Below are 109,895 nucleotides of genomic sequence, written 5' to 3' on the forward strand. Positions count from 1 at the left end.
ATGGCGTACGACGGGGGTCGGATGTCCACCTGGCCGCACATGCCATTTCTGAGGAGTCTCCCCGGAGGGACCCCACCCCCACCCACCGGACAGGGCGCGCCTGCACCCGGCGGGGGAGCCGCACCACAAGCCCGTCCGGCGATTGAGGACGGAACCCCGCCACCCCATGGGGGCGCCCGCCGGTTAGATTGGGCGGGTGCCCACACGTCGCGCCGCCCTCTGCGCCCTCCCCGTCCTCGCCCTCTTCGGCGCAGCCGCCTTCGCGCCGCTGCCGTTCACGCTGGCGCAGCCGGGGACGACGGCGAACGTGCTCGGCGACGACCACGGCATCCCCGTGATCAGCATCGAGGGCACCCCCACCCGGCCCACCAAGGGCCAGCTGCGGATGACGACGATCGTGGCGACCGGGCCGACCGCCGACGTAGGCGTCGGTGATGTGATCGACAGCTGGTTCCGTACGGACCGGGCGGTCATGCCGCGCGACTCCGTGTACCCCTCCGGCGGGTCCGAGAAGGAGATCGAGAAGCACAACCTCGACGACATGGCGAAGTCGCAGGACTCCGCGGTCGACGCCGCACTGAACTACCTCGGCGAGAAGCCCGGCTCGGTCGACGTGACGCTGCACCTCGCCGATGTGGGCGGCCCCAGCGCCGGCCTGTTCTTCGCGCTGGGCATCGTCGACAAGCTGGACGGCGACGGCTCGGGCGGCGATCTCACCGGCGGCCGCACCATCGCCGGCACGGGCACCATCGAGGCGGACGGGGAGGTCGGCGCGGTCGGCGGTGTCTCGCTCAAGACCCAGGCGGCCCGCCGGGACGGGGCGACCGTCTTCCTCGTACCGAAGGCGGAGTGCAAGGAGGCGAAGTCCGAGCTTCCGAAGGGCCTCCGGCTGATCCCGGTCACGACGCTGAAGGGCGCGGTGGACTCGTTGCGGGCGCTGGACCACGGCGGGAAGATCCCGAGCTGCTGACCCGCTACGCCGTCCGAGGCGCGCGTGCCGGCATTGCGGCCTGGCGCGGTATCACGCGCAGGCCCAGTTCGACCATGGTCCAGCCCAGCCGGGTCCGCAGGTCCTTCCGCGGGGCGGTGCAGTGCTGCGCCAGGAGGAACTCGTAGGCCTGGGCGCGCAGTTCGGCGGAGCGGATGCGGTGGAGCTGAAGGTGCGTCTCGGGATGCATGGCTGGTGTTCCCTTCAGTCGGTGGGGCGCGGGAAGACGTGCAGATGCGTGCGGACGACGGCTGAGCCCTCGGTGTCCTCGGGGACGCGGCCGCGGTAGCTGTTGACCAGGTCGTGGATCTTGTCGGACAGCTCCCTGGAGAGCTCCGGGGTGAGCCGTACCTTGAAGTCGCTGAGGTCCGAGGCCGCGTACCACTCCTGGGGCCATTCGTGCATCGTGCCGAGCCAGGTGCTCAGCTCCTGGCCGTGCACCGTCGCGACCTCGTGGAGGACGAGACCCATGGCGCCGCGCACCTCGGGGTCGGGGTCGTTCATGAACTCGGGGCCGAAGGCGGCGCCGGCGTGCACGGCCCGCCACCAGCGCTCGCGACCCTTGCCGCGCGTCGGGTCGTCCTCGACGAACCCGTACGTGGCGAGCTGGCGCAGGTGGTAGCTGGTGGCGCCGCTGGACTCGCCGAGCCGGTCGGCGAGGCCGGAGGCGGTGGCCGGCCCGAACTCCCGCAGGGCGTTGAGCAGCCTGATGCGCAAGGGGTGGGCGAGTCCGCGCAGGGTGCGGGCGTCGACGCTGAGGACCTTGGGGTCCTCAGCGGTTCCGGCCCGGTCGTCGGGCTCCATCGTTGGCATGCCCCAACGATAGAGTTACAAAGGGAGCTTTGCAACAGACCTTTGCAAAGTTTCTTTGTAACTCCGGGGGTCCCGGAACCTCTGGGTTCAGACGGTGTCCTGTGCCGCCTGTTCGACCAGCGGGATGATGCGCAGGCGGACCGGGTTCTCCATGACGATGGCCGTGGAGGCCCGGACGATGCCGTCGAAGCCGACGACGCGGTCGATCACCCGCTGAAGGTCCGCGTTGGAACGGGCCACGAGCCGGCAGAGCATGTCGCCGTGCCCGGTGGTGGTGTGCAGCTCCAGGACCTCCGGTACGCCGCCCAGGTGGGCCCGGACATCGGCGCCCTGGCCCTGCTTGATCTCCAGCGTCGCGAAGGCGGTCACCGGATAGCCGAGGGCCGCCGGGTCCACGTCCGGACCGAAGCCGCGGATGACGCCGTGCGACTGAAGGCGGTCCAGGCGCGCCTGCACCGTCCCGCGCGCCACGCCCAGCCGGCGCGACGCCTCCAGGACGCCGATCCGGGGCTCGCGTGCCAGCAGCACGATGAGCCGCCCGTCCAGGTGATCGATTGCCACGGCCGGCCTCCGAGGGGCACTGTGATGGTCATCATGTACAGATAGCCCGCCCATCATCGCGAGGTGCTGGGCATATTGCCCAGCGATTTCGGGAACTGTTGCGCACCTTGCGAAGCGGCGGGAACCTTCGGACATGACTGAGACGATGCACAGCACCCCCGACACCGCCCGGCAGGCCGATCCCTTCCCGGTCAAGGGCATGGACGCCGTCGTCTTCGCCGTCGGCAACGCCAAGCAGGCCGCGCACTACTACTCGACGGCCTTCGGCATGAAGCTGGTCGCCTACTCCGGACCGGAGAACGGCAGCCGCGAGACCGCGAGTTACGTCCTGACCAACGGCTCCGCGCGCTTCGTGTTCACCTCCGTCATCAAGGCGTCCACGGACCACGGCCGTTTCCTCGCCGAGCACGTGGCCGAGCACGGCGACGGTGTCGTCGACCTCGCCATCGAGGTTCCCGACGCCCGTGCCGCGTACGCCTACGCCGTCGAGCACGGCGCTCTCGGCCTCGCCGAGCCGCACGAGGTCAAGGACGAGCACGGCACAGTCGTCCTGGCCGCCATCGCCACGTACGGCAAGACCCGGCACACCCTCGTCGAGCGCGGCGGCTACGACGGCCCCTACCTCCCCGGCTTCGCCGCCGCCGACCCGATCGTCGAGCCGCCGGCCAAGCGCACCTTCCAGGCCGTCGACCACTGCGTCGGCAACGTCGAGCTCGGCCGGATGAACGAGTGGGTCGGCTTCTACAACAAGGTCATGGGCTTCACCAACATGAAGGAGTTCGTGGGCGACGACATCGCCACCGAGTACTCCGCGCTCATGTCCAAGGTCGTCGCCGACGGCACGCTCAAGGTCAAGTTCCCGATCAACGAGCCGGCCGTCGCCAAGAAGAAGTCCCAGATCGACGAGTACCTGGAGTTCTACGGCGGCGCCGGCGTCCAGCACATCGCGCTCGCCACGAACGACATCGTCGCCTCCGTGAAGGCGATGCGCGCGGCCGGCGTCCAGTTCCTCGACACCCCGGACTCGTACTACGACACCCTGGGCGAGTGGGCGGGTGAGACCCGGGTGCCCGTGGAGACCCTGCGCGAGCTGAAGATCCTCGTGGACCGCGACGAGGACGGTTACCTGCTGCAGATCTTCACCAAGCCGGTCCAGGACCGGCCGACCGTCTTCTTCGAGATGATCGAGCGCCACGGCTCGATGGGCTTCGGCAAGGGCAACTTCAAGGCCCTCTTCGAGGCGATCGAGCGCGAGCAGGAGAAGCGCGGCAACCTCTGATCCACCGGGGCGCAACAGGACGGGCGGGCCGGATGCTTCCGGCCCGCCCGTCGCGCTCACCCGCGGCTGTCCTACTTCTTCACACGGTCCAGGCAGAGAACGAACTTCTCGGCGTCCCACTCCTGGGCGAGTGCGGCCTCGCCGACCGTGCAGGCGTTGGTGTCGAAGGTGTCCTCGACGACCTTGACGACCTTGTAGTTGGCGTCGGCGTCCCCGCAGCCCTTGGTCTCGACCTCGGGGTTGTTCTCCGCGCCGGTGACCTGGACGCAGTCGCCGACCTCGGCGCGTACCGGTGAGTCGCCGAAGGCGTAACCGATGCCGAGCTTCACCACCACCGCGACGACGATCATGACGACGACGCCGAGGATCTTCTTCAGCGCGTTCTTCTTCGGGGGAGCGGCGGGCGGCGCAGGCACGGCCCCCTGCACGGGCTGCCCCTGCGGGAACTGCGGGAACTGCGGGGAGGCGGGCGGCGTCGGAGCGCTCATCGGCGGTTTTTCCTCGAGTTTGCATGTGGATCGAACGCGCGCACGATACACGAAAATGTAAGGGCCGGATAAGGGCGGGGACAGCTGCTCACGCAGCGAGGAGGGGCGGGCCGGAGATCCGGCCCGCCCCTCCTCCTGTCGTGCGGGTACGGGCTTCAGCGGCCCGCCGGTGGCTGCGGGGCCGACGGCTTGGCCGGGGTGCGCGCGGCGGCGGCCTTCGGTGCGGCCGCCTTCGCCTGCCGGCCCGGCGGACCGGCCGCCGGGGCCGGGTCCGCGGCCTCACCGGGAGCCGGGGCGGGCTCCCCGGCCGGGGCGTCGGGCGCGCCCTGACCGGCCTCCGGTCCGGCCGCCGCCGGCGGTGCGGCGGGCCGCATGTCCTGGGGGCCGCCCGCCGGGGGCTGCCCCAGCGCGTCCAGCGCCTCCTGGGCCCGCGGCGCGTCCAGCGGGGAGAACTGCGGGTTGGTGCGCAGCGCCTCCTCCAGATGGCGGCGGGCCGGACCGAAGTCCTTCAGCGCCCGCTGGACCATGCCGAGGTGGTACGCGTACGAGGCGTTCTGTCCACCGGAGTCGACGGCCCGCTCCGCGTACTCGAGCGCCGCGTCCGGATCGCCCGAGCGGTGCAGCGCCCAGCCCAGCGCGTCGGCCACCGCCGCGCTGTGGTGGCCGCGGTCCCACTCCGCCCGCAGCAGCCCCACCGCCGCGGCCGCGTCGCCGTGAGCGGCCTCGAAGCGGCCCAGGAGCAGGGACGCGTCCACGCCCCGCGCCTTGTCGCGGGCCAGGGCCTCCCGCAGCTTCGTGTACTGGTCCGCGGAGTCGCCGTCCAGGCCGAGCGACTCGTACAGCTCACCCAGCTCCAGCAGATAGGCCGGGTCCGGGGACCTCTTCAGCGCCGCCTGGTAGTCGCGCTGCGCCTCGTCGGTGCGGCCGAGGGCCGCCAGCGCACGGGCCCGGCCGGCGAGGGACGGGTGATGGGCGGGATCGGCGCGCAGCGCGGCCCCGTACTGGGCCACCGCCTCCTCCGGCTCGCCCCGCTCCCAGGCCAGCTCGCCCAGCCGGGACAGGCAGGCGGCCTTCTCCGCCGGCGTCTTCGCCCGGTTCGCGGCGTCCTGCGCGGTGGCCAGCGCGTCCTCGCGCCAGCCGCGGTCCCGGTACATCTGCGCGGTCAGCCCCAGCGACGGAACACCGGAGCGCAGCGCCGCGTACTTCTCCACCGCCTTCGTCGCGGACTTGTAGTCGCCCAGGCCGTTGTACGCGTCGATCAGCTCCGGATACACGGCCCACTGCCCGGGCTGCCGGGCCCGTACCGTCTCGCCCCACTTCTTCGCCGTCACGTAGTCGCGCCGGGCGTTGGCGAGCGAGGCGAGGCCGACCCAGGCCGCCTCGTTCCCGCGCTCACCGGGCCGCACGTCCAGGGACCGCTTCAGGGCCTGTTCGGCCCTGGTGTAGTACGCCGCGTCGGAGGCCCGCTGCCCCTGCTCCACGTACGCCGACCCGAGCACCGCCCACGACCGCGCGTCCGAGGGATGCGTGCCCACCCACTTCTGCCGGTCCCCGATGAGCGCCGTCAGATCGGCGAGCGAGGCGGGGGAGCCCGCGGCCGTCGCGCTCATCGCGCGCGAGACGGGGCCCGGCAGGGGGGCCGCCGCGTCCTGGTCGTCATCGGGCACCGCGACCACCGCACCCGTCACCAGGACCGCACCCGCCACCACACCGAACGCGGCCCTCCGCAGGGAGGTGCGCAACGTGGCGGGCGGCGGCTCGGCCAGCGAAACGGGATCGGGGGGCAGGCCCGGCGGGGGCTCGCAGGGCAGGGGCCAGGCGGCGTCGGGGGAGTGGTCCGGCCCGGAGGCCGTCGGTGGCTGCTGTGGCGTGACGTCCATGCCGATCACTCTGCGTCAGTCATACGAACACACCGCGCCTTGCGAACGCTGCCGCCCACGGGTTCACACCAATGGGCCCGGGTGTCAGTCTTGGATCATGGACGATCTTCTCGCACTCCTGCGCGCGGGCCTGCCGGCCGAGGCCCTGATCACCGATCCGGACATCACCGCCTCCTACGCCAACGACATGGCGAGCTTCTGCGACGCGGGCACCCCCGCCGTCGTCACGCTGCCCCGCACCGTCGAGCAGGTCCAGCACATCATGCGCACCGCCACCGCCCTGCGCGTCCCGGTCGTCCCCCAGGGCGCCCGCACGGGGCTGTCCGGCGCGGCCAACGCCTCGGACGGCTGCATCGTGCTCTCCCTGGTGAAGATGGACCGGATCCTGGAGATCAGCCCCGTCGACCGCATCGCCGTGGTGGAACCGGGCGTCATCAACGCCGTCCTGTCCCGGGCGGTCAACGAGCACGGGCTGTGCTACCCGCCGGACCCCTCCAGCTGGGAGACGTGCACCATCGGCGGCAACATCGGCACCGCGTCCGGCGGCCTGTGCTGCGTGAAGTACGGGGTCACCGCCGAATACGTCCTGGGCCTGGACGTCGTCCTCGCCGACGGACGCCTGCTCTCCACCGGCCGCCGCACCGCCAAGGGCGTCGCCGGATACGACCTCACCCGCCTCTTCGTCGGCTCCGAAGGCAGCCTCGGCATCGTCGTCAAGGCCGTGCTCGCGCTCAAACCGCAGCCCCCGCGCCAGCTCGTCCTCGCCGCCGAGTTCCCCAGCGCCGCGAGCGCCTGCGACGCCGTCTGCCGCATCATGGAGCGCGGCCACACTCCGTCACTCCTCGAACTGATGGACCGTACGACCGTCCGTGCCGTCAACGCGATGGCGAACATGGGCCTCCCCGACTCCACCGAGGCCCTCCTGCTCGCCGCCTTCGACACCCCCGACCCCTCGGCCGACCTCGCCGCCGTCGGCGCACTCTGCACCGCCGCCGGAGCCACCGAAGTCGTCCCCGCCGAGGACGCAGCCGAGTCCGACCTGCTCCTCCAGGCCCGGCGGATGTCGCTCACCGCGATGGAGACCCTCAAGTCGGCGACCATGGTCGACGACGTGTGCGTACCCCGCTCCCAGCTCGGCGCCATGCTCGAAGGCACGGCGGCCGTCGCCGAGAAGTACGACCTCACCATCGGCGTCTGCGCCCACGCCGGTGACGGCAACACCCACCCCGTCGTCTGCTTCGACCACACGGACGCGGACGAGTCCCGGCGCGCCCGCGAGTCCTTCGACGAGATCATGGCGCTCGGCCTCCGGCTCGGCGGCACGATCACCGGCGAACACGGCGTGGGCGTCCTCAAGAAGGAGTGGCTCGCCCGAGAACTCGGCGAAGTGGGCGTGGAACTCCACCGGGGCATCAAGCAGGCCTTCGATCCGCTGGGTCTCCTCAACCCGGGCAAGGTCTTCTGACGCCCCGGCCCGCGCTCTCAACCCTCCCCGTCCTGCGACTCGTCCGACGGCCACGGGTCGCTCATCCACAGGTCGTCGGCCGGCAGCGGCGTGAGCAGCTCGGCCAGCGCCTCGTCGATGCCGAGCCGCTCGGACTCCGTACCCGGCGCGACGATCCGCAGCGTCCGCTCCACCCACGCGGCCACCGCCGCGGACGGCACCTCCAGCAGGGCATTGCCGTCGGGCGAGGTCAGCGCCACACAGATCACACTGCGCCCCTCGATCTTGGTGGGCCAGATCCGCACGTCCCCGTGGCCGCACGGCCGGAACACCCCCTCGACCAGCAGATCGCGGGCGAACGTCCAGTGCACGGGCGCGTCGGAGCCGATGTGGAAGGCGATGTGCACGGCGTACGGGTCCTCGGCCCGATACGACAGCCGTGCGGGCACGGGGATGCTGCGCTCCGGCGACAGGACGAGCTTGAGCTCCAGCTCTCGTTCCACGACGGTGTCCATGAGGTGCGTCCTTTCGATACCTGTGGGCCGGTCCCACGACCGCCCGCACAGGGAGAGAGCGCCCTCCCCGCCATCCATTACGCGACTTCGGGAAAAATATTTCGGCGTGACCGGAAAGGGGTCCAAACACCAGGACCCGCCCGGTGACAGGCGGGTGTCTGATAGATGTGGACCCTTGTATGAGGACCGGCCGTTCCCCCTTGCCGGCCGGTCCAACGCCTCGAAGAGATACGGGACCACGGTGATGAGCGCCCCAACCCCGGCACCCGGTGACGACCGACCCCGCGAGGGGTACTACCCCGACCCGTCCATTCCCGGATATGTCCGGTACTGGAACGGCGCCTCGTGGGTGCCCGGCACCAGCCGGCCCGCCCCGCAGCAGGGCGAGGCCCCGCCCGCCGCACCCGCGGGGGAGGAGGCCGCACCGCACGCCCCCGCTCCCGCCGCGGTCGACGAGACCGGCCCGATGTTCTTCGACGAGGAGCCGTACGAGGCGAACCGCCCCGAACCCGCCACCGCCTGGCAGGCCGACGCCTCCCGGCAGACCGGCTTCGGCGGCGAGCGCGACCGGCGGGTCTCCTGGGGCGGCACGCCCGAGGGCGGGCAGCCCGAACCGCAGGACGGGCCCGCCGCGACCGACCCCCGGACGCCCCCGGCCGGTTCCCCCGACGCCGCCCCGGCCGACCGCGCCCCCGCCGACCCGCGCAGCCCCGCCCCGGCCGACCCGACCCGTGGCGCGCTGCCGGGCATGAGGGACGGCAGCGGCCAGGCCCCCGAGCACACCGTCGCCATCCGCACAGGCCGCTCCGACCGCCCCGGACCTTCGGGCGACACGCCGCCCCCGCCCTCCGACGGCACCGTCACCATCCGCGCCATCGGCCCCGGCCGCGAGGCGCCCCGCCCGAGCGACGCCCAGCAGCCGCCCGCCGACGGCACGATGACGATCCGTGCGCTCACCCCCGGCACCACACCGGCCGCGCAGCAGCCGTCCGCGCCCGCCGCACAGGGACCCGCCGCCGCCCAGCCGCCCGCCCCGCAGGGAACCGCCCCCGCCGAGCTCAACAGCCCGCTCACCCCCGGCCCCGGTGGCGGCTCCACCTCCTGGGCGCAGCAGGTCCATCAGCTGGCCCGGCCCGAACAGGCCGCCCGGCCGCAGCCGCAGGCGCCCGCGCAGCAGCAACGGCCCGCGTTCCCGCAGCAGGCCCAGCAGCTCCAGCAGGCCCCGCAGTCCCAGCAGCCCGACCAGCCCGTCGTACCCTGGAAGCCCCCCGTCGACGACCACTTCCAGCAGCTCGCGGCGGCCCGGACATCGGCCCGCCCGGCGGCTCTCGGCAAGCGGCTGGCCGCCCGGCTCATCGACACGGTGGTGCTCGGCGCCCTCGTCGGCGCCGTCGCGGTGCCGCTCGCGGCCAGGGCGACGGACCACATCAACGAGAAGATCGACGCGGCCAAACTGTCGGGCGAGACGGTCAAGGTCTGGCTGCTGGACTCCACCACGGCCTCTCTGGGCGGCGCGGTTCTCGCTGCCTTCCTGGTGCTGGGGGTCCTCCTGGAGGCGCTGCCGACCGCGAAGTGGGGCCGTACGCTCGGCAAGAAACTCTGCGGACTCGACGTACGGGACATCGAGTCCCACGACACCCCCGGCTTCGGCGCCGCCCTGCGCCGCTGGCTGGTCTACGGGGTGCTGGGACTCGTGGTGATCGGCGTGGTCAACGTCCTCTGGTGCCTGGTCGACCGGCCGTGGCGCCAGTGCTGGCACGACAAGGCGGCCCGCACCTTCGTCGCGGGCTGACGGACCGCCGCCCGCCCCGCGAGCGACCCGCACGAGGGCCGCTCCCGGCCCCGCGGCGCCCCGCGAGCGACCCGCACGGCTGACGGCCCTTCGGGTGAGGGCCGTCGGACGGATCCCGTTCCCCCGAACGCACCTGAGCCGTTGCGGGCGCCCCGGCGGCGCGGTGCACTGCCCCCATGAGCAACGATCAGCCGACGTCCGGTCAGCCCCCCGAGGACGACCCGTTCTCCAAGAAGCCGCCCGGGTCCCAGCCCCCGCCGTCTTCGGGCTCGCCCTACGGCAGCGCGCCGCCCCCGCCGCCCAACGATCCCGGTCCGTACGGCGGCGGTCCGTACGGCGGAGCCGATCCGCTGGCCGGCATGCCGCCGCTCGCCGAACCCGGCAAGCGGATCCTGGCGAGGCTGATCGACTTCCTGATCATCTCGATCCCGCTGTACCTGATCTCGCTGCCCTGGGGCGGCGCGGTCATGTCGGACAGCAACGACGACGACGACGTCGGTGACGTCTTCGCCCAGACCTACAGCGGGCATCAGCTGCTCTGGTCGTTGCTCGCCCTGGTGCTCTACGTCGCCTACGACACGTACTTCACGCACAAGGACGGCCGCACCCTCGGCAAGCGGCTGCTGAAACTGCGCGTCGCGATGCTCAACGACGGCAGGGTGCCGGACACCGGCAGCGCGTTCCTGCGGGCCGTGGTGCTGTGGCTGCCCGCGCTGCTGTGCTGCCCGTGCCTGTGGTGGCTCATCAACATCGTGCTGATGTTCACCGACAAGCCCTACAAGCAGGGACTCCAGGACAAGGCGGCCAAGACGGTGGTGGTGGTCACCAACTGACGTACGGCCGGGAGGGCATCGGCACCCTCCCGGCGGTGACGTTCAGCGCCTCAGCGAGTGCTCGCCCACCCGCTGCGATGCGGCGCGGGCGGCCGGGATCCTGCTCTGTACGGGGTCGAGGGCGCGGCCCTCGGTTTCGGCGGCGGGGACGGTGGCACGGTGTGCGGACACCGCGGCCCCCGTCCTCGCCGCTTGTGCTGTCTTGCGGCGCGCGGGCAGCGGTACGGTGACGGCCACCAGCAGACCGAGCGCGAGCGCGGCCGTGCCGATGACGGCGATGCCGATGCCCGATTCGGTACGGGACAGCAGCAGCATGGCGAGGGTCGAGAAGACGACGGTCACCGAACCGTAGGAGAGCTGTGCAGCAGTGGGTCGCGGCATGGCGGTATCCGTCCTCGGGACGTCGGATGGGCAGTCTCTCAACACGGTCTCGCTGTCAAGTGACTCTACGACGGTGAATGCCCGAGCGGAACGGGTAGTAAGCGTAACCTAACCCACAGTACCGGTGCACAGGGGGCGCACGGAGTCATACCCGCGCGCCGGTAGGGGCGTTCGGCGCGCCGGTCGGGCACGGAGCGGTCGTCCGGATAGCGGAAACGCGCTCCTGCATAGTGCACTTGGCCTGTTCAAGTCAAGGTCTGTCTTTTCTTCCGTAACTCCGATCGAATGTCGTCACTTGTGACGCGTATCCGCGCGCGGCCCTTTCACACCTCCAAGGCCGTAGCCGCGGACGCCGGGGAGGACTGCATCACGTGATCATTAAAAGACGGGCGCTTCGCACCGGGGCGATTGTCGTGGCCATGGCTGCGACTGCCGCCACCGCATCCGCCTTCGCCACAGCTCAGGCAGATGACCAGGCGTCAAGCGCCTCCGCCTCCGCCATAGACCGCCGGGACCCGGGGTCGGCCAAGGGCAACAATCACGACCTGGAAGGCCCGTTCAGCAAGCAGCAGGACGCACAGCGTCAGGCCGCCCTCGAACAGGTCCTGTCGGGCGAGAAGAAGGCGACGACGCGCAACGGCTCGCAGGTCGTCAAGCTCGACGACGACAAGTACGTCGAGGTACAGCGCCAGAAGACCGACAAGATCTTCACCGTCCTCGTGGAGTTCGGTGACCAGGTCGACAACACGACCATGTTCGACCCGGACGGCGACGGCCCCAAGCCCGCCGTCCCGAAGTACGGCGGCACCGCGGGACCGGCGCACAACCAGATAGCCAAGCCGGACCCGGCGAAGGACAACAGCACCGCCTGGCAGGCCGATTACAACCAGGCCCACTTCCAGGACCTGTACTTCGGCACGGGCGCCGGCAAGAACTCGCTCAAGACGTACTACGAGAAGACGTCCTCCGGACGCTACTCGGTCGAGGGCGAGGTCTCCGACTGGGTCAAGGTCCCGTACAACGAGGCCCGCTACGGCTCGAACTACTGCGGCTCGTCCAACTGCGCCAACTCCTGGGACATGATCAAGGACGGCGTGAACGCCTGGGCCGCCGACCAGAAGGCCAAGGGCCGTACGCCCGAGCAGATCAAGGCGGACCTGTCCCAGTACGACCTGTGGGACCGTTACGACTTCGACAGTGACGGCAACTTCAACGAGCCCGACGGCTACATCGATCACTTCCAGATCGTGCACGCCGGCGAGGACGAGTCCGCGGGCGGCGGTGCCCAGGGCACCAACGCCATCTGGGCGCACCGCTGGTACGCCTACGGCACCAACGCCGGCGCGACCGGCCCGGCCGACAACAAGGCCGGCGGCACCCAGATCGGTGACACCGGCATCTGGGTCGGCGACTACACCGCGCAGCCCGAGAACGGCGGCCTGGGCGTCTTCGCCCACGAGTACGGCCACGACCTCGGCCTGCCGGACCTGTACGACACGACCAACACCGCCGAGAACTCGGTCGGCTTCTGGTCGCTGATGTCGGCCGGTTCCTGGCTCGGCACCGGAAAGAACAGCATCGGTGACCTGCCCGGCGACATGACCGCCTGGGACAAGTTCCAGCTGGGCTGGCTGGACTACGACGTGGCCAAGGCCGCGACGAAGTCCACCCACAAGCTGGGCGTGTCCGAGTACAACACCAAGAACAAGCAGGCACTCGTCGTCGAGCTGCCCGACAAGGCCGTCACCACCGCCGTCACGACGCCCGCCGAGGGCGCCAAGCAGTGGTGGAGCGACATGGGCGACAACCTCAGCAACACCCTGTCGCGCCCGGTCGACCTGACCGGCAAGTCCAAGGCCTCCCTCGACCTCGCCGGCTGGTGGGACATCGAGGCGGACTACGACTACCTCTACACCGAGGTGTCGGACAACGGCGGCACCAGCTGGACCGCGATCGACGGCACCGCCGACGGCAAGCCGATCCTGCGCGACGCCAGCGACAAGCCGGCCCTGACCGACGTCTCCGGCAAGTACATGAAGCTCTCGTACTCGCTGGACGCCTACGCCGGCAAGAAGATCGACATCCGCTTCCGCTACGCCACCGACGGCGGCGCGGGCGGCATCGGCTTCGCGGCGGACACCATCGCGGTCAACGCCGACGGTGCCGCGCTCTTCACGGACAACGCCGAGGGCGACGACAACGGCTGGACCGCCAAGGGCTTCTCCCGCGTGGGCTCGTCCTTCACCAAGGACTACAAGCAGCGCTACATCGCGGAGAACCGCCAGTACGTCTCGTACGACCAGACCCTCAAGGTCGGCCCGTACAACTTCGGGTTCTCCGGCACCCGTCCGGACTGGGTCGAGCACTACCCGTACCAGAACGGCCTGCTCATCTGGCTGTGGGACGAGTCGCAGAAGGACAACAACGTCTCGGCCCACCCGGGCCAGGGCCTGATCCTTCCGATCGACGCGCACGCCAAGCCGCTGAAGTGGTCGGACGGCACGGTCATCCGCAACAAGATCCAGCCGTTCGACGCTCCGTTCAGCTGGTACCCCACCGACGGCTTCACGCTGCACAACGGTGACGTGGCCACGAAGATCAAGCCGCAGCTCGGCGTTCCGGTCTTCGACGACCACCGGGGTACCTACTGGTACGCGGAGAACAAGACCGGAAGTGTGAAGGTTACTGACACCAACACCCGGATCTCGATCATCAACGAGCCGCTCAGCGGCTCCACGGTGACCGTCCAGGTGGCTCCCTCGCACAAGTAGTGCAGTAAAACCGCAGGTCACAGCATGATCGGCCGTCGCCCTCTAGCGGGCGGCGGCCGATCGTGTTTAGGTGCCTCTTGTTCGTTTCTTATTGACACTACGTCTCACGGGGGAGCGCGGAGCATGGCAGGCGGAGGATTCAGCACCTTGCCGAACGGCAGAGTGGTCGTCGCGATCACGCTGCCGAGTCCGGCGGAGGGCGTGGGGCCGGACACTCCGGTACGCGTCCTCGTGCACGCGGCCAACCGGGCCCGCGCACTGACCCGGCTCCGCAATCTCGGCCTGCGCGCCGTCTACCTCCGCGGCAACGCGGAGCCGCCCAGCCCGGACGAGATCACCGCCGTCCTGCACCACCCCGACGGCCTGCTGTGGCGCGCGAGACCCGAGCGGGCCCTGGAGCTCTGGCACCCGATCCAGGCCCTGCTGAGACCCGCCCTGCCGGCCCGGCAGGGCTGAGCGTCCTCCCTCAGCTGACCACCGGCTTGCCGGACAGCACCACGCCCGCGTCCCGCAGCTCGGCCAGCGCCCGCTCCGTCGTCGCCTCGGCGACGCCCGCGGTCAGATCCAGCAGTACGTGCGTGGCGAAGCCCTCACGGACGGCATCGAGCGCGGTGGCCCGGACGCAGTGGTCGGTCGCGATACCGACCACGTCGACCTCGGTGACCCCGCGCTCCCGCAGCCACTCGGCCAGCCCCGTCCCGTTCTCGTCCTGACCCTCGAAGCCGCTGTACGCGGCCGCGTAGGCGCCCTTGTCGAAGACGGTGTCGATCGCCCCGGAGGCGACCGCGGGGGCGAAATTGGGATGGAAGCCCACGCCTTCCGTACCGGCGACGCAGTGCACCGGCCAGGAGTGCTCGAAGTCCGGGTCCGGGGAGAAGTGGTCACCCGGGTCGACGTGGTGGTCACGGGTGGCCACCACGTGCCGGTAACCGGGCTGAGCCTCCCCGATCAGATCGGTGATGGCGGCGGCGACATCGGTGCCCCCGCCCACCGCGAGGCTCCCGCCCTCACAGAAGTCGTTCTGGACGTCCACAACGATCAAGGCGCGGTGCATCACGGGTGTCCTTCGGTGGGGGAGAGGGCGGCGGCTTCGGGATTACGCGTTACGGAGGTGGCCCCGAGCCTAGAGACTCGGGGCGGACAATCAAGCCCGCAGGGCATATCAAGCCCGTCATGGGGGTCCCCCCATGCCCTTGAGGCTATGGGGGAGATTGAGGACAAAGCGACTCCCGGGCGCCCCGGGGCACCCGCACCGAACCGCACCCCGCTCACACGTACTCCGTAGGCAGCACCGGCTCCCCCCGGGACAACTGCATCGCCGACATCGGCAGCCCCGCCCGCGCGGCGATATGCCGGTCCCGAGCCGCGTCCAGCGGCTCGCGCGCGACCACCTCGCCGCCCCGGACCAGCTCGACCTGCAGCTCCCGGCCGGCCAGCTCCGCCGGGACCGGTCCGGTGCCGACGACCTCCGCGTCGGCCACCCCGTCCTCGTCCAGTCGGCGCGCCGCCCACTTGCGACCGCCCCGCGAGGACTTCGCGCCCAGCGACTTCTTCGCCACCGGACGCAGCTCGTCCGCCAGGTCGCCCGAGTCGGCGCGGGCGACCAGCTTGTAGACCATCGAGCAGGTGGGGTGCCCGCTGCCGGTGACGAGCTGCGTGCCCACCCCGTACGCGTCCACCGGCGCGGCGGCCAGTGAGGCGATGGCGTACTCGTCCAGGTCCGACGTGACCACGATCTTCGTCTCCGTGGCGCCCAGCTCGTCCAGCTGCTGGCGCACCCGGTGCGCGACGAGCAGCAGGTCGCCGGAATCGATCCGTACCGCCCCCAGCTCCGTCCCCGCCACCTCGACCGCCGTACGGACCGCCGCGGTGACGTCGTACGTGTCGACCAGCAGCGTCGTGTCCCGCCCCAGCGAGTCGACCTGGGCCTGGAACGCGTCGCGCTCCGTGTCGTGCAACAGGGTGAACGCGTGGGCGCTCGTGCCGACGGTCGGGATGTTGTAGCGGAAGCCCGCCGCGAGGTCCGACGTCGTGTCGAAGCCGCCGACATACGCGGCACGGGCCGAGGCCACCGCCGACAGCTCGTGCGTGCGCCGGGCGCCCATCTCGATCAGCCGGCGCCCGCCCGCCGCCGCCGACATCCGCGAGGCCGCCGCGGCGATCGCCGAGTCGTGGTTGAGGATCGACAGGATCACCGTCTCCAGCAGCACGCACTCGGCGAAGGAGCCCTCGACCCGCAGGATCGGCGAGCCGGGGAAGTACACCTCACCCTCCGGGTAGCCCCAGATGTCGCCGCTGAACCGGTAATCGGCCAGATAGGCGAGCGTGGCCGCGTCCACGACGTTCTGGTCGCGCAGGAAGGTGAGCATCTCGTCGTCGAAGTGGAAGTTCTCCACCGCGTCCAGCACCCGCCCGATGCCCGCGACGACGCCGTAGCGCCGCCCTTCGGGCAGCCGGCGGGTGAACGCCTCGAAGACCGAGCGCCGGCCGGCGGTGCCGGCCTTCAGTGCGGCCTGCACCATCGTGAGCTCGTACTGGTCGGTGAAGAGTGCGGTCGACGGCACACCAACCCGTCGCCCAAGGTCCGCTGAGTTCATGCCGGGGATGCTACCCCTATTTCGTCAAAGTGACGAGATGGGGGTCCGGGGCCACTCCGGCGACCGGCCCGGGGCTCGCCGCGCCACCGGCCCCGTTTGTGCGATGCCCCCTCCCGAGTGGCAGCATGGGGTACGTGAGCGTCGCCCCCGCAGAGATCGAACGTCCCGAATCGGCCGAGGAGAACCTCGTCGTCCCCGAGCCCGACGTCCCCTGGGTGACGCTGGTCCACAACGACCCGGTCAACCTCATGAGCTACGTGACCTATGTCTTCCAGGCCTACTTCGGCTACCCCAAGGACAAGGCCCACAAGCTGATGCTGGACGTCCACCAGAAGGGCCGCGCCGTCGTGTCCAGCGGCACCCGCGAAGAGATGGAACGCGACGTGCAGGCCATGCACGGCTACGGACTGTGGGCCACCCTCACCCAGGACCGCAACTAGCACCTCCCCGCCCACCGCCCCGCCCGACCACCATCGGAGAGAACCCATGGCCGGCCATTTCGAGGCCACCCCCGGCGGCGGCGCGGCCGTCGCGCTCGACGAGGTGGAGATCGCGATCCTGCGCTCCCTCGCCGTCCAGCTGCTCGAACTCATCGGCCCCGGCGACCAGGCCGCCGACGGCGATGACCCGCTCGCCGCCCTCTTCGCCGAGGGCCCCAGCGAACCGCCCTCCGACCCCGCCCTGGCGCGGCTCTTCCCCGAGGCATACGGCGACGAGGACACCGAACTGCGCGCCGCGTCCGCCGAGTTCCGCCGCTTCACCGAGAACGACCTGCGCACCCGCAAGCGCGACGACGCCCTCGTCGTCGTCCGCACCCTCGACGCGCTCACGCCCGCCGGGGACGGCGCCGCCGTACTCACGCTCACCGCCGACGAATGCCGCAACTGGCTGGGCTCCCTCAACGACCTCCGGCTCACCATCGGCACCCGCCTGGAGGTCTCCGACGACGACGGGGGCGAGGACGGCTCCCTCTACCGGCTTCCGGACAGCGACCCGCGCAAGCCCATGGTCATGGCCTATCTCTGGCTGGGCGCGCTCCAGGAAACCCTCATCGAAACGCTCATGCCGTAACGCTGTGTATGCGCCGACCCGCCCGGTGTTCGCTCAACGAACGCTCAAATCCGAATAACGATCGCGTCACCTGATCGGCCTTTTTTGCCACGACCGGCCCCCGTTGTCCGCTTTTTCCTGTGGTATGCGCCACATAATGTCCGGTGGATCACCGATGTGCCCGTGATAAATCTTCACGACCACCCGGGGACGCCACCCCTGTTCCCGGGTAGGCGCTACAAGCCGGCAACCACCGGCGGCACTCCATCCATATCCGGGGGGATCAGGACCTGATCCGCGGCCGTAAGGCGCGGATCGGCGTGGAGAAAGGCGCAGCACATGACATCGGCGCAGGTCGACGACAAGGGACAGGGCGGCCCGCACGCCACAGGCGCGGATACCGCGACTTCCGCCGAGGGCTACCAGCGAGCCCTCGGCGCCCGCCAGATCCAGATGATCGCGATCGGCGGAGCCATCGGCACCGGCCTCTTCCTCGGCGCGGGCAAAGCCATCTCCAAGGCCGGACCGAGCCTCATCCTGGCCTACGCCATCGCGGGCCTGGTGATCTTCTTCATCATGCGGGCACTCGGCGAACTCCTCATGTACCGCCCGGTCTCGGGCTCATTCTCGGAGTACGCCCGCGAATTCGTCGGCCCCTTCGCAGGATTCGTCACCGGCTGGACCTACTGGCTGTTCTGGGTCGTCACCGGAATCACCGAAGTCACCGCCGCGGCCCAGTACATGACGTTCTGGTTCGACATTCCGCAATGGGTGTCCGCATTGATCTTCACGATCATCCTGTACGGCGTGAACCTGATCTCCGTAAAGCTGTTCGGGGAACTCGAATTCTGGTTCTCGATGGTCAAGGTCACCGCCATCGTCGGCATGATCCTCATCTGCGCCGGAATTCTCACCCTCGGCTTCTCCGACGCCGGAGACACCGCGTCCGTCACCCACCTCTGGTCCGACGGCGGCTTCTTCCCGCACGGCATCAAGGGCACCCTGATGACGCTGCAGATCGTGATGTTCGCCTTCCTCGCCGTCGAACTCGTCGGCGTCACCGCGGGTGAGTCCAAGGACCCCAAGACCGTCCTGCCCAAGGCCATCAACACCGTGCCCTGGCGCATCGCCGTCTTCTACGTCGGCGCCCTCATCATGATCCTCTCCGTCGTCCCCTGGACCGAGTTCTCCCCCGGCGTCTCCCCGTTCGTCGAAGCCTTCGAGAAGATGGGCCTCGGCCTCGGCGCCGGCATCGTCAACTTCGTCGTCCTGACCGCAGCGCTCTCCTCCTGCAACTCCGGCATGTACTCCACCGGCCGCATGCTGCGCGACCTCGCGCTCAACGGACAGGGACCGAAGTTCTTCACCAAGCTCACCAAGAGCGGCACCCCGCTCGTCGGCACCACGTTCTCCGCCGCCCTCATGCTCGTCGGCGTCTGGATCAACTACCAGTGGCCCGGTGACGCCTTCACCTACGTCGTCTCCTTCGCCACCATCTCCGGCATGTGGGCCTGGATCATGATCCTGGTCTGCCAGATCCGCTACCGCCGCCAGGCCGACCGCGGCGACCTCCCGCAGTCCACCTTCCGCGCCCCCGGAGCCCCGTACACCAGCGTCTTCGCCCTCGCCTTCATCGGCGTGGTCATCGTCATGATGGGCATCGACAAGGACGCCCGGATCTCGCTCTACTGCGCCCCCCTGTGGGCCCTGATCCTCGGCGTCTCGTACCTGGTCCTCAAGGCCCGCAACCCCGAGAACAAGGCCTTCGCCGGCCGCTGAGCCACAGCCCTCCCAGGGGTCGAGTCCACGATGCGGGCCCCCGCGTACCACCCCTCGGTACGCGGGGGCCCGTCGTCCTATCCTGGGCGCCATGCTGACCCTCACCCAGGCGCTGTACGACCAGATCGTCGCGCACTCCCGCGCCGACCACCCCGACGAGGCGTGCGGCGTGGTCGCCGGGCCCGCCGGAACCGGCCGCCCCGAACGCTTCATCCCCATGCTCAACGCCGCCCGCTCGCCCACCTTCTACGAATTCGACTCCGGCGACCTCCTCAAGCTCTACCGCGACATGGACGACCGCGACGAGGAACCCGTGATCGTCTACCACTCGCACACCGCGACCGAGGCCTACCCCTCCCGCACCGACGTCACGTACGCCAACGAGCCCGGCGCCCACTACGTCCTCGTATCGACCGCCGACACCGACGAGGCGGGACCCTTCCAGTTCCGCTCGTACCGCATCGTGGACGGCGAGATCACCGAGGAGGACGTCCAGGTCGTCGACGCCTACGTCACGCCCTGACCTCGGCACCGAGGCCCGCACGCGCCACGACGGACAGGGCCCTCACCCGGCCCTGTCCACGCCTCGAACACCAACCATCCACCAGATGAGATCACATTCCGGATCCCCGACCGGGAATCGATACGATGAGCCCATGGTTCCCCAAGACGTGAGCGACAAGACGCCGGGCATGCTGCTCGTTGCGCGCCTGCACGTCGACCTGTGCCGACTCGCCAGCGCGATCTGTACGAACCACCGGACCGCCGGCCGCGAGGCCTGAGCCCGGCCGAGGCCCGGCGCCGCCCCACCGGCCGCCACCCTCCACGCACCACCCCCTGCGCGGGGGCCAGAGCCGCGCGCCCCACGCCCACCGCCACCACTCCGCTTCGACAGGAGCCCACGCCATGGCCATCGAGGTCCGCATCCCGACCATCCTCCGCACCTACACCGACGGCGCCAAGGCCGTCGAAGGCAACGGGGACACCCTCGCCGACCTCTTCACGGACCTGGAAAGCCGCCACACCGGCATCCGCGAGCGCATCGTCGACGGCGACCAGCTCCGCCGCTTCGTCAACGTCTACCTCAACGACGAAGACGTCCGCTTCCTCGACGGCATCTCCACCAAGCTCAGCGACGGCGACAACATCACCATCCTCCCGGCCGTCGCCGGCGGCATGAACTGATGCGCTATGACAGCCCGCTCGCCGCAGTGGGCAACACCCCGCTCGTCCGCCTGCCGCGGCTGTCACCGTCGGACGACGTCCGCATCTGGGCCAAACTCGAGGACCGCAACCCCACCGGCTCGATCAAGGACCGCCCCGCGCTCCACATGGTCGAACAGGCCGAGAAGGACGGCCGGCTCACCCCCGGCTGCACGATCCTCGAACCCACCAGCGGCAACACCGGCATCTCCCTGGCCATGGCGGCCAAACTCAAGGGCTACCGCATCGTCTGCGTGATGCCCGAGAACACCTCCCAGGAGCGGCGCGACCTCCTCGCCATGTGGGGCGCCGAGATCATCTCCTCCCCGGCGGCGGGCGGCTCCAACACCGCCGTCCGCGTCGCCAAGGAACTCGCGGCCGAGCACCCCGACTGGGTCATGCTCTACCAGTACGGCAACCCCGACAACGCGGGCGCCCACTACGCCACCACCGGCCCCGAGATCCTCGCCGACCTCCCCTCCATCACCCACTTCGTCGCCGGCCTCGGCACCACGGGCACCCTCATGGGGGTCGGCCGCTACCTGCGCGAACACGTCGAAGGCATCAAGATCGTCGCCGCCGAGCCGCGCTACGACGACCTCGTCTACGGCCTGCGCAACCTCGACGAAGGCTTCGTCCCCGAGCTCTACGACGCCTCCGTCCTCACCACCCGCTTCTCCGTCGGCTCCGCCGACGCCGTCACCCGCACCCGCGAGCTCCTCCAGCAGGAGGGCATCTTCGCCGGCGTCTCCACCGGCGCCGCACTGCACGCCGCGATCGGCGTCGGCAACAAGGCCGTCAAGGCCGGCGAGAGCGCCGACATCGTCTTCGTCGTCGCCGACGGCGGCTGGAAGTACCTGTCGACGGGCGTCTACACCGCGCCGACGACCGAGGCGGCGATCGAAACGCTCCAGGGCCAGCTCTGGGCGTAGCGCCTGCCCCTTTCCCCGACGCCGGGGGTCCCGAACCACACAGGTCCGGGACCCCCGGCGTCCGCCGTTTCCGGGGGCTCAGGAATCAGCCCCCGGGGGTCCCCCGGACGAAGTCTGGGGGAGTTCGAGGAGCGGGGTCCGGGGCCAAGCCCCCGCGCGGCGGAGCCGCATGATGTCGCTGCCGGGAAGGGGCGGGGAGGGGACAAGCCCGCCGCAGGCGCACCCCCACGAGCCGCGCCCCCACAAGCGCACCGCCACACGCGCCCCCTTCCATCGAACCGGTGACAGCACAGGTGAGTTCCCCCACAACGACACACTCCGAAGGAGCGACCAGCTCTTTCGCGCCTTACGCTCAACAAACCGCTCAACAGACCGCACGAACCCTCCCCGTTCCCACGTCTCGGAGGTTCACGCTCCATGAAGCTCACCGTCGTCGGCTGCTCCGGCTCGTTCCCGTCCGCGGGATCGGCATGCTCGAGCTACCTCGTAGAGGCCGACGGCTTCAGGCTGCTCCTCGACATGGGCAACGGCGCCCTCGGCGAGCTGCAGCGCCACGTCGGTCTCTACGACCTCGACGCCATCTTCCTCAGCCACCTCCATGCCGATCACTGCATCGACATGTGCGCGTACTTCGTCGTCCGGTACTACCCGCACGACGGCGGACGCCAGGCCCGCATCCCGGTCTACGGCCCCGACGGCACGGAGCAGCGACTCACCACCGCGCACGCCGACACCCCGTCCGACCACGCGATGAGCGAGGTCTTCGACTTCCACACCCTGAAGCCCGGCTCCTTCGAGATCGGCCCCTTCTCGGTCCGTACGGAGAAGCTCTGCCACCCCGTCGACACGTTCGGCATCCGCATCGAGCACGGCGGCAGCTCGCTCACGTACTCCGGCGACACCGGCACCTGCGAGGCCCTGGACGAGCTGGCGGAGGGCGCCGACCTCTTCCTCTGCGAGGCGTCGTTCGTCCACGGCAAGGAGGACATCCCGGACCTCCACCTCAACGGCCGCGAGGCAGGCGAACTCGCCGCCCGCGCACAGGTGGGCCGCCTGGTCCTCACCCACATCCCGCCGTGGACCGACGCCGCCCGCAACCTCTCCGACGCGAGGGACGTCTTCGACGGCCCGACGGAGCTCGCGGTGCCGGGCGCCGTGTACGAGATCTGAGCCACGAGGCACGACGAAGCCCTCACCTTCCGCCGGGAAGGTGAGGGCTTCGAGCTGTCGTGGGACGGACCGGGCTTACGCCTTGGTCAGGTCCTCGATCTCCTCCTCGGGCTCGCGGCCCGGGGTGGTGAGGTTGAACTTGGTGATCGCGAAGCGGAACAGCACGTAGTAGATGGCTCCGAAGACGAGACCGATCGGGATGATCAGCCACGGCTTGGTCGCGAGGTTCCAGTTCAGCGCGTAGTCGATGAAGCCCGCCGAGAAGGTGAACCCGGCGTGCACGCCCAGCGCCCAGGTGACGGCCATCGACAGGGCGGTCAGCACCGCGTGGATCGCGTAGAGGACCGGCGCGATGAACATGAACGAGAACTCGATCGGCTCGGTCACACCGGTGACGAACGAGGTCAGCGCGAGGGAGATCATCATGCCCATCACGGCCTTGCGGCGCTCGGGGCGAGCCGCGTGGGCGATGGCGATGGCGGCGGCCGGGAGGCCGAACATCATGATCGGGAAGAAGCCCGACATGAACTGACCCGAGGTCGGGTCACCGGCGAAGAAGCGGTTCAGGTCGCCGTGCACGACGGCGCCCGTGGCGTCGGTGAAGTCACCCAGCTGGAACCACGAGACCGTGTTGACGAACTGGTGCATGCCGACCGGGATCAGCGCGCGGTTGATCAGGCCGAAGAGGCCGGCGCCGACGGAACCGAGGCCGGTCATCCACTCGCCGAAGTTGGATATGCCCTCACCGATGGGCTCCCAGACCAGGCCGAAGAAGACACCGAAGAGCACACCGACGAAGGCCATGATGATCGGGACGAGCCGGCGGCCGTTGAAGAAGCCGAGCCAGTCGACCAGCTTGGTGCGGTGGAACTTCTGCCACAGGATCGCTGTGACGAGACCCATCAGGATGCCGCCGAGCACACCGGGGTTGTTGTACGTCGCCGCCGTGTCCGCGCCCTTCTGGATCACCGCTTCGGTGACCGGGAAGGCCTTGAGCACGTTGCTGTAGACCAGGAAGCCCACGAGCGCGGCGAGCGCGGTGGAGCCGTCCGACTTCTTGGCGAACCCGATGGCGACACCGATGCAGAACAGCATCGGGAGGTTGTCGAAGACCGCGCCGCCGGCAGTGGCGAACACGGAAGCGACCTTGTGCCAGCCGAGACCGTCGTCACCGAAGACGTCGGGCTGGCCGAGACGGAGCAGAATGCCCGCGGCCGGCAGCACGGCGATCGGCAGCTGGAGGCTGCGTCCCACCTTCTGCAGGCCCTGGAACAGGCCGGAGCCCCGCTTCTTCGCGGGGGCCGCCGTGGCGGTGGCCGTACTCATCAACTTCCTCCAGTAGGCAAGGCGCCGCCAGGGACAGGGTGTTTTTTGGGTGGGCGACGACTCGAGAAACGCGCCGCTGCGCGGCGCGTGGTCTGGACCACTGAGTGGTGTAGACCAGTTGTAGCACGGTGAGGGTTAGATAAGGAACCTTCAATTCCCGACTACTTCACAGCAGCCACCACCCACGCACAGTGACATGCCGAAGGCCCCCGGACCGGAAGTCCGAGGGCCTTCGCCGACCAGGGTATAACCCCAGGTCGGGTGCTTACTTCGTCAGGTTCTTCTCGATCTCCTCCTCCACCTCGTCGGGCTCACGGCCCGGCGTCTGGAGGTTGAACCTGGTGATCGCGAACCGGAAGATGACGTAATACACGACGGCGAACGCCAGCCCGATCGGAATGATCAGCCACGGCTTCGTCGCCAGGCTCCAGTTGATGACGTAGTCGATCAGACCCGCCGAGAAGCTGAAGCCGTCCTTCGCCCCGAGCGCCCATGTCACCGCCATCGACACACCGGTGAGCACCGCGTGGATCGCGTACAACAGCGGCGCGACGAAGAGGAACGAGTACTCGATCGGCTCCGTGATTCCCGTCACGAACGACGTCAGGCCGACCGAGATCATCATGCCGCCCACCGCCTTCCGGCGATGCGGCTTCGCGCAGTGGTAGATCGCCAGGGCCGCCGCCGGTAGCGCGAACATCATGATCGGGAAGAACCCCGTCGTGAACTGGCCCGCCGTCGGGTCGCCCGCCAGGAACCGGTTGATGTCACCGTGCACGACCGTGCCGTCCGGCTTCGTGAAGTCACCGAACTGGAACCAGACGAACGTGTTCAGGAACTGATGCAGCCCGAAGACGAGCAGAGCCCGGTTGGCGATACCGAAGATGCCGGAGCCCAGCCAGTTCAGATCCACCAGCCACTCCGAGAAGCTGGTCAGCGCGTCACCGACCGGCTGCCACAGCCACGCACAGAGTGCCGCGAAGAGCAGACCCACGAACGCCATGATGATCGGCACCAGCCGGCGGCCGTTGAAGAACCCCAGCCAGTCCACCAGCTTCACCCGGTGATACCGCTGCCAGAACCACGCCGACATCAGACCCATCACGATCCCGCCGAACACCCCCGGGTTCTGGTACTCCGCCGCCGTCACCTGTGCGTCACCCGTGACACACGTACCGAACCAGGTACCGCCCGAGGTGAACGTCGACCCGCCGGGACAGTCCACCGGGAACGCGTGCAGCACCGCGTAATAGACGAGGAACCCGGTCACCGCCGCCAACGCCGTCGACCCGTCCGACTTCTTCGCCATGCCGATCGCGACACCCACGCAGAACAGCAACGGCAGCCCGAGACCCGAGTCCAGCAGCGCACCGCCTGCTGCCGCGAACACCTTCGCGACGTTGTCCCAGCCAAGGCCCTCGTCACCGAACACATCCGGCTGGCCGAGCCGGTTCAAGATCCCCGCCGCCGGCAGAACGGCGATCGGCAGCTGCAGACTGCGCCCCATCTTCTGCAGACCCTGGAAGAGGCCGTTCCACCACTTCTTCTGTGGGATCGCTGCGCTGCTTGAGCTCATCGGCGTCCTCCCGGAACAGGTCACATTTGGCGGGTGCTGCACACTGGTGTAGACCAGTTGCTGTACGGTGCGGAGCCCGCCCGCAAGACAGGGCGCCGGTGATCGTCATCTTTGGTGATGATCGGGCCACTCGCTCGCGAAGTTGGGCCAACCGTGCGTTACCGTGGCGAAACGGACCCAGGGTGGGCCGTCGCACGTACGTGAAGAACCAGGGAGAAGGCCATGGCCAGCAAGGCTGAGAAGATCGTCGCCGGGCTCGGCGGAATCGAGAACATCGAAGAGGTCGAAGGCTGCATCACCCGCCTCCGCACCGAGGTCATCGACCCGAGCAAGGTCGACGAAGCCGCGCTCAAGGCCGCCGGGGCCCACGGCGTCGTCAAGATGGGCACCGCGATCCAGGTCGTCATCGGCACCGACGCCGACCCCATCGCCGCCGACATCGAAGACATGATGTGAGCCCCCGCTGAACCCCCGGGCCCCGGCCCCAAACCCCGCAGGCCCCGCCCACCAGGACGGGGCCTGCGGCACACCCACCCACCCCCCGCACACCGCAACAGCCCCCACCCCGCACCCGATAAAGTCGACGCCATGTCACGTATCGACGGCCGCACCCCCGACCAGCTCCGCCCCGTCACCATCGAACGCGGATGGAGCAAGCACGCCGAAGGATCCGTACTCATCTCCTTCGGCGACACCAAAGTCTTCTGCACCGCCTCCGTCACCGAAGGCGTCCCCCGCTGGCGCAAAGGCAGCGGCGAAGGCTGGGTCACCGCCGAATACTCCATGCTCCCCCGCTCCACCAACACCCGCGGCGACCGCGAATCCGTACGCGGCAAAATCGGCGGACGCACCCACGAGATCAGCCGCCTCGTCGGCCGATCCCTCCGCGCCGTCATCGACTACAAAGCCCTCGGCGAAAACACCATCGTCCTCGACTGCGACGTCCTCCAGGCCGACGGCGGCACCCGCACCGCCGCCATCACCGGCGCCTACGTCGCCCTCGCCGACGCCATCACCTGGGCCCAGCACAAGAAGATCATCAAGCACGGCCGCAAACCGCTCACCGACACCGTCTCCGCCATCAGCGTCGGCATCGTCGACGGCACCCCCCTCCTCGACCTCTGCTACGAGGAAGACGTCCGCGCCGAAACCGACATGAACGTCGTCTGCACCGGCGACGGCCGCTTCGTCGAAATCCAGGGCACCGCCGAAGCCGAGCCGTTCGACCGCAAGGAACTGAACCTCCTCCTCGACCTCGCCACCGCCGGCTGCGTCGACCTCACCACCCTCCAGAACCAGGCACTCACCCGCACCCTCGGTGAGTAGACCCGGGTAAAGAAGCAACCAAGAACCCCCCACACAGCGTCGATACGCATACGGGCGCACGGATCAAACCGTGCGCCCGTCCGCACATCCGCACCCGGGGAGGGACCCACCCATGGCCACGCGCCACCGACACCACCGCCGCACCGCACTGGCCATCACCGCCACGCTGCTCACCATCACCGCCGCAGCCGGCTGCGGCGCCCTCGACAAGACCCTGGACTGCGTCCGCACCGCCGACGCCATCGCCACCAGCGTCGACAACCTCCGGCAGGCCGTCGCCAACGCCTCCAGCGACCCCACCCAGGCCTCCGAATCCCTCGACCAGATCGAGAAGGAACTCGGCAACCTCGGCGACAAGACCGACAACGCCGACCTCAGCAAGGCCGTCGACGACCTCCAGGCAGGCGTCGGCAGTGTCCGCGACTCCATCAATAAGGGCGACGCCACCCCCGACGTCACGCCCGTCACCGACGCGGCAACAGAGATCGGCAAGGTCTGCACCCCGTAACCGCACCGGCCCGGCGCGGCGATAATCGACCCATGACCCGCCTCATCCTCGCCACCCGCAACGCCGGGAAGATCACCGAACTCCACGCGATCCTCGCCGACGCCGGACTCACCCACGAACTCGTCGGCGCGGACGCGTACCCGGAGATCCCCGACGTCAAGGAAACCGGCGTCACCTTCGCCGAGAACGCCCTCCTCAAGGCCCACGCCCTCGCGCAAGCCACCGGCCACCCCGCCATCGCCGACGACTCCGGCCTCTGCGTCGACGTACTCGGCGGCGCCCCCGGCATCTTCTCGGCCCGCTGGTCCGGCACCCACGGCAACGACCGCGCCAACCTCGACCTGCTCCTCGCCCAGCTCTCCGACATCGACACCCCGCACCGCGCGGCCCACTTCGCCTGCGCCGCCGCCCTCGCCCTCCCCGACGGCACAGAACGCGTGGTCGAGGGCCGCCTGCTCGGCACCCTGCGCCACGTCCCCGCCGGCACGGGCGGCTTCGGCTACGACCCGATCCTCCAGCCGGAGGGCGAGACCCGCACGTGCGCTGAGCTGACGGCAGCGGAGAAGAACGCGATCAGCCACCGGGGCAAGGCGTTCCGGGCGCTGGTTCCGGTGGTTCGGGAGTTGGTGGGGTGAACCCGTAGGCAGAAACGGCCTGTGCACCGGTTCCTCGGTGTACAGGCCGTTCGCGTTGTGCGGCGGAAGGGATTCGAACCCTCAAGCCGTTTCACGGGCCACAGAACCTAAATCTGCTGTGTCACCTCTGCACCACCGCCGCTAGCCGCCTGCCATGCTACCGGGCGGGCCACCGGGGTGGTAGGCGCCTCACTCGCGCGCGGCTCGGCGTGCCCCTTCGGCACCAGGTGGCCCGCCCCGCTTCGGCGGGAACCGAAGCGGGGCGGGCCATTCCCCGTACGGGACGGGTCAGAACTTCGGGTCCGGGGTCTGGGCCGCGACCAGTTCTGCCGCCTCCTCGCTCGTTTCCACCGACGGCGGGGAGCCCGCCAGCGGCCTGTTGGCCGTTTCCTTCATGCAGGCCACCGCGATCACGCCCACCAGTGCCGCCGCCATCGCGTAGTACGCCGGCATCAGGTTGGTGCCCGACCAGCTGATCAAGGCCGTGATGACCAGCGGGGTCGTACCGCCGAAGATCGACGCCGACAGGTTGTAACCCACCGACAGGGACCCGTAGCGGACGTTCGTCGGGAACAGGGCCGGGAGTGCCGCGGACATCGTGCCGAGCATGCAGACCAGGGAGAGGCCCAGCATCAGCATGCCGATCGTGATCGCGGGGATGCTGCCCTGGCGGATCAGGAGGAAGGCGGGGAGGGACAGGAACAGGAAGCCGAGCATGCCCGTCATCAGCAGTGGCTTGCGGCCGAAGTGGTCGGAGAGTTTGCCGACCTGGCTGATGATCAGCATGAGGAAGACCATGACGGCGAGCAGGATCAGCAGGCCATGGGTTTCGCTGTAGCCGAGTTCGTCGGAGAGGTACGTCGGCATGTACGACAGCAGCATGTAGTCGGTGATGTTGTACGCGCCGACGAGGCAGATGCAGAGGATGAGCGTCGGCCAGTAGTTGCGGAAGATCTTGGCGAGGTCGCCCTTGGCGGTGGTCTCGACGCCGTCCGCGGCCTCGCTGGCGTGGGCGGTGCCGCCTTCGAGCTTCTGGAAGGCGGGGGTCTCGTCGAGGCGGAGTCGCAGGTAGAGGCCGACGAGGCCGAGGGGGCCGGCGACGAGGAAGGGGATGCGCCAGCCCCAGGCTTCCATCTGGGTGTCGGTGAGGAGTGCGTAGAGCGCGGTGACGAGGCCGGCGGCGCCGACGTATCCGGCGAGGGTGCCGAATTCGAGGAAGCTGCCGAAGAAGCCGCGTCGTTTGTCGGGGGCGTATTCGGCGATGAAGGTGGAGGCTCCGCCGTATTCGCCGCCGGTGGAGAAGCCCTGGAGCATCCGGAAGAGGATGAGGAGGACGGGGGCGCCGACGCCGATGGTGTCGTGGGAGGGGATGAGGCCGATGGCGAAGGTGCCGACCGCCATCATGATCATGGTGAGGGCGAGGACCTTCTTGCGGCCGATCTTGTCGCCCATGGGGCCGAAGAACATGCCGCCGAGGGGCCGGACGAGGAAGGCGACGGCGAAGGTGGCGAAGGAGGAGAGGAGCTGGGTGGTGTCGTTTCCGGAGGGGAAGAAGACGTGGCCGAGGGTGGCTGCGAGGTAGGAGTAGATGCCGAAGTCGAACCACTCCATGGCGTTGCCGAGTGAGGCCGCCTTGACCGCCCTCTTGACCGCTTGGTCGTCCGTGACCGTGATGTCGGTCCTGCGCAGCTTGGGGTTCTGGCGCTTTCGGATGACGCGGAAGAGGGCGGGGTGGCGTTTGACCGCTGCTGGGTCGGCCGCCTGGTGGGGGTCGGAGGCCGCCATGGCCGGGTCCTTTCCTCGGTGGGTGTTCCAGGAAAGGCTTCTGCGCGGACATGGCGGTTGCAAACCGATTCGGTGCTGGATTGGGATGTCCATCACATGTTTCGGTCGTTCGGCCCAATCCGTGGGGGGTTATGTGCTGTTTGCCTGCCGGTTGGGTCAGATGTTCAGGTCTTTGATGATTTTCGCGACGTGGCCGGTGGCGCGCACGTTGTAGAAGGCGTGCTCGACCTTGCCGTTCTCGTCGACGACGATCGTGGAGCGGATGACGCCCATCACCGTTTTGCCGTAGTTCTTCTTCTCGCCGAAGGCGCCGTAGGCCTCCAGGGTCTTCTTGTCGGGGTCGCCGACGAGGGTGACCTTGAGGTTCTCCTTTTCGCGGAACTGGGCGAGCTTCTCGGGCTTGTCGGGGGAGACGCCGATGACGTCGTAGCCGGCGGTGGCCAGGAGGTCGAGGTTGTCGGTGAAGTCGCAGGCCTGCTTGGTGCAGCCGGGGGTAAGCGCACGCGGGTAGAAGTAGACGATGACCTTGCGGCCCTTGTGGTCGGCGAGCGAGACGTCGTTGCCGTCGGCGTCCGGGAGGGTGAAGGCGGGGGCGGTGTCGCCGGGCTGGAGTCGCTCGCTCATGGTTCTCCTCGTTGGTACGTGGGGTGTACGGGTCCGAGAGTAATAGGGGTGCCGCCGGGTGCGTGGGCGGTCGAGCTGACAGACTGTCGATGAAGGTTTACCGGACGAGGATCACGGAGGCGGCGCAGTGTCGGATGCCAGGAGCCCTGCGCAGATCGAGGCGGACATCATCAGCAGGCGTGAGCAGCTGGCGGTGGTGCTCGATGAGATCGGGGTGCGGGTGCACCCGAAGACGATCATGGGTGATGCGAAGGCGAAGGTGGCCGGGACGGTGGACCGGACGGCCGGGCGTGCGTTCGTCGCGGTGAACCGGACGGTGTCGGATGTGAAGGCGCAGTTCGTGTCGGAGGATGGTGCTCCGCGTCTGGAGCGGGTGGTTCCGGCGGCGTTGCTGGTGGTGGGTGTGGTGGGTTTGGTGGTCGTGTCGAAGCGGCGCCGGAAGCGTTGACACCCGGGGGCGCGGGTCGGTGCCGGGGCCGGGTAGGTTGCGGGGCGTGAGCGAGAACAGCGACGACAAGCTGCCCATCCGGATGCTGCACGACCGTGTGCTGGTCCGGTCCGATTCGCCCGAGGGTGAGCGGCGTTCGGGTGGCGGGATTCTGATTCCGGCGACGGCTGCGGTCGGGCGCCGGCTGGGCTGGGCCGTGGTGGTCGCGGTGGGTCAGAACGTGCGGACGGTGGAGCCGGGGGACCGGGTGCTGTACGACCCCGAGGACCGTGCCGAGGTGGAGGTGCGGGGCGTGGCGTATGTGCTGATGCGGGAGCGGGATCTGCATGCGGTGGCCGCGGACCGGTTCGAGGGTTCGGTGGATTCGACGGGCCTGTATCTGTAGTCCTGATGGAGTCCTGAGTCCTGAGTCCTGATGTAGTCCTGATGGTGGCGTGAGGGGCCTGGTGACCGTTGTCACCAGGCCCTTTGCCTGTTCTTTGCTACGGTGGAGTGATCCCGACGAGACGCGCCGTACCGGGTTTCCGTAAAGACGACGCACCCGTGTTGTTCGTGTGTTCTGTCGTCGGAGGTGCCGTCGTGGCGTGGGTTCTGTTGGTGGTCGCGGGTCTGCTGGAAGTGGCCTGGTCGATCGGGATGAAGTACACCGAGGGGTTCACCCGGCTGTGGCCGAGTGTGTTCACAGGGCTGGGGATCGTGGCGAGCATGCTGTTGCTTTCGCATGCGGCGCGGACGTTGCCGATCGGTACGGCGTACGGGGTGTGGGTCGGTATCGGTGCGGCGGGTGCGGCGGTGCTGGGCATGGTGGTGCTGCATGAGCCGGTGACGGCGGCCCGGATCTTCTTCGTGTGTCTGTTGCTGGTGGCGGTGGTGGGGCTGAAGGCGACGTCGGGTCACTGACGCCGCCGGGTCACCGACGCGTGGGGGTGGCGGGGGCGACGGGGATGGCGGGGGCGCGCGTGCCGCGGGGGCCTTCGAAGAACTCTTCGCCTCCGCCGTTGTCGCGGCCCCCGCTGTCACCGCCGCCGTCGTCCTCGCCGCCGGTGCCGCCTCCGTTGCCTCCGCCCCCGTTGTCCTCGCCGCCGTCCGTGGTTCCGCCGTCGCTGTCCGTGCCGCCGGTGTTGTCGGTGGTGCCGGGGGCGGTCTGCGGGGTGGACGGGGTGGTGGGCGGGTTGGAGGTGGTGGGGCGGGTGCTGGAGGGGCTTCGGGTGGGCCGGCCGGTGGTGCCGGGGGCGGTGCTCTCGTCGCTGGGCAGTGCGGTCTCGTCGCTGCCGGGCTCCAGTTCGAGGTCGAACTCTTCGACGGGGGTGCCCTGCAGGGCGGCTCCGGTGTACTGGGCCCAGGTCAGGGCGGGTGCGCCGCCGCCGTTGATGCGGGGGAGGCCGAGTGCTCCGTAGAGCGGTGTCTGGGCGCCGGTGGCGGGGTTCTGGCCCATGACGGCGATGACGGTGGCGAGGCCGGGGGTGTAGCCGGCGAACCAGGCGGCCTTGTCCTCCTCGGCGGTGCCGGTCTTTCCGGCGGCGGGGCGGCCGGCGCCCTGGGCGGCGGTGCCGGTGCCTCCGTCGACGACGCTCCGGAGGATCGAGGTGGTGGTGTCGGCGGCTTCGCGGGTGACGGTCTGTTCGGTGGTGCGGTCGGGGAGGTCGACGCTCTCGCCGTCCTTGGAGACGTGGTCGACGAGGACGTGGGCGCCGTGTTCGCCGTGGTTGGCGAGGGTGGCGTAGGCCTCGGTCATGTCGAGGACGCTGGCGGTGGAGGGGCCGAGCGCGATGGACGGGGAGGCGGTGAGGTCGGGGGTGTCCTTGGGGATGCCGAGGTCGACGGCGGTGGTGCGGACCTTTTCGGGGCCGACGTCCTCGGCCATCTGGGCGTAGACGGCGTTGACGGATTTGTCGGTGGCTTCGCGGACGGTGATCTGGCCGTAGCTGCGGTCGTCCTCGTTGGCGGGGTCGTATCCGGTGGGTCCGTCGGGTCCTTGGACCATGCGTTTGTTGGTGCCGTCGTAGAGGGTGTCGGGGGTGATGCGGCGGCCGTCCCGGGTGGTGGAGCGGTTGGCGACGGCTGAGGTGAAGACGAACGGCTTGAAGGTGGAGCCGACCTGGTAGTCGCGGCGGGTGGCGTTGTTGACGTATTGGCGTGTGTAGTCGATGCCGCCGTACAGGGCGAGGACGTGGCCGGTGGCGGGGTCGATGGAGGCGCCGCCGACGCGGACGTTGCGGTCGGCCTTGTTGTCTTTGCTGGTCTTGGACATGACGTTGTCGTCGACGGCTTTGACGAGGGCGTCCTGCTTCTTCTTCTCCAGCGTGGTGGTGATGCGGTAGCCGCGGGTGGCGAGGGTCTTCTCGTCGAGGATGTCGTTGCGGACGAGGTAGTCCTCGACGGCCTGGACGATGTAGCCGCGTTGTCCGGAGAGGCTGTTGGTGGGCTTGACGGCGCCGGGCACGGGGAAGGTGAGGGCGGCGCGCTCGGCGGGGGTGAGCCACTTCTCCTTGACCATGCCGTCGAGTACGTAGTTCCAGCGGGCGAGGGCCGCGGGCTTGTTCTCGGGGTTGGTGACGACGTCGTAGGCGCTGGGCGCGTTGAGGAGGGAGGCGAGGTAGGCGCCTTCGGCGGTGGTGAGGTCGCCGACGTCCTTGCTGTAGTAGGCCTGGGAGGCGGCCTGGATGCCGTAGGCGTTGCGGCCGAAGTAGCTGGTGTTGAGGTAGCCCTCGAAGATCTGGTCCTTGGATTCTTCGCGGTTGAGCTTGATCGCGATGAAGAATTCCTTGATCTTGCGGACGACGGTCTGTTCCTGGCCCAGGTAGTAGTTCTTGACGTACTGCTGGGTGATGGTGGAGCCGCCTTGTTTGCCCTTGCCGGTGAGGGTGTTCCAGCCGGCCCGGAACATCGCCTTGATGTCGACGGCGCGTTCGGAGTAGAAGTCGCGGTCCTCGGCGGCGAGGACGGTGTGCTGGACGGTGCGGGGGATCTGGGCGAGGCGGACGTTCTCCCGGTTCACTTCGCCGTCGCGGGCGATGACGCTGCCGTCCTTGTAGAGGTAGACGTTGGACTGGGCGGTGGCGCTGGCGTTGGCGGGCGGGATGTCGACGAGTTGGTAGCCGGCGATGAAGCCGCCGATCAGGACGAGTGCGATGAGGAGGATGCCGCCGAGGACCATGCGCCAGGTGGGGATGGCGCGGCGCCATCCGGTGCGTTTGGGGCGCTTGGGTTTCTTCGGCTTCTTCTGTTGTCCCGCGGCCTCTCCGCCGGCGGCCGGGGTGCCCTGTTCCGCGGGGGCGGCAGCGTCGGCAGACAGGTCTCTGGGGGTCCAGCCGGGGTCTGCCGGGTCCCCGTTCTGCTGCTGTGGCTCGTCGCTCATGTCGGTGCAGACTCCTCGGCCGCGGTCAGTTCTCCCATACTGCACTTTTCTGTGGAATAACTACCGGATCGACCTTCGCAAAGCGGTCGCGGCGGTTGCCCCGGCTGGGCTAGGCTCCTGCGCTTTGGTGTCCGCGCGCGGCGGGGCACCCCGATCGTTGGGGGTGGTGAGGGTGCGGCTGTACGCGATGGTGGCGGTGGGCGGGTTCCGGCGCTATGCCACGTACCGGATCGAGACGGCTGCCGGGGTCTTCACGAACACCGTCTTCGGTTTTGTGCTGGCGTACACGTATGCGGCGCTGTGGGACGAGCGTCCGCAGCTCGGCGGTTACGACATGTCGCAGGCGCTCACGTACGTGTGGCTGGGGCAGGCGCTGTTGATGACGTGCGTGCTGATGGGCGGCGGTTTCGAGGACGAGCTGATCGAGCGGATCCGTACGGGCGATATCGCGGTCGATCTGTACCGGCCGGTGGACCTTCAGATGTGGTGGCTGGCGGGGGACTTGGGCCGGGCGGCGTTTCATCTGCTGGGGCGTGGCATCGTGCCGATGATCCTCGGCTCGCTGGCCTTCGATCTGGCGATGCCCGCGTCGCCGGGGCCGTGGGTGGCCTTCCTGGTGGCGGTGACGCTGGGGGTCGTGGTGAGTTTCGCGATCCGCTATCTGGTGGCGCTGTCGGCGTTCTGGCTGATGGACGGGGCGGGGGCGGCGCAGATGGCGTTCCTGGCGGGGACGTTCTTCTCGGGGATGCTGCTGCCGCTGAATCTGTTCCCGGGGCTGCTGGGCGAGGTGGCGCGGGCGCTGCCGTGGTCGGCGCTGCTCCAGGTGCCCGCCGATGTGTTCCTCGGCAAGGAAACCGGCTGGGGTCTGGTGCGGGTGTACGCGTTCCAGGCGGGCTGGGCGCTGGTGCTGCTGCTGGCGGGGCGGCTGCTGCAGTCGGTGGCGACGCGGAGGGTGGTGGTCCAGGGTGGCTGAGGCGGTGGACGAGGTGGTGGCCCGGGGGCCGGAGGTGGTGTTCGTTCCCCGGTCGCGGGCGGTGGAGGGGGTCCGGGCGTACGGGCTGATCGTGGGGATGTGGCTGCGGTCGACGATGGCGTACCGGGCGTCGTTCGTGATGACGACGTTCGGTAACTTCGCGGTGACGGCGTTCGACTTCGTCGCGATCCTGCTGATGTTCTCCCATGTCGACGCGTTGGGCGGTTACACGCTGCCGGAGATCGCCCTGCTGTACGGGGCCTCGGGTACGGCGTTCGGCCTGGCGGATCTGCTGATGGGGTCGATGGACCGGCTGGGCCGCCGGGTGCGGGACGGGACGCTGGACACGTTGCTGGTGCGGCCGGTTCCGGTGCTGGCGCAGGTGGCGGCGGACCGGTTCGCGTTGCGCAGGCTGGGGCGGGTGAGCCAGGGGCTGCTGGTGCTCGGCTGTGCGCTGGTGACGCTGGACGTCGACTGGACGGTGGCGAAGGTGGTGCTGGTGCCGCTGATGGTGGTGAGCGGGGCGGGGATCTTCGCGGCGGTGTTCGTGGCCGGGGCGGCGTTCCAGTTCGTCGCGCAGGACGCCTCGCAGGTGCAGAACTCGTTCACGTACGGAGGGGCGACGCTGCTCCAGTACCCGCCGACGATCTTCGCGACGGATCTGGTGCGCGGGGTGACGTTCGTCGTCCCGTTGGCCTTTGTGAACTGGCTGCCGTCCTTGTATGTGCTGGGGCGGGACTATCCGCTGGGCCTGCCGGACTGGGTGGCGTTCCTGCCGCCGCTGGTGGCGGGTGGGTGCGGGGCGCTCGCGGGATGGGCGTGGCGGGCGGGGCTGCGGGCGTACCGGAGTACGGGAAGTTGACGAGGGGCGAGCGGGAGGAGGCGGCCGGCATGGGTACCGACTTCATCGAGCTGGACGGTGTGGAGAAGGTCTTCGACGTCCGTCGCAGGACGGGTTTCCTGCGCAGCGAACGGCGTGCGGTGCGGGCTGTCGACGGGATCAGCTTCCGGGTGGCGCGCGGGGAGATGGTCGGCTACATCGGTCCGAACGGGGCGGGGAAGTCGACGACGATCAAGATGCTGACGGGGATCCTCACCCCGAGCGCCGGTTCGCTGCGGGTGGCGGGCATCGATCCGTCGCGGGAGCGTACGAGGCTGGCGCACCGGATCGGTGTGGTCTTCGGTCAGCGCACGACGCTGTGGTGGGACCTGCCGTTGCGGGACTCGTACCGTCTGATGCACCGGATGTACCGGATTCCCGATGACCGTTTCCGGGTCAATATGGACCGCTGCATCGAACTTCTCGATCTGGGCGAGTTGTTGGATGTGCCGGTGAGGCAGTTGTCGTTGGGGCAGCGGATGCGGGGTGATATCGCTGCCGCTCTGCTGCATGACCCGGAGGTGCTGTACCTGGACGAGCCGACGATCGGGCTCGATGTGGTGTCGAAGGCCAAGGTGCGGGGTTTTCTGCGTGACTTGAACGCGGAGCGCGGTACGACGGTGCTGCTCACCACTCACGATCTGACCGATATCGAGCAGTTGTGCAAGCGGGTGATGGTGATTGATCACGGCCGTCTGATGTACGACGGTGCGCTCGCGGGCCTGCACGAGGTGGGGGAGAGCGAGCGGACGCTCGTGGTGGATCTGGAGCGTGAACTCCCGCCGATCCGGCTGGAGTCGGAGCCTTCGGTGCGTACGGTGAAGGTGGAGGGGGTACGGCAGTGGCTGGCCTTTCCGGCGTCCGCCTCGGCGGCTCCGCTGGTGGCGCGGATCGCGGCGGAGTATCCGTTGATGGATCTCTCGGTGCGGGAGCCCGACATCGAGGCCGTGATCGCGAAGATGTACGCGTCGGCTTCCGGCAGGTAGTGGGGTGGCGCCGGACGGGCGCGGCGCAGGCCACCGGCCGCGCTGCCCCGCCCGGTGTGCTGTCAGCCGAGGGCGCCGAGGAGTTCGTTGCACGCCTGCTCGCAGGAGCGGCAGGCCTCGGCGCACAGGCGGCAGTGCTCGTGCATGTCCGCGTGCCGTCCGCATTCGTCGGCGCACGCCTTGCAGACCATGGCGCACGCGTTCAGGATCGCGGCGCTGATGTTGGCGTCGTAGCCGGTGTGACGCGACAGGACCGCGGCGGTGGCGGTGCAGATGTCGGCGCAGTCCATGTCGGTGCGGATGCACTTGGCCAGATCGCCCACCATGCCCTCGGACAGGCAGGCGTCCGCGCACGCCGTACACGCCTGTGCGCAGGCGATGCACTCCTCGACGCACTTGACGAGCTTGGCCTGGTCGATGGCGCCGAGGTCGGCCGGGTAGGTGGCGAGCATGCCCTTCACGGTGCTGGTCATCACCATGCCTCCGTTCTCCCGGGGGCCGGCGGGTCCGGGCGGCCGCCATCGAAGTCCCCGGTACTTCCAGCTAACGCCTTCACGCGCGCATGCGCCCGGCAGCACCGTGAGGTGCGGCCGGGCGCGGTGTCGGGCTGCCGGGTCAGTGGTAGGCGTGGGCGACGGCGTGGCCCTTGCCGCGGCCGATCAGCCACTTGTTGACCGGTGTCGTGATCAGGAAGGCGATGACGAAGCCGCCCAGGAGTGTGGTCCAGAACAGGGCGTCGGCGAGGTGGGCGTCCATCGCCCCGGGGACCAGGGCGATGATGCCGTTGTCCACGAGTTCCATCACCACGATCGAGACGGTGTCCGCGGCCAGGGCGACCTTGAGGGCGGTCTTGAAGCCCAGCCCCGCGTTGCGGATCCCGAACAGCGTGAACGAGTAGCCGAAGACGAACGCGAGCGCGATCGCGAGGATCATCGTCTGGACGTTGCCCCACATCAGGGCGGTGCCGATGATCATGCCGAGGATCTCGCCGACCGCGCATCCGGTCAGGCAGTGCAGCGTCGCCTTCGCGGCGGCTCCCCAGGTCGCCCCGCCCGTCCCGTGCCCGGCATGGCCGGCGTGCGCCTGGTGCGCGGCGTGGTCGTGCGCGGCGGCTGTGTGGTGTGCGCTGTGATCCATGGCCGTCATCCCCAATCCCGTCCAGTGTGGCCCGTTCCCGTGGACCCGTACCAGAAAACGTATACCCCCCAGGGGTATCTGTCCAGGGGGGTGGAGCTCACCTTTCGCCGTCCGGACCGCCGGATGCCGTCGGAAGCCGTCCCATCCGGCGGTTTCGCTGGCGGGGGGCCGCAAGCTCAATAGGCTGCACCTATGACAAGCGAACTTCCGGAGATGCGCGCCTCCGACGCCGAACGTGAACGGATCGCCGAGGTTCTGCGGGAGGCAGTGGCCGAGGGCCGGCTGCAGATGGAGGAGTTCGAGCAGCGGCTGGACGTCGCCTACAAGGCCCGCACCCACGGCGAGCTCGAACCGCTCGTCCGCGATCTGCCCGCCTCCGGTGGTGCGCCGGTGGCGCCGGTGGCCGGGGATCGGCCCCGGACGGGGTCGATGGCCCGCTGGTCGGACCGCGTCGGCAGGCCCGCCACCTCGCGGGGCGCCTTCGCGTTCTGGGGCGGGTTCGCGCGCCGGGGCCACTGGACGGTCGGCCGGGTGTTCACCGCGTTCGCGATGTGGGGCGGCGGCGAGATCGATCTGCGCGAGGCGAGCTTCGAGGACGGCGAGGTGGTCGTCCGCTGCTTCGCGATCATGGGCGGCATCCAGGTGACGGTCCCGCCGGAGCTGAACGTCGAGGTACGCGGCATCGGCATCATGGGCGGCTTCGGGGAGCGCGCGAAGGACGACGGGGTCCCGGCACCGGACGCTCCCCGGGTGCGGATCACCGGCCTCGCGCTGATGGGCGGCGTCGGGGTGGAGCACAAGCGGAGCAAGGCGGAGAAGCAGCGCCTGCGGAACGCGGAGCGCCCGCGCCTGGAGAAGGGCGACGGCGACCGATAGGGGAGCCGCGCCTAGCCTTTCGTTTGGATCAGGCCGGACCCCGCGAGCCCGGCATGATCCAAACGAAAGACCCTAGAGCGCGTCCGACAAGGGCCGGGTGTGCAGCAGGCTGTTCAGATCGATGAGCGATCCGAGGCGCTGGTAGCCGGCGTCGTTCAGGTGGAGGTGGTCGCCGGAGTCGTAGGCGGGCAGCAGCCGGTCCGGCCTTGACGGGTCGCGTACCGCGCCCTCGAAGTCGAGGACCTCGTCGAAGACCCCGCCGGCCCGGATCGTCTCGTTGACCTGCACGCGTACGGCGTTCTGGGCGGGGGTCCAGGTGCGGTAGCCCTCGGACGGCATCAAGGTCGCGCCGGCGACCCGCAGTCCGCGGGCGTGCGCGCGCTGCGTCAGGGTGCGCAGGGCGTCCGTGATCCGCGCGGGGTCCGTCTCCCGGGGGAGGTTCTGGATGTCGTTGATGCCGAGGGCGATGACGACGGTCTTCGCCCCGGTGACGTTCAGGACGTCGCGTTCGAAGCGGTCGAGGGCGCGTGGGCCGGTGCCGTCGCGCAGGACGCGGTTGCCGCCGATGCCCTGGTTGACCACCGCGTACCGGCCGTGCAGCCGGTCGGCGAGTACGTCGGGCCAGCGGCTGTTCGCGTCGGTGGTGGAGCCGCTGCCCGCGGTGAGTGAGTCGCCGAAGGCCACGAGGGTCCCCGCGGCGGTCCTGGCCCGTACGTCGACGGCGGTGAGGTAGCGCCAGTCCGTCGTGCGCCGGGTGCCCTGCGCGTCGTCGATGAAGGACGTCTGGTGGCTGTTGGGGTGGAAGGTGACCGGGCCCCGGGCGGTGGGGGTGCGCAGGGCGACGGTGAGATCGGCGTCGGGAGCGACCGGGACGGCGACGGGATCGCTGACGACCTGCCCGCCGACGGCGACGGTCACGGACGGTGCGCCGCGGAACGTGACCGGAAGGGCGTTCACGGTCACCTGGTCGATGAGCAGGGGATGCGTACCGAAGAGGTTGGAGAGGGTGACGCGGGCCGCGTCACCGCCGATGCTGGTGTGTACGACGTTACGGATGGTGCGCAGGGCCGGGTCGGTGCCCTGGTCGATCTGCCCCTGTACGGGGGCCGCGGCCCAGGTGGCGAGCCAGTGACCGGCGGAGTGGGCCGGTGCGGCGGGGGCCCGGCCGGCGCCCTGCGGGCCGGCGGCTGCCGTCTTCGCCCGGGACGGCCCGGAGAACAGCAGGGCCCCCGCGAACGCCACGACGGCGGCGAGCGCGGCGGTGCCCGCCACCAGGGCGATGAGCAGGGCGGACTCGTGGCGCCTGGGCATGGGCGGCGTGTCTCCTCGTTTGTTCGGGGTCGGATTCATGATGCGGCAGGGCGCGGGGAACTCGACGTGCGGCCCGGGAGTAGGTCAGGTAGGCACAATGCGTACGGGGCGCCGGGGGCGACGGGTACGCGGACGGGTGGAGCGCATGGAACGGATCGAAGGCGGCACGGCGAAGGACGCGACGGCCGGCGCGGCGGGCACCGGGACGGCGGGTACCGGCACGGGTGCGGACGGCTCGGGGCCGGGGCCGGGGCGACGGGCGGGCGCGCGTCCGGCGGCGTCCCTCGCCTCGTTCGCGTACACGGCCGCCGACGAGGAGAAGCGTCGTGGCGTACGGCGTATGAAGACCACGGCCACCGGCCTCCTTCTGTTTGTCGCGCTGGTGTATGTCCTCGCCACCTGGGCGAAGAACGAGGGGGTGGGCGGCTGGCCGGGCTTCGTCGCAGCGGCTGCCGAGGCGGGCATGGTGGGTGCGCTGGCCGACTGGTTCGCTGTCACTGCTCTCTTCAAGCGTCCGCTCGGTCTGCCGATTCCGCACACCGCCATCATTCCCACGAAGAAGGACCAGCTGGGGGCCTCCCTCGGTTCCTTCGTCGGCGAGAACTTTCTGTCGGGCGGCGTCGTCCGCGACCGGATCCACTCCCTGGCCATCGGCGGCAGGCTCGGCGCCTGGCTCGCGGAGCCCGCCCACGCGGACCGGGTGACGGCCGAGCTGTCGACCGCGCTGCGGGGCGCGCTCACCGTTCTGCGGGACTCGGACGTGCAGGCGGTCGTCGGCGAGGCGATCACCCGCCGGGCGAACACGGCGGAGGTCGGCCCCGGTCTCGGCAAGATGCTGGAGAAGGTCGTCGCGGACGGCGGTCACCGCAAGGTGGTGGACCTGATCTGCGTGCGGGCGCACGACTGGCTGGTGGAGCACGGCGACTCGGTGATGGACGCGGTGCAGGGCGGGGCGCCGGGCTGGACCCCGCGCTTCGTCGACAAGCGGGTGGGCGAGCGGGTCTACAAGGAGCTGCTGCGGTTCCTCACCGAGATGCGCGACATGCCGGGGCACCCGGCACGCGGCTCGATCGACACCTTCCTGACGGACTTCGCGGCCGATCTCCAGACCGATGCGGAGACCCGGGCCCGGGTGGAGCGGCTGAAGTCGGAGATCCTGGGACGCGGCGAGGTCCAGGACGTCATCGCCTCCGCATGGTCGTCCGTCCGGCAGATGATGATCACGGCGGCGGAGGACGAGCGGAGCGAACTGCGGCTGCGGGCCCGCGCCTCGCTGATGTCGCTGGGCGCCAGACTGGCGACGGACGAGCGGCTCCAGGCGAAGCTGGAGGGCTGGCTGGAGGACGCGGCGGTGTATGTGGTCACGACGTACCGGGCGGAGATCACGTCACTGATCAGCGACACGGTGGCCGGCTGGGACGCGGACCAGACGTCGAAGAAGATCGAGGCGCACATCGGCCGCGATCTGCAGTTCATCCGGATCAACGGCACGGTGGTGGGCGCGCTCGCGGGCCTGGTGATCTATTCGGTGTCCTGGGCGTTCGGAGCGTAGACACTCCGGGAGCCGGGAGCCGGGAGCCGGGAGCCGGGAGCGGGACCGGGTGCGTATCCGTCCTGTCGAGTTCGGATACGCACCCGGGTTACGCGGGGGAGTGCCCATGAATACGGGCACGGGTCCGCCCGCGTTCACCGCGTACGGAAGAAGTTTCCGCCGGCCCGGTTCAGGCGGCGCGGCGCGTGACGGCCCACGACGCGGCGGCCACCGTGCCCGCCACGGTGAACACCGCGGGCCAGGCGCCGACCTTCTTCGCCAGCGGGTGCGAACCCGCGAAGGCGGCCACATAGGCGGTCGTCAGGGCGACGGCGGCCCGCGGCCCGGCCTGCCGGTTCCACTCGTACGCGGCGACGCCTCCCGCGGCGGCGAGCGCGACGCCGCCCAGCGGCCGCTTCCTGGTCCACCGTGCCACGGCGTAACCGCCGACCAGTCCGCCCGCCGCCACCGCCGCTGCCGGAACCTTCGCCATCGCAGCCACCTCAGCCTTCTCGTAGATCGTCGTGGCCGTACCCGCGGCGCGCGCACCGCCCGTACCGGCTTACGGCTCCGAGGCTAACGCGGTCATCGGCGGGCGCGGCGCGCGGTATGGTCTGGGCCAACCGACGAGGGGGGCCTCACATGGCTGTTCGCATCCGCATGTCCACCGCCGTACCGGCCGTGGCGGCCGCCCTGATGGCCCTGGCCGGCTGCACCGAGGCCAGCACCTCGCAGGGCCCCGGCGACGATGTCCCGTACGTGGCGCCCTCGGTGAACGCGTCGGCGGTGGACAAGGGGATCGAGCAGGCCGAGGCGGACGCGGAGGCGACGACCGAGGCGCAGGCGGACCGGGAGGCTGCCCTGAACGCCGGACCCGGAGAGGTGCGCGACGCCTTCGCCGGTCTCCAGGCCACGCTCGACGACAACTGCACCCCGGGTGCGGGGGACTGCGCCTACTTCCTGGGCCGGGTGAACGAGGAACTGGACGGCCTGGGCAAGGCGATGAAGGCGGACAACGCCCGCCCGGACCACTTCAAGGAGCCCTTGGGCCGGCTGAACACCCTGCGCACGAAGCTGGCCGGCGACAACTCGACGGCCAACCTGGAGAAGCACTTCGACGACCTGATCGGCACGCGCGACCGCATCAACACGTGGATGCAGGGCCACCCGGAGGACTACCGCTGACCGACCGGCTCCCGGGCCGGCTCCGCTGACGGCCCGACTCCCGGCCGACCCTGTTGTGCAGCGCGCACACCCGCGCCAGGATCAACGTGCCGTGCGGCCGGCCCTGAACGGCCGGCGCACCGAACTCGACCTGGAGGCCGGACCGTTCATGAGTGACTTCAGCATCCACCGCGGGCAGGCGCACCACACCTGGGACCGGGCGATCGCCCCCGTCGCCACGCTCGCCCCCGGCGACGAGGCGGTCCTGGAGTTCCAGGACGCGAGCGGTGGGCAGTTGGGGAGGGCGTCGACCGCCGCCGACCTCACCGCGCTCGATTTCGGCACGCTCAACCCGGTCACCGGGCCGCTGCGCGTGGCCGGTGCCGAGCCGGGTGACGCGCTGGTCGTCGACATCCTCGACGTACAGGTGGGGGAGTGGGGCTGGACCGCCTGTCTGCCCGGATTCGGGCTGCTCGCCGACGACTTCCCCGATCCGCACCTGCGGATCTCCGCCATCGGCGACGGCCACGCGGAGCTCCTGCCCGGTCTGCGGATACCCGTCGTGCCGATGATCGGGACGATCGGCGTCGCCCCGCCCGAGCCCGGACCGCACTCGGTCATCCCGCCCCGCCGCTGGGGCGGCAACATGGACATCCGCCACATCGGGCCCGGTGCCCGGCTGATCCTGCCCGTGGGCGTGGCAGGCGCCCTGCTGTCGGCGGGCGACGCGCACGCCGCGATGGGCGACGGCGAGGTCTGCGGTACGGGGATCGAGACCGGGGCCACCGTGCGGCTGCGGGTGGACGTCCGCAAGGGCGCGGCGCCCCGCACCCCGGTGATCGAGACCCACCCGGTGAGCGCCCGGGACGGGGCGGCGCTGGCGACGACGGGCATCGGCCCGGACCTGATGGAGGCGGCCAAGGACGCCGTCCGGGCGCTGATCGACGAGATCACCGCCCGCACGGGCCTCGCATCGCAGGACGCGTACCTGCTGGCGAGCGTGGCAGCGGACCTGAAGATCTCCGAGGTGGTTGACGCCCCGAACTGGGTGGTCACGGCCCATGTGGAACGGGACCTGCTGGGCGGTTGACGGACGCGGGCGGGACGGTGGCCGGGGTACTCCCCACGGCCGTTCGCCCCGCCCCCGTGCGTGTCAGCCCATCGCGTTGCGCCAGACGGTCAGGTCGATCGTCATGTAGTCACTGGCCGAGTCCTCCGGGGAGTGGCCCTGGTACGTCAGGAGCCCCAGGTGCCCCGTAGCCGTGGTGATGCAGATCTGCCGGCCCTTGGAGAGCTTGTCCACATAGATGTTGGTGGTGAACCGGGTCTCCGAGCGACAGGTCTCCAGTGACCCCGGCTGTCCCGGGTCGAGCAGGACGAGACGCCCGCCTTCTTCCTCGGCGTCGATGTAGCCGCCGGTGTCGTAGGACAGTTCGTACCCGTTGTCCTCACCGTCCTGCGGGCGGACCTCCTCGTCGCCGAGCGTCAGGTGGTACCCGGCGGTGAGGTTGATGCCCGGGAACTCGCGGGGCTCCGGGTCCGCCACGGCGGAAGGCTTCGGATCGGCCTCCGCGGTGTCGTCCCCCTCCTGCACACTCGGCGACGCACTCCCCTGCTTCTGCGTCGGCGTGCTCTTGCCCTTCGGCGACTCGCTGCCCTGCGACGACTTCCCGTCGTCCTTCAGCAGGAAGTACGCCGTCCCGCCGCCCGCGACGCCGACGACGAGCGCGACCGCGATCGCGATGGCGGCGACCCGGCCGCCGCGGCGCTTGGCGGGCTGCGGCGCCGCCGGTCCCTGGGGCGGGAGATGTCCGGGGTACGTCTGGGCCTGCGCCGGGTACCCCGTGGGGAACTGCGTCGGGGCCTGCGCCTGCGAGGGCGGGCCCGGCTGGTAGGGCTGCGCGGGCTGGGCGGGGCCCGGCTGGTACGGCTGCGCCGGCTGGGTGGGAGCGGCGTGCCCGGGGACCGGGTACGGGCTCTGCGCGGCCTGCGGTGCCTGGCCGGGCGGCGGCGTGACCGGCGGACCGTACCCCGGGGGCGGGGTACTCGGCGCCGCCGGAGTCGTGGGAGAGTAGGCGACCGCCGGGGCGGCCGCCGGAGGCGGCGGGGTCTGCGCGGGAGCCGGAGCCGCCGCCCGTACGGTGATGTCGGCGGCCACCGGGCTCGGCAGCCAGTCCTCGGGGCGCCGCAGCACCGTCTCCGCGTTCGCGGTCTGGCACAGCGCGATGACCTCGGCGACCGAGGGCCTGGCCTCCGCGTCCTTGGCCAGGCAGCGGCTGACGAGCTCCATCAGCCGTTCCGGTACGCCGGTGAGGTCCGGGTCCTCGTGGACGATCCGGTAGAGCACCCCGTGCGAGGTCCCCTCACCGAAGGCCGGTGACCCGGTGGACGCGAACGCCGCGACCTGACCGAGCGCGAAGATGTCGGTGGCCGGGGTGACCCGGCGCCCCGCGGCCTGCTCCGGCGCCATGAACGACGGCGTGCCGATGGTGACGCCGCTGCCCGTGAGCGAGGTCGCGTCGGCCGCGTACGCGATACCGAAGTCGATGACGCGCGGACCGTCGGCTGCCAGCAGCACGTTCGACGGCTTGAGGTCGCGGTGCACGATGCCCGCACCGTGAATGACGTGCAGCGCCTCCGCCATCCCGGCGATCAGCAGCAGGACGGCCTCCACCGGCAGCGCCCCGTGCGCGACGACGGCGTCGGCGAGCGAGGGTCCCGGCACGTACGCGGTGGCGAGCCACGGCTGCGCACCCTGGGTGTCGGCGTCGATGACGGGCGCGGTGAACAGCCCCTGCACACGCTGCGCGGACTGCACCTCCTGCGCGAACCGCCGCCGGAATTCCGGGTCTTCGCCGAACTCGGGCCGGATCACCTTGATGGCGACGGGCCGGCCGCCGGGCGTGTACGACAGGTACACCTTGCCCATGCCGCCGGCGCCGAGCTTCGCGGCGAGACGGTACCCGGCGATGGTGACCGGGTCGTCGCCCGCGAGGGGCTGGAAGACCTGGGAGGCGCTGCCCCGGTTTGGCTGCTGACCGCTCATGAACTCATAACTCCCCCGAAGAGCACTGCTGTCGACAGGGCACCCTATCCAAAACCCGACGGGTGCAGAACGCGCGTGACAAGGGGCCTGTCCGTTCGCCGCGGTGGCCGGGCCCGCACCCGGAAGACGCGATTCCCGTTGCATGGCCGGAACGACTGTTTGATCATGGCCGTCGTGCCAGGCGTGTACCGCCGCAGGCCGCCGCACCCGTGGCGGCCGGTCATCGGATGAAAGGCCTTTCGTGCGCAAGCTCGTGTATTACATCGCCTCCACCCTCGACGGCTTCATCGCCGGACCGGACGGCGCCGACCCCACCGGACCGGGCGGATTCTGGCCGATCCCGGAGGACTACGTCGGGCACCTGATCGCCGAGTACCCGGAGACCCTTCCGGGGGCGGCCCGCGCCGCGCTCTCGATCACGGCGGAGGGCACGCACTTCGACACGGTCCTCGAAGGCAGGAGGTCCTACGAGGTCGGCCTCAAGGCCGGTGTCACGGACGCCTATCCGCACCTGCGGCACCTCGTCTTCTCCCGCACGCTGGGCGAGAGCCCCGACCCCGCCGTGGAGATCGTCGCCACCGATCCGGTCGCGCGGGTGCGGGAGCTGAAGCAGGAGGACGGCAAGGACATCTGGCTCGGCGGCGGCGGCGAGCTGGCCGCCTCCCTCTGCACCGAGATCGACACGCTCATCGTCAAGTTGAGCCCGATGACGATCGGTGCGGGCATCCCGCTCTTCTCGCACAAGGCGGCCTTCGACCCCACCGCCTGGACGCTGACTGACCACAAGGTCCTGGACAGCGGGGCGGCGTTCCTCACGTACGAGCGCGCGGCCGACGCGTGACCGGCCGGCGGAGTCGATGACCTCCGCCGGCCGGCCCCTCGCATCGCTACGGCGTCACGCGGCGGCGCAGGCGGCGCCGCTGAGGGTGAAGGCGGCCGGGGCCGCGTTCGTACCGCTCTGAGCGCCGGTGAAGCCGACGGTGACCGAGCCCTTCGCGGCGATCGTGGAGGTGTACGACGCGGGGGCGACGCTCACCGAGCGACCGGTCTGTGTGGGGGTTCCGCCCCACATGTTGGTGATGGTCTGGCCGTTGGCGAAGGCGAAGCCCAGCTTCCAGCCGTCGATGGCGGTGGTGCCGGTGTTGCGGATGGTGATCTCGCCCTGGAAGCCGCCGGGCCACTGGCCGACGATCCGGTAGCCGACGGAGCAGCTCCCGCCCGGGGCGCTGCCCTTGGCCGTGGTGATGCTCACCGTCGCCGAGCGTGCCGAGCGGTTCCCGGCGGCGTCGTGGGCGTACACGGCGAACGTGTACGCCGTGTCGGCGGTGAGGCCGGTGACGGAGACGCCGGGGGTGGCGGAGGAGGCGGCGGGCGTCTCCGTGCCGGCGCTGACGCGGACGACGTCGTAGCCCGTGACGGCAACGTTGTCGGACGACGCGGTCCAGGTCAGAGCCGCGGACGTGTCCGTCACCGCGGAGGCGGCCGGGGTGCCGGGCGCGGTCGGGGCCTGGGTGTCCTCCGATGTGCCGCCGCCGTAGACGGTGGCCTCGTGGGAGGTCTGGGCGATGCCGTTGGCGCCGTGGAAGATGCGCTCACCCCAGGGGCTGAGCTTGGTGGGGTCGAAGCCGATCGTCAGGTCGAGGATCGGGTCGGTGTTGCCGCTCCAGGACCAGGCGATGTAGCCGAGTTTCAGCTGCTCGGCGGTGGCCATCATGGTGTCCTCGTCCGGGTCGCCGTACTGGTCGGCCGGTCCTCCGAACTCCCCGATGAGCAGCGGCAGTCCGGCGTCCACGAAGGCGTGGAGGTAGTCGGTGACCTTCTGGGCGGTGTTGTAGACGCTGTACATGTGGATCGAGAAGATCAGGTTGCCGGTGGTGTCGGCGTCGTACACGGCCTGGGCGTTGTCCCGCATGACGCCCTGCCAGTCCTGACCCCAGTTGGGGGCGTCCACCATGATCGTGTGTGCGAACCCGGCGGCCCTCAGCTTCTGGATCGCGGCGGTCGTGGGCGCGGTCCAGCCGGCCGGGTTCGTGTTGCCCCAGGGCTCGTTGCCGATGTTGATGATGACGTAGTCCTCCTGGCCGGCGAGGACGTCCTTCAGGCTGATCCAGTAGTCGGCGGCGTGATCGAGCGTGCCGGCGGCGGAGTCCTCCCCGTATCCGGTGGTGTCGTGCACCTCGAGTACGCAGATGAGCCGGTTGGCCTTGCACGAGGCGATGACGGCGGCGACGTCGGCGGGGCTGTTCTTGCTCCAGCGGAAGCCGTCGGAGAGCACGACGCGGACGGTGTTGGCGCCCGTCGCCTTGATGTCGGCCAGCGACTGGGTCTGGCCGGGGTACCAGGTGTGGGCGTGGTTGACCCCGCGCATGACGAAGTCGTTGCCGTTGCCCTCGACGAGCCGGCCGTCGCTGATGTGCAGCCCGGTTCCGGCGGCGGTGGCGGCCTGCGCCGGGGCGAGGCCGCCGAGGGCGAGGAGCCCGAGGAGGGTGACGAGGGCGGTCAGGAGGACGGTGACGGGACTCCTGCGCGCTGGGTTCTTCGCCGTGCTTCTTGCTGTTCTCACTGCGGCTCCAGGGGGTGGCGGGGATCAAGAGCTGAGCATCGACAGACGTTCCATAGCTTGTGGGAGCGCTCCCACACTTGCGCGCTCCCATGAAAGCCATCCAGTCAGGAGCACGTCAAGACATCGGACGGATTCGGGTACAGCGACGGGTAAGTGAGTAGGCGTCAGGTACTGCCGCAGTCGGTGGACACCGGTGTGGGGCGGGGAAGCGGGTCCTGGGGTGGGTGACCCGGGGCCTCCTCTGCCGGGAGCTGACACCCGAGGACTTCGCGCTCAGGAGTCGACCGACAAGCGCTCACCGCCGCCGGGTGCGGGCCCTGCGGCGGTGAGCGCCTTCTCGCGGTTGCGCCCGCCTTCTTGCGGCTGCGCGGCGCCGTTCTCGCGGGTGGTCCGCGTCTTACAGACTGCGCGCGGTGATGTCGCCGTAGGAGGTGGTCGCGTGGATGTTCAGGGCGGCCTCGCCGTCGGCGTTCTTGAGCGTGTTGTGGATCCGGCCGTAGGCGGTGCCGGCGTCCAGCGAGGCGGAGGCGCCACGGGCGGCGCCGACCGAGATCGCGCCCTGCTCGGTGCGCAGCGTGACCGTGCCGCGCACGGCCTCGGTGATCCGGAGGTCGCCCTTCAGCGTGCTGATCTCGGCGGAGCCGCCCAGGCGGCCGACCGATACGTCGCCGGACTGCAGGGTGAGGTGCGCGCTGTCGGCCTCGTCGACCTTGACCGATCCCCGCGCGCTCTCGAAGGTGACGTCACCGAGCCGCCCGACGCCCCGGAGTTCGGCGTCGGCCGCCTTCGCCTCGACCGCGGAGCCGACGGGCAGTTGGACGGTCACCTCGACGGAACCGGAGCCGCCGAGGATCTGGTTCTTCGCCTCGGGGCCCGTGATCCGCAGCACGCCGTCGGCGAACACGACCTGGGTCTGCTCCGCCGCCTTCACGTCGCGGTTCTTGGAGGCGTTCGCGGGGCGGATGTCGACGGTGGTGTCGGCCCGGTCGGCGCCGATGAGCTGGATGCGGCCGGCGGCGATGTCGAGGACGGCGGTGACCTGGGCGGGGGTGTCGAACTTCTGCATGGCTTCTTTTCCTTCACTCGTTGTTTCCGATGAGAGAAAGCTACGTAGCGTTTCCGGATTCAGCAACGGTGTTCCCGCGCCAACCCGCCGTAAATGCAGGTCAGTAGTCCAATTTCATTGCAATGCCAGTGGGTTCTAATGCAACGGCGCCCCCGCAGTGCGTTGCAATGAGTCAACAATGAACGCTAAGCTCGGCGCGCCACGCACGCACACCACGCACACGCACACGCACCCACGAAAGGGACCGCGATGCCCGGAGGCAGACTCACCCAGCAGGAACGCCGGCAGATCGAGCTGGGACTGGCCGACGGGCTCGCCTACGCGGAGATCGCCCGACGCCTCGACCGCCCGACCTCGACGGTCACGCGCGAGGTGATGCGTAACGGCGGCCACGCGTACCGTGCCGACCTCGCCCACCGCGCCACCGAACACCGCGCCCACCGCCGCAAGCGCCCCGCGCCCGCGGATGCCCGTACGCCGCCCCCGCAGGCCCATGGACGCGATGCCGACGCCGTGCGCGCGTACGAGGACGTGTTCGCCACCGTCTTCATGCAGTCGGGACTGCCGAAGATGACCGCCCGTGTGCTGGCCGCCCTCTACATGACCGACAGAGGGACCCTCACCGCGGCCGAACTCGCCGAGCGCCTGGGGATCAGCACGGCGTCCGTCTCCAAGGCGATCGCTTTCCTCGAAAGCCAGGGCCTCGTCCGCCGGGAACGCGACGAAGGGCGCCGCGAGCGCTACGTCGTCGACGACGACGTCCTCTACCAGTCGACGATGGCCAGCGCCCGCGCCACCGCTCACCTCGGCGAGGTCGCCCGCCAGGGCGTGGGCGTCCTCGGCCAGGGCACACCGGCCGCGGCCCGCCTGGAGAACATCGCGCGCTTCATAGACTTCGTCTCCGAGAGCATCGCCCGAGCCGCAGACCAGGCCCGCGAGATCCTCCACGCGAAACCGGAATCGCCCGCGCCCTGACGGGAGGAGGTGCCTCAGATGCGGACCTCGGGCGGGAAGGCGTCCCGGCGGAGTTCCGCGGGCAGATGCCCGGTGTCGTTGTAGAGCAGTACGGAGGCGGGCCGGCCCGGCTCGTACCGGATGACGGTCAGCGCGGCGTTCGCGTGGTTGAGCCCGATCCAGCGCCACTCCGGCGCGTCGAGGGCGGCTCGCAGGAGCCAGCCGACGAGGAAGTTGTGCGTCACGAGCAGTTCGTGCCGGGGCTCGTCACCGTCCACCGGCCCCGTGAACCGGACGAGAGCCGCCCGGGCCAGCCCCGGCCCCTGTTCGCGCTCCTCGACCGGAAACTCGGCCAGCCTCGCGAGCGTGGCGTCGGCCGACTCGGGCGGCAGCTCGTGTCGTGGCGGCAGGTACGGGAGGTAGTCACCGGCCTCTTCGGACACGTGCAGGGGTACGTCACCGAGCTGCTCGCGGATCAGCTGAGCGGTCTGCTCCGCCCGGGGCAGCGGACCGTGGTGGACGGCCGTGAGCGGGGCGCGCCGCAGACGCTCGCCCAGGAGTACGGCCTGCCGTCGGCCGGTGCCGGTCAGCTCGCTCTCGTCCGGTGACGCCTCTCCGTGGCGAGTCAGGTAGAGGTAGCGGGTGGCTGTTCCAGTCATGGAGGCGGGTCCTCTGTCGGGCGCGGTGATCTTGCCGGTGTCCGGACGGCCGGACGGAGGGAACCACGCGGCGCATGTCCGCGTGGTTCCCTCCGTACCTGGTCACGACGAAGGGGGAGTGGGAGTGGCAGCGACCGACGCGTGCGTCATTTTCGACATCGGCGGCGTACTGGAGCTCACCCCGCCGACGGGGTGGGTACGGACGTGGGAAGAGCGACTGGGGCTCCCGCCGGGCACGGTGCACGAGCGGATGGGTGACGTATGGCAGGCCGGAAGCCTCGGGAGCATCGCCGAACGCGAGGTGTACGAGCAACTGGCAGCCCGCCTGCGCCTCGACCGGCCCCAGGTCGAAGCCTTCGTGGCCGACCTCTGGACGGAGTACCTCGGCACGCCCAATGAGGAGCTCATCGCCTACGCGCGAGGGCTCCGGGGAAAGTGCCGGCTGGGCATCCTGAGCAACAGCTTCGTCGGGGCCCGGGAGAGGGAGACGGCGCTGTACGGGTTCGACGAACTGGTCGAGGAGATCGTCTACTCGCACGAGATCGGCATCGAGAAGCCGGACCCGCGCGCGTTCGAGGCCGCCTGCGTCGCCCTGGGGGTGGAACCGGAGCGCTGCCTCTTCATCGACGACTTCGCGGTCAACGTGGGGGCAGCCGAGGCGGCGGGCATGCAGGGCCACCTGTTCGAGGACAATGCCCGGACGATCGCGCGCATTGCGTCCCACGTAGACGGGGCGCGAGGGGTCGCGGCGGAGCTCTGAGTACCGCTGCTCCGCGGCCCGTCCGGTGGCGGCGCGATCCGCACCGGCCGCGAGGCAGGGGGGCAGCGCCCTGCCGCCTCCGCGCCGAGGCCGATACCGCAGGCTGGGATCAACTTTCCCGGACGCGGCCCGAATCCTTTCGGCCGACCCGCGCCTCCTATACACGTGCCGGTGAACGCCGGGACGGGACACAGGAGGACATCGTGATCGTAGGTATCGCCATCGCCGCCGGAGCCGTACTGCTCTGCATATGCAGTTACGTCGTCCTGCGCAGGCGAAAGCAAGCCCGTGGCTGACTCGTCCTGGCCGGGTGAACAGCTGATCGGCGCCGCCCGGGGCGGCGACGTCGATGCGATCACCGCGCTGGTGTCGGGCTCGCACCCGAACGTGCGGCGCTTCGCCCGCTCGCTCTGCGCCACTCCGGAGGATGCCGAGGACGCCGCCCAGGAAGCCCTGATCATCCTCTATCGCAAGATCGGGATGCTCCGGGCATCCGGCGCACTGGCCTCGTGGATGTTCCGGATCGTCCGCAACGAGTGCCTGCGGCGCGCGCGGACGCTCCGGCCACCCGCGCCCCTGCCGGAGGTCGCCGTGCGCTCGGCCGAGGACGAGGTGCTGCAACGCATCGAGGCGAGCGAGGTGGCGGCAGCCATCGCCGCGCTGCCGGTCGAGCAGCGCAGCGTACTGATCATGCGCGACATCCAGGGCCACAGCGGACGCATGGTCGCCGACGCGCTCGGCCTCAGTACCGCCGCGATGAAATCCCGCCTGCACCGCGCGCGTACGGCGGTGCAGCAGTCCCTGCGCGCGCTCCCCGAACCCGAGTGTGGAGACACCGATGACGACAACACGAACCGACGGCCCTGACTTCGCGAGTGCGTCCCTTCCCCGGCACCTGCTGCGGGGTGTGGCCGGCTTCGGCGGACTGATCGGCTCGGTCGCGCTCATCCCGGTCACCGGACCGGTCAGCCTGCTGTTGCTGCCGGCCGGCCTCGTGGCACTGCGCGGCTGTCCGATGTGCTGGGCCGTCGGCCTGATGCAGACGATCTCGCGGGGCCGCCTGCAGCGGACCTGCGAGGACGGCCAGTGCAAACTGACTGTCGCGGACCGGCCGGCCGCACGGGTCTCGCCGTAGCGGCAGAGCGGGGCGCCTGTCCGGGCGGTCAGCCCGACGCCCGCTATGCGCTCAGGCGGGCGGCGATCTCCGCCGCCTTGTCGACGGCCAGCGGGTAGGGCGACCCGTACAGGATCTCGCCGGTGAGCACGGCGGGGCCGGTGACCGGGGGCGAACCGTGCTCGGCCGCGAGCCGGCTCGCAGCGGGGTTGGGGGCGCCGGGGCGGGCCCGGCCGGGCGCGATCTCGGAATGCCAGAGGGTCAGGGCGTCACTGATCTTGGTCGACCGTATGTGCTCGGACCCCAGAAGCCGGCTCACCTCCTGGACGAGGTCCATCCCGAAGAGGGAGGTCGGCACGTTCTTCACGTACCCGTCCTTCATGAGCAGCAGTCGGTGCGTTCCGGTGCTGCTTTCCTTGCGGCGGCTGAAGAGTCCCATCCGGCGAACCTAGTGGGATGCGCACGCCGTGTGGAGGGTGCGGAGCCGGTTGCTGCGTACGGATACGGGCCGACGGGCACGCGATACGGACGCCCGGGTCTCCCGTGGAGGACCGTGGGGGATCCAGCCTCAGTCACACATGTGCTTGGGGCCCTTCGCCCCCGGTCGGGCCCGGAAGTGGACCTCGTGCCCGGCATCGTCGGTGAATACGGCTTCCGCCCCCGACGTCACGGTCATGGTGCCGTGCTGGGTGGGGTTGCCCCACCCCTCGGGCGGATTTCCCGAACCGTCGGAGAGCGGGGTGCGGGCCTCGAAGTACGTCCCGCCGACCAGGGCCTCGTCGATTCCGCAATGGGTCAGGAGCTCGAAGGGGATCGTCCGGACCCCCGGGGCCCCCTGCGCGGACGGGGTCGCCCGCGCGGTCGGCGTCCCTTGTGCGGAGGGGGTCGCCCGCGCGGCCGGGCCGGCTTCCTCCGTCGTGCCGCAGCCGGTGAGTGCGCCGGCGGCCAACAAGGCGACGACGTACCTGAGTCTGTGAGTCATGGCCCTTCGACGCCCGGGCCGGGCCGGCGGTTCCCCTCCGGGTGGGGAGCCATGGGCCGGCGCGGCAGGCGACGGAACCGGGCGGCGGCGCGATGACACCTGCCGGACGGGCCACTCCCTTCGGTGACCCGTCACCGGGTGCGCTCAGGCGGGGAGTTCGACGACGCCGAGAGCGAAGTCCAGGTTCCCCACCCCCTGGTTGGCGAGGCCCACCGTGACCAGGCCCGCTCCCTCCAGCCAGTGCGCCATCTTCAGGCCGCCGACGTCCAGCGGGCGCAGCCCGAGGCTTTCGATGAACGCCTCCACGCGCGCCTTGGCCTGCGCGTCGTCGCCGGCGAGGAAGACATCGGGCCGGCCCTTCTCCAGCACGTGGCGGAAGACGGTGTTGAACGCCTTCACCACGCCGGCGCTTGCCGGGGCCGCCTTGGCGACTTGCTGCGCGACCGACGTCTCGTCGTCGTGGGCCAGCCCGTCGAACGTGGAGTTGAAGGGATTGCTGATGTCGACGATGACCTTGCCGGCGAGAGCGTCCCCGTACTGGGTGATGGCCGGTACGACACCGGCGTACAGCAGGGCCACGATCACGATGTCCCCGGCCGGGGCGGTGCCCCATTCTCCCGTCGTGGTGCCGCCGCCGAGGGTCTTGGCCAGGTCGGCGGCCTTGGACTGGTCGCGGCCCATGATCTCGACCGTGTTGCCGCCCGTCAGTGCCCGCGCGCCGATGGTGCGGGCCATGTTGCCGGTGCCGATGATGCTGATGCTGCTCATGAGATGTCCTCTCCTGGTCGTTGCGGGTTGTCGGGATCAGAGGGCGGTGGTGCCGCCGTCGGCGACGAGTTCCATCCCGTTGACGTAGCTGGAGTCGTCGGAGGCGAGGAAGAGGGCGGCGGAGGCGATTTCGTCGGGGTGGCCCATCCGGCCGCGGGGGATGAGGGACTCGAACTGGCGCCGGGTGGCGTCGTCGAAGAGTTCCGCCTGCTTGGCGGTGGCGACCTGGCCGGGGGTCAGGACGTTGACGCGGATCCGGCGGTCCTTGAGCTCGTTGAGCCAGACGCGGGCCCATGCCTGCTGGACGGCCTTGCTGCCGGCGTAGACGCTCCAGCCGGGGAAGGCGCCGAGGGAGGCGTTCGAGCCGGTCATGAGGATGGAGCCGCCGTCGTTGAAGAGCGGAAGGGCCTTCTGGACGGTGAACAGGGTGCCGCGGGCGTTGAGCCCGAACCACGTGTCGAACTGGGCCTCGGTGATCTCGCCGAGCGGGGCGGGCTCGCCGCCGCCCGCGCTGGCCCACAGCACGTCGATGCTTCCCTTCTCCCGCTTGACGACGTCGTACAGGCGGTCCAGGTCGGCCAGGTCGGCGGCGTCGCCCTGGACGCCGGTGACGTTGCGGCCGATCTGCCGCACGGCCTCGTCCAGGGCTTCCTGGCGGCGGCCGGTGATGAAGACGTGCGCTCCCTCATCGACGAACAGCTTCGCACCGGCCAGTGCCATGCCGTCGGTGCCGCCGGTGATGACCGCGACCTTGCCGTCGAGCTTTCCCATAGTCGTCCCCTTGAGCCGGTGGTGCCGTGTGCACCTGGAGCGACGGTGTTAAGTACACCGCCCTGTGTGCTTACGGTAGTGACTAGAGGGCTGGGGCGCAACTAAGTACACCGGTCGTTACCGAGCTGCGGTACGATGAACCCATGACGGAGTTGGAGAAGGGCCCCACGGGCAGCCGCCGCGGCCGGGGCGCTCGCGAGCGCATCCTCGGCGCGTCCCAGGAGCTGTTCCGCGAGCAGGGCATCAGCCGTACTGGCATGGACCAGCTGTGCGCGGCGGCCCAGGTGTCCAAGCGCACGGCGTACCAGCACTTCGGCGGCAAGGACGAGCTCGTCGCCGAGTACCTGCGCCGGTTCGACCCGTCCGTTCTGTCCGGCGTGTTCGACCGCACCGACCTCACGCCCCGCGAACGGCTCCTCGCGGCCTTCGACGTCCCTCCCACCACCCCCCTGTGCCCCTACATCGCCACCGCCGTGGAGCTCCACGACCCCCAGCACCCCGCGTCCCAGTACGCGCGCGACTACAAGAAGGCCGTCGCCGCGCGGCTCGCCGACACCGCCCGAGAAGCCGGCGCCGCCGACCCCGAAACGCTCGGCGAGCAGCTCGCGCTGCTCATCGACGGCGCCGCGGCCCGCACCCGGGTCATCGACGCCGACGCCTTCCCCACCGCCGCCGCCATCGCCGCCGTCCTCATCGACAACGCGATCCCGGCCTCGGCCGGTGATGACCGGCGACAGGCGCAGGCGTCGAGTTGACCTGACACTCGCTCGCTTCGGACAGGCGGAGACCGGAAGTTGGGATCGATGTGGGCGCTATGGAGGCGGCCAAGGGGGTCCGTAAGCGCCCACATCGATCTCAAATCCGCCGGGTTGCGGGAAGGAGCCGGGGCCACGCGGCCGGCCTGACTGTTCCCGCGCTACTGGTCCTGGTGGTACCGGGGTCAGGGCAGAATCACGCCCCTCCTCGGGGCGCAGCGGCGACAACCTGCCGTTCGCCGCACGGCGGACGGGCTGGCCGCGACCACCAACGGGCGGATGCGACCGGCCACGCCGAGCAGCCGGTCGCTAACCTCGGCCCCCATGAACCAGCGACGGCGCAAGAAGCTCACCCGGCGTCTCTTCGAAGCCCTCGCCGGGAGTGACGCCGCCGCCGTCAAGTCCGTTCTGCGCGCTGGAGCGGACCCGGAGCGGGCGGACAGGGAGGGCACCACCCCGCTGTACGAGGCATCCGTGAGAGGGATGACGGACATCGTCCGCCTGCTTCTGGCGGCCGGGGCCGCGCCGAACGCCGAGAGCAGCGGGCTCGGCGCCGAAGGCACGCCCTTGTGCGCGGCCGCGTCCTGGGGGCACACCGAAACGGTGCGCGAACTGCTGGCCCACGGCGCCGATCCGAACCTTCGCGAGGACCACGGCACGGGCTGGTCCCCTCTGAAGTGGGCGACCCGTCACCCCCATCCCGAAACGGTCGATCTCCTCATCGCAGCCGGAGTCGCCCCTGAGGAAACTCCGTAGCACCGCTGTTCGCCGTCCGGGTTCCAGCCAGCGCGACGGATCTCCCCACAAACCATTGCGGCGGGACTCCGCCCACCGGCCTACGCGCCCGCCGGAACCCGGACGAAGCCCTCGGCCCACTCGTCCTCGTCGAGCTCATAGGCATCGGAGAAGAAGCACTCCGGTTCGGCGAAACTTGGTGGTCAAGCGCCGTGCCGCGAGGCGCAGTTGACCCGCGTGCTGCGTACGGGCGCGCGCTCCGGGCGATCCGTTCCGTGACCGAATCGGTCGTCATTCGTGCTCCCCGCCACCGCCACACCCGTACAGGGTGGTGCAGGGGGTTTCATGCGCAGACTGTTCGGTCTTCTGCTACTGCTTCCGTTGCTTGCCGGTTGCTTCGCGCCCGGACCGCCACGCATTGAGCCGTACAAGGACGTCGAGGGCGCCTTTCGTGTGCCGCTGCCCGTGCCGACGGATGCCTCGGGCGGCTGGGCGCTGGCCGACCGCCGGCTGGGGGTCATCGGGCAGGGCCGCGTGGCAGCGAGGATCGACGAGAACGGGGAGGTGCTCTGGCGTACGAGGCTGCCGGCCAGGTTCGCACTGACCGAGCGGCCGGGGCAGGCGCACTCCGTCGCCAACCCGTCGGCGGGCCCGCTCACCCTTATCGGCGCGGCCCCGCCCGGCCGGTTTCCGTTGCTCGCGACACTCGATCCCTGGACCGGACGCTTCGCGGAGCTCGCCTACCCTCCGGTCCGCAGCCCTGGGGAACTGCGGCTCGTCACGGTCACGTCGACGTCGGGAACGCGTCTGGCGGTGGCCGCCACGTGCCTGCCCGCATCCTCCTGCACGGTGACAGCCTGGGACGCTGTCACCGGCCAGGTCCGGTGGAAGCACCGGACCCGCGGCCCGGCCGTCTTCGCCCCTCCTTGCGGCCAGGACGGGGCGACAGGGAAAGGCACGACCCAGTACTCGCGGAGATGCGATCCACTGGTCTTCGTCGCCGACGGCCGTCTCGTGACTCTCCAGGACGGTGATGACCAGCTCCAGTCAAGGCCCGTCGCGTTGCCCCAGGGTGACATCGCGCAGGTGATCCCCAGCCTCTACCGCATCCTCGTGGTGACGGCCCCGCACGGACCCGGCTGCCGCGCGCACGTGGCGGCGTACGGCCTCACGGCCGAGACGACGACCGCCCCGGCCTGGCAACGCAACTTCACCTGGGACCAGCCCCAGGCGGCCGTCCGCGAAGGCTGCCGCTGGGATCCGTCGATCCCGCTGTTCGTGGGCTCTCACCTGACCCTGCCGGAGGCGGCGGGAGCCCTGGTCGGCGACGATTACGACGGCACGTACTTCCTGCGTCTGAAGCCCGGCGAGTACCCCGTCGCCTATGGCATCGGCGTACTCGCCTATCGCACGGACGGCAGTTACCGCGACCCGCAGCCTCCGTCGACCGTCCGACGCCTCCCCATGGAGTTCGACCCCGCCGCGCAGAACCTGGGGCAGGGCGTCTGGTATATCCCGGGGAAGGGCCGAAGGGGCGAGATCATCGCGATCGACGTCTACGGGAAGATCACCTGGAGACGCGCCACGAGCGGCCAGCCGTTCTTCGTCGGGTCCAACCGCCTTGTGTACCCGTACGGTTCGGACCTGGCCGCGATCCGCACAGCCGGCTGAGCCGCCCGTCCCGGGCGCGCGGGAGCGGTCCGTCCCGGGCGCACGTGAGCCGCCCGCCGTGGGGGCCCTGACGCCGCCCGCTCCAGGAGTCCTCCCTGTGCGCGACAGCTCACGGGAGCACGACGCGGTAGTGGGTGGTCAGCCGCCGTTCGTCGTCCAGGACGTGGAACGCGAGGCCGGGCGGCTGGTCCCGGTCCGCGGCCTGATCGCCCTCCCAGGGCATGCGCAGGGTCCAGGTGACGGCCGGTCCGACGATCAGCGGGCGTCCGGCGAAGGTCGAGGCGGCCGCGGTGTGGGCGTGGCCCGTGAGGACGGCGGCGACCCGCGGGTGCGCGTCGAGCAGGCCGGCCAGGTGCCCGGGCTCCTGGAGCATGCAGGCGTCGGGCAGGGGGTGGTGGAGCGCGACGGGCGGCTGGTGGAAGGCGATCAGGGCCGGGGTGTCCTGCGGCAGCCCGGTGAGGGTGGAGTCGATCCAGGCGAGCGTTTCGGTGTCGAGCCGCCCCTCGTCGCGGCCCGGGATGGTGGAGTCGCACATCAGGACGGCGGTGCCGGACACGTGGTGGACCTGGTTGACCGGGCCGTGTTCGGGCGCCACTCCGAGCAGGGCCTTGCGGTAGGCGGGCCGGGCGTCGTGGTTCCCGGGGCAGGTGAGGACGGGGAAGGGTGCGGCCAGGATCCGAGCCGCTTCCTCGTACTCGGCCTCCGCACCGTGATCGGCGATGTCCCCGGTGACGAGGAGCGCGTCCACCGGGTGCGGCAGGGCTCGCAGGTAGTCCATGACGCGGGTGGCGCGCCGGGTCGCCCTCTCGCTGCCGTCCAGGTGCAGGTCGCTGATCTGTGCAAGCAGCGTCATTCCGCGGTCTCCTTCAATGGCGTACTCGGCCGACACCCTCCGCCAGGGCGGGCAGGCAGGCTCTTCACCTTTCCCGCCCCATCCCGCCTCTAACGGAAGGTTTCGTTTTTCCGTTAGAGACCCTAGGGTGTGCGCAGGGATGTGATCAAGTGGTCGACGACCCGAACCGAGACGGAAGGGAATGTCCTGTGGAGCGCTGGCTGCCCTTGGAACTGGCGAGCACGGTTCGCCACGACGGCGACGGCGGCGTCGCCGATGACCTCGCCACGGTCCAGGGCGCGACGCACTGGATCCAGGCGCAGGCGGATCTGCTGGCCCCCCACGTCCCGGTCGCGGAACTCGCCGCGGACGAGGACCTCAGACTGCGCATCATCGAGCTCCGGCAGGTGGTCCGGGCCCTGTTCGCCCAGGCGGTCAGTCCCGCTCCGCCCAGCCCCGCGGACGCCCATCGCCTGATGCCCGCAGACCGGGCCGTGACCCGCCTCAACACGGTTGCCGCGCGCGAACCGGTGGCCCCTCAACTGGACTGGCCGGCCGGGGGAGCTCCCGGCACCCGACTGCTGTCCGCGGAGAACGACCCGTACGTACGGCTCCTCTCGGCCCTGGCCCGAGCCGCCATCGGCTTCCTCGGCGGCCCGCAGCGCGAGCAGCTGCGCTCCTGCACCGCGCCCCGTTGCGTGCGCTACTTCGTGAAGAGCCACGGACGCCAGGAGTGGTGCAAGCCGTCCTGCGGCAACCGCGCCCGGGCGGCTCGCCACTACAGGCGTCAGCGCGCGGTGGCCGAGGGCGGCTGAGGCCGGGGGACCGGATCCGACGGCCGTCGCGACGACATCCCTTATCTCTCGCCCGGCAGCCCGAGCCGCTCCCGCTCGGCGTGGTAGAGCCGCCTGTGCACCTCTTCCGGTACGGGGTCGGCGGACAGTTCGTCGAGGGCCTCACGGGAACCGGCGGAAACGGGGACGTGCATCTGCGCGAGCTCCGCGGCCACCTGCGCGAACAGCGCGTCGTCGTCGAACGTGATGTCGTAAAGGCAGGCTTCGGCGAAGGTACGCCCGCCCAGTTGCCAGTACGTCGACTCCGAGTCGACCTTGACGACCGGAGGCGGGTTGCGGTCCACGCGCTGCTCCGGGTGCAGCCAGTACCCGTAGAAGCTGCTGTCCTCGTCCTGGGCCACGGCCATCAGATACGTGGCCATCTGTGCGGACGCCGCACAGTTGGCCATGATGTCCCGATCGGCGCGGTCCTTCTCGGTGAGGTAGCTGAAGTCGGTCAGCGGGTGGGGTGCACCGGGCTCCAGGATCGTGATGCCGAACTGCTCGAAGGGGTGCCCGCGTCCCTCCCACTGCGCTGTCGCCAGGAGCCGTACGTCCTCCGGCACGGGACGTCCGCCCAGCCGCAGCCGGGAGAACTCCCTCAACCGCTCCTCACACACAGATGAATCCTCTCGCTGCCCGGCGATGACACCGCAAGGGTAGGAGGTGCCTGTGGGCGGGCGGCTGGTGAGTCTCGGGGTCACGCGAAAGGCCACCCGCCGCCCACCCCCATCCGGACACCGCCGATCCCCGATGTCCTCAACGGCTTCCTGACTGCTTCAACCGTTGGCGGATGCGTTGGCGTGCCCAGAGCACCGCGACCGTGGGCACCATCGCGGGGCGTTCATCGCGGCCGGAGGCTCAGGGACCGGCCACGTCTGTGGGCGCGGTCCAGCCGGTGGCTCGGATCCACTCGGCCAGGTCCAGGGTGGCCGGTTCGATCGAGCGCACCACCGCGAGGTCCGAAGGGGATTGCACCGCCTTCGCGAACTCGCGGAACATCGCCTTGTCGAGGTCGGTGGGAAGCACGCTCAACGGGAGGACCTCGTGCCGTGCGGGGAGCCCGGCGCGCACGCCGAACGCCGCGGCGATCTGGGGGCCCGTCAGCTCGTCGCCGACGAGCTCGACGGCTCCGCCGGGCGCCTGCGCGGTGTCGAGCAGGAGCGCGGCGGCAACCCGGCCGATGTCCCTGACCGAGATCATCTTCAGGGCGACGTCCTCCGGCAGCGGCAGCCTCAGCACGATCTCCCCATGCTCCAGGCTCGGTGCCATGACGCTCGCGAAGTTCTCCATGAAGGCGGTCGCGCGAACCATCGTGGCCCTCAGGCCGGACTTCCTCAGGTGCTCCTCGATCCAGTGCTTCGAGTCGTGGTGCGGCACACCCGACTCCCGGTCCGCTCCGAAGACCGAGTTGAACACGACGTGCGGGACACCCGCCTCGACCGCCGCGTCGACGAGCGCGGTACCGATGCGGATCTCCGCCTCGACCTCTTCGAGGCTGTTCGCCTCCGGGGTCATGAAGTAGAACCCCTCGACCGTCGCCAGCGCGGCGGCCGTCGACGCCGGGTCGTCGGCCCGGATGGCGGCCAGCTCGACGCCGCGGGCGGCCAGCGTCTGAGCCCGGTCGGACTGCGGGTTGCGGACCAGAGCCCGCACACGCGCCTTGTGGTCCAGCAGCGCGTCGACCACCGCCCCGCCCTGTCGTCCCGTCGCGCCGAAGACCGCGATCGTGCCGGTCGTCTGTGTGCTCATCGCTGTCACCCTTCAGTAGTTCATGCCGTGAACAAAACTAGTTCACGGCATGAACTACGTCAAGGTATGGGTGTAGCGGGACCCCACGACCTCACGGTGTGATGGGCTGGTTCTAGGTGGGCGAAGAGAGGTCCGAGGTGTCCACGATGGCGGTGGCCACGCGCTCGAAGTCGCGCTGGTCGTCGGTGTCGAGGTTCCTCGCGATCTCGGGCAGGCGCTTGGTGATCTCGGCGTAAACGGCCTCGCCGAGCACCTTTCCCGCGGGCGTCGCAGTGAGCATGACAACCCGTCGGTCCTGCGCCGAGCTTGCCCGGCCGACCAGCTCGCGCCGCGCGGTGCGATCGACCAGCTGGCTCAACGCGTTCTTGGTCATGCCCAACGACGCGGCGAGGTCAGCCATCTGCCGCGGCTCGTTCCTGACTGCGCAGAGCAGCGTGGCCTGCGAGGGTGTCAGGTCGAACTCGGTGCAGATCTGCGCGTACTTGCGTTGAATCACAACCGAGAGCCAGAAGAGCTTGTCGCCATAGTCCACGCCGGCCTCCCACGTCCGATCGGCCTACTCGTCGCGGGCCGGCAGACCACGCCACTCGCCAGGAGATGCACACCTCTGCGAGACGGGCCTGGCAGTCCTACCGGACCACTGTAATCGTCTTACCCTGTCCCTTCACCCGCAGGTGGCGCCTCTGCCGGCGCGCGACCGGCAGCGACGCGTCCGCGTGTGCGGGTGCGATGGCGTCGCCGTCGAAGGGCCGGCGGCCTACTCGCGGTCAGTGCAGAGGTCGGCAATCAGGGCCCCGCTGGCCCACTCCTCCCAGGCATCGGGGGACCAGCCCCGGTCGCGGACGAAGATCAGGTACAGCTCCGGGCTGAGGAGCCCGTACAGCAGGTCGGCCGCGCGGGTGGTGTCGACGTCGGGGCGGGCGTCGGGCTTGGAGGTCAGTGCCTTCGCTGCGGCGTGCTGGACGGTGTAGCGCGGGTCGGGGCCGGCGGGCCACTGCGCGGCGATCTCCGGGTCCGTGGCTGCGGCAGCCGCGATCAACGGCATGATCGGGGCGACACGGCCGAGGATGTCGCCGACACCCCGTACATGGGCGCGCAGTTGCCCGGCTGCGGTGGGTTCGGCGCACGCGGCGCGGAACCAGTCGCGGTCCATCGTGGCGACGGGTTCGACGTCGCCCGCGATGGACGTGTCGACGACGTCCTTGAACAGCGCGCGCTTGTTGCGGAACACGAAGTACACGGTCTGGACGGCCACACCCGCGCGATCCGCAACCTCCTGAAGGCTTGTCGCGCCGTACCCCTGTGCGACGAACAGCTCCCGCGCCGCCGCGACGATCTTCTCGCGGGTGCGCCGCGAGCGTTGGGCTTGCTTGTTCGGGCGCTTGACGTTCTGTCCGTCGGATCCCTTGACCGCATCCATGTCGGGAGTCTATCTCTAGAGTCAGACATTAGAGATGAACTCTAATTTCTTGGAGGGGTAGCGATGAGTGAAGCTCGCACGGCTGCGGAGCTCGACCAAGAGGCGTTAGTGCGCGGGGCGTTGGAAGACTTCTACCGGGACGGCAAGCCGCCGTGGGACAGCGGCATCACGCCGCCCGAGCTGGTGGCCCTGATCGAGGGGCCCGGCGCGCTGACGCCGGGCCGGGTGCTCGAACTCGGCTGCGGCACCGGCACCAACGCGGTGTACCTCGCCCGGCACGGCTGGCGGGTGACGGCCGTCGACCTGGTCGACCGCGCGGTCCGGCAGGCGAGGAAGAAGGCCGACGCGGCGGGAGCGGACGTCACGGTGCTGTGCGGGGACGCCACCCGACTCGACGAGGTGGGCGTGCCCGGCCCGTACGACCTGTTCTTCGACCTGAGCTGCTACTGCGGGATTCCACCGCACCGCCGCGACGCCTACGCCGCCGGACTCACCGAGCGCGCCGCCCCCGGTGCGCGACTGCTGATGTTCGGGTACGGGCCCGGGGCGTTCGACGACACGTGGTCCGGCACCACTGCGGACGAAATCACCGCCAGGTTCGCCGGGTGGCAGCTGGTCGACGTGACACCCGGCACGAACCCGGTCCCGACGTTCTGGTTCACACTGCGCCGCGCCGCCGCCGCGGCATGATCGCACCGGGCGGCTTAGGGCCGTGGATGTCGCGCGCGGCGAAACACCCACGCCGATGACGGCCTTGAGAAGGCGGGCCGCCCGTGGTTCGACGGCCGGGAGCCGAAGTTGAGATCGATGTGGGCGCGACAGTGGCGGTTGAGAGGGCCCGTGAGCGCCTACATCGATCTCAAACTTGGAGCACGCAGAACGGTGCGGCAGGCAATTCGTGCGGACGTGCTGGTCGCGATCCTCAACGCTCGCCGTCCGGGCCCCACCCAGCGCGATGGATCTCCCGGCGAGCCAGTTCGGCGGGACCCCGCCCAGCGGTCTACTTGTCCGCCGGAACTCGAGCGAAGCCCTGGGCCCACTCGTCCTCGTCGAGTTCGTAGGCGTCGAAGGAGAAGCACTCCGGTTCATCACGGAAGCCCGGGAGCAGTCGCGCCTGGCGCATACGCTCTTCGACCCGCTCGAGGGTCGAGTAGATGCCGAGTAGCTTCACGTCGTCGCCGTCCGCCTCGTCGCAGAACACGCCGCTCTCATCGACGTGCACGGTCGAGCCGTTGTCGCCGGCTTCGTTCTGGTGGCCGACGTGCCACAGCGGATACACGATCACGGACGGGAAGGTACCAGCAGGCGAGTTCGGGCGGCGTGCGACGTTCGGCACCCTTCACCCCCTGGGAGGTTACGAGACCTTACGAACGAACAGCGACCGGGCATCACGCGACTTCGACGACGCCTTGTTCGCGGGGATCGCGACTCCCCATTCACCTCTGACGTTGGGGTGGGCGGCGACCTGCACACCGTCGATAGGCGCCTGATGCCGCACACTCCGAGCGGCGACGAGGGCTGTGGGAGTCTGGGGCATGCCCCATTTGCGTTTCTTCTTTGAGTACGGTGTCGATACGCCGCTGTGGCCCGACAGCATGGACAGTCCGTACGGCTATCCCTGCGACCTCGAGCTCCTGCCGGTAACCCCCGCGACGCGGGCCGAACTGGCGAGACTTGCCGATGGGTACCAGTCCTCTCTCAACCAGGAGTACCCGCCGGGCCCGACTCCCTGGCCGCGGCTCCAGCAAGAACTGTTCAACGAGCAGGCGATCAGTGTGCTGCAGACCCTGCGCCACGAACTCGGTGACACCTGGACGGTTCACGACGAGTTCCATCGGTTCTGACTCCGGCCCTGACGGCCAAGGGGACGTTGTTGCCGTGGCCGATGTGACCGAGCAAGTCGAGCGGTTCCGTGGATCCGTCGTGATTCAGCCGGTTGGCGAGCGTCGCACACGGACTGAGTAAGTCCTCTCCGGCTCACCAGCGCGGGCCTCCGCCCTCCTGGCCGAGGACGAGAACACGACCGACGATGCATGGGTGCGATCGAGTGACGCGCCTGCCTCACCGCATCCCCATACCGTCCGCAGCGCGCTTGACCGCGTAGCAGCACAGGCGCGTGCCGAAGAGGTCCAGGGCGTCGTCCGGGTCCGTGGCGTAGTGGTCGGCGACCTCCGCCCATTGGTCCCAGCCGTAGAGGCGGGCGTGGCGGCGGTCGCCGTCGGTGCGCTGCGGTTCGTGGGGCTCCGTTGCCGTGGCGCGTTGCTGGAGCCATGCCTGCCAGGCGGGATTGCCGGTGGGCCCGGCGGTGTGGGGGTGGGCGTCGGACTGCGGGGTGTCGTACGGGACGGCGGCGGTCCGGTTACGGAGTTGCGCGGTGATGTACGCGGCGGGCCGCGCGGGGCGCCAGGCGAGCCACCAGGAGGTCAGCTCCGCGGCGATGTCGTGGGCGTCGAGCCCCTGGTCAATCAACGGCCGCAGTGCGTACGCGAGTCGGCGCAGCCCTTCGCGCTGGGTCCAAGGGACGCGTGGCCGGACGTGAGCGGCGATCCGGATGTCGGTGGCGACCTGGAGCGGGCTTCGCCGTGTCGGGTTTGCGGGGCGGGAGGTGGTCCGGGGCCTCGCGCGCGTACGCGAGGTATCTGTAAACCTTCCCTCTTCCTCAGCTGTACGTGTGCGGGGGCGGGCGCCAAGAGATTGGGGCTCACGCCCCCGGCGAACCGGCCAGTCCGCCACCGAGGTGTTCCGAGCCGGCCCCGGCACCCCGACCACCCGGGCCGCGAACCCCTGGCCTTCGACCCGGTGACCGTGCGCCCGGTCATAGACGTACGGAATGGTGGCGGCGTAGATCGTCGCCGTGCCCGCGTACGGACGCCCGGGAAGCCGCAGATTGCGCCGCGACCCGTGCCGCACCCAGACCAGCGCCCCCAACTCCCGCAGATACCCGACGTGACGCTTCACCGTCGCCCTGGACAGCCCGCAGCGCGCGGCCGTCCCGTCGAGGTCGTACAGCACGGTCCCCGCGATGTAATCCATCCGCCGGGCAAGGTCCCGCGCGACGCATAACGTCGCCTCCCCAGCCCTCGGATGCAGCCCGGCCTCCACGACCAGCCACTCCACCGCACGCAGCCACGCGCGGGGCTGCGCATGCCGGGCGGCGGTCGCGGACACCTCCTGAAGAGGGCCAGGGACGGGCTGCCAATCCGGATTCGGGCATGGCTGAGAGACGCGGCGCGGAGCCGCGTCGAGTACACGACGCATCACGGTCCAGGGTGGGGAGGGGGTCGGGCCACGGCAGGAGTGCCGGGCGCCACGACGGGGATGCGGCTAGAGGCCGGTGGGCGGGCGGCTCGTCGTGGGGCCTAGGTGGGGCGCCCTACTCCAGGCGCGTAGGCGAGCTACGGCCCGACCGGTTCGCCGGTCGGGCCGTACGACCGAGCGCTGCGCCCTCGACGACTCACGCCACCCCTTGCGCCTCAGACTCAACCTCGAAGAGGAACTGCGCACGGTCGAGCGCCTCGTCAGCGTCGCAGCCGTGCGCCCTCAGCCAGAGCAGAAGGTCCGCGATCAAGCCAGTGGCTGCTTCCGCGGCCTCCTTCACGCTCATGGGCCGCTGCGATGACTCCCGGCGTCCCGCCAACCCGCAGAGCCCCAGGATTGCTTCCGCCTTGGCTACCTGCTCATCAGCGACATGACCGTCGGCCGATTGCAACCCCGTGGCGAGCTCACACCATGTCGTCTTGGAAGCGCCGCGCACGATCACTCCCCACCGGGCAGCAACCCCCTCCACCAGTTGCATACCCCGCCCCCGCTCGTCGAGGTCGGCCGCTCTGACAAGCGTGGGAAGTCGCTCGCCGTCGGAGTCGCTCACCTCAATACGCAGACACCCCCCGCTCATGCTTACCGCCAGGCAGGCCGAAGTCCCCGCACCCACGTGCTTGATCACGTTGCTCGTGAGCTCAGTTACGCAGACCTGAGCCGCGTTGGCCATCGACGAGAGCCCCCAGAGCTCAAGGTGAAGGCGCACCACCCGGCGAAGGCTGGCGAGCTCCTCCGCCTCAGCCGAGAACGGGAGTTCCCACCTCTTACGCTCGACACCAAAGCGACACCCACTCATATCGGCACCCTTCGCGCTGACCGACGGTCACCCACTGCGCCCGTCCCACTTCATAAGGTGGCAGTGGAACTCTCAAAATGGAACTCTCAGCCACCCCTTTCGGGGGCGCGCTGCGGTGGCGCGCGCCCCCGGCGCACGCCGCCTTGCCTGCGAGACTCGTCCCCGTGCACCCTCTCGGAGACCGACTTGAAGGGCCGAAGACATGCCAGTTGGACCGACCACACGCAGGCGTCAGTTGGGAGCCGATCTGCGGCGACTCCGCGAGGCGCAGGGCCTCACCCTGGAGGAGGCAGGCGCTCGCGTAGGCATCTCAAAAGCCACTCTGAGTCGGTATGAGACCAAGGAAGGATCGGTCAAGTGGCCGGCCGTAGACGCCCTTTGCCGCGAGTACGGGGCCTCTGACCAGGAGCGCCAATCGCTGGTCGAGCTGGCCAAGGGAGCTCGCATCCAGGGCTGGTGGCGCTCCCTCGCTGATCCCATCCCCGAGTCCATGAATCTCATGCTCACCCTCGAAGACGAGGTGGTGAGCGAGGGGCACTACGCCTGCATGTACGTTCCCGGGTTGCTTCAGACGCGTGCGTACGCCGAGGCAGTTCACCGCGCTTCGGAGATGAGGTGCACTGACCAAGAGATCAATCACATGGTCGATATCCGGATGAAGCGCCAGGAACTTCTTTCGCGTGACGAGCCTCCGCACCTCTGGTCAGTGATCGATGAGGCTGTCGTTCGACGGATGGTCGGAGGGCCCTCGGTCATGCGTGCCCAGTTGCAGCACCTACTCACCGTCTCCACCGAGCCCAACGTCACCATCCAGATCCTGCCGTTCGCGGCAGGTGCACACGCCGCAGCCGTCGGCAGCTTCGTCATCCTTGGTGGGGCAACACCTGAACTCGACGTCGTCTACGTGGACATCATCGGCGGGGGACTCTTCATGGAGAAGCCGCAGGAACTCGAACGCTATAAGTTGGCGTTCGAGTATTTGCGCGCGCAGGCGCTGGACCTCGAGTCCTCTGCCGCGCTCCTGAACCAGGTTTGCGAGGAGCTGTGATGGATCACGAGGACGCCCGGTGGTTCAAGTCGTCATACAGCGGCGGCAGCGGCACGGAGTGCGTTGAGGCCGCCTTCACCACCGTCGGCACCCTCGTGCGTGACAGTAAGCGCCCGAGCGACGGCCATTTCCACGTCGGCACCGGCGCTTGGGTGCACTTCGTCGCATCGGTGCGCGAAGGCGAGTTGCACTGACATATAAACAGCCTCGAAGGTTCGTGACGACGGTCCACTGGATTCGCCGGCAGTCCCTCGCGAACCTTCGAGGCTAACGCGATGAAATCAGCACTGTCTGCGCATGCTCTAGATGTCAGATCCCTTATCGTCTTGTGCCAGCCATTGGATGAATTGATTCCCAAGGTCCCGAATCTCTACATCGTGGGGCCCGGGGCCATCCTCCCAGTCAACTCTTCGAAATAGACCTACCGCCTCCCATTCGCTGATCCTGTCCTCAATGTCATCACCAGAAACGGCACGCTCAAGCTCACTCCACAGAAGGCGCAAGTCCGATTGTACGAGCCTGTAACGAGGGAATTCCTCGTAAATTCGGCGATGAGTAGTCGATTTGGAATCTACTTCTACCGTACCCAGGTAGCTCTGGCAAACTTCCTTCATCACCGTATGTAGGTCAGTTGCCTGCTGGATAGACATACCCTCCACCTTAGCGATGGCCATATTTTTGTATCGAATAAAAGTTGCCATCTGGGGAATTGCCAGCGTCTTCCAAAGGGTTGGCTTCGACGCCAGTATGTCTGCCGCAACATCATTTGGTGCAACGGCTCCGTTCTTGGCCAGTTCCCTGAGGGGTAGGCTATAAACGGCCACTCGGACGTCGCGTCGAATCTCTGGCACGACGCGAAGAATTTGACTAAATAGTTCACGCTCTATTTGCCCCGGAATAACTGCGCCTTCATCGAAATGTAGTGCTACGGTTTTCAATTCTTCCTCTCCCTGATCTGCCGCAAGGTTCGAAGGTGCGCGCTGCAAGCTGGAGAACTCGTTAGCGAAATCGTCTAGAGATAGAGTGTCTGGACCTGATCCACTTGACGATTTGACGTAATCCCACATAGCGCTTTCAGGTGTCTGTGGCTGCCCAAAGAGACGGGCAGACATGAGGATCTCCGCGTCCGTGACGCCCACAATTTGGCCCAAGCCGGCGTAAATAACAGGTTGACGTGCTGCGTCTTTCAAGTCAACAACGGGGGTCCTGGTGGTTATCCAGTCCGCGTCGAATCGAATTCGCACCTTCTGTTTTCCGACCGCGCACACTAGCTGTGGAACATTTTCCCATGACACCGAGTTAGGCATGCTTGGCAGCCGGCGGGAATTGCGGGTACGCATTGGCTGTTCAAACGAGACCATTTGGCCAGGCTGTAGGTGTGCTGCGGTCCGTTCGTTAAGCTCTGTAGCTCGAGAATCCCATACGGCGAAAAGTGGATGAATCTTCTGTATGAAGAAGCCGGATGCGATCCCTTGTTCATGAAACGGACGGTCGATATCGAGATTCACCTCTTCGGCGGCCCTCAGCAGCAGGCGCGTTCCGGACATTGTGGCGACTCTTGGAAGATTTAGATAGTCGATAGACGAAAAACGCATATTCCATGACTGTCCGGATTGCCTCAAAGAGGCTGCCCGCTCTTCTTGTGCTGCTTTCATCCTGAGCAGGCCTGAAATCGTATATTCGCTCTCGCTCTTGTCCACAAGATCGTGGCATGATGGGCAAAGGAGAATGAGGTTGTCGATTGTGTTCCTTTCCTCGATCGGTAAATCTGGCATCGCGCGTGGGCCCCCATCGCTCAAGGCCCTGATATGTGCGACCTCGGCTGTAGGTGCGGGCCCTCTCTTTCCAGAATCTAGTTCGCAGCCGCATCTTTGGCACATTCCGTTTGCTCTGCGCCAGAGCTCTCTTTGTGTCGCATCTTTCGGCTTTGGGCTCCGCGGTAAACTCATATTCCTCACCTTGAACGAAATTACACCAATGCCACATTGTGTACCGATTTGGGCTTCCGTCTTTCTGGACCGCTGAAGTGCACTACCAGCCATGCATACACCATGACTGACTCGCAGACTGACGTTCCGGGATGAAATACGGTGCGGCGGGCGCCAAGAAGATCCCGCACCAAGCTTCCGAGACGCTTTGCCTGCGCAACACTTTGGGAGTGGCGTGGGTGCGCCGTGGTCGACCGGTACGAACGTCGAAACAATACATTTTTTCGCTGTCCCCTGTGCGGTCAGCCTCTAGATCAAGAAGGCATTACGGGCGGCAGTTGGCGGTATGCGGTGAGCTTGAAGAGGTCGCCCACGCCTGAGATATCTTCCGTCGGTCACGCGCAAGCCTCAGTGCATTGCGTCAGTCGCTACAGCGGCCCTCGCGGTGCAGAGGAACGTAATTGCTCAGTAGCTCGGAGCCTACCCGGCGGCAATTGCTGAGTACGTCCAGACGTCCGCTGTCATTTCGTGACGGAGCTTCCAAGTGATTGCCATAGGCTTGCTGCCCTTGTGCGTGACGTAATCGGCTGGTCCAAGCAGCATCCAGGGCTGTGGGCCGCCAATGTCCGTCTTCTTGTAGCGCCGGACGAAGAGAAGCACCTGGGTTCCCTTCTCCTTGTGTGTCTGGTAGCGAAGGCCTGTCGGGGACGTCTCTGACGTCTGGTTCTGGGACTCCCAGTGGAACTCGGACTCGTTGAGCGCGTAGTCCTTGTATCGGGTTTCGGGAGAGAAGTCTTTCTCGTCTTTTTCCAGCGTGATCAGAAGCGCATCCGTCTCGATGTTCTCGCACCACTTCACACCCTCGCGGAAGTGCCCGGGCATGAAGCCGTCCACGGTGGACTGGCCGAGTGCCGGGAGGATCTCTTCGCGGCTGTATGAGGCGTGAACTGCCAAGGGAAGGGCGGCGTGGGTGCCGATCAGGGGAAGGGGCAGGTGGTCGGCCAGGTCGAGAACGTGGGCCAGTACCTGGCGGAGCTCGTCTCGGAAGGCATCCTGGCCGCGCAGCGTGTTGAAGCCCTCCTGGTAGCTCGCGAAATCGCCGCCCAGGGGCCAGAGGGAGAAGAAGAACATGCGCGCATACGCCTGTTCCTGATCGGTGAGCTGGTCATACGTGGGGGCGTCATCGATGAGGAGTTTCGTGTACGCCGAGACGCGGGCCGGGTCGTCGACATGGAGGAACGCTGATACGCGCTTGAGGAGCACTGACTCGCCCTCGGGGGCGACCGGGTCGAGGAGCTTGGCGCGGCGGAGAAGGCCGGTCCAGGAGTTTCCGTTGCCCCGGTAGAGCTCCTTGAGTTCTCGACCGCTCTCCCGGAGGTAGTCGGCGAGCCGAGGCTCGGCGTAGGCAGCGACCTCGCGAGCGAGCTGGGTGACGTTGACACCGATCTGATTCCGGATGTTGTCGAGGATCAGCGCCTTGGCCTTGGTCTCAAGGATGATCTGGCAGCCAGACGGCAGCTGGGGGAAGTCGTCCTCGATGTGGGAGAGCAGGCGGTTTCGCGTCAGGTTGGTCAGGGCGCGGAACTGATCCTCGAACCTGAACTCCTTGCGGTGCTGGCCGATGAAGTCGAGAACGGTGAGTACAGCCTTGTTCTCGGTGCGACGCAGCCCACGACCCAGCTGCTGAAGGAACACTGTGGCGCTTGAGGTCGGTCGCAGAAGAAGCAGCGTGTCGACATCGGGAATGTCGAGTCCCTCGTTGAACAGGTCTACAGAGAAGATGACTTGTAGCGTCCCGGCGCGGAGTTCTTCCAGCGCTGCCTTGCGCTCGGGCTTGGGAGTATCGCCGGAGAGCGCGACGGCGTTCAGGCCGGCGCGTCTGAAGAACTCGGCCATGAATTGGGCGTGTGCCACCGAGACGCAGAAGCCCAGAGCCCGCATGGTCCCGGGGTCGGCGACCTTGTCCTGCACAGCCTTGACGACGAGCCTCGCCCGGGCGTCGTTACCTGTGAAGAGGTTACTCAGAGCACCCGAGTCGTAGGCTCCGCGCTTCCATGCGAGGGCGCTGAGATCGGTGTTGTCGGTGACGCCGAAGTAGTGGAACGGGCTCAGCAGCTCATTCTCAAGTGCTTCCCAGAGCCGCATCTCGGCTGCGATTCGGCCGTCAAAGAACTCATCCTGGACGTTCAGCCCGTCCATGCGCTCTGGGGTGGCGGTGAGGCCGAGCAGCTCTTGTGGGGCGAAGTGGTCCACGATTCTTCGGTACGTCGGCGAGGTGCCGTGGTGGAACTCGTCGATCACGATGACGTCGAAGTGATCTGGAGCGAGGCGTTCCAGGGCGCGCGCGTTGAGCGACTGAACGCTCGCGAAGACGTGGTTCCAGTCCTCGGGCACCTCGCCACCGAAGAAGAGCTCACCGAAGTTCGCATCGACCAGCACGTTTTGGTACACCCGCAGGGACTGCTCCAGGATCTCCTTTCGATGCGCCACGAAGAGCAGACGGAGGTCCCGGCCAAGCTTGTGTCGCAGGTGCTTGTAGTCCAGGGCTGCCATCACCGTCTTCCCCGTGCCGGTTGCTGCGACGAGGAGATTGTGATTACGCCCGTGAACGGTGCGCTCGACCTCTAGGCGTTCCAGCATGTCGCGCTGGTGAGGGTACGGACGCACCTCAAGCCCAGAGAGCGTGATGACGCTGCCCTGCTGGCCGCCCGAGCCACCGGCGAGAGAAAGCGCCTCGTCCAATCGCTGTGCGTCGCTGTCGGGGTCGTACGACTCAAAGGAGCGCTCGCTCCAGTAGGCGTCGAAGGTTGCCTCGAATTTGCGGAGGACCGACGGGGTGGCGATCGATGACAGCCGTACGTTCCACTCCAGACCATCGAGGAGCGCGGCCTTGGACAGGTTGGAGCTGCCGACGTACGCGGTGTCGAAACCACTTTCCCGGCGGAACAGCCACGCCTTCGCGTGGAGGCGAGTTGAGCGGAGCTCGTAGTTCACCTTCACTTCAGCACCGAACTCGCGAACCAGTCGGTCGAGGGCGCGACGCTCGGTTGCACCGATGTACGTCGTCGTGAGAACTCTGATGGGGACGCCGCGCTCGCGCGCCGATGTCAGCGCCTGCTCGAGAACCCGTAGACCGTGCCACTTCACGAAAGCGCAGAGCAGATCCACGCGGTCCGCCGTGGCCAGTTCCGCCCGAAGTTCAAAGCCCAAGCTCGGGTCGTCAGCCGCGTTGGTGATCAGCGCAGTATCGGACAGGGGGGTGTGCGGCCGTATTGCGTAGACGCCCGGAGCTTCCTGCTCCGCTACGGCGAGAAGCTGCCGGGGACCCTCGATGACGAGGTCGACCCACTCAGTGGCGCCCTCAATGGTGTTGAGGGATTCGAGGATGTGGTTCGCCGCAACGACCTGCTCTGCCGGTTGGAGGCCCTGAAGCACCCGGCGAACGGTGCTAGCGATGTGGCGAGACAAGACGTGAGGCGCCGACTCGACTCCCACCACGTCATCGATCGCACGCCAACCCGCGGCATCGAGCTGCTGCATTCGCTCTTCGAGCCGCTGGGTAATCAGCGTCTCGTACAGTCCGGCAACGGGCGCCGCTTCCCCTTGAGCGTGGCTGGTCATGGCCGGGTCCCCCTCGTTGCGGTACGTATGTACGCAGTTGTATCAAGGGGGACTGACGTTGAGCCCTTTTTGTGCTGATCAGGTGGCGAGTTCGAGGGCGACAACGGTGGTGATCCGGGTGGTGCTGCAGCGGAGCCGCCGCAGGAGCCGCCAGCATTTGAGAGTACGGGTGGCGGTCACCTGGAGGCGGAGTACCTCCGCCGTCGCAGTCAGGCGCATGCGGAAGTCGCGCCCCCGGGCCCATATGCGAGTTCACGATGAGTCGGCCAAGCGTGCCGAGTGTGTCTACCACGACCTCCCAATCATTTGCGCCCGGAAGGCTGTTGCCGACAGCCATACTGGGCGTTCGGCTGCGAGACCGAGGGGGATGACGATGCGGGGCAGTGTGTTGGGCGAACGCTACGAGCTCACAGAGCGCTTGGGGCGGGGAGGCATGGGGCAGGTCTGGAGCGCGCGTGACTCTCGCATGGGTCGCGACGTAGCGGTCAAGTTGGTTACGGCCATTCCGCACCTGGGCGAGCAGGAGACGTTCCTCAGGTTCCGACGGGAGGTCCGGTCGGCCGCTAGCCTGCCGGGACGGCACACGGTGTCAGCCTACGATTGCGGTGAGGCGCTGGTCGACGACGAGCGCGTGCTCTACATGGTGATGGAGCGGTTGACGGGGCGGACACTGCGCCAAGCGGTTCAGGATGCACGTCCTCACTGGCGCGTCGCCGTGCGATGGGGGCGGCAGGTGGCCGTGGCGCTCGATGCTGCACATCGGCAGCGGATCGTGCACCGAGATATCAAGCCCGACAACGTCATGTTCGCAGCCGACGGTGATCTCAAGGTTCTTGACTTCGGGATCGCGAAGTTTCTGGGCGATACCGTGCGGGTCAACGGTTTGACGGGGACCGGGGTAGCTCTGGGAAGTCTTCTCTACATGTCGCCGGAGCAGTCACGAGGCGACGGCGGAATCGATCACAGAACGGATATCTACTCACTTGGTTGCTTGCTCTATTTCATGCTCACGGGCCGGCCGCCGATTGTTGTGGAAAACGTGTTGGCACTAATCTACGCGCAGACCGCCAACCAAGCTATGCCACCCCATGCTGTGGTCGACGGAGTGCCCGTCGAGCTGAGCAGACTCGTAATGCGACTCCTTGCACCTCGGCAGGATGACCGACCGGGCTCTGCGCAGGAGGTGCTGGCCCAATTGGATGCTCTGCATGACGCCACCCCTCGTGGTGTGAGCGCCAAGACCGTCCCCGATCGGGTCACGGGAGGGGCTGAGGGGGAAGCCGCGGCCCTACTGGTGAAGGCGCAACGTGACGCGCAGATGAAGCGCGAGGAAGCGAACGCACTCTTCGAGGAGACTCGAGCGAAGGCTGCCCAGGCGGCTGCCGATTTCGAAACCAACTTGGCCAAGCGGCGAGATCAAGCCGAGCGGGACCTGGCCGAGCGTCAGCAGAAGGCGGTGACGCGTATCGCCGCAATCGAGCAGAGGGCGGAGCGGCTTCGGTCCGAAGCTGAAGGCCTGCGTGCCGATGCAGGCCTTCGCGCACAGCAGTCCATTGATGATGCGCGGCGCCGGGCTGATGACATCATTTCGGATGCGACGGCTCATGCACATGGGCTACTTGATGAAGCGACGCTGGAGGCGTTTGCTTCCCTTCGTGAAACGGCCGAAGCAGTCATGGCTGATAGTAAATTCATGCCGGTCGCAAATCTGTTGGTTCAACGTGACGACATTCTCCGTCAGTTGACGGCTCTGCTTGCTTCGCTTGCGGCCGTTCCTAGGGAAAGCCGATCATTGAAAGTGTCATTCAGTGAGCTTCCTGACAATGTCGAGGGAACTGGGTTCGCCCCAGCTTGAATCCACTTGGAAATTTGCGACCAGGGATCGGGCGGGAGATAGGTAGCCTTCTCTCCCGCTCAGCAGAAATGTCAATGGAAGGTGACTGACCCGACGCGGGGGGCGCCCGGGATTCAGTGAGCCGTTTTCAACCTGGCGGGTGGTTGGACGGGTGACCCCGGTGGTGGCATGGAGAAAGCTCCTGGTAGAGGGTTCACGACCAAGATCACCAGCCCGCCAGGAGCTTGGGCATCACGGCGTCAGACACCGCCGGACGGCCCGGTGGCCAGCTCCCGTACGTACCCCACCCCCCGCTTCCCGCTCAGGATCGGCTCCTCTCCCGTCGGGACGAAACCCGTCCGGGTCAGGACCGCGCGTGAGGCGGTGTTGGTGACGGCGGCTGCCGCGCGCAGTGTCGTCAGGGCGTAGGCCGTGGTGGAGAGGCTGAAGAGTTCGCGGACCGTTGCCGTGGCCAGGCCGCGGCCCGTGGCCTTCTCGGCCAGGCGGAAGCCCAGGTCCGCGGAGCCGTCCGCCACGTCCACCAGGTTGAACCGGCCCAGCACCTCGCCGTCCTCCGCCACCAGCACGTGGAAGTGGCAGGCGCCGGTGGCCTGTTCGGCGAGGCGTTCCGCATGGTGGGCGGCGAAGTGGGTGAAGTAGTCGTCACCGCGGTCCGGAACCGAGGCCGCGAAGAAGGCGCGGTTCTCCTGCTCGAACGCGAGGAGGGCCGGGGCATGGTCGGGGCGCAGGCGCTGGAGTTCGGGCATGGCGGCAGGGTAGGCGGGTGGGCGGTCCCGGGGCTCGGGGTTTTTCGGGGCGCCGGCTGTTCGGATACCGGGCATCGGGCGGCTGCTGAGGGGCCTTTCATGGCCGATGGGGCGGCGAATGGGCTTGTGGTGCTCGGCCTGCGGGCCATGGCGGCCTGACGGGCCGGACGAGGTGATGCCCAGGTCCGGCCCGCCCGCTCGTCTCTACAGGTCGAGCTGGTACTGGAGTGTCGTGTGCGTGGGCACGTAGCCGAGGCTGTCGCTGATGTGTCTCATGTGCGTGTTGCTGTCGGCAGTGTCGGTCAGGAGGCCGCCGAGGTCTGGATAGCGCCCGCGGGCTTGTCGGATCGACTCGGCCTTCATCCATCGGCCGAGTCCGTGTCCGCGGTGCTCGGGCAGCACGCCGGTGCCGTAGTGCTGGCCATCACCCGTGCCGTTGCCGGGGACGACCAGTTCGGTGAATCCGGCGATCGAGTCGTCGCAGGTGTCGATGGCGACGACCGCGTGCAACTGGTCGCCGCGCTCTTCAACGGCCTTCGCCGCAGCCCGAACCCGGTCCACGTCCCAAGCCACGGTGCCGTGGTCGGTGTCCTCCATGGGCATATCGTCCATGGCCCGGCGTGAGGCGGCGAACGTCTGGGCAAGGGCGTGGGGGACGGTTCCCTGCCATGACGCCAGCCGGTAGCCGGGATGCGGACGCTCGATGACCTCGGCGAGGGCGATGGCGTCCACGTCGGCCAGGGGCAAGCGGGCGAACCGCAAGGTGAGGACCTTGCGGAAACCGCGGGCCGGCAGGAAGTGGGCGCCGGGCGATCCGGCCCGGGCCTGCGTGCTGACGCAGCGCCGGGCGTTGTCCCGGGCGGCGGCCACGGCCGTGTCGAGGAGCCGGGAGCCGACGCCCTTGCGGCGCTCCACGGGATGGACGTGGAGGGTCAGTTCGGCCAGGTGCTCCTGTCCGCCGTCGAACAGGCGCAGAAAGGCCGTTCCGACAGGGATGGAATCGGCGTCAGACGCCAGCCATGCAAGGCGTCGGCTGTGCGCCCCGTGAGCAGGGTCGGTCAGTGGGGTGATGCGAAACGACAAGGTGTCTCCGTCGTGAGGAGTGGCAAAGGACAGTACGCGGGCTCAACTGCTGGGCACTCCTGCGCATGTGCTCCACACCTCCTCGTCGACATCGCCGGTCCGGCTCAACCATGGACGGCTGGGAGAACCTAGCTGACCTGTCGGATCCTTCGCAAAGGGTTAACTGAAGGCTGGTGCGGCCGTGCGTTCACAGCCACTCGTTGACGGCCGCGACCAGTGGTCGCCCCGAGGCGGGCCCGCGAACGTCCCCGCGTCGGGGCGCAGGCGCTGGAGTTCGGGCATGGCGGCAGGGTGGGCGGGCCTGGGGCGCTGGAATTCGGGGGCGCGCCGACCGCACTGAGACCGGATGCCGATGGGCCGTTCATGGCCGATCGGGCAGCGGATGAGCTGCCTGTGCCCGGTCTGCGGGCCATGGCAGTCGGCCCGCTACGATCGCGGCTCGTCACTGGGAAGGGGAGGGGCCATGACAGAGGCGCGCAGTGCGACGGAGGGTGCCGCCGTCGTCGAGTTGAGATACGAGCTGGGGCAGCCGGACTGGTCCGACGCGTTTCGCGCACGCGGGAGAGTACGAGGGGTCAGAGGACGGGTGCAGGGACTGCTGGCGCCTGTGCTCTTCGCTGGAGTGGCCTGGCTGATCGCCGACAGCGTCTTGGCGGCGGTATGCGCCTTCATCGGCTGCCTCATCGGCCTCGCCGCCAGGACGGGCGTGCTGGCCGTGCGTCACGCCAAGGTGGGTGCGGCGATGGGCCCTTGGACCGTGACCGTCGGCGACTCCGACGATGCCGTGTGCTTCACGGGCGCGGACATGGCGACGCGCCGGGGCTGGCGCAGCCTCGGCGGGTACGTGGAGACCGCTGCGGGCTTCGTCCTGCTGTCCCCCGCGCCCTATCTGCTCGTGGTGCACTATCTGCCGAAGCGCTCGCTGGGCAGGGACGACACGGAACGGCTGCGCGCCATACTCGACCGCCGCCTGCCGCGGCGCGGCGCCCGTCCGCCCCAGCATTAGCGGGCGGTCACCGGCTGGCCGCCCACGCCAGCCGCCGGTCCAGCTCGCTGTCCAGTTCCTTCTGCTCGGCCGGGGTGGGGGCGTAGCCGTTCCACTCCCGCAGCGTGGCGCGGGCTCGTGCCGCCCGCTCGGCCGTTGCCAGCAGCGTGCCGGCCAGGCGGGTCAGGTACGCGCGCAGGGACAGGCCCTCGGCGGCTGCGATCTCCGCGGGGCGGTCCCTGGCTTCTGCCGGGATACGGATATCGGCATCGGGCATGGCGGTACTCGTTCCCGTAGGGAGGCAGGGGGTGCGGGACCGTTCCCGTACCCCCTGCGCCCACTTCGGTCAGAATTCGTCTACGCGTGCCCGTGGCAGTCCCGGTACGACCGCCCCGAGCCGCACCAGCACGCCGCGCTCCTCGCCGGCGGCCACGGGACCGCGCGGCCGCGGGCGGCCAGGGTCGTCGCGTACTGGGGGAGCAGGTCCGGGTCGGACGGGGAGGCGGCCTCGGAGGCGGCGAACGCCTCGTACGACGGGACCGTGCCCGTCACGATGCCGAGGTTCGGCGTCCCCGTCGCATGCAGATCGCGCAGGGCCGCCTCCAGGCGGGCCTGGTGGTCCGCGTGGGAGGTGTACTCCGTGGCCAGTCCCGGGTACGCGGTCAGGAGCTCGCGCAGTTCGGGCTCCGGCCAGTGCAGGACCGCGACCGGGAACGGGCGGGACAGAGCCGTGCGGTACGTGCCCAGTTCGGCGCGGAGGCGGGTGATCTCGGCCCGCAGCTCGCCCGGGTCCGAGGAGCCCAGCGCCCACAGCCGTTTTGGGTCGTGGAGCTCGTCCAGCGGGACGGCCGCCGTGTGGAGGGTGTCGGCCAGCTCGTCCCAGGCGTCGTGCGTGACGCCCATCAGGCGGCGGACGCGGTGGCGGCCGGTCAGCAGCGACTGGGTGGCGTACGGGACCTCCTCGCCCGGCGCGATGAGCAGGGTGAGGGCGGTCGAGAAGTAGTCGTGGGCCGCTTCGAGCTCGTCGTGGGCCTCCAGGGTCTCGGCCGCGATCTCCCAGGGGGCCGCCTCAGTCGGGGCGGCGACGCGGATCCCGTCGATGATCGCGCGGGCCTCCGCCTCGTGGCCGTACTCCCACAGGTTGGCGGCGCTCAGCGCCTTGACCAGGTGCGGGTGCTCGGTGTCGGGGTCGCTGAGCAGGGAGTCGTAGAGCGCGGTGGCGCGGGGGCGCTCGCCGGCGAGTTCCAGATGGGCCGCCGCCTGGAGGAGCAGCGGTTCGTGGTCCTCCGGATACTGCGCCGCGGTGCGCAGCAGGCGCTCGGCTTCGGTGGTGTGGTCGGCAGGCGTGTCGGGGCGCATGAACCACACGGTACTGCGGTGCGGGTGCGCTGCGGAGGGGTGTTCCGGGTCGGGTGAGCGGCGGCGGCAGTGAGCCTTGTTACGGGCCTGGAAGGTGTGGCGTCGGTGGTGAGCTGTTACGGGTCCGCGTGCGGTGCGGCTCTGGCGACTTGCCGGTCCTGGCCCTATCGTGCGGGCCGTGCGTGAGCCGAGGCGTGAGCGGATACCGGTGGTCGTGCAGCGTGACGCGCGCGGGAGGCGGGCGGCCGCGCGCGGGCTGTGGACGGGCGCGGAGCTGGTGGTGACCCTCGGCGTCGTCCTGCTGCTGCTCGTCGCCCATCAGCTGTGGTGGACGAACCGGCAGGCCCGCGCCGAAGCCGCCGACACCGTGCACGCCTTGCAGCGGGAGTGGGAGGAGCCCGAGGGGGTCGCGGAAGCGGCGGAGGAGGCTTCGCCCGCGCCGCCGGTGGAGGACCAGGACACTTCCGTCGTGGGGGAGGAGGAGCACGGCGGCGCACCCACCGCCGCCGCGTCCCTGTCCGCGCCCCGCCGCTCCCAGGCCTACGCCGTGCTACGCATCCCGCGCATCGGGCTGACCGCGCCCGTCGCCCAGGGCGTCAGCAAGCGCGGCGTCCTGGACAAGGGGTACGCCGGTCACTACCCCGGCACCGCGCAGCCCGGCCGCTCCGGGAACTTCGCGCTCGCCGGGCACCGCAACACCCACGGCGAGCCGTTCCGCCACATCGACCGGCTGCGGCCCGGCGACCGGATCACCGTCGAGACCCGGGACGCCGTGTACACGTACACCGTCGACAAGACCCTCGCCCGGACCCAGCCGGGCGACAGCGGAGTCATCGCCGCCGTGCCGCGCAGCAACGCGAAGCCGTACACCGGCTACCGGACGGCCGGGTCCTACCTGACGCTCACGACGTGCACGCCCGAATTCACCTCCCGGTACCGCCTCGTGGTGTGGGGAAGGCTGAGCGGCGTGCGGGAGCGGTGACCACCGAGGAGGCGGAGAAGGGGAGGGAGGAGGGGGCTAAGGTTCTCTGACGTGCTCAGACGACGTCCGCAGTTGCTGTGGTTGCTGGTCCCCTACGTGCTCTACCTGGGCGCGCTGCCCTTCGTGAACCGGGTCGATCCCGTCGTTCTCGGGCTGCCGTTCCTCTTCTTCTGGCTGCTCGGGGCGACCGTGCTCACCCCCGTCGCCGTATGGATGGCCCGGCGGGGTGACCGCCGGTGAACGCCGCCGTCGCGACCTCCGTCTTCGCGGTCTTCATGGTCGCCACCGTGGCCCTCGGACTGCTCGCCGTGCGCGGCCGGCGCGGGACCGGGGGCGGCGGGCTCGCCGAGTGGTCGGTGGGCGGGCGCAGCCTCGGGAGCGTGTTCATCTGGGTGCTGATGGCCGGTGAGGGCTACACCAGCTTCAGCTACCTCGGCGCCGCCGGCTGGGGCTACAACTACGGGGCGCCCGTCCTGTACGTGGTCGCGTACATGTCCTGCGGTTACGCGGTCGGCTACGTCGTAGGGCCACTGCTCTGGGCGTACGCGCGCAAGCACGGCCTCGTCGGGATCACCGACATGGTGGCGCACCGCTTCGGCCGGCCCTGGCTCGGGGCGCTCGTCGCCGTCCTCGCGACCGTCTTCCTGCTCCCGTACATCCAGCTCCAGATCACCGGCATGGGCGTCGTCGTCTCGACCATCTCCTACGGCGCGATCAGCCTGCACTGGGCGTACTTCATCGCCTTCGCCGTCACCACCGGCTTCGTCGTGGTCAGCGGGCTGCGCGGCAGCGCGTGGGTGTCCGTGCTGAAGGACGTCCTGGTCATTGCCACGCTCGGCTTCCTGGCGATCTACGTACCGCTGCACTACTTCGACGGCTACGGGCCCTTCCTCGACCGGCTCGTCACCGAGAAGAGAGAGTGGCTGACCTTCCCCGGGCACGGGGACAGCGGGCTCGGACAGGCCTGGTTCGTCACCACCTCCTTCCTGAACTCCCTCACCGTCGTGATCTTCCCGACCACCGTCGCCGGCTACCTCGGCGCGAAGAACGCCGACGTGCTGCGGCGCAACGCCATGTGGCTGCCCGCCTACAACGTCCTGCTGTTCGTCCCGATGCTGCTCGGCATGGCGGCCCTCTTCGTCGTCCCGGGGCTCGTCGGGGCCGAGTCGAACCTGGCGCTGTTCAAGCTGGTCGTGGACTCGCTGCCGGCCTGGTCGGTCGGGATCATCGGCGTCGCCGCCGCGCTCTCCTCGATCGTGCCCATGGCCGTCTTCATGCTGGTCATCGGCACGATGTGGGGACGCAGCGTGCTCTCGCTCGTGCCGCGCTGGGAGCACCGGCAGAAGGGCGCGGCGCAGCTGGTCGTCGTGGTCGCGGGAGGCCTGGCGCTCCTGCTCACGTACACCGCGCCGAACACGCTCGTACGGCTCTCCCTGATCTCGTACGAAGGGATGGCGCAACTGCTGCCCATGGTGCTGCTCGGGTTGGTGTGGCGGCGGCTGACCCTGCTCGGGGCGATGAGCGGGCTGGTTGTGGGGGTGGGTGTGGTGTGCGGGTTCGTGTTCACCGAGAACGATCCGGTGTGGGGCGTGAACGCCGGCATCGTGGCGCTCGGCGCGAATCTCGCCGTCGCGCTCGCGGTGACGTACGCGGGGCCGCGCGAGCACGACGAACGGCCGGACGAGGACGTGCTGGCGCGGGACGAGTGGGAGCGGGAGCCGGTGGTGGTTCCGGCCCCTTGAGGGGGCTGGTTCGGGGGCGGTGACGATCTTTTCGGCCGCCGGCCCGCGAAAACCATCGTGTATAACGGTTAGCGGTTGAGGTCCGCGCGCGACCGTGCGGACGATCAGGAGAACGGAAGGGGGAGGAGCCATGGACGCGAGCGCCACGAACCGCGTGCGCGGGGCCCTCGCCCGGGTGCTCAGGCCCGCCGGAATCCTCCTCTTCTTCGTCACCGAGGTCCTGCTCGCCGAGGGCGGCAGCCTCTCCGCCGCAGTCGCGCTCGCCGCCACCGCGGCCGCCGGCACCGCGCTCGTCGCCTGCTCGGTCATCAGCGCGCGCTGCGCCGCCCCGGTGCCCCGCACGCGGGTCCGTACCGCCATGCGCGACCGGGAGAAACGCACCGCGTTCCTCCCGCAACGCGACCCCGACGCCAAGGGGCGCCGACGCCCCCGAGCCCCCGGCCACCTCCTCCTGACGGCCGCGTAGGGCTCGCCCCCTCCTCCTCCTTTCCCGCCCCGGGTCCGTACGCCATGTGCGCGTACGCAGGGCGGCCCGCGCGGATCGTCATGCCGAAGCTGATCCACTTCCCGGCACGACGAGACCCTCGGAGGGTCAACCATGTCCGCCTTCATGTCCGCGTTCGCGAGCCTGGTCGGCGCCCTCGCCGACGCGCTCCACCCGCTCTTCCAGAACGCGTCCACCGCCGCCGCGATCATCCTGTTCACCGCACTCGTACGCCTCGCCGTGCACCCCCTCTCGCGGGCGGCGGCGCGCGGTCAGAAGGCGCAGCGCCGGCTCCAGCCGCAGATCGCCGAGCTGCGCAAGAAGCACAAGAAGAACCCCGAGAAGATGCAGAAGGCGCTCATGGAGCTGCACAAGGAGGAGAAGGTCTCCCCGTTCTCCGGCTGCCTGCCGAGCCTCCTGCAGATGCCGGCCTTCTTCCTGCTGTACCACCTCTTCTCCAGTACGAAGATCGGCGACGACGCCAACGAACTCCTCGGCCACCAGCTCTTCGGCGCCCCGCTCGGCGAGCGCTGGCGTGACGCGCTCGCGGACGGCGGGATGTTCGGGGCGCAGGGCCTCGTGTATCTGGGGCTGTTCGCGATCGTCGCCGCCGTCGCCACGTTCAACTACGGACGGACCAAGCGCCAGATGGCCGCCAACCCCGTCACCCCGGCCACCGGCCCCGACGGACAGCCGGTCCCGGGCATGGGTGCGATGACGAAGGTGATGCCGCTGATGTCCTTCTTCACCCTCTTCACCGTGGCCTTCGTGCCGCTGGCCGCCGCGCTGTACGTCGTCACGAGCACCACGTGGACCGCGATCGAGCGGGCCTACCTGTACCGCGACATGCCCGCGGCCGGTGCCGCCATGGCCACGGTGGCGTAATCGCGGACGCGAGTGCTCCGGTCCAGTGTGTGAACAGGGTCTTGCGGGTTGATCCGATGTCTTGGACGATCGGACAAGCCTGCGATGGCCGCAACCCATCCGACGGGCCCGATCTCTACCAAGGGGAGACAGACCGTTGAAGCTTCTTCGTGTGGGTACGGCCGGCGCGGAACGACCGGCACTGCTGGACGAGAACGGAACCCTGCGTGACCTGTCGGGGATCGTCACCGACATCGACGGCGCGCTGCTCGGCGACGACGACGCGCTGGCCCGGGTACGGGCCGCCGCGGCCGCGCCCGGGGAGCTGCCCGCGCTCGACGCGGAAGGGCTGCGGGTGGGCCCGCCGCTCGGCCGCATCGGCAAGATCGTGTGCATCGGGCTGAACTACCACGGCCACGCCGCGGAGACGGGCGCCGAGATACCGGGCGAGCCGATCCTGTTCTTCAAGGCGCCGGACACGGTCGTGGGGCCGGAGGACACGGTGCTCGTGCCGCGCGGCAGCGAGAAGATGGACTGGGAGGTCGAGCTCGCCGTCGTCATCGGGCGCACCGCCCGGTACCTGGACTCCGCCGAGGAGGGGCTCGCGCACGTCGCCGGATACGCGGTGGCGCACGACGTCTCCGAGCGCGCCTTCCAGATCGAGCGCGGCGGCACGTGGGACAAGGGCAAGAACTGCGAGACGTTCAACCCGCTGGGGCCCTGGCTGGTGACGGCCGACGAGATCCCCGACCCGCAGACCCTGCCGCTGAAGCTCTGGGTCAACGGCGAGCTGAAGCAGGACGGCACGACGGCCGACCAGATCTTCCCGGTCGGCGAGGTCGTGCGCTACCTGAGCCACTTCATGACGCTGTACCCGGGCGACGTGATCAACACGGGGACGCCGGCAGGCGTCGCGATGGGGCATCCCGAGCCGAAGCCGTACCTTCGGGCCGGGGATGTGGTGGAGCTGGAGGTCGCGGGGCTGGGGCGGCAGCGGCAGGAGCTGAAGGGGGCGTAGGGAGCCCTTTTGGTCCTGGGTGCGGTGGGCCCGGGGGGCCGCGCTTGGGTCCGGGTGCGCCCGGGGGGGGGCCGCCTTGTCCTCAATCGCCGGACGGGCTGAAAAGAGTCCTCAATCGCCGGACGGGCTTGAATGTGCCGGGCTGGGCTTGAGGGTGTCCTCAAGCGCCGGACGGGCTGAGTTTGGCGGGCTGGCGTGAGGGTGTCCTCAATCGCCGGACGGCTTGATGTGGCTGGGCTTGGGGGTGTCCTCGAGCCCAGCCCGGCTCAAAAGACGTCCTCAAGCGCCGGACGGGCTTGAATGTGCCGGGCTTGGGGGTGTCCTCGCGGCCAGCCCGCTGAAAAGACGTCCTCAAGCGCCGGACGGGCTTCGTTCGGGCGGGCTTGAATCGGTCAGTCGCTGATCCGCGTCGCGAACTGTTCCAGTGCCTCGACCACCAGTGCGTGGTCCTCCGCCTGGGGGAGGCCCGAGACCGTGACTGTGCCGATGACGCCCGCGCCCTCGACCGCGATCGGGAACGAGCCGCCGTGGGCGGCGTACGTGTCCGGGTCGAGGCGCGAGGCCTCGTCGAAGGTCGTGCCCTTGGCCCGGAAGCGCGTGCCGACCAGGTACGAGCTCTCGCCGTACCGCTCGACCACCTTGCGCTTGCGGTCGATCCACGCGTCGTTGTCCGCGCTCGAACCCGGCAGCGCGGCGTGGAACAGCTGCTGCGCGCCGCGCCGGATGTCGATCGCGACCGGGGCGTGCCGTTGCCGGGCCAGGGTGACGAGCAGGCCGCCGAGCGCGTACGCGTCGTCGTACCCGAAGTGCGGCAGCGTCAGCCGGCGCTCCTGGGCGATCAGCTCGGAGATGGTCGGAGCGGTGGGGTTCATGCGGACTGCTCCTCGGTGGCGTGAGCCGTGGTCGATACGGAGACGGAGGCCGTCGGCAGGGAGACGGTGGCCCCGTCGCGGGCCGAGCGGCGGGCAGCCTCCAGGACGTCCAGCGCGGCAGCGGCCTGGAGGGCGGTCACCGGATTGTCGCCCTTCCCGCGCAGCGCGTCGGCGACCGCCGCGTAGTACGCGGGATAGTCGCCCGGGAGCGTACGGACCGGGGTGCCGCCGCCCGTGAGCGGGGACTCGCCCGCGCCGAGCCGGCCCCACAGCGCCTCGTCCTCCACACCCCACGGCTCCTGCGGTGTCGGGCGGGCGCCCGCGCGCAGGGCGGCCTCCTGGGGGTCGAGGCCGTACTTCACGTAACCGGCGGCCGAACCGAGCACCCGGAACCGCGGGCCGAGCTGGGCCGTCGTCGCGCTCATGTACAGGTGCGAGCGGACCCCGTTCACATGCGTGATCGCCACGAAGGTGTCGTCGTCGGCCGCCGCACCCGGACGGCGTACGTCCGACTCCGCGTACACCTGGGCCGCCGGGCCGAACAGGTCCAGCGCCTGGTCGACGACATGGCTGCCCAGGTCGTACAGCAGCCCGCCGATCTCCTGCGGATCGCCCGACTCGCGCCAGCCGCCCTTGAGCTGCGGGCGCCAGCGCTCGAAGCGAGACTCGAAGCGCTGCACCTCGCCCAGCTCACCGTCGGCGATCAGCGCGCGCAGCGTGAGGAAGTCGTTGTCCCAGCGGCGGTTCTGGAAGACCGACAGCAGCAGCCCGCGCTCCTCCGCCAGCGCCGCCAGCTCCCGGGCCTCGGCGGCCGTACCCGCCACCGGCTTGTCCACGACCACCGGCAGACCGGCCTCCAGCGCCGCCTTCGCGAGCGGGACGTGGGTCTTGTTCGGCGACGCGATCACGACCAGGTCCAGCTCGTCCGCGCGCTGCCACAGCTCGTCCGGCGACGCGGCGAACCGTACGGCGGGGAACTCGGCGCGGGCCTGCTCCCGGCGCTCCTCGTTCGAGGTGACGACCGTGTCCAGGACGAAGCCCTCGGTCGCGGAGATCAGCGGGGCGTGGAAGACGGAACCCGCCAGGCCGTAGCCGACGAGTGCGACGCGCAGCGGGGTCGGGGCGGTCTCGTGAGTCGCGTGGACAGTCATGCCCTCCACTTTGGCAACGCTGTTGCCAAAGTGCAAGCGCGGGCGACAATGGGTCGGTGAACAGGAGCAACAGCGGCGCGAACCTGCCGACACTGCGCAGCCACAACGCCGCCCTCGTGCTGGACCTGCTGCGGGCGGCGGGCGAGCGCGGCATCAGCCGGCTCGGTCTCGCGGCACGGACCGGGCTCACCCCGCAGGCCGTCAGCAAGATCACCGCCCGGCTGCGCGCCGAGGGGCTGGCCGCCGAGGCCGGGCGCCGCGCCTCGACGGGCGGCAAGCCGAGGACCGTGCTGCGGCTGGTGCCGGAGGCCGGTCACGCGGTGGGGCTGCACCTGGACCGCGACGGGCTGACCGTGGTGCTCGTCGACCTCGCGGGGACGGTGACCGCGAGCCGTACGGCTCCGCTGGACCTGGGCGCCCCGGCGGACGAGGTGCTGGAGGCCGCGGCCGGGGCGGTCGCCGCCGTGCGGGGCGAGGGCGCGCTGCCGGTGCTCGGGGCCGGGGTCGCGCTCCCGGGGCCGCTCGACCACCGCGCCGGGGTGCTGCACCGCGTCACCGGGTTCCCGCAGTGGGACGGCTACCCGCTCGGGGACGCCCTCGCGGCGCGGACCGGGCTGCCCGTCGTCATCGACAAGGACACCAACGCCGCCGCCCTCGGCCTCGCCCTCCAGACGCCGGAGCCCGCCGACTTCGCCTACCTCCATCTGGGCACCGGCCTCGGAGCCGGACTGGTGCTGGGCGGAGCGCTGCACCGCGGGGCCCGTACGGGGGCGGGCGAGTTCGGCCACCAGACCCTCCAGCTGGACGGCGTCCTGTGCGGCTGCGGCGCACGCGGCTGCATCGAGGCGCTCTGCCTGGCCGCCGTCGGCCGGGGTGACGTCGCCGAGGCCGCGCGGGTGCTCGGGGCGGGCGCCGCCAACCTGGTCGGGCTGCTCGACATCGACCGCGTGGTGCTGGGCGGACGTACGGTCGCCGCCGACCCCGACGCGTACGTACGAGGAGTGCGAGCGGTGCTCGGTGAACGGGCCACGCGCGACGGGGCCGGCGCGGCGCCCGTACCGGTCGTCGCCGTCGGCGGAGGGGACCGGCCGGTGGCCGAGGGAGCGGCACAACTGGTCCTCGCCGCGCTGTTCGGCCGCGTGGACGGGGGAGTTCCGGCCCCGCACCTCGGCCGCAGTACGGAACTGGGCTGATCGGGCGGTTTCCGGCGGCCGGTCGGACGACCTCGCGGCATGCCGGTGGCGGCCGGCCCTCCCGTACGTGACAGCGTCGCGGCTTCCTGCCGGTGAACTCCGGGCCCGGGGCGAGCCGACCGTTTCCACGAGAAGTGAAGGCTGCCCCACGATGCCCCCCACACCGCCCCCGGCGAACCCTTCCCCCGAACCCTCCGTCCCGGCCCGCCCGCCGTCGCCGCCCCCCGCGGCCGGCAGGCCCCGGCACGGGCTGGTGCTCGGGCTGGCCGCGGCGAGCGTCATGCCCGCCGTCGTCCTCGGCGGTACGGCGGGCGCGTCCGCCGCCCCGCAGCGCAACACGGCCACCACTCCGGCCGCCAACCTGACCCCGGGCTCCGTCACCGCCGACCAGCGGCCCGACTGCGGTGACGCGCGCGCCGCCGACTTCCCGATCGACACCCGGATCCACGGCGGCCCGGACACGTACGCCTCCGGCGGCGGCTACGGCACGTGGTTCCTGGACCTGACCAACACGACCGAGGAGTCCTGCCGGGCGATCCACCCGGTCCTGGTCCTCACCGACGAGGACCGTGCCCTGACCTCGGATCAGATCCAGCTGGAGTTCTCCGAGCGCACCCGGCCCGGCGTCGAACACCGCGTCCACTGGGAGACGACCGACCGCGACGAGCACATCGGCGTCTTCGGCGGCGAGGGCGACGACGCCTTCCCCGGCTTCACCGTGCCGGCCGGACGGACCGTCACCGTCCAGGTCAGGCTGGCGTTCACCTCCGACACCAGCCCCGGCCGGATCACCGCGAACGCCGCGGTCGTTCAGCGCCAGCGCACCGGCAGCGGCACCAACGACAGCGGCTCCGGGCGCCAGGGCCTCGACGGGGAGTGGGTCGGGGAGTCCGAGGACTACCCCTTCACCGTGGTCGAGGACGACGGCACCGGCACCGGCACGGATGAACCCGGCGAAACCGATACGGACGAGACCGGCGACGCAGGAAGGGAAGAGAGGGCCAAGGAGGAGGCCGGCAAGGAGAAGGCGAGCGACGGCCTCACCACCCCCGACCCCAGCGGCAGCACGCGCACCACGCCCCCGCGCCCGGTCGCACCCGGCCATGACCCGGCCGGAATTCCGGAACTCGCCAGGACCGGGGCCTCCCTGCCCGTCCCGCTGCCCGCCGCGTTCACCGTCTCCGGCCTCCTGATCGGCGCCGGAGCCATCGTCATCAGGGCCCGCCGGACGCGTCGCAGCTGACCTCGGCCATCAAACCTGTGATCAAGCAGTACTCCACAGTCGAACGAGCACCCTAAAATCGGGGGCGTCGGCGCTGCACAACGCGGTGCCGCCGGCGTCCCCGCACCTGGCGTACGGCAACTGGAGTCCCACATGGCAGAGCGCAAGCCGATCTCGTCCTGGCTCACCGACATGGACGGAGTCCTTATCCACGAGGGGACGCCGATCCCCGGTGCCGATGCCTTCATCAAGCGGCTGCGGGACTCGGGGCTCCCCTTCCTGGTCCTCACGAACAACTCGATCTACACCGCCCGGGACCTGCACGCCCGGCTCAGCCGCATGGGCCTCGACGTCCCCGTCGAGAACATCTGGACCTCCGCGCTCGCCACCGCCCAGTTCCTGGACGACCAGCGGCCCGGCGGCACGGCCTACGTCATCGGCGAGGCCGGGCTCACCACCGCCCTGCACGACATCGGCTACGTCCTCACCGACCACGAGCCCGACTACGTGGTCCTCGGCGAGACGCGTACGTACTCCTTCGAGGCGCTCACCAAGGCGATCCGGCTGATCAACGCCGGCGCCCGCTTCATCTGTACCAACCCGGACGAGACCGGCCCGTCCGCCGAGGGCCCGCTGCCGGCGACGGGCTCCGTCGCCGCCCTCATCACCAAGGCGACCGGCAAGGCCCCGTACTTCGCGGGCAAGCCCAACCCGCTGATGATGCGCACCGGGCTCAACGCGATCGGCGCCCACTCCGAGTCCAGCGCCATGATCGGCGACCGGATGGACACCGATGTGCTCGCCGGTCTGGAGGCGGGCATGCAGACCTTCCTGGTGCTGACCGGGCTCACCACGGTGGCCGACATCGACAAGTACCCGTTCCGGCCGTCCACGGTCGTCGACTCCATCGCCGACCTGGTCGATCTGGTCGACCTGGGCTGACACCGGCCGGTGGGGCGGGAGCGCCTTCCGGCAAGCCCTAACACCCTCACTCCACCGGCCCAGTGCCTGGCCCCTGCGGATGCGGAAGCCGGGTGGCCGCGTGAACCTGCCATAAGGAGGTTCACGATGCGTTCCATACCGCTCACGTTCTGTGCCGCCGCGGCGGTCGCGGCGACCCTGATGCCCGCTTCCGTCGCACTGGCCGAATCCGACTCGGACCACGAGGACTCACGGTCCCGGGTCACGCTCACTCTCTCCCCGTACTCCGTCTCCCCAGGCGGCCGGGTCGACCTGGAGGTCGCCGGCTGCAAGGGCAAGGAGGCCAAGGGCAGCTCCGACGCGTTCGACTCCGAGGTGCGCTTCTCGCCCGGTGACGACAGGACGCTCTTCGCCGAGGCCCGCGTCCGCTCGGACGCCGAGCCCGGCGACTACGACGTCCAAGTGGTCTGCAAGGACAAGCACGCCAAGGCGTCCGCCGTGCTGACCGTCGTCCACCGCAGCCGGCCCATGCCGCTGGCCCCGGTCCGCGCGGGCGGCGGAGGCACCGCCGTACTCGCCGCCGATCAGGCCGCCGCCCAGCAGGACGGTCCCGGCACCGTCCACGCCGTGGTCGGCCTCGGACTGGCCGCCGTCGCGGCCGTCGCCGTCGCCTTCCGCAGCGTGCGACGCCGCCGCCCGGCCGCCGGCTGACGTGTCCGCCTCGGACCGCCCGGCGGGACACGGCAGGCTGCTCACCGGAGTGGCCTGGGCGGTACTCCTGCTGGGTCTGTGGCTCTGGGGCCGCGGCATCACCGGTGGCTCCGGCGCCAGTTCCGCGCCGACCACCGGTGATGTGGCCGCGGTCGGCCGGCCCCTCGGTGTGCCGCTGCCCCCGGCGCACGACCCGATCGAGGGCGTCGCGCCGCAGCGGGTCGAGATCCCGTCGATCGGCATCCGGGCCCCGGTCGTCTCCCGGGGCCTGGACAAGGACGGGGCGATCGAACCGCCGTCCTTCGACACGCCCCAGACGGTCGGCTGGTACGGGTCCGGCACCGAGCCCGGCGCCAAGGGCCCGGCCCTCTTCGTCGGCCACGTCGACACCGAGACCAAGCCGGCCGTCTTCTACGGGCTCAGCGCGGCCCGCCCGGGCGCCAAGGTCGACGTGACCCGGACCGACGGCACCGTCGCCGAGTTCACCATCGACGATGTCCAGGTCTTCACCCGCGCACGCTTCAACGCCCAGAAGGCGTACGGCCCCCGCAAGGACGGCCGGGCCGAGCTCCGGCTGATCACCTGCGGCGGCACGTACGACCAGGCGTCGAAGTCGTACACGGCGAACGTCGTCGTCTCGGCCTACCTCACCGGTGAGAAGTCACGGGAGAAGGTACGGGCCGAGGCGGAGGAGGAGTCGGTCGGCAAGGCGGGCGCGCCGGCCGTCGGCTGATCTCTTCGGATCCGATCTCTTCGGACCCGACCCCTTCGATACCCGACCCCTTCGATACTCGATCCCTTCGGTACCCGGCCCGGCCGGCTGCCCGGCTCTCCGGGCGCCGGCCGGGCCGGTCCTCGACCGCGGGGCGCGGGCCGCGGGAGTGGCCCGGCGCGGACACGGGAGGTCGGGGGCGTCCGGGTCCGCCGCCGCACGCCCCACTGTAGGGGCGTGAACTCCACGCGCCCAGTGGCTTTCTGACGTTACGTCGATAACCGGTCACCCTCCGCACGCGGAAGCTGTCGGCGAAGGTCACCTGTCGCCGGCGTCGAACGCAGACACGCAGGCACACAGACACATGGAAACGAGCAAGGCCCCCTCACGCGTGGTGAGGGGGCCTTGTTCTGCGTGCGCCGCCAGGGACTCGAACCCCGGACCCGCTGATTAAGAGTCAGCTGCTCTAACCAACTGAGCTAGCGGCGCCTGCTGACCTGGAGAACTCTACCCGATCTCCGGCCGTGCTCCTGACCATTTCCCGTCGGTCACGGCCTGTCGGATGGTCGTTTTTTCTCTTCTATCCGTCAAAATGCGATATGTCAGCAGACCGAAAGTGCTGGCGCCCGTGCAGATGCGCCCAAAGATCTTGACGAGTGCGGAGGGAATCGCATGACTGTGCCGGCCTTCGAGGAGTACGTACCCGCCATCGACTGCACCTGTGCCGGATGCGCCGTGCAGCGGCGCACCGCCGCCGCCGGACTGCCCACGCGGTACGGAGGGCATCCGGCCGCGCACGGTGCGCGGCGCGCGATGGTGCTGGTCACCGCTGCCGGAGTGGTGCTGAGCGCCGGACTCGCGGAGGCGGCGGGCGCGGCGGCGGATCCCGCCCCGGTGACGGACCCGGGCCGGGCGGCCGACCCGGCCGCGCCCGGACCGGACAGCCCGCAGGGCGGACCGGGACCACTGCGGGGGGTGGGGGCCTCGGGCCCGCCGGAGCCCCGGGCGGACGCGGCCGCGCCGCGCACGACCACCCGGGCCGACATCATCAACCGGGCGAAGAAATGGGTCACCGCTCAGGTCCCGTACAGCATGACGAAGTACTGGTCGGACGGGTACCGCCAGGACTGCTCCGGCTATGTGTCGATGGCCTGGAACCTGGCCGGCAACGAGTGGACCGGCAGCCTCGCCGCGTACGGGACGCGCATCGCGCGCGAGGACCTCCAGCCCGGCGACATCCTGCTCTTCCACAACCTCGCCGACCCGGCGAAGGGCTCGCACGTCACGATCTTCGACGGCTGGACCGACTACACGCACACCCACTACACGGCGTACGAGCAGACCAAGCCGCACGCCCGCAAGCAGACGACGCCCATGGCGTACTGGTCCCACTCGGGCAGCTACGTCGCCTACCGCTACAAGGGGCTGACCAGCGGAACCGGCGGCAGCACCCCGTCGAAGACGCTGTTCCCGGGCGCCGGGATGTTCGGCGCGGGCGCGAAGAACGGCTACGTCACCCGGCTCGGCGAGATGCTCGTCGGCCGCGGCGGCAAGCGCTTCTACAAGGTCGGCCCCGGCCCGGACTGGAGCGGCGCCGACCGGCGGGCCACCCAGGCGTTCCAGAAGGCCCAGGGCTGGAAGGGCTCGGAGGCCGACGGCATCCCCGGCCCCGACACCTGGAGCCTCCTGGTGAACGGAACCGGCCACGACATCCCCGCCGCGGGCGGTACGGGCGGCTCCTCGTCGGTCCCGGGCTTCCCCGGGCGGGGCTATTTCCGGCCGGGTCAGTCCAACAGCCATGTCGACAAGCTCGGCAGGCAGTTGGTGAAGAAGGGATACGGCAAGCACTACCTGTCGGGCCCCGGTCCCCGGTGGACCGAGGCGGACCGACGCAATGTCGAGGCCTTCCAGAAGGCCCAGGGCTGGAAGGGCTCGGAGGCCGACGGCTATCCGGGTCCGGAGACCTGGCGGCGACTCTTCGCGTGACACGACGCACATGACGGAGGCGGGAATGCGATCCACGGTGTCGGACAGCTCCGGGAACCCGGAGAACCGGGAGGAACCGGAGTACGGGGAGGGACGGTACGGGGCGGTGTCGGTACGGGAATGGGTGGGGCCGGAGGGGGTGGGCCGGGTCACGGACGCCTGGGCCGCGGCGGCGGAGCGGGCGGAGGCGTCGGCTTCCGTTCCGGCCGCGGCTTCGGGCCGGGTCGAGGTGTCGGAGGTACCGGCGCCCGGTCCGGTCGAGGTGTCGGGGGTGGCGGCGCCCGGTCCGGTCGAGGTGTCGGGGGTGGCGGCGCCCGGTCCGGACTCCGTCGTCGACCTCGTGCTCGACCTGGTGCCGGAGACGGGTGAACGCGAGCGTCGGGGGACCGGCTTCGGGGCGACCTCCGCGTCCGTGTCGGTACCGGTGTCCGTGTCGGGGCCGGGTGTGGAAGCGGTGGAGAGCGGAGTGGAAGCCGCTTCCGTACATGCGGTGCTCGAGGGCCCTGAGGTCCGTGAGGCCGGCCGTGAGGTTCGGGAGGCCTCTGAGGGCCACGATGCCTCTGGGGGCCACGATGCCGCTGAGCTCCGTGAGGTCCGTGAGGTCCTTCCGGCCTCCGACCCCGCAGCAGCCCCCGAACCCGAACCCCTCGCAGCCGTACCGCCCCCGCCCACGAGCCCCGAGCAGGCCAGCGTCCTTACCGGTGAGGGCACCGGCGAGCGACGTACCGACCCCTGGGGGGACACCGACCCCTGGGCGGACACCGACCCCTGGGCGGACACCGGCCGGCACCAGGCCGTCATCGCCAACGAGCGCACCGCCTCCATCCCCGTCCACCTGCTCTTCCGCAAGGAGCCCGAGGCCCCGGCGGACGTCACCGCGCTGCCGGCCGACGTCGTGCGAAGGGCCCCCGGAGGCGAGCAGCCGCCCGGGGTCCGGCGGGCGCCGGTGGCGCGGACTGGGCAGGTGCGGCCCTCGACCCGGCCCTCGCCCGTCGCGGATCCCCGGCTCCACGAGGGGCCGGGACCGTCGCTGCCCGGCTGGGCCGCGCTGCTCACCGGTTTCGGCGGGATCGCCGTGATCGGCGGGGCGCTGTGGTGGACCGGGGCGTTGCCGGCCCGGCTGCTGGCGCGGACCGGGATCGGCCCGCGGCCGTACGACGGACTCGGCATCGGCGCCTGGGCGGGGCTCGCGCTGCTGGTGACCGTGGTGCTCTTCGCGTTCGGCGGTCTGAGCCGGGGGCGGGTCGGGTACGCCTGGGTGCTCACGCTCTTCGGCCGGTACCGGGGAAGCGTGCGGCGGACCGGGCTGATCTGGGTCAGCCCGCTGCTGCTGCGCCGCCGGGTCGACGTACGGCTGCGGCACTGGCGCAGCGAGCCGCTCCCCGCGATGGACGCCAACGGCACCGCGCTGCGGGTCGTCGTCCTCGTCGTATGGCGGGTCAAGGACACCGCGCGGGCGACGCTGGGGATCGAGGACCACGAGGAGTACCTGCGCCAGCAGGTCGAGGCGGCGATGGCGCGGGTCCTCTCCCAGCTGCCCGCCGACGCCTTCCACGAGGACGCGCACACCCTGCGCAACGCGGAGGCGGTCGGCGACGCGCTGACCCGGATGCTGAAGGCGGACTGCGAACCGGCCGGCGTCGAGGTGTACTCCGCGCAGCCGACCGGCATCGAGTACGCGCCCGAGGTGGCGGCGGCCATGCAGCGGCGCCGGATCGCGGCGATCGACGCCAAGCACCGCGACAGCGTGCTGACTTCGGTGGTGGACGCCGTGGACGACACCGTCAGCCGGCTGACCGCCCGGGGCCTTGTGGAGCTGGACGACTACGAACGCAAGTCGCTGGTCAAGGACTTGACGGTGGCCTTCTACACCGGCCGCACGGGTGGTGACAGCGCCTGAGTTGATCCGACGTCACCTCGGAGGCCACGGGAATCCCGCGCACATTGGTCTGGACATGTTCATGCCGGGTCCATAATCTGGGACTTGGTCTAGACCGCAGAACCGCGCGCAGCAGTGCTCATGGAACCTCCCCCACATCTCCGAGGAGCGGCAGCAATGCGTAAGAAGACAGGTGCGGCCCTGGTCGGCCTCGCGGTAGCGGGCGTCTCGATGTTCGCGACCAGCAGTGCCAACAGCCACGGGTACACGGACAACCCCATCAGCCGCCAGAAGCTCTGTGCCAACCGCACGGTGACGGGCTGCGGCAACATCCAGTGGGAGCCGCAGAGCGTCGAGGGCCCCAAGGGCTTCCCGGCGGCCGGTCCCGCCGACGGGGCGATCTGCTCCGGCGGTCACGGCGAGTTCGCCCAGCTCGACGACCCGCGCGGCGGCAACTGGCCCGCCACCAAGGTCACCGCCGGACAGGGCTTCAGCTTCCGCTGGCAGTTCACCGCCCGGCACGCCACGACGGACTTCCGCTACTACATCACCAGGAACGGCTGGGACCCCACCAAGCCGCTCAAGAGGTCCGACCTGGAGTCGCAGCCCTTCATGACGGTGCCGTACGGCAATCAGCAGCCGCCGTCGACCCTGACCCAGCAGGGCACCATCCCCACCCAGAAGACCGGGAAGCACATCATCCTGAGCGTCTGGACCATAGCCGACACCGCCAACGCGTTCTACGCGTGCTCGGACGTCCAGTTCTGACGAAGGGCCGGTGGACCACACCACCGAATTCCCGCTGCGGCGGCCCCGACCGGGGGCCGCGGCAGCGGGAGTACGAGAGACATGGCCTGCCCGCCTCACGCGGTGGACGCGGCGGCCGCCCGCCGCAGATGCGTCACCGCCAGCACCGCCCCCACCAGCAGGACCAGCCCGCCGGCCACCGAGGCGTACTGCATGCTGTGCACGAAGGCGTCCCGCCCGACGGCGATCAGTGAACCGTCACCGGTGGACAGGGCCCCCGGCAGCGTCTTGCGGGCTGCCTCCGGAGCGGCGTCCGGCATGTCCGCGGTGTAGACGGCGGTCGCCACCGCACCCAGCAGCGCCATCCCCATCGCTCCGCCGAACTCCTGGCCCGTCTCCAGCAGCGAGGCCGCCGAGCCCGCCTTCTCCGGCGGGCTGGTGGACAGCGCCAGGTCCGAGACGAGCGCCATCACGGTGACGATCCCGCTGCTCATCACGGCCGAGCCGATCAGCAGGAGCGCCAGGGAGTCCGTACCCGACAGGGCGAGGACACCGAATCCGGCGGCCGCGACGACGAAGCCGGCGCAGATGACCAGGGCGCGCTCGGTCCGCTGGGCGATCGCGGTGGCCGCCGGTGCGGCCGCCCCCACGGCCAGCGACGGGGCGAGGCTCCACAGCGCGGCCTCCATGGTGCTCATCCCGAGCACCGACTGCAGGTACTGCGTGGTGAAGAAGGACGCCCCCATCATGGCGAACGCGGCCAGCGCGTTCAGTCCGATCCCGGCGGCGAAGTTCCGGTCGCGGAACAGCTCGCGGCTGATCATCGCGTCGGTACGGGAGCGCTGGCGCCGGACGAAGACCCGGCCGACGACGAGCCCGGTGGCGATGATGAGGCCATTGCGCAGATCCAGCCCCTCGGCGGCGGTCTCCTTGAGCCCGTAGACGACCGGCAGCACGGCCCCCATGGACAGGGGCACGCTCAGGAAGTCGAAGCGCCCGGGGGCCGGGTCCTTGAACTCCGGCACGAGCACCGGCACCAGGATCAGCAGCAGCACCATCGCGGGCACGTTGATCAGGAAGACCGAACCCCACCAGAAGTGCTCCAGCATGACGCCGCTGAGCACCGAGCCCAGCGCGATCCCGCCCGCCATGGCGCCGGACCAGATGCCGATGGCCCGGCCGCGCTGCCGGTCGTCGCGGAACATGTTCCGTACCAGGCCCATGGTCGACGGCATCAGCGTCGCCCCGCCGATCCCGAGCAGTGCGCGGGCCGCGATGAGCATCTCCGGGCTGGTGGCGTAGGCGGCGCCCACCGATGCCGTGCTGAAGGCGACAGCGCCGAACATCAGGAGCTTGCGGCGGCCGATGCGGTCGCCGAGCGAACCCATCGTGATGAGGAGACCGGCGAGCGCGAACGCGTACACGTCGAAGATCCAGAGCTGCTGCGTGGCGCTGGGGGCGAGGTCCCGGTCGATGGACGGGATCGCGAAGAAGAGGACGGACACGTCCATGGAGACCAGGAGGAGAGGGAGGAGCAGGACCACGAAGGCGGTCCACTCCCGACGGCCGGCGAGTTCGCCGGGGCGGGCGGTGGTGCTCGGAGGATTCGTCATGCCAGGAACCATACGAACGTGTATGACGCTTGTCTAGTACGCCCGTATAAAACGTTTGTACATGAACGCGAGCAGCACGAAACACGCGAGGCGGTCTCCGTTGAACGGAGACCGCCTCGCGTGGTGTCTGTGCGCCGCCAGGGACTCGAACCCCGGACCCGCTGATTAAGAGTCAGCTGCTCTAACCAACTGAGCTAGCGGCGCCTGCTGACTCGAAAATAATACCTGGTCCTCAGGGGTGCTGATGACACGCCTTCGCGACCCCTGTGACCTGCCCGTTCGTGATCCCCGTCGCGTCCTGGGCACACCGGCCACTTCAAGCCCGATGCTGCGCCACTTCAGGCCCGTCCGGCGATTGAGGGAAACGCGGGACGGGTGGCTGCTCCGGCTACAGGGCCAAGGACAGAAGCACCGGTGCCGCCCGCCGATTCAGCGCATCCGCCGCCGCGCGCAAGCGATGCGCGTCCTCGACCGGCAGCGACAGCGCCAGGCATCCCGCCGACGCCCCGGCGGTCAGCGGCACCGCGGCGCACACCGTGCCGACCGCGTACTCCTGGAGGTCGAGCACGGGCACCGTCGCCGGCTGGCTGTCCAGCTTGGAGAAGAGGACCTTCTCGCTCGTGATCGTCCGCGACGTCAGCCGGGCGATCTTGTGCCGCGAGAGGTGGTCGCGCCGCCCGTTCTGGTCGAGCTGGGTCAGCAGGCACTTGCCGATCGCCGAGGCGTGCGCCGCCGACCGGAAGTCCACCCACTCGTTGACCGCGGGGGTCCCCGGGCTGTCGGCGTACTGCGTCACCCGGATCTCGCCGTCCACGTACCGGCTGATGTAGACCGCGGCGCCCACCGAGTCGCGCAGCTGTACCAGCGTCTGCTGGAGCCTGGCCTCCAGGGCCTGCCGGCGGGCGGCGCCCGAACCGAGGAGCAGCAGTGAGGCGCCGATGACATAGGCGCCGTCGGCTATCTGCTCGACGTACCCCTCGCGGCGCAGCGTCAGGAGCAGGGAGGTGAGGTGCCCGAGGGGCAGTCCCGTCTCCCGGGCGATCTGGGCGTCCATCACGCCGTTGCCGTGCTTGGAGACCGTTTCGAGCACACGAAGGGCGTACTGCACCGAATGCAACGGTGCGATCGGTTCGGGCTTCAACGCCACGGTTTCCCCCTACCAGGTTGTGACCGCAAGCTCTGCCCCCACGATAGCCGCCAAGAGGCCATTCAGGGGCGGCTGTTGGCTACTGACCGGTGCGCCCCGACCCCGTCATCTGGGGCGCACCCGTATGGCATATGCCAGAGTCAGGACCATGGGACGGATGCCGAGGTCACAGCACCGCGTTGAGGAATTCGCGAGTACGTTCGTGTGCGGGGTCGGAGAAGATTTTTTCCGGCGAACCGGACTCCACGACCCGTCCCGCGTCGAACATCAGTACCTTCTCCGATACGTCCCGGGCGAAATTCATCTCGTGGGTCACACACAGCATGGTGATGTCGGTGTTCCTGGCGATGTCGCCCAGCAGCTCCAGCACCCCCGCCACGAGCTCGGGGTCGAGCGCGGACGTCACCTCGTCCAGGAGCAGGATCTCCGGCTCCATCGCCAGTGCCCGCGCGATCGCGACCCGCTGCTGCTGGCCACCGGAGAGCTGCGAGGGGTGGGCGTCGATCTTCGCGGACAGCCCGACCAGGTCCAGCAGCTCCCGCGCCCGGGTCTCCGCCTTGTCGCGGTCCATGCCCAGGACGTTGATGGGGGCCTCGGTGATGTTCTGCAGCACCTTCATGTTCGGGAAGAGGTTGAACTGCTGGAAGACCATCCCGATCTTCTTCCGCGCCTCGCGCAGATGCTTCTCCGACGCCGGCTTCAGCGAGCCGTCCGCCGCCGGCGTGTGGGACAGCGGATCGCCGTTGATCCGGATCACCCCGTCGCTGACCTTCTCCAGCGTCATCAGCAGCCGCAGGATCGTGGTCTTGCCCGAGCCGCTGGGCCCGATCAGGGTGACGTGCTCGCCGCGCTCGACCGTGAAGTCCAGCTGGTCGAGCACGACATGGTCGCCGTACCGCTTGACGACCTTGTCGAAGCGGACCAGCGGATGCCCGGTGCCCTGGGGGGCGGGGACCGCGACGACGTCCTCGGGGGCCGTGGCCGCGGTCTTCTGCAGGGGGAGAGGTTCAGTGGCCAAGGCGGTTCTCCAGCTTCCTCATCAGGAGTGACGTGGGGTAGCTCGCGACCAGGAAGACCAGTCCGGCCAGTGTGAACACCTCGGTGTACGCGAAGTGGTCACCCCCGTACTTACGGGCTTCGAAGACCATCTCCTGCACCGTGATCACGGCGAGGAACGGGGTCTCCTTGAACATCGAGATCGCGTAGTTCCCGAGCGCCGGCAGCACCTTGCGCACCGCCTGCGGCAGGATCACCGCCTGCCAGGTCCGCCGGGGCGTCATCGACAGCGCCCGGCAGGCCTCCCACTGGCCCCTCGGGACGGCGTCGATCCCGGCGCGGTACACCTCCGAGGTGTACGTGGCGTAATGCACGCCGAGCACCACGATGCCGATGGTCAGCGGCTCCACCGAGGTGAACAGTGCGGCGGCACCCACCAGTTGGACCAGCAGCGGGGTGGAGCGGATGAACTCCATCACCACCTTCACCGGCACGGTCACGAACCGGGTGGGGGCCCGCCCGGCCACCGCGATCGCCAGCCCGAGCACCGCGGCGACGAGCGTGCCGAGCACCGTGGCGAGGAGGGTGACCTTGAACCCCTCGAGGAGCAGGGGCAGTGCCTCACCGGCGGCGTTCCAGTCGAATCCGTTGTTCACCGGGCACCTCCGGCGGCCGGGGCGGTCACGGCGCTGCGGGTCTTCAGCAGGCTCGCCCCGCCGCTCGCCAGGCCGAGCCGCCGCTTGGCGGACCGCTCCAGCAGGTTCATCAGCAGGGTCAGCGCGTAGGCCAGCACGAAGTAGCAGGCCAGCAGGGTCACATACGCGGTGAGCGTCTCACCCGTACGGCTGCGCAGCTTCTCGATCACGGTCATGAGATCGGCCGCCGAGATCAGCCACAGCAGCGGCGTGCACTTCAGCAGCTGGATCAGGAGGTTGGTGAACGACGGGATCATCTGGACCCATGCCTGCGGAAGGATCACCTTGCGCATCCGGTGCAGCGGCGTCATGTTCAGCGCGACCGCCGCCTCGTACTGGGCCCGCGGTACGGAGTTGATGGCGCCGCGCACCACTTCGGCGCCGTAGGCCCCGTAGTTGAGGCCGAAGGCGACGACACCGCAGAGCAGCGGCGTCAGTTCGTACCCCGTCAGCGGCGGCATCGCGTAGTAGAGCCAGAACAGCTGGACGTACAGCGAGGTGCCGCGGAAGAACTCCACGACCACGCGCGAGACGCCCCGCGCGACCAGCAGCCGGCTGATCGACATCAGGCCCAGGACGAACGACAGCAGCAGCGCGAGCAGCGCGCCCAGGACGGTGGCCTCCAGGGTCACCCACAGGCCCGAGCGCAGCTGGGGCAGATCGTCGGCGAAGGCGGAGAAGAAGTCATTCATGCGGCGGGCCCCGTCCCTGTCAGCCCTTGCACAGTCCGGCCGTCTTCAGCGTGGCCGGCGGGAGTTCGGTGGCGCCGAAGCCGTAGTCCCGCAGCAGCTCCACATAGCGCGACCTGTCGGAGACGATCTTCTTCAGCTCGCGGTTGAAGGCGTCCCGCAGCTCTTCGTTGCCCTTGCGGAATACCGCGCCGCCCGGGCTGTACTGCTTCACGCCGTCGAGCTCCGGCAGGAAGGCCTCGGTGACCTCGGTCTCCGGGTTGGTCTTCGCCAGCCAGCGCAGCGAGATGCCGGTCAGCAGGAACGCGTCGACCCGGCCGCCCTTGACGGCGTCCGCGCCGTCCTGCGGCTTCTGCAGTGACTTGATCTTGTCCTTGGCTATGCCGGCTCCTTCGGCGTACGAGCCCTCGACGGCGCCCGCCATCACGCCGACGGTGATCCCGGCGGCCTTCGCGGACGCCAGGTCGGTGACCTTCCTCGGGTTGCCCTTCTTCACCATCAGCGCGGTCGGCGAGATGAACTCGGGCTCCGAGAAAAGGGCGTTGGCGCAGCGCTCGGGCGTGATCGCCATCCCGGCGCTGACCACGTCGTACTTGCCCGCCTGCAGGCCCGGGATCAGCCCGTCCCACTCGGAGAGGGTGGGCCGCAGTTCGTCCACGCCCAGCGCCTTGAAGATCTCCCGGTGCAGGGTGGGCGCCTCGCCCTTGAGCTGCTTGCCCTCCATGTACCCGTACGGTGCCTCGTCGGCGTACGCGACCCGGACGAAACCCTGCTTGCGGAGCTTTTCGAGCGCGCCTTCGCCGTCGGCGGAGTCCTCACCGGTCTTGCTGCACGCGGTGAGCAGGCCGGGAACGACGAGCAGACCGCCCACAGCTGCCGATCGGTTGAGGAAGCCCCGGCGGGACAGGTTCGGGAAGTCAGCCATGGTTCGCGATCTCCTGGAGGGGTCGAACAGTCCGGACAGGGTTGGCGCCTGCCCGATCCCGTACGTCTATGCGGGAAGAGGCCGCATGTAACCGAACAGTGGCCGGAGGGTGACCTTCCCGTGTCCGAACATGGGCGGAGTGCGACGGGACGGGTGCGGGGCGTATTTCCTTGCCGGACGCGGCGGGTGACGGGGTGTTATCCGCGGATATCCAGGTCCGTGCCCGGAATGTAGCCGAGCCGCTTGTCCACCACGTTCGGCAACGGCTCCCCGGCCGCCCACTGTTCGTACATCGCGACGAACTGCTCGCCCAGCCGGTCCCGCCAGCCCGCCGCGTCACCGCTCATGTGCGGCGACACGATGAGACCCGGTACGTCCCACAGCGGGCTGTCCGGGCCGAGCGGCTCGTGCGCGAACACGTCGAGGGCCGCCCCCGCGATCCACCGCTTGCGCAACGCGCCGGCCAGATCGGCCTCGACCACCATCGGGCCGCGCCCCACGTTGATGAACCGGGCCGAGGGCTGCATCAGCCCGAAGAACCGGCTGTCGAACATCCCGTACGTCTGCGGAGTCAGCGGCGCCGCACAGATCACCCAGTCGGCCCGGGCGGCCAGCCGGTCCAGATCCCCGGCGCCGTGGATCGTGCGCCGGGCCGTGCGGCCCACCAGCGCCACCTCGACGCCGAGCGCCATCAGCAGCCGGGTGATCTCCCGCCCGACGGGACCGGCGCCGACGACCACCGCACGCGAACCCGCGACCCGGGCCGTCTCGCGGTGGAGCCACCGCCGGCGTCGCTGGAGGTCCAGGGTGCCGGGGAGGTCCATGGCGAACGCCAGCACGAGGCCTGCCACGTACTCGGACATCGGCTGCTCGAAGACGCCCCGCGCGTTGGTCACCACCGTGCCGCTCTCCACCAGCTCCGGGCAGAGCAGCCGGTCCACACCCGCGCTCGCCGTGTGCACCCAGGCGGGCCGCGGCCCGTCGCCCGGCCAGGCGGCCCGTACCGCGTCCGAGGCGAAGTCCCAGACCAGGAGGACATCGGCGTGGGGGAGCGCCCCGGCGAGACCGGTGCCGTCCGTGTGCCGGACCCGCACCCGCCCGGTCAGCGCGCCGAGACGGGGCGGCGGATCGGCGTCCAGGACGAGCAGGAGGGGCTCCGGCATGGGGGCGGTTCCTCCGCGTCGGCTGGGACCCGCTGGGGTCGCGGACGCACCACGCTCGCAGCCGCGCCCCGGCCCGTCAACCGGTCGCAGCGGTGAACGGGGCGGATGGGGGAATACTGGGATGAGGACCGTCAAAGCAGGTAGGACAGGCCGTACGGAAACAGGCAGTACACGCAGTACAGGAAGGGTGGACATGACGACCGTCGGATTCCTCTACCCGGGCCATTTCGCGGAGGACGACTACCCGCGCATGGAGATCCTGCTCGACAGCGACATCAGGCTCGTCGTCCGCCACACCGAGTGCCCCGACGACGCCTACCGCGAGGACGCCCTGCGGGCGCTCGGCACCCCCGAGAGGCTCGCCGCCGGCGTGGAGGACCTCCAGCGCTCGGGGGCCCAGTCCGTGGTCTGGGCGTGCGACGGCGGCAGCTTCCTGTACGGCCACGAGGGCGCCCACGACCAGGTCATGGCCGTGGCCCGGGCGGTGGGCGTACCTGCCTCCAGCACCTCCATCGGCTTCGTCCACGCCGTACGGAAGCTGGGCGCCAACCGGGTCGCCGTCGCCGCGACCTACCCCGAGGACATCGCCGCGCAGTTCGCCGCGTTCCTCCGGGCCACCGGCATGGAGGTGGTCGCCACCCACGCGGCGGGCGTGGCCGGCGGGGCCGAGGCCGCCGGCTGGGGGCTCGACCGGCTGAAGGAGCTGGTCACCGCGGCCGACCGCCCCGAGGCGGACGCCCTCCTGCTGCCGGACACGGCCCTGCACACCGTCAGCCACCTCCCCGAGCTGGAGGAGTTCCTCGGCAAACCGGTCCTCACCGCGAACCAGGTGGCCGCCCGGGAAGCCCTGCGGCTGGCCGACCGGCCCGCCTGGGCGCCCAGGCTCGGCACCCTCTTCGAGGCCCGCGAGGCGCCGCCGGCCCCGGTGGAATGGGGGAGCGGCCGGTCGTACGCACACGGCAGGCCGTCCTGAGTGACGTCCATGGAATAAGCGGAGTCCACCTCCTGTTGCACTGCTCCGGACCAGACGCATCACCGGAGAGGCCAGGACGTGGACGAGATTCGAGGCGACGAGATCCGTGGCAAGGCGGAGGGGACGGCACCCGTGCCCCTCTCCGTGCTTGACCTCGTGACCGTGGGCCAGGGCCGCACCGCGACCCAGGCCCTGCGGACGGGTGTGGAGATCGCACAGCTCGCCGAACGCCGCGGCTTCCACCGCTACTGGGTCGCCGAGCACCACTCCATGCCCGGCGTCGCCTCCTCCTCGCCCGCCGTGATCCTGGCCCACACCGCCGCCGTCACCGAGCGCATCCGCCTCGGCTCCGGCGGCGTCATGCTGCCCAACCACGCCCCGCTCGTCATCGCCGAGCAGTTCGGCACCCTGGAGGCCATGGCCCCCGGCCGCATCGACCTGGGCCTCGGCCGCGCGCCCGGCACGGACGGCGCCACCGCCGCCGCCCTGCGCCGCACCGAGCGCCTGAACGAGGGCGCCGACGATTTCCCGCAGCAGCTCATGGAGCTGACGCGCTTCCTGGACGACGACTTCCCCGACGGCCACCCCTACTCCCGTATCCACGCGGTCCCCGGCCCCGTGCAGGCCACCGCCGAGGGCGGGGTGCAGTCCCCGGACCGCCCGCCGCTGTGGCTGCTGGGCTCCTCCGGCTTCAGCGCCCGACTGGCGGGGATGCTCGGGCTGCCCTTCGCCTTCGCCCACCACTTCTCGGCCCAGAACACCATTCCGGCCCTGGAGCTGTACCGCGAGTCCTTCAAGCCGTCCGCGGTGCTGGACGCGCCGTACGCCCTGATCGGCGTCGCCGCGCTGGCCGCCGACGACGAGCGGGAGGCCCGCCGCCAGGTGCTGACCGGTGCGCTGTCGATGCTCCGCCTGCGCTCGGGCCGTCCCGGTCTCGTCCCCACGCCGGAGGAGGCGGAGGCGTACTCCTTCAGTCCCGTGGAGCGGGACTTCGTCGACGGCTGGCTCGGCAACATCGTCCACGGCACCGCGGACGAGGTCCGCACGGGCCTCGACGACCTGGCCAAGCGCACCGGCGCCGACGAACTGATGATCACCGCGAACGCCCACGGCGGCGAGGCCCGCCTGCGCAGCTACGGCCTCATCGCGGACGCGTACGGCCTGCCGGGGGCCTGACCGGCTAGGGGTTGTTCAGGGCCCTCGCGCCGAGGAGTTCCGTGATGCGTTCCGGGGCGACCGCGCGGGAGTACAGCCAGCCCTGCCCGGTGTCGCAGCCGATCCTGCGCAGCCGCTCCGCCTGGCCGGCCGTCTCCACGCACTCCGCGGTGACGGTCAGGCCCAGGCGGTGGGCCAGCTGGACCATGGCCTCGACGATCGTCTCGTCGGCGGGGCTGGGATGCGTACCGTCCTCGTACCGGAAACCGCGGACGAAGGCGCCGTCCAGCTTCAGTACGGAGACCGGCAGCCGGCTGAGATAGGCGAGGTTGGAGTAGCCGGTGCCGAAGTCGTCGATGGCGATCCGGACGCCCATGTCGCTGAGCGACTGCAGGGCCTGCAGCGGCCGGCCCGCCGAACCCATCACCGCGGACTCGGTCAGCTCCAGTTGCAGCAGCGCCGGGTCCAGACCGGTCTCCGTGAGGATCTCCGCGACATCGGTGACCAGGTCGGAGTCCCAGACCTGCCGCACGGCCACGTTGACGCTGATGAACAGCGGCGGCTCGTCCGGGTGGTCGAGCTGCCACCGCCTCGCCTGCCGGCAGGCCGACCGCAGCACCCAGCGGCCGAGCTGGACGATCGAGCCGTCCTCCTCGGCGATCGCGACGAACCGGTTGGGCGAGAGCATGCCGAACTGCGGGTGGTTCCAGCGCACCAGCGCCTCCACCCCCCGTACGACACCGTCGGCCATGCAGACCAGCGGCTGGTACTCGATCGTGAACTCACCGCGCTCGACCGCCGGGCGGAGCGTGGACGACAGGGCCTGCCGGGTCATCCGGTGCGCGTTGCGCTCGGGGTCGAAGAGGGTCCAGCGGGACTTGCCGTCCGCCTTCGCCCAGTACAGCGTCGTGTCCGCCGCCTGCATCAGACCCGTGGCGGAGGTCCCCGCGACGGGCCGCTCCACCACGCCGATCGACGCCGAGACCGAGAGCCGCTGACCGGCCAGGTCGAAGGGCTGCTGCAACGCGGCGAGCACCGTGCGGGCGAGATCGGTCAGCTGCCGCGTACCGGTGGACTCCTCGACCAGGATCGCGAACTCGTCCCCGCCCAGGCGCGCCACCAGATGGGCGCCGGTGGAATGCGGGGCCTCCTGCTCGGCGCAGTCCGTGAGCCGGGCGGCCACGGCGGCCAGCAGCCGGTCACCGATCCGGTGGCCCAGGGTGTCGTTGACGGCCTTGAAACCGTCCAGATCGAGGTAGCAGAGCCCGATCCGGCCCCGCCCGGGCATGCTGTCGTCCTGGTACGGCACGGACTCGAGAAGCGCCGACAGCCGCTCGAAGAACAGCGTCCGGTTGGGCAGCCGGGTCACCGGGTCGTGCATTTCGAGGTGGCGCAGCCGCTTCTGGAGCTCCCGCCGGTCGCTGACGTCGGCGACCGACAGCAGCACCTGGCCGGGCGCGTCACCGGCACCCGGGGCCGCGGCCATCGGCACGAGGGTGATCTCCGCCCACAGCGAGCGCCCGTCGGGGTGCTTGAGCCGCCGGGTGCAGCGGAAGCGGGAGCGCCGGCCGTGCAGCACCTCGCGGTACGCGCGCCAGGTGCGGCCGTCCGCGGCGAGATCGACCAGATCGGACGCGGACTGCGCGGTCAGCGCCCCGGCACCGACCCCCACCAGCGCGCCCAGCGCCTCGTTGGCGGTGACGATCAGGCCCTCGCGGTCGACGACGGCCATCGGGAGGGCGGCCACCCGGAACGCGGCCCGGTAGTCGTGCGGCTCGGAGGCGGCCCCGGCGCATGGCCATACATCGTCACGCTCCGTGAGGGGAGGTGGTGGGGGAGAAGGGGCTGTGCCTGCCGCGGGCCTGGGCCCTTCGGAGGTTCCGCTCACCGTTCGCTCCCGCCGTGCAGTCTCTGTCCCGGACACCTGAGGTCGGCCTGGCCCGCCGCGTGGAGTGCCGTTGTCAGGGGCGGAAACCGCGCAGGAAAGCGAGGTGAAGCATAGAGGCTGGCACCTCGGCCGTTCCAGCGCCCCGACCGTTACGAGCCCCGCGTCCGCCGTACTTGAGCCATTCGCCGGGTGACCCGGTTTGCCCGTGGCTGACTGTTTCTGCGCGGTTCTGTTCTCCCTCGCCGCTCCGGTGATCGATTGTGACTGTACGTGAGGGAAGTGGCCGACTCGGTCGGTGACCCGACTGGGGCAGCCCAACAGGACGTACCTCCGTCAACGCCACAAGGTGGTCAGAAGGGCCAGGGCGGTCAGGTGGGTCCTTGAGGGCCCTTGAGTCCTGGAGTCCGCATCCCGCACCGGAGGTAGACGTGCCGCGTCAGCAAGCGCCCGCAGGGATGGAGCGACCCAGGCCCCGCGCGGTGGCGGCCGGGCTGGTCTCCCTCCTGGCGCTCGTCGCGACCTCTCTCGTCGCGGGCCCCGCCGCAGCCGTCGGCGGAGAGGCGGCCCCCTGCGCACTGCCCCGGACCGGCGTCCACCACTCGCTCGGCGTGGACGACTGGAACGGCGCCTATCCGCGCCCCGACCACACCCTCGACGCGGTCATGATCTTCCTCTCGTTCCCCGACTCCCGGCCCGTCACCACACCCGCCGAACTCGCCGCCGACCACTTCCCCGCCACCACGCAGTTCTTCCAGCGCGCCTCGTACGGAAAGTTCACCCTGCGCCCGCACCCCCAGCGGCAGTGGATCCGGATGCCCGAGCCCTCGGTCAGCTACGGCATACAGCGTGACTGGAACGACGGCCGGCGCAGCGCCTACCTGCGCGACGCGATCGAGGCCGCCGACCCCCGGGTCGACTTCTCGAAGTACGACATCGTCTACCTCGTGGCCGACCCGGACGCCCCGGGCGTCGACTCCGACGCCACCAAGGTCGTCAACTTCGACCGGCCGCTGAGCGCCGACGGGACCGACATCAGGCGCGTCGTCACCGTCTTCGAACAGCACCCGCCCGACCACAACGTCCTCGCCCATGAGACCGGACACGTCTTCGACCTGCCCGACCTCTACCATCGGCCCTCGGACGGCAAGGGGGACTGGGACACGTATGTCGGCGACTGGGACGTCATGGGCAGCCAGTTCGGCCTCGCCCCGGACCTCTTCGGCTGGCACAAGTGGAAGCTCGGCTGGCTCGACGACCGCCAGGTGACCTGCGTCCAGGGCGACCGGCTCGTCACCCTGGAGCCGATGGCGGCCGTGCCCGTGCCGGGCGCGTCGATCGGGACCCGCCTCGCCGTGATCAGGACCGGCGAGGGCAGCGTCGTGGCCGTCGAGGCCCGCAGCGCCACCGGCAACGACAGCGCCACCTGCACCGAAGGCGTACTGCTCTACCGGATCCGCAACGAGACGCCGTCCGGCGGCGGACCGGTCGACGTCCTCGACACCCACCCGGAGACCGACGCCTGCTGGGACCGCTCGGTCTACCCGCCGCTCGCGGACGCCCCGCTGAGGGTCGGCGAGACGTTCTCCGTCCCCGGCGCCCACACCACGGTCGAGGTCGCGGACCGGACGCCGTCGGGGGCCTGGACGGTCCGGATCACCACGGGAACGTAGAACCGGCCGGGACAACGAAGAGCCGGCCAGGACAACGAAAAAGCCCCCTCGCTCTCGCGAGGGGGCTTCCTCCGTCTGTGCGCCGCCAGGGACTCGAACCCCGGACCCGCTGATTAAGAGTCAGCTGCTCTAACCAACTGAGCTAGCGGCGCCTGCT

Annotated in this window: 113 protein-coding genes, 4 tRNA genes, 2 pseudogenes and 1 riboswitch (1 of these 120 running past the window's edge); of the genes and pseudogenes, 62 read left to right on the forward strand and 57 right to left on the reverse strand. The window is 69.8% G+C overall.

All coding sequences use genetic code 11. The features are described from left to right. Positions 1-196 precede the first annotated feature (196 nt). Entirely contained in the window at positions 197-970 is a 774-nt protein-coding gene (locus tag ABTX18_RS03960) for a S16 family serine protease (protein WP_352121166.1), read from the forward strand. A gap of 4 nt (positions 971-974) precedes the next feature. Here the strand turns inward: ABTX18_RS03960 and ABTX18_RS03965 are convergent, their stop codons facing one another. The 3 genes from ABTX18_RS03965 to ABTX18_RS03975 form a co-directional block, all read right to left on the reverse strand. Next, positions 975-1,178: a hypothetical protein gene (locus tag ABTX18_RS03965; RefSeq protein WP_352121167.1), complete on the reverse strand. Its 204-nt coding sequence runs from the start codon at positions 1,176-1,178 to the stop codon at positions 975-977. A 14-nt stretch (positions 1,179-1,192) separates the two neighbouring features. Next, positions 1,193-1,801: an ArsR/SmtB family transcription factor gene (locus ABTX18_RS03970; RefSeq protein ID WP_352121168.1), complete on the reverse strand. Its 609-nt coding sequence runs from the start codon at positions 1,799-1,801 to the stop codon at positions 1,193-1,195. Positions 1,802-1,888: 87 nt separating this feature from the next. Beyond that, on the reverse strand, positions 1,889-2,362 hold the full coding sequence (locus tag ABTX18_RS03975; RefSeq protein WP_352121169.1) for an Lrp/AsnC family transcriptional regulator: 474 nt from the start codon (positions 2,360-2,362) through the stop codon (positions 1,889-1,891). Positions 2,363-2,495: 133 nt separating this feature from the next. On the opposite strand from ABTX18_RS03975, the gene hppD reads away from it, so the two are divergent. Further along, on the forward strand, positions 2,496-3,641 hold the full coding sequence (gene hppD / locus ABTX18_RS03980) for a 4-hydroxyphenylpyruvate dioxygenase (protein WP_352121170.1): 1,146 nt from the start codon (positions 2,496-2,498) through the stop codon (positions 3,639-3,641). A 71-nt stretch (positions 3,642-3,712) separates the two neighbouring features. Here hppD and ABTX18_RS03985 read toward each other — a convergent pair whose 3' ends face one another. Together ABTX18_RS03985 and ABTX18_RS03990 are read right to left on the reverse strand one after the other, a co-directional pair. Then, positions 3,713-4,129 carry an LppU/SCO3897 family protein gene (locus tag ABTX18_RS03985; RefSeq protein WP_352121171.1) on the reverse strand — a complete coding sequence of 139 codons (417 nt, stop codon included), beginning with the start codon at positions 4,127-4,129 and terminating at the stop codon, positions 3,713-3,715. 155 nt (positions 4,130-4,284) lie between these two features. Further along, complete coding sequence (locus ABTX18_RS03990; protein WP_352121172.1) at positions 4,285-6,009, reverse strand: tetratricopeptide repeat protein; 1,725 nt, start codon at positions 6,007-6,009, stop codon at positions 4,285-4,287. A 97-nt stretch (positions 6,010-6,106) separates the two neighbouring features. On the opposite strand from ABTX18_RS03990, the gene ABTX18_RS03995 reads away from it, so the two are divergent. After that, positions 6,107-7,474, forward strand: a complete 1,368-nt coding sequence (locus ABTX18_RS03995) for an FAD-binding oxidoreductase (RefSeq protein ID WP_352121173.1) — start codon at positions 6,107-6,109, stop codon at positions 7,472-7,474. A gap of 17 nt (positions 7,475-7,491) precedes the next feature. Here ABTX18_RS03995 and ABTX18_RS04000 read toward each other — a convergent pair whose 3' ends face one another. After that, positions 7,492-7,968, reverse strand: a complete 477-nt coding sequence (locus tag ABTX18_RS04000; RefSeq protein ID WP_352121174.1) for an SsgA family sporulation/cell division regulator — start codon at positions 7,966-7,968, stop codon at positions 7,492-7,494. Between the two features lie 244 nt (positions 7,969-8,212). Here ABTX18_RS04000 and ABTX18_RS04005 point away from each other — a divergent pair, with 244 nt between their 5' ends. Together ABTX18_RS04005 and ABTX18_RS04010 are read left to right on the forward strand one after the other, a co-directional pair. Continuing rightward, positions 8,213-9,760, forward strand: coding sequence for an RDD family protein (locus ABTX18_RS04005; RefSeq protein ID WP_352121175.1), 1,548 nt, complete (start codon positions 8,213-8,215; stop codon positions 9,758-9,760). 176 nt (positions 9,761-9,936) lie between these two features. Continuing rightward, complete coding sequence (locus ABTX18_RS04010) at positions 9,937-10,593, forward strand: RDD family protein (protein ID WP_352121176.1); 657 nt, start codon at positions 9,937-9,939, stop codon at positions 10,591-10,593. Positions 10,594-10,635: 42 nt separating this feature from the next. On the opposite strand, the gene ABTX18_RS04015 is transcribed toward ABTX18_RS04010, so the two are convergent. After that, positions 10,636-10,974 carry a hypothetical protein gene (locus ABTX18_RS04015; RefSeq protein ID WP_352121177.1) on the reverse strand — a complete coding sequence of 113 codons (339 nt, stop codon included), beginning with the start codon at positions 10,972-10,974 and terminating at the stop codon, positions 10,636-10,638. Positions 10,975-11,345: 371 nt separating this feature from the next. Between ABTX18_RS04015 and ABTX18_RS04020 the strand changes: the two genes are divergently transcribed. Both ABTX18_RS04020 and ABTX18_RS04025 read left to right on the forward strand, forming a co-directional pair. After that, positions 11,346-13,745: an immune inhibitor A domain-containing protein gene (locus tag ABTX18_RS04020; RefSeq protein ID WP_352121178.1), complete on the forward strand. Its 2,400-nt coding sequence runs from the start codon at positions 11,346-11,348 to the stop codon at positions 13,743-13,745. Between the two features lie 123 nt (positions 13,746-13,868). Continuing rightward, a complete protein-coding gene (locus ABTX18_RS04025) occupies positions 13,869-14,201 on the forward strand; it encodes a hypothetical protein (protein ID WP_352121179.1) in 333 nt (110 codons plus the stop codon). Between the two features lie 10 nt (positions 14,202-14,211). On the opposite strand, the gene ABTX18_RS04030 is transcribed toward ABTX18_RS04025, so the two are convergent. Both ABTX18_RS04030 and ABTX18_RS04035 read right to left on the reverse strand, forming a co-directional pair. Then, positions 14,212-14,799, reverse strand: coding sequence for a nicotinamidase (locus ABTX18_RS04030; protein ID WP_352121180.1), 588 nt, complete (start codon positions 14,797-14,799; stop codon positions 14,212-14,214). 214 nt (positions 14,800-15,013) lie between these two features. Then, the gene (locus ABTX18_RS04035) at positions 15,014-16,342 is read right to left on the reverse strand and encodes a nicotinate phosphoribosyltransferase (RefSeq protein WP_352121181.1); all 1,329 of its coding nucleotides are present in this window, start codon (positions 16,340-16,342) and stop codon (positions 15,014-15,016) included. A 125-nt stretch (positions 16,343-16,467) separates the two neighbouring features. On the opposite strand from ABTX18_RS04035, the gene clpS reads away from it, so the two are divergent. The 8 genes from clpS (at position 16,468) to ABTX18_RS04075 (ending at position 22,476) form a co-directional block, all read left to right on the forward strand. After that, on the forward strand, positions 16,468-16,782 hold the full coding sequence (clpS, locus tag ABTX18_RS04040) for an ATP-dependent Clp protease adapter ClpS (RefSeq protein WP_352121182.1): 315 nt from the start codon (positions 16,468-16,470) through the stop codon (positions 16,780-16,782). Between the two features lie 46 nt (positions 16,783-16,828). Then, on the forward strand, positions 16,829-17,413 hold the full coding sequence (locus ABTX18_RS04045; protein ID WP_352121183.1) for a DUF2017 domain-containing protein: 585 nt from the start codon (positions 16,829-16,831) through the stop codon (positions 17,411-17,413). 318 nt (positions 17,414-17,731) lie between these two features. After that, a complete protein-coding gene (locus tag ABTX18_RS04050; RefSeq protein WP_352121184.1) occupies positions 17,732-19,171 on the forward strand; it encodes an amino acid permease in 1,440 nt (479 codons plus the stop codon). Between the two features lie 91 nt (positions 19,172-19,262). After that, on the forward strand, positions 19,263-19,694 hold the full coding sequence (locus tag ABTX18_RS04055; protein WP_352121185.1) for a M67 family metallopeptidase: 432 nt from the start codon (positions 19,263-19,265) through the stop codon (positions 19,692-19,694). Positions 19,695-19,827: 133 nt separating this feature from the next. After that, entirely contained in the window at positions 19,828-19,953 is a 126-nt protein-coding gene (locus ABTX18_RS04060; RefSeq protein ID WP_352121186.1) for a putative leader peptide, read from the forward strand. A gap of 124 nt (positions 19,954-20,077) precedes the next feature. Next, positions 20,078-20,356, forward strand: a complete 279-nt coding sequence (locus tag ABTX18_RS04065) for a MoaD/ThiS family protein (protein WP_266779301.1) — start codon at positions 20,078-20,080, stop codon at positions 20,354-20,356. Continuing rightward, complete coding sequence (locus ABTX18_RS04070; RefSeq protein ID WP_352121187.1) at positions 20,356-21,306, forward strand: PLP-dependent cysteine synthase family protein; 951 nt, start codon at positions 20,356-20,358, stop codon at positions 21,304-21,306. The genes ABTX18_RS04065 and ABTX18_RS04070 overlap by 1 nt, the downstream gene beginning before the upstream one ends. A 417-nt stretch (positions 21,307-21,723) precedes the next feature. Continuing rightward, positions 21,724-22,476, forward strand: coding sequence for an MBL fold metallo-hydrolase (locus tag ABTX18_RS04075; RefSeq protein WP_352121188.1), 753 nt, complete (start codon positions 21,724-21,726; stop codon positions 22,474-22,476). Between the two features lie 75 nt (positions 22,477-22,551). Here ABTX18_RS04075 and ABTX18_RS04080 read toward each other — a convergent pair whose 3' ends face one another. Beyond that, on the reverse strand, positions 22,552-23,802 hold the full coding sequence (locus tag ABTX18_RS04080; RefSeq protein ID WP_352121189.1) for a PTS transporter subunit EIIC: 1,251 nt from the start codon (positions 23,800-23,802) through the stop codon (positions 22,552-22,554). Positions 23,803-24,067: 265 nt separating this feature from the next. After that, positions 24,068-25,378 carry a PTS transporter subunit EIIC gene (locus ABTX18_RS04085; RefSeq protein ID WP_352121190.1) on the reverse strand — a complete coding sequence of 437 codons (1,311 nt, stop codon included), beginning with the start codon at positions 25,376-25,378 and terminating at the stop codon, positions 24,068-24,070. A 222-nt stretch (positions 25,379-25,600) separates the two neighbouring features. Here ABTX18_RS04085 and ABTX18_RS04090 point away from each other — a divergent pair, with 222 nt between their 5' ends. The 4 genes from ABTX18_RS04090 (at position 25,601) to rdgB (ending at position 27,847) form a co-directional block, all read left to right on the forward strand. After that, positions 25,601-25,834 (forward strand): PTS sugar transporter subunit IIB, encoded by a 234-nt coding sequence (locus tag ABTX18_RS04090; protein WP_018517946.1) that lies wholly within the window; start codon positions 25,601-25,603, stop codon positions 25,832-25,834. Positions 25,835-25,966: 132 nt separating this feature from the next. Then, positions 25,967-26,704: a ribonuclease PH gene (gene rph, locus ABTX18_RS04095; RefSeq protein WP_352121191.1), complete on the forward strand. Its 738-nt coding sequence runs from the start codon at positions 25,967-25,969 to the stop codon at positions 26,702-26,704. Positions 26,705-26,816: 112 nt separating this feature from the next. After that, the gene (locus ABTX18_RS04100; protein ID WP_352121192.1) at positions 26,817-27,212 is read left to right on the forward strand and encodes a DUF8711 family protein; all 396 of its coding nucleotides are present in this window, start codon (positions 26,817-26,819) and stop codon (positions 27,210-27,212) included. A gap of 32 nt (positions 27,213-27,244) precedes the next feature. Beyond that, positions 27,245-27,847, forward strand: a complete 603-nt coding sequence (gene rdgB / locus ABTX18_RS04105; RefSeq protein ID WP_352121193.1) for an RdgB/HAM1 family non-canonical purine NTP pyrophosphatase — start codon at positions 27,245-27,247, stop codon at positions 27,845-27,847. Positions 27,848-27,905: 58 nt separating this feature from the next. Here the strand turns inward: rdgB and ABTX18_RS04110 are convergent. From ABTX18_RS04110 to bcp, 3 genes are all read right to left on the reverse strand, one after another. Continuing rightward, positions 27,906-27,989 (reverse strand) — tRNA-Leu (locus ABTX18_RS04110). A 146-nt stretch (positions 27,990-28,135) separates the two neighbouring features. Next, positions 28,136-29,632 (reverse strand): glycine betaine/L-proline transporter ProP, encoded by a 1,497-nt coding sequence (gene proP / locus ABTX18_RS04115; protein ID WP_352121194.1) that lies wholly within the window; start codon positions 29,630-29,632, stop codon positions 28,136-28,138. Positions 29,633-29,788: 156 nt separating this feature from the next. After that, on the reverse strand, positions 29,789-30,256 hold the full coding sequence (gene bcp, locus ABTX18_RS04120) for a thioredoxin-dependent thiol peroxidase (RefSeq protein ID WP_352121195.1): 468 nt from the start codon (positions 30,254-30,256) through the stop codon (positions 29,789-29,791). A gap of 127 nt (positions 30,257-30,383) precedes the next feature. On the opposite strand from bcp, the gene ABTX18_RS04125 reads away from it, so the two are divergent. The 3 genes from ABTX18_RS04125 (at position 30,384) to ABTX18_RS04135 (ending at position 31,604) form a co-directional block, all read left to right on the forward strand. Continuing rightward, complete coding sequence (locus tag ABTX18_RS04125) at positions 30,384-30,704, forward strand: DUF3618 domain-containing protein (protein ID WP_352121196.1); 321 nt, start codon at positions 30,384-30,386, stop codon at positions 30,702-30,704. Between the two features lie 46 nt (positions 30,705-30,750). Further along, positions 30,751-31,089, forward strand: coding sequence for a GroES family chaperonin (locus ABTX18_RS04130; protein ID WP_136325477.1), 339 nt, complete (start codon positions 30,751-30,753; stop codon positions 31,087-31,089). 91 nt (positions 31,090-31,180) lie between these two features. Continuing rightward, a riboswitch (guanidine-III (ykkC-III) riboswitch) is annotated at positions 31,181-31,246 on the forward strand. 37 nt (positions 31,247-31,283) lie between these two features. Further along, positions 31,284-31,604 (forward strand): DMT family transporter, encoded by a 321-nt coding sequence (locus ABTX18_RS04135; RefSeq protein WP_018555875.1) that lies wholly within the window; start codon positions 31,284-31,286, stop codon positions 31,602-31,604. A 10-nt stretch (positions 31,605-31,614) separates the two neighbouring features. Here ABTX18_RS04135 and ABTX18_RS04140 read toward each other — a convergent pair whose 3' ends face one another. Next, positions 31,615-34,062 (reverse strand): transglycosylase domain-containing protein, encoded by a 2,448-nt coding sequence (locus ABTX18_RS04140; protein WP_352121197.1) that lies wholly within the window; start codon positions 34,060-34,062, stop codon positions 31,615-31,617. Positions 34,063-34,234: 172 nt separating this feature from the next. On the opposite strand from ABTX18_RS04140, the gene ABTX18_RS04145 reads away from it, so the two are divergent. The 3 genes from ABTX18_RS04145 to ABTX18_RS04155 are packed head-to-tail and all read left to right on the forward strand — an operon-like array spanning position 34,235 to position 36,901. Next, the gene (locus ABTX18_RS04145; RefSeq protein WP_352121839.1) at positions 34,235-35,035 is read left to right on the forward strand and encodes an ABC transporter permease; all 801 of its coding nucleotides are present in this window, start codon (positions 34,235-34,237) and stop codon (positions 35,033-35,035) included. Then, positions 35,028-35,897: an ABC transporter permease gene (locus ABTX18_RS04150; protein WP_352121198.1), complete on the forward strand. Its 870-nt coding sequence runs from the start codon at positions 35,028-35,030 to the stop codon at positions 35,895-35,897. Before ABTX18_RS04145 ends, ABTX18_RS04150 begins: the two co-directional genes overlap by 8 nt. Positions 35,898-35,926: 29 nt before the next feature. Beyond that, positions 35,927-36,901 (forward strand): ABC transporter ATP-binding protein, encoded by a 975-nt coding sequence (locus ABTX18_RS04155; protein WP_352121199.1) that lies wholly within the window; start codon positions 35,927-35,929, stop codon positions 36,899-36,901. Between the two features lie 62 nt (positions 36,902-36,963). Here the strand turns inward: ABTX18_RS04155 and ABTX18_RS04160 are convergent, their stop codons facing one another. Both ABTX18_RS04160 and ABTX18_RS04165 read right to left on the reverse strand, forming a co-directional pair. Beyond that, positions 36,964-37,374, reverse strand: a complete 411-nt coding sequence (locus ABTX18_RS04160) for a four-helix bundle copper-binding protein (protein ID WP_352121200.1) — start codon at positions 37,372-37,374, stop codon at positions 36,964-36,966. A 142-nt stretch (positions 37,375-37,516) separates the two neighbouring features. Then, complete coding sequence (locus tag ABTX18_RS04165) at positions 37,517-38,038, reverse strand: DUF4396 domain-containing protein (RefSeq protein WP_352121201.1); 522 nt, start codon at positions 38,036-38,038, stop codon at positions 37,517-37,519. Between the two features lie 213 nt (positions 38,039-38,251). Here ABTX18_RS04165 and ABTX18_RS04170 point away from each other — a divergent pair, with 213 nt between their 5' ends. After that, positions 38,252-38,914 carry a DUF1707 SHOCT-like domain-containing protein gene (locus ABTX18_RS04170; protein WP_503061106.1) on the forward strand — a complete coding sequence of 221 codons (663 nt, stop codon included), beginning with the start codon at positions 38,252-38,254 and terminating at the stop codon, positions 38,912-38,914. A 72-nt stretch (positions 38,915-38,986) separates the two neighbouring features. Here the strand turns inward: ABTX18_RS04170 and ABTX18_RS04175 are convergent, their stop codons facing one another. After that, the gene (locus tag ABTX18_RS04175) at positions 38,987-40,225 is read right to left on the reverse strand and encodes an SGNH/GDSL hydrolase family protein (protein WP_352121203.1); all 1,239 of its coding nucleotides are present in this window, start codon (positions 40,223-40,225) and stop codon (positions 38,987-38,989) included. A gap of 145 nt (positions 40,226-40,370) precedes the next feature. Here ABTX18_RS04175 and ABTX18_RS04180 point away from each other — a divergent pair, with 145 nt between their 5' ends. Then, complete coding sequence (locus tag ABTX18_RS04180) at positions 40,371-41,777, forward strand: DUF445 domain-containing protein (RefSeq protein ID WP_503061090.1); 1,407 nt, start codon at positions 40,371-40,373, stop codon at positions 41,775-41,777. Between the two features lie 169 nt (positions 41,778-41,946). Here ABTX18_RS04180 and ABTX18_RS04185 read toward each other — a convergent pair whose 3' ends face one another. Beyond that, positions 41,947-42,249, reverse strand: a complete 303-nt coding sequence (locus tag ABTX18_RS04185; protein WP_018517962.1) for a hypothetical protein — start codon at positions 42,247-42,249, stop codon at positions 41,947-41,949. Between the two features lie 149 nt (positions 42,250-42,398). Between ABTX18_RS04185 and ABTX18_RS04190 the strand changes: the two genes are divergently transcribed. Both ABTX18_RS04190 and ABTX18_RS04195 read left to right on the forward strand, forming a co-directional pair. Continuing rightward, positions 42,399-42,941 (forward strand): hypothetical protein, encoded by a 543-nt coding sequence (locus ABTX18_RS04190; protein ID WP_352121205.1) that lies wholly within the window; start codon positions 42,399-42,401, stop codon positions 42,939-42,941. A gap of 91 nt (positions 42,942-43,032) precedes the next feature. Next, positions 43,033-44,010 carry an acetamidase/formamidase family protein gene (locus ABTX18_RS04195; protein WP_352121206.1) on the forward strand — a complete coding sequence of 326 codons (978 nt, stop codon included), beginning with the start codon at positions 43,033-43,035 and terminating at the stop codon, positions 44,008-44,010. Positions 44,011-44,073: 63 nt separating this feature from the next. On the opposite strand, the gene ABTX18_RS04200 is transcribed toward ABTX18_RS04195, so the two are convergent. After that, entirely contained in the window at positions 44,074-45,966 is a 1,893-nt protein-coding gene (locus ABTX18_RS04200) for a protein kinase domain-containing protein (RefSeq protein ID WP_352121207.1), read from the reverse strand. 241 nt (positions 45,967-46,207) lie between these two features. Here ABTX18_RS04200 and ABTX18_RS04205 point away from each other — a divergent pair, with 241 nt between their 5' ends. Next, entirely contained in the window at positions 46,208-46,807 is a 600-nt protein-coding gene (locus ABTX18_RS04205) for a dihydrofolate reductase family protein (RefSeq protein WP_352121208.1), read from the forward strand. A gap of 54 nt (positions 46,808-46,861) precedes the next feature. Here ABTX18_RS04205 and ABTX18_RS04210 read toward each other — a convergent pair whose 3' ends face one another. Together ABTX18_RS04210 and ABTX18_RS04215 are read right to left on the reverse strand one after the other, a co-directional pair. Next, positions 46,862-48,529 (reverse strand): cellulase family glycosylhydrolase, encoded by a 1,668-nt coding sequence (locus ABTX18_RS04210; RefSeq protein ID WP_352121209.1) that lies wholly within the window; start codon positions 48,527-48,529, stop codon positions 46,862-46,864. 397 nt (positions 48,530-48,926) lie between these two features. Then, complete coding sequence (locus ABTX18_RS04215) at positions 48,927-49,595, reverse strand: DUF4097 family beta strand repeat-containing protein (protein ID WP_352121210.1); 669 nt, start codon at positions 49,593-49,595, stop codon at positions 48,927-48,929. A gap of 249 nt (positions 49,596-49,844) precedes the next feature. Here ABTX18_RS04215 and ABTX18_RS35815 point away from each other — a divergent pair, with 249 nt between their 5' ends. Beyond that, positions 49,845-50,570, forward strand: coding sequence for a GbsR/MarR family transcriptional regulator (locus ABTX18_RS35815; protein ID WP_503061091.1), 726 nt, complete (start codon positions 49,845-49,847; stop codon positions 50,568-50,570). Positions 50,571-50,584: 14 nt separating this feature from the next. Here ABTX18_RS35815 and ABTX18_RS04230 read toward each other — a convergent pair whose 3' ends face one another. Then, complete coding sequence (locus ABTX18_RS04230) at positions 50,585-51,208, reverse strand: histidine phosphatase family protein (RefSeq protein ID WP_352121211.1); 624 nt, start codon at positions 51,206-51,208, stop codon at positions 50,585-50,587. A gap of 124 nt (positions 51,209-51,332) precedes the next feature. On the opposite strand from ABTX18_RS04230, the gene ABTX18_RS04235 reads away from it, so the two are divergent. The 4 genes from ABTX18_RS04235 to ABTX18_RS04250 all read left to right on the forward strand — a co-directional run bounded on the left by ABTX18_RS04235 (position 51,333) and on the right by ABTX18_RS04250 (position 53,103). Continuing rightward, positions 51,333-51,968 (forward strand): HAD family hydrolase, encoded by a 636-nt coding sequence (locus ABTX18_RS04235; protein WP_352121212.1) that lies wholly within the window; start codon positions 51,333-51,335, stop codon positions 51,966-51,968. Between the two features lie 203 nt (positions 51,969-52,171). Continuing rightward, a complete protein-coding gene (locus ABTX18_RS04240) occupies positions 52,172-52,264 on the forward strand; it encodes an LPXTG cell wall anchor domain-containing protein (RefSeq protein WP_352121213.1) in 93 nt (30 codons plus the stop codon). Then, positions 52,257-52,835, forward strand: a complete 579-nt coding sequence (locus ABTX18_RS04245) for an RNA polymerase sigma factor (RefSeq protein ID WP_352121214.1) — start codon at positions 52,257-52,259, stop codon at positions 52,833-52,835. The genes ABTX18_RS04240 and ABTX18_RS04245 overlap by 8 nt, the downstream gene beginning before the upstream one ends. Beyond that, positions 52,807-53,103: a hypothetical protein gene (locus tag ABTX18_RS04250; RefSeq protein WP_352121215.1), complete on the forward strand. Its 297-nt coding sequence runs from the start codon at positions 52,807-52,809 to the stop codon at positions 53,101-53,103. Before ABTX18_RS04245 ends, ABTX18_RS04250 begins: the two co-directional genes overlap by 29 nt. A gap of 43 nt (positions 53,104-53,146) precedes the next feature. Here the strand turns inward: ABTX18_RS04250 and ABTX18_RS04255 are convergent, their stop codons facing one another. The 4 genes from ABTX18_RS04255 to ABTX18_RS04270 all read right to left on the reverse strand — a co-directional run bounded on the left by ABTX18_RS04255 (position 53,147) and on the right by ABTX18_RS04270 (position 55,603). Then, a complete protein-coding gene (locus ABTX18_RS04255; protein ID WP_352121216.1) occupies positions 53,147-53,521 on the reverse strand; it encodes a hypothetical protein in 375 nt (124 codons plus the stop codon). Between the two features lie 129 nt (positions 53,522-53,650). Beyond that, positions 53,651-54,064 (reverse strand): hypothetical protein, encoded by a 414-nt coding sequence (locus ABTX18_RS04260; protein WP_352121217.1) that lies wholly within the window; start codon positions 54,062-54,064, stop codon positions 53,651-53,653. Positions 54,065-54,208: 144 nt separating this feature from the next. After that, a complete protein-coding gene (locus ABTX18_RS04265) occupies positions 54,209-54,832 on the reverse strand; it encodes an NADPH-dependent F420 reductase (protein ID WP_352121218.1) in 624 nt (207 codons plus the stop codon). Positions 54,833-54,868: 36 nt separating this feature from the next. After that, on the reverse strand, positions 54,869-55,603 hold the full coding sequence (locus ABTX18_RS04270) for an SDR family NAD(P)-dependent oxidoreductase (RefSeq protein ID WP_352121219.1): 735 nt from the start codon (positions 55,601-55,603) through the stop codon (positions 54,869-54,871). Positions 55,604-55,746: 143 nt separating this feature from the next. Between ABTX18_RS04270 and ABTX18_RS04275 the strand changes: the two genes are divergently transcribed. From ABTX18_RS04275 to ABTX18_RS04285, 3 genes are all read left to right on the forward strand, one after another. Next, positions 55,747-56,358, forward strand: a complete 612-nt coding sequence (locus ABTX18_RS04275; protein WP_352121220.1) for a TetR/AcrR family transcriptional regulator — start codon at positions 55,747-55,749, stop codon at positions 56,356-56,358. A 324-nt stretch (positions 56,359-56,682) separates the two neighbouring features. Next, positions 56,683-57,114, forward strand: a complete 432-nt coding sequence (locus ABTX18_RS04280) for an ankyrin repeat domain-containing protein (protein ID WP_352121221.1) — start codon at positions 56,683-56,685, stop codon at positions 57,112-57,114. A gap of 324 nt (positions 57,115-57,438) precedes the next feature. Beyond that, positions 57,439-58,764 carry a PQQ-binding-like beta-propeller repeat protein gene (locus ABTX18_RS04285; protein ID WP_352121222.1) on the forward strand — a complete coding sequence of 442 codons (1,326 nt, stop codon included), beginning with the start codon at positions 57,439-57,441 and terminating at the stop codon, positions 58,762-58,764. 109 nt (positions 58,765-58,873) lie between these two features. Here ABTX18_RS04285 and ABTX18_RS04290 read toward each other — a convergent pair whose 3' ends face one another. Continuing rightward, entirely contained in the window at positions 58,874-59,617 is a 744-nt protein-coding gene (locus ABTX18_RS04290) for a metallophosphoesterase (protein ID WP_352121223.1), read from the reverse strand. Positions 59,618-59,805: 188 nt separating this feature from the next. Here ABTX18_RS04290 and ABTX18_RS04295 point away from each other — a divergent pair, with 188 nt between their 5' ends. Continuing rightward, a complete protein-coding gene (locus ABTX18_RS04295) occupies positions 59,806-60,411 on the forward strand; it encodes a CGNR zinc finger domain-containing protein (protein ID WP_352121224.1) in 606 nt (201 codons plus the stop codon). A gap of 41 nt (positions 60,412-60,452) precedes the next feature. Here ABTX18_RS04295 and ABTX18_RS04300 read toward each other — a convergent pair whose 3' ends face one another. The 4 genes from ABTX18_RS04300 to ABTX18_RS04315 form a co-directional block, all read right to left on the reverse strand. Then, positions 60,453-61,034: a hypothetical protein gene (locus tag ABTX18_RS04300; RefSeq protein ID WP_352121225.1), complete on the reverse strand. Its 582-nt coding sequence runs from the start codon at positions 61,032-61,034 to the stop codon at positions 60,453-60,455. 256 nt (positions 61,035-61,290) lie between these two features. Continuing rightward, positions 61,291-62,181, reverse strand: a complete 891-nt coding sequence (locus tag ABTX18_RS04305; RefSeq protein WP_352121226.1) for an NmrA family NAD(P)-binding protein — start codon at positions 62,179-62,181, stop codon at positions 61,291-61,293. 112 nt (positions 62,182-62,293) lie between these two features. Continuing rightward, positions 62,294-62,713 (reverse strand): MarR family winged helix-turn-helix transcriptional regulator, encoded by a 420-nt coding sequence (locus ABTX18_RS04310; RefSeq protein ID WP_352121227.1) that lies wholly within the window; start codon positions 62,711-62,713, stop codon positions 62,294-62,296. Between the two features lie 225 nt (positions 62,714-62,938). Continuing rightward, a complete protein-coding gene (locus ABTX18_RS04315) occupies positions 62,939-63,601 on the reverse strand; it encodes a TetR/AcrR family transcriptional regulator (RefSeq protein ID WP_352121228.1) in 663 nt (220 codons plus the stop codon). A 63-nt stretch (positions 63,602-63,664) separates the two neighbouring features. Here ABTX18_RS04315 and ABTX18_RS04320 point away from each other — a divergent pair, with 63 nt between their 5' ends. Beyond that, positions 63,665-64,291: a class I SAM-dependent methyltransferase gene (locus ABTX18_RS04320; RefSeq protein ID WP_352121229.1), complete on the forward strand. Its 627-nt coding sequence runs from the start codon at positions 63,665-63,667 to the stop codon at positions 64,289-64,291. A 310-nt stretch (positions 64,292-64,601) separates the two neighbouring features. On the opposite strand, the gene ABTX18_RS04325 is transcribed toward ABTX18_RS04320, so the two are convergent. Beyond that, positions 64,602-64,886, reverse strand: coding sequence for a DUF7336 domain-containing protein (locus ABTX18_RS04325; RefSeq protein WP_352121230.1), 285 nt, complete (start codon positions 64,884-64,886; stop codon positions 64,602-64,604). A gap of 250 nt (positions 64,887-65,136) precedes the next feature. On the opposite strand from ABTX18_RS04325, the gene ABTX18_RS04330 reads away from it, so the two are divergent. Beyond that, a complete protein-coding gene (locus ABTX18_RS04330) occupies positions 65,137-65,445 on the forward strand; it encodes an immunity protein CdiI family protein (RefSeq protein WP_352121231.1) in 309 nt (102 codons plus the stop codon). A gap of 217 nt (positions 65,446-65,662) precedes the next feature. Here ABTX18_RS04330 and ABTX18_RS04335 read toward each other — a convergent pair whose 3' ends face one another. After that, positions 65,663-66,634 carry a hypothetical protein gene (locus tag ABTX18_RS04335; protein ID WP_352121232.1) on the reverse strand — a complete coding sequence of 324 codons (972 nt, stop codon included), beginning with the start codon at positions 66,632-66,634 and terminating at the stop codon, positions 65,663-65,665. Positions 66,635-67,055: 421 nt separating this feature from the next. Next, positions 67,056-67,715: an ATP-binding protein gene (locus tag ABTX18_RS04340; RefSeq protein WP_352121233.1), complete on the reverse strand. Its 660-nt coding sequence runs from the start codon at positions 67,713-67,715 to the stop codon at positions 67,056-67,058. A gap of 202 nt (positions 67,716-67,917) precedes the next feature. Between ABTX18_RS04340 and ABTX18_RS04345 the strand changes: the two genes are divergently transcribed. Together ABTX18_RS04345 and ABTX18_RS04350 are read left to right on the forward strand one after the other, a co-directional pair. Further along, entirely contained in the window at positions 67,918-68,763 is an 846-nt protein-coding gene (locus tag ABTX18_RS04345) for a helix-turn-helix domain-containing protein (RefSeq protein ID WP_352121234.1), read from the forward strand. Continuing rightward, positions 68,763-68,957: a DUF397 domain-containing protein gene (locus ABTX18_RS04350; protein ID WP_352121235.1), complete on the forward strand. Its 195-nt coding sequence runs from the start codon at positions 68,763-68,765 to the stop codon at positions 68,955-68,957. Before ABTX18_RS04345 ends, ABTX18_RS04350 begins: the two co-directional genes overlap by 1 nt. A gap of 108 nt (positions 68,958-69,065) precedes the next feature. Here the strand turns inward: ABTX18_RS04350 and ABTX18_RS04355 are convergent, their stop codons facing one another. From ABTX18_RS04355 to ABTX18_RS04370, 4 genes and pseudogenes are all read right to left on the reverse strand, one after another. Beyond that, positions 69,066-70,463, reverse strand: a complete 1,398-nt coding sequence (locus tag ABTX18_RS04355) for a hypothetical protein (protein ID WP_352121872.1) — start codon at positions 70,461-70,463, stop codon at positions 69,066-69,068. A gap of 3 nt (positions 70,464-70,466) precedes the next feature. Further along, positions 70,467-70,805, reverse strand: a pseudogene (locus tag ABTX18_RS04360) (HNH endonuclease); the annotation flags it as partial. 366 nt (positions 70,806-71,171) lie between these two features. Next, on the reverse strand, positions 71,172-74,312 hold the full coding sequence (locus tag ABTX18_RS04365) for a DEAD/DEAH box helicase (protein ID WP_352121236.1): 3,141 nt from the start codon (positions 74,310-74,312) through the stop codon (positions 71,172-71,174). A gap of 78 nt (positions 74,313-74,390) precedes the next feature. Continuing rightward, a pseudogene (locus tag ABTX18_RS04370) lies at positions 74,391-74,486 on the reverse strand (IS5/IS1182 family transposase); the annotation flags it as partial. A gap of 199 nt (positions 74,487-74,685) precedes the next feature. On the opposite strand from ABTX18_RS04370, the gene ABTX18_RS04375 reads away from it, so the two are divergent. After that, on the forward strand, positions 74,686-76,167 hold the full coding sequence (locus ABTX18_RS04375) for a serine/threonine-protein kinase (RefSeq protein ID WP_352121840.1): 1,482 nt from the start codon (positions 74,686-74,688) through the stop codon (positions 76,165-76,167). Between the two features lie 239 nt (positions 76,168-76,406). Here ABTX18_RS04375 and ABTX18_RS04380 read toward each other — a convergent pair whose 3' ends face one another. Further along, positions 76,407-76,913 (reverse strand): GNAT family N-acetyltransferase, encoded by a 507-nt coding sequence (locus ABTX18_RS04380; protein ID WP_352121237.1) that lies wholly within the window; start codon positions 76,911-76,913, stop codon positions 76,407-76,409. Between the two features lie 204 nt (positions 76,914-77,117). After that, positions 77,118-77,996 carry a GNAT family N-acetyltransferase gene (locus ABTX18_RS04385; RefSeq protein ID WP_352121238.1) on the reverse strand — a complete coding sequence of 293 codons (879 nt, stop codon included), beginning with the start codon at positions 77,994-77,996 and terminating at the stop codon, positions 77,118-77,120. 463 nt (positions 77,997-78,459) lie between these two features. Here ABTX18_RS04385 and ABTX18_RS04390 point away from each other — a divergent pair, with 463 nt between their 5' ends. Further along, entirely contained in the window at positions 78,460-79,002 is a 543-nt protein-coding gene (locus ABTX18_RS04390; RefSeq protein WP_352121239.1) for a hypothetical protein, read from the forward strand. A gap of 7 nt (positions 79,003-79,009) precedes the next feature. Here ABTX18_RS04390 and ABTX18_RS04395 read toward each other — a convergent pair whose 3' ends face one another. Next, complete coding sequence (locus ABTX18_RS04395) at positions 79,010-79,258, reverse strand: hypothetical protein (protein ID WP_352121240.1); 249 nt, start codon at positions 79,256-79,258, stop codon at positions 79,010-79,012. A gap of 80 nt (positions 79,259-79,338) precedes the next feature. Then, a complete protein-coding gene (locus tag ABTX18_RS04400) occupies positions 79,339-80,340 on the reverse strand; it encodes an SEC-C metal-binding domain-containing protein (RefSeq protein WP_352121241.1) in 1,002 nt (333 codons plus the stop codon). A 178-nt stretch (positions 80,341-80,518) separates the two neighbouring features. On the opposite strand from ABTX18_RS04400, the gene ABTX18_RS04405 reads away from it, so the two are divergent. The 6 genes from ABTX18_RS04405 to ABTX18_RS04430 all read left to right on the forward strand — a co-directional run bounded on the left by ABTX18_RS04405 (position 80,519) and on the right by ABTX18_RS04430 (position 85,430). Then, the gene (locus ABTX18_RS04405; protein ID WP_503061092.1) at positions 80,519-81,322 is read left to right on the forward strand and encodes a class E sortase; all 804 of its coding nucleotides are present in this window, start codon (positions 80,519-80,521) and stop codon (positions 81,320-81,322) included. Positions 81,323-81,403: 81 nt separating this feature from the next. Beyond that, positions 81,404-81,562 carry a DUF3311 domain-containing protein gene (locus ABTX18_RS04410; protein ID WP_136325579.1) on the forward strand — a complete coding sequence of 53 codons (159 nt, stop codon included), beginning with the start codon at positions 81,404-81,406 and terminating at the stop codon, positions 81,560-81,562. Then, positions 81,559-83,064, forward strand: a complete 1,506-nt coding sequence (locus ABTX18_RS04415; protein WP_352121242.1) for a sodium:solute symporter family protein — start codon at positions 81,559-81,561, stop codon at positions 83,062-83,064. The genes ABTX18_RS04410 and ABTX18_RS04415 overlap by 4 nt, the downstream gene beginning before the upstream one ends. A gap of 130 nt (positions 83,065-83,194) precedes the next feature. Then, positions 83,195-83,530 (forward strand): DUF6412 domain-containing protein, encoded by a 336-nt coding sequence (locus ABTX18_RS04420; protein ID WP_352121243.1) that lies wholly within the window; start codon positions 83,195-83,197, stop codon positions 83,528-83,530. A 132-nt stretch (positions 83,531-83,662) separates the two neighbouring features. After that, positions 83,663-84,433 carry a YidC/Oxa1 family membrane protein insertase gene (locus ABTX18_RS04425; protein ID WP_352121244.1) on the forward strand — a complete coding sequence of 257 codons (771 nt, stop codon included), beginning with the start codon at positions 83,663-83,665 and terminating at the stop codon, positions 84,431-84,433. A 136-nt stretch (positions 84,434-84,569) separates the two neighbouring features. Continuing rightward, positions 84,570-85,430, forward strand: a complete 861-nt coding sequence (locus ABTX18_RS04430) for a fumarylacetoacetate hydrolase family protein (RefSeq protein ID WP_352121245.1) — start codon at positions 84,570-84,572, stop codon at positions 85,428-85,430. 392 nt (positions 85,431-85,822) lie between these two features. Here ABTX18_RS04430 and ABTX18_RS04435 read toward each other — a convergent pair whose 3' ends face one another. Together ABTX18_RS04435 and ABTX18_RS04440 are read right to left on the reverse strand one after the other, a co-directional pair. Then, complete coding sequence (locus ABTX18_RS04435) at positions 85,823-86,302, reverse strand: heme-degrading domain-containing protein (RefSeq protein WP_352121246.1); 480 nt, start codon at positions 86,300-86,302, stop codon at positions 85,823-85,825. Continuing rightward, positions 86,299-87,453, reverse strand: a complete 1,155-nt coding sequence (locus ABTX18_RS04440) for a Gfo/Idh/MocA family oxidoreductase (protein WP_352121247.1) — start codon at positions 87,451-87,453, stop codon at positions 86,299-86,301. Before ABTX18_RS04440 ends, ABTX18_RS04435 begins: the two co-directional genes overlap by 4 nt. 56 nt (positions 87,454-87,509) lie before the next feature. On the opposite strand from ABTX18_RS04440, the gene ABTX18_RS04445 reads away from it, so the two are divergent. From ABTX18_RS04445 to ABTX18_RS04465, 5 genes are all read left to right on the forward strand, one after another. After that, a complete protein-coding gene (locus ABTX18_RS04445; protein WP_352121248.1) occupies positions 87,510-88,646 on the forward strand; it encodes an ROK family transcriptional regulator in 1,137 nt (378 codons plus the stop codon). Positions 88,647-88,797: 151 nt separating this feature from the next. Next, positions 88,798-89,889 (forward strand): hypothetical protein, encoded by a 1,092-nt coding sequence (locus ABTX18_RS04450; protein ID WP_352121249.1) that lies wholly within the window; start codon positions 88,798-88,800, stop codon positions 89,887-89,889. A gap of 132 nt (positions 89,890-90,021) precedes the next feature. Beyond that, positions 90,022-90,810, forward strand: coding sequence for an HAD-IIA family hydrolase (locus tag ABTX18_RS04455; RefSeq protein WP_352121250.1), 789 nt, complete (start codon positions 90,022-90,024; stop codon positions 90,808-90,810). 126 nt (positions 90,811-90,936) lie between these two features. Beyond that, positions 90,937-91,500: a hypothetical protein gene (locus ABTX18_RS04460; protein WP_352121251.1), complete on the forward strand. Its 564-nt coding sequence runs from the start codon at positions 90,937-90,939 to the stop codon at positions 91,498-91,500. Between the two features lies 1 nt (position 91,501). Beyond that, complete coding sequence (locus ABTX18_RS04465) at positions 91,502-92,233, forward strand: class F sortase (RefSeq protein WP_352121252.1); 732 nt, start codon at positions 91,502-91,504, stop codon at positions 92,231-92,233. 394 nt (positions 92,234-92,627) lie between these two features. Here ABTX18_RS04465 and ABTX18_RS04470 read toward each other — a convergent pair. Continuing rightward, positions 92,628-92,701: transfer RNA gene (locus ABTX18_RS04470), tRNA-Lys, on the reverse strand. A 183-nt stretch (positions 92,702-92,884) separates the two neighbouring features. On the opposite strand from ABTX18_RS04470, the gene ABTX18_RS04475 reads away from it, so the two are divergent. The 3 genes from ABTX18_RS04475 (at position 92,885) to ABTX18_RS04485 (ending at position 96,845) form a co-directional block, all read left to right on the forward strand. Next, a complete protein-coding gene (locus tag ABTX18_RS04475; RefSeq protein ID WP_352121253.1) occupies positions 92,885-94,198 on the forward strand; it encodes a peptidoglycan-binding protein in 1,314 nt (437 codons plus the stop codon). A gap of 25 nt (positions 94,199-94,223) precedes the next feature. Beyond that, positions 94,224-96,098: an SPFH domain-containing protein gene (locus tag ABTX18_RS04480; RefSeq protein ID WP_352121254.1), complete on the forward strand. Its 1,875-nt coding sequence runs from the start codon at positions 94,224-94,226 to the stop codon at positions 96,096-96,098. A 156-nt stretch (positions 96,099-96,254) separates the two neighbouring features. Next, entirely contained in the window at positions 96,255-96,845 is a 591-nt protein-coding gene (locus ABTX18_RS04485; protein ID WP_352121255.1) for a lytic polysaccharide monooxygenase auxiliary activity family 9 protein, read from the forward strand. Between the two features lie 95 nt (positions 96,846-96,940). Here ABTX18_RS04485 and ABTX18_RS04490 read toward each other — a convergent pair whose 3' ends face one another. From ABTX18_RS04490 to ABTX18_RS04525, 8 genes are all read right to left on the reverse strand, one after another. Further along, positions 96,941-98,437 (reverse strand): MFS transporter, encoded by a 1,497-nt coding sequence (locus ABTX18_RS04490; RefSeq protein ID WP_352121256.1) that lies wholly within the window; start codon positions 98,435-98,437, stop codon positions 96,941-96,943. 130 nt (positions 98,438-98,567) lie between these two features. Next, positions 98,568-98,641: transfer RNA gene (locus ABTX18_RS04495), tRNA-Lys, on the reverse strand. Between the two features lie 184 nt (positions 98,642-98,825). After that, positions 98,826-99,584: an IclR family transcriptional regulator gene (locus tag ABTX18_RS04500; protein WP_352121257.1), complete on the reverse strand. Its 759-nt coding sequence runs from the start codon at positions 99,582-99,584 to the stop codon at positions 98,826-98,828. A gap of 166 nt (positions 99,585-99,750) precedes the next feature. Beyond that, a complete protein-coding gene (gene ehuA, locus ABTX18_RS04505) occupies positions 99,751-100,602 on the reverse strand; it encodes an ectoine/hydroxyectoine ABC transporter ATP-binding protein EhuA (protein WP_352121258.1) in 852 nt (283 codons plus the stop codon). Continuing rightward, positions 100,592-101,236, reverse strand: a complete 645-nt coding sequence (gene ehuD, locus ABTX18_RS04510) for an ectoine/hydroxyectoine ABC transporter permease subunit EhuD (RefSeq protein ID WP_352121259.1) — start codon at positions 101,234-101,236, stop codon at positions 100,592-100,594. The genes ehuA and ehuD overlap by 11 nt, the downstream gene beginning before the upstream one ends. Beyond that, positions 101,233-101,967, reverse strand: a complete 735-nt coding sequence (ehuC, locus tag ABTX18_RS04515; RefSeq protein ID WP_352121260.1) for an ectoine/hydroxyectoine ABC transporter permease subunit EhuC — start codon at positions 101,965-101,967, stop codon at positions 101,233-101,235. The genes ehuD and ehuC overlap by 4 nt, the downstream gene beginning before the upstream one ends. 19 nt (positions 101,968-101,986) lie before the next feature. Next, on the reverse strand, positions 101,987-102,889 hold the full coding sequence (gene ehuB, locus ABTX18_RS04520; protein ID WP_352121261.1) for an ectoine/hydroxyectoine ABC transporter substrate-binding protein EhuB: 903 nt from the start codon (positions 102,887-102,889) through the stop codon (positions 101,987-101,989). Between the two features lie 197 nt (positions 102,890-103,086). Further along, positions 103,087-104,052, reverse strand: a complete 966-nt coding sequence (locus tag ABTX18_RS04525) for a D-2-hydroxyacid dehydrogenase (protein ID WP_352121262.1) — start codon at positions 104,050-104,052, stop codon at positions 103,087-103,089. A 193-nt stretch (positions 104,053-104,245) separates the two neighbouring features. Here ABTX18_RS04525 and ABTX18_RS04530 point away from each other — a divergent pair, with 193 nt between their 5' ends. After that, positions 104,246-105,025 carry a maleate cis-trans isomerase family protein gene (locus ABTX18_RS04530; RefSeq protein ID WP_352121263.1) on the forward strand — a complete coding sequence of 260 codons (780 nt, stop codon included), beginning with the start codon at positions 104,246-104,248 and terminating at the stop codon, positions 105,023-105,025. A 78-nt stretch (positions 105,026-105,103) separates the two neighbouring features. Beyond that, the gene (locus ABTX18_RS04535; RefSeq protein WP_352121264.1) at positions 105,104-106,201 is read left to right on the forward strand and encodes an LLM class flavin-dependent oxidoreductase; all 1,098 of its coding nucleotides are present in this window, start codon (positions 105,104-105,106) and stop codon (positions 106,199-106,201) included. Between the two features lie 4 nt (positions 106,202-106,205). Here the strand turns inward: ABTX18_RS04535 and ABTX18_RS04540 are convergent, their stop codons facing one another. Beyond that, on the reverse strand, positions 106,206-108,068 hold the full coding sequence (locus ABTX18_RS04540) for a putative bifunctional diguanylate cyclase/phosphodiesterase (RefSeq protein ID WP_352121265.1): 1,863 nt from the start codon (positions 108,066-108,068) through the stop codon (positions 106,206-106,208). A gap of 455 nt (positions 108,069-108,523) precedes the next feature. On the opposite strand from ABTX18_RS04540, the gene ABTX18_RS04545 reads away from it, so the two are divergent. After that, positions 108,524-109,738, forward strand: a complete 1,215-nt coding sequence (locus ABTX18_RS04545; RefSeq protein WP_352121842.1) for a M6 family metalloprotease domain-containing protein — start codon at positions 108,524-108,526, stop codon at positions 109,736-109,738. A gap of 78 nt (positions 109,739-109,816) precedes the next feature. Here ABTX18_RS04545 and ABTX18_RS04550 read toward each other — a convergent pair. Together ABTX18_RS04550 and ABTX18_RS04555 are read right to left on the reverse strand one after the other, a co-directional pair. Beyond that, a tRNA-Lys gene (locus ABTX18_RS04550) sits at positions 109,817-109,890 on the reverse strand. Next, positions 109,881-109,895: the 3' end of a bifunctional DNA primase/polymerase gene (locus tag ABTX18_RS04555; protein ID WP_352121266.1), read on the reverse strand. It continues 711 nt past the right edge of the window; the window shows 15 of its 726 coding nt (coding positions 712-726); its start codon lies off the right edge, out of view — the gene reads right to left on this strand; its stop codon occupies positions 109,881-109,883. Before ABTX18_RS04555 ends, ABTX18_RS04550 begins: the two co-directional genes overlap by 10 nt.

The sequence above is a fragment of the Streptomyces sp. NPDC096323 genome (assembly GCF_040302845.1).
In the GTDB taxonomy this organism is placed as follows: Bacteria; Actinomycetota; Actinomycetes; order Streptomycetales; family Streptomycetaceae; genus Streptomyces.

Coding starts and splice junctions, on each gene's coding strand:
- ABTX18_RS04345 (WP_352121234.1), top strand. CDS start 67,918: ATGCCAGTTGGACCGACCACACGCAGGCGTCAGTTGGGAGCCGATCTG.
- hppD (WP_352121170.1), top strand. CDS start 2,496: ATGACTGAGACGATGCACAGCACCCCCGACACCGCCCGGCAGGCCGAT.
- ABTX18_RS04190 (WP_352121205.1), top strand. CDS start 42,399: ATGGCTGTTCGCATCCGCATGTCCACCGCCGTACCGGCCGTGGCGGCC.
- bcp (WP_352121195.1), bottom strand. CDS start 30,256: ATGAGCGAGCGACTCCAGCCCGGCGACACCGCCCCCGCCTTCACCCTC.
- proP (WP_352121194.1), bottom strand. CDS start 29,632: ATGGCGGCCTCCGACCCCCACCAGGCGGCCGACCCAGCAGCGGTCAAA.
- ABTX18_RS04185 (WP_018517962.1), bottom strand. CDS start 42,249: ATGGCGAAGGTTCCGGCAGCGGCGGTGGCGGCGGGCGGACTGGTCGGC.
- rph (WP_352121191.1), top strand. CDS start 25,967: ATGTCACGTATCGACGGCCGCACCCCCGACCAGCTCCGCCCCGTCACC.
- ABTX18_RS04200 (WP_352121207.1), bottom strand. CDS start 45,966: ATGAGCGGTCAGCAGCCAAACCGGGGCAGCGCCTCCCAGGTCTTCCAG.
- ABTX18_RS04435 (WP_352121246.1), bottom strand. CDS start 86,302: ATGAACCCCACCGCTCCGACCATCTCCGAGCTGATCGCCCAGGAGCGC.
- ABTX18_RS04215 (WP_352121210.1), bottom strand. CDS start 49,595: ATGCAGAAGTTCGACACCCCCGCCCAGGTCACCGCCGTCCTCGACATC.
- ABTX18_RS04305 (WP_352121226.1), bottom strand. CDS start 62,181: ATGAGCACACAGACGACCGGCACGATCGCGGTCTTCGGCGCGACGGGA.
- ehuB (WP_352121261.1), bottom strand. CDS start 102,889: ATGGCTGACTTCCCGAACCTGTCCCGCCGGGGCTTCCTCAACCGATCG.
- ABTX18_RS04025 (WP_352121179.1), top strand. CDS start 13,869: ATGGCAGGCGGAGGATTCAGCACCTTGCCGAACGGCAGAGTGGTCGTC.
- ABTX18_RS04335 (WP_352121232.1), bottom strand. CDS start 66,634: ATGGATTACATCGCGGGGACCGTGCTGTACGACCTCGACGGGACGGCC.
- ABTX18_RS04230 (WP_352121211.1), bottom strand. CDS start 51,208: ATGACTGGAACAGCCACCCGCTACCTCTACCTGACTCGCCACGGAGAG.
- ABTX18_RS04485 (WP_352121255.1), top strand. CDS start 96,255: ATGCGTAAGAAGACAGGTGCGGCCCTGGTCGGCCTCGCGGTAGCGGGC.
- rdgB (WP_352121193.1), top strand. CDS start 27,245: ATGACCCGCCTCATCCTCGCCACCCGCAACGCCGGGAAGATCACCGAA.
- ABTX18_RS03995 (WP_352121173.1), top strand. CDS start 6,107: ATGGACGATCTTCTCGCACTCCTGCGCGCGGGCCTGCCGGCCGAGGCC.
- ABTX18_RS04180 (WP_503061090.1), top strand. CDS start 40,371: ATGGAACGGATCGAAGGCGGCACGGCGAAGGACGCGACGGCCGGCGCG.
- ABTX18_RS04375 (WP_352121840.1), top strand. CDS start 74,686: ATGCGGGGCAGTGTGTTGGGCGAACGCTACGAGCTCACAGAGCGCTTG.
- ABTX18_RS04085 (WP_352121190.1), bottom strand. CDS start 25,378: ATGAGCTCAAGCAGCGCAGCGATCCCACAGAAGAAGTGGTGGAACGGC.
- ABTX18_RS04450 (WP_352121249.1), top strand. CDS start 88,798: ATGCCCCCCACACCGCCCCCGGCGAACCCTTCCCCCGAACCCTCCGTC.
- ABTX18_RS04265 (WP_352121218.1), bottom strand. CDS start 54,832: ATGAGCAGCATCAGCATCATCGGCACCGGCAACATGGCCCGCACCATC.
- ABTX18_RS04090 (WP_018517946.1), top strand. CDS start 25,601: ATGGCCAGCAAGGCTGAGAAGATCGTCGCCGGGCTCGGCGGAATCGAG.
- ABTX18_RS04395 (WP_352121240.1), bottom strand. CDS start 79,258: ATGCCCGATGCCGATATCCGTATCCCGGCAGAAGCCAGGGACCGCCCC.
- ABTX18_RS04455 (WP_352121250.1), top strand. CDS start 90,022: ATGGCAGAGCGCAAGCCGATCTCGTCCTGGCTCACCGACATGGACGGA.
- ABTX18_RS04275 (WP_352121220.1), top strand. CDS start 55,747: ATGACGGAGTTGGAGAAGGGCCCCACGGGCAGCCGCCGCGGCCGGGGC.
- ABTX18_RS04400 (WP_352121241.1), bottom strand. CDS start 80,340: ATGCGCCCCGACACGCCTGCCGACCACACCACCGAAGCCGAGCGCCTG.
- ABTX18_RS35815 (WP_503061091.1), top strand. CDS start 49,845: ATGCCCGGAGGCAGACTCACCCAGCAGGAACGCCGGCAGATCGAGCTG.
- ABTX18_RS04160 (WP_352121200.1), bottom strand. CDS start 37,374: ATGACCAGCACCGTGAAGGGCATGCTCGCCACCTACCCGGCCGACCTC.
- ABTX18_RS04140 (WP_352121197.1), bottom strand. CDS start 34,062: ATGAGCGACGAGCCACAGCAGCAGAACGGGGACCCGGCAGACCCCGGC.
- ABTX18_RS04315 (WP_352121228.1), bottom strand. CDS start 63,601: ATGGATGCGGTCAAGGGATCCGACGGACAGAACGTCAAGCGCCCGAAC.
- ABTX18_RS04425 (WP_352121244.1), top strand. CDS start 83,663: ATGTCCGCCTTCATGTCCGCGTTCGCGAGCCTGGTCGGCGCCCTCGCC.
- ABTX18_RS04170 (WP_503061106.1), top strand. CDS start 38,252: ATGCGCGCCTCCGACGCCGAACGTGAACGGATCGCCGAGGTTCTGCGG.
- ABTX18_RS04060 (WP_352121186.1), top strand. CDS start 19,828: ATGGTTCCCCAAGACGTGAGCGACAAGACGCCGGGCATGCTGCTCGTT.
- ABTX18_RS04475 (WP_352121253.1), top strand. CDS start 92,885: ATGACTGTGCCGGCCTTCGAGGAGTACGTACCCGCCATCGACTGCACC.
- ABTX18_RS03965 (WP_352121167.1), bottom strand. CDS start 1,178: ATGCATCCCGAGACGCACCTTCAGCTCCACCGCATCCGCTCCGCCGAA.
- ABTX18_RS04365 (WP_352121236.1), bottom strand. CDS start 74,312: ATGACCAGCCACGCTCAAGGGGAAGCGGCGCCCGTTGCCGGACTGTAC.
- ABTX18_RS04420 (WP_352121243.1), top strand. CDS start 83,195: ATGGACGCGAGCGCCACGAACCGCGTGCGCGGGGCCCTCGCCCGGGTG.
- ABTX18_RS04080 (WP_352121189.1), bottom strand. CDS start 23,802: ATGAGTACGGCCACCGCCACGGCGGCCCCCGCGAAGAAGCGGGGCTCC.
- ABTX18_RS04015 (WP_352121177.1), bottom strand. CDS start 10,974: ATGCCGCGACCCACTGCTGCACAGCTCTCCTACGGTTCGGTGACCGTC.
- clpS (WP_352121182.1), top strand. CDS start 16,468: ATGGGGTACGTGAGCGTCGCCCCCGCAGAGATCGAACGTCCCGAATCG.
- ABTX18_RS04285 (WP_352121222.1), top strand. CDS start 57,439: ATGCGCAGACTGTTCGGTCTTCTGCTACTGCTTCCGTTGCTTGCCGGT.
- ABTX18_RS04530 (WP_352121263.1), top strand. CDS start 104,246: ATGACGACCGTCGGATTCCTCTACCCGGGCCATTTCGCGGAGGACGAC.
- ABTX18_RS04460 (WP_352121251.1), top strand. CDS start 90,937: ATGCGTTCCATACCGCTCACGTTCTGTGCCGCCGCGGCGGTCGCGGCG.
- ABTX18_RS04260 (WP_352121217.1), bottom strand. CDS start 54,064: ATGACTCACAGACTCAGGTACGTCGTCGCCTTGTTGGCCGCCGGCGCA.
- ABTX18_RS04005 (WP_352121175.1), top strand. CDS start 8,213: ATGAGCGCCCCAACCCCGGCACCCGGTGACGACCGACCCCGCGAGGGG.
- ABTX18_RS03970 (WP_352121168.1), bottom strand. CDS start 1,801: ATGCCAACGATGGAGCCCGACGACCGGGCCGGAACCGCTGAGGACCCC.
- ABTX18_RS04340 (WP_352121233.1), bottom strand. CDS start 67,715: ATGAGTGGGTGTCGCTTTGGTGTCGAGCGTAAGAGGTGGGAACTCCCG.
- ABTX18_RS04440 (WP_352121247.1), bottom strand. CDS start 87,453: ATGACTGTCCACGCGACTCACGAGACCGCCCCGACCCCGCTGCGCGTC.
- ABTX18_RS04075 (WP_352121188.1), top strand. CDS start 21,724: ATGAAGCTCACCGTCGTCGGCTGCTCCGGCTCGTTCCCGTCCGCGGGA.
- ABTX18_RS04000 (WP_352121174.1), bottom strand. CDS start 7,968: ATGGACACCGTCGTGGAACGAGAGCTGGAGCTCAAGCTCGTCCTGTCG.
- ABTX18_RS03990 (WP_352121172.1), bottom strand. CDS start 6,009: ATGGACGTCACGCCACAGCAGCCACCGACGGCCTCCGGGCCGGACCAC.
- ABTX18_RS04545 (WP_352121842.1), top strand. CDS start 108,524: ATGGAGCGACCCAGGCCCCGCGCGGTGGCGGCCGGGCTGGTCTCCCTC.
- ABTX18_RS04380 (WP_352121237.1), bottom strand. CDS start 76,913: ATGCCCGAACTCCAGCGCCTGCGCCCCGACCATGCCCCGGCCCTCCTC.
- ABTX18_RS04030 (WP_352121180.1), bottom strand. CDS start 14,799: ATGCACCGCGCCTTGATCGTTGTGGACGTCCAGAACGACTTCTGTGAG.
- ehuC (WP_352121260.1), bottom strand. CDS start 101,967: ATGAATGACTTCTTCTCCGCCTTCGCCGACGATCTGCCCCAGCTGCGC.
- ABTX18_RS04525 (WP_352121262.1), bottom strand. CDS start 104,052: ATGCCGGAGCCCCTCCTGCTCGTCCTGGACGCCGATCCGCCGCCCCGT.
- ABTX18_RS04065 (WP_266779301.1), top strand. CDS start 20,078: ATGGCCATCGAGGTCCGCATCCCGACCATCCTCCGCACCTACACCGAC.
- ABTX18_RS04480 (WP_352121254.1), top strand. CDS start 94,224: ATGCGATCCACGGTGTCGGACAGCTCCGGGAACCCGGAGAACCGGGAG.
- ABTX18_RS04100 (WP_352121192.1), top strand. CDS start 26,817: ATGGCCACGCGCCACCGACACCACCGCCGCACCGCACTGGCCATCACC.
- ABTX18_RS03985 (WP_352121171.1), bottom strand. CDS start 4,129: ATGAGCGCTCCGACGCCGCCCGCCTCCCCGCAGTTCCCGCAGTTCCCG.
- ABTX18_RS04175 (WP_352121203.1), bottom strand. CDS start 40,225: ATGCCCAGGCGCCACGAGTCCGCCCTGCTCATCGCCCTGGTGGCGGGC.
- ABTX18_RS04390 (WP_352121239.1), top strand. CDS start 78,460: ATGACAGAGGCGCGCAGTGCGACGGAGGGTGCCGCCGTCGTCGAGTTG.
- ABTX18_RS04035 (WP_352121181.1), bottom strand. CDS start 16,342: ATGAACTCAGCGGACCTTGGGCGACGGGTTGGTGTGCCGTCGACCGCA.
- ABTX18_RS04330 (WP_352121231.1), top strand. CDS start 65,137: ATGCCCCATTTGCGTTTCTTCTTTGAGTACGGTGTCGATACGCCGCTG.
- ABTX18_RS04320 (WP_352121229.1), top strand. CDS start 63,665: ATGAGTGAAGCTCGCACGGCTGCGGAGCTCGACCAAGAGGCGTTAGTG.
- ABTX18_RS04255 (WP_352121216.1), bottom strand. CDS start 53,521: ATGGGACTCTTCAGCCGCCGCAAGGAAAGCAGCACCGGAACGCACCGA.
- ABTX18_RS04290 (WP_352121223.1), bottom strand. CDS start 59,617: ATGACGCTGCTTGCACAGATCAGCGACCTGCACCTGGACGGCAGCGAG.
- ABTX18_RS04050 (WP_352121184.1), top strand. CDS start 17,732: ATGACATCGGCGCAGGTCGACGACAAGGGACAGGGCGGCCCGCACGCC.
- ABTX18_RS04070 (WP_352121187.1), top strand. CDS start 20,356: ATGCGCTATGACAGCCCGCTCGCCGCAGTGGGCAACACCCCGCTCGTC.
- ABTX18_RS04250 (WP_352121215.1), top strand. CDS start 52,807: ATGACGACAACACGAACCGACGGCCCTGACTTCGCGAGTGCGTCCCTT.
- ABTX18_RS04155 (WP_352121199.1), top strand. CDS start 35,927: ATGGGTACCGACTTCATCGAGCTGGACGGTGTGGAGAAGGTCTTCGAC.
- ABTX18_RS04270 (WP_352121219.1), bottom strand. CDS start 55,603: ATGGGAAAGCTCGACGGCAAGGTCGCGGTCATCACCGGCGGCACCGAC.
- ABTX18_RS04490 (WP_352121256.1), bottom strand. CDS start 98,437: ATGACGAATCCTCCGAGCACCACCGCCCGCCCCGGCGAACTCGCCGGC.
- ABTX18_RS04165 (WP_352121201.1), bottom strand. CDS start 38,038: ATGGATCACAGCGCACACCACACAGCCGCCGCGCACGACCACGCCGCG.
- ABTX18_RS04055 (WP_352121185.1), top strand. CDS start 19,263: ATGCTGACCCTCACCCAGGCGCTGTACGACCAGATCGTCGCGCACTCC.
- ABTX18_RS04280 (WP_352121221.1), top strand. CDS start 56,683: ATGAACCAGCGACGGCGCAAGAAGCTCACCCGGCGTCTCTTCGAAGCC.
- ABTX18_RS04350 (WP_352121235.1), top strand. CDS start 68,763: ATGGATCACGAGGACGCCCGGTGGTTCAAGTCGTCATACAGCGGCGGC.
- ABTX18_RS04045 (WP_352121183.1), top strand. CDS start 16,829: ATGGCCGGCCATTTCGAGGCCACCCCCGGCGGCGGCGCGGCCGTCGCG.
- ABTX18_RS04010 (WP_352121176.1), top strand. CDS start 9,937: ATGAGCAACGATCAGCCGACGTCCGGTCAGCCCCCCGAGGACGACCCG.